General features: G+C 43.6%; 93 protein-coding genes, 1 tRNA gene, 4 pseudogenes and 1 riboswitch (2 of these 99 cut by a window edge). Of the genes and pseudogenes, 61 read left to right on the top strand and 37 right to left on the bottom strand.

What is annotated here, in order from left to right; translation table 11 throughout:
• Positions 1–396, top strand: the 3' end of a protein-coding gene (locus tag N773_RS0108100; RefSeq protein WP_024857323.1) for an ABC transporter ATP-binding protein. It extends 1,332 nt beyond the left edge of the window; only the last 396 of its 1,728 coding nucleotides appear in the window; its start codon lies beyond the left edge, outside the window; its stop codon occupies positions 394–396.
• On the top strand, positions 396–2,231 hold the full coding sequence (locus tag N773_RS0108095) for an ABC transporter ATP-binding protein (RefSeq protein WP_024857322.1): 1,836 nt from the start codon (positions 396–398) through the stop codon (positions 2,229–2,231). Before N773_RS0108100 ends, N773_RS0108095 begins: the two co-directional genes overlap by 1 nt.
• 63 nt (positions 2,232–2,294) lie before the next feature.
• On the opposite strand, the gene N773_RS0108090 is transcribed toward N773_RS0108095, so the two are convergent.
• Complete coding sequence (locus N773_RS0108090; RefSeq protein ID WP_024857321.1) at positions 2,295–2,648, bottom strand: hypothetical protein; 354 nt, start codon at positions 2,646–2,648, stop codon at positions 2,295–2,297.
• A gap of 110 nt (positions 2,649–2,758) precedes the next feature.
• A complete protein-coding gene (locus N773_RS0108085) occupies positions 2,759–3,649 on the bottom strand; it encodes a DUF445 domain-containing protein (RefSeq protein WP_024857320.1) in 891 nt (296 codons plus the stop codon).
• Between the two features lie 586 nt (positions 3,650–4,235).
• Between N773_RS0108085 and N773_RS0108080 the strand changes: the two genes are divergently transcribed.
• Genes N773_RS0108080 through N773_RS0108070 form a run of 3 tightly spaced genes read left to right on the top strand, consistent with a single transcriptional unit; the run spans position 4,236 to position 7,439 of the window.
• On the top strand, positions 4,236–5,606 hold the full coding sequence (locus N773_RS0108080) for a carboxyl transferase domain-containing protein (RefSeq protein ID WP_024857319.1): 1,371 nt from the start codon (positions 4,236–4,238) through the stop codon (positions 5,604–5,606).
• 31 nt (positions 5,607–5,637) lie between these two features.
• Positions 5,638–6,009 carry a biotin/lipoyl-containing protein gene (locus N773_RS0108075; protein ID WP_024857318.1) on the top strand — a complete coding sequence of 124 codons (372 nt, stop codon included), beginning with the start codon at positions 5,638–5,640 and terminating at the stop codon, positions 6,007–6,009.
• Positions 6,010–6,041: 32 nt separating this feature from the next.
• Positions 6,042–7,439 (top strand): oxaloacetate decarboxylase subunit alpha, encoded by a 1,398-nt coding sequence (locus tag N773_RS0108070; RefSeq protein ID WP_024857317.1) that lies wholly within the window; start codon positions 6,042–6,044, stop codon positions 7,437–7,439.
• A gap of 282 nt (positions 7,440–7,721) precedes the next feature.
• Here N773_RS0108070 and N773_RS0108065 read toward each other — a convergent pair whose 3' ends face one another.
• Complete coding sequence (locus tag N773_RS0108065) at positions 7,722–8,597, bottom strand: IS1595 family transposase (protein WP_024857316.1); 876 nt, start codon at positions 8,595–8,597, stop codon at positions 7,722–7,724.
• Between the two features lie 391 nt (positions 8,598–8,988).
• Between N773_RS0108065 and gap the strand changes: the two genes are divergently transcribed.
• From gap to N773_RS0107975, 18 genes are all read left to right on the top strand, one after another.
• On the top strand, positions 8,989–10,029 hold the full coding sequence (gap, locus tag N773_RS0108060; protein ID WP_024857315.1) for a type I glyceraldehyde-3-phosphate dehydrogenase: 1,041 nt from the start codon (positions 8,989–8,991) through the stop codon (positions 10,027–10,029).
• Positions 10,030–10,211: 182 nt separating this feature from the next.
• Complete coding sequence (locus N773_RS0108055; RefSeq protein ID WP_024857314.1) at positions 10,212–11,063, top strand: hypothetical protein; 852 nt, start codon at positions 10,212–10,214, stop codon at positions 11,061–11,063.
• A gap of 109 nt (positions 11,064–11,172) precedes the next feature.
• Positions 11,173–12,045 carry a dipicolinate synthase subunit DpsA gene (dpsA, locus tag N773_RS0108050; RefSeq protein ID WP_024857313.1) on the top strand — a complete coding sequence of 291 codons (873 nt, stop codon included), beginning with the start codon at positions 11,173–11,175 and terminating at the stop codon, positions 12,043–12,045.
• Positions 12,024–12,641 carry a dipicolinate synthase subunit B gene (locus N773_RS0108045; RefSeq protein ID WP_024857312.1) on the top strand — a complete coding sequence of 206 codons (618 nt, stop codon included), beginning with the start codon at positions 12,024–12,026 and terminating at the stop codon, positions 12,639–12,641. Before dpsA ends, N773_RS0108045 begins: the two co-directional genes overlap by 22 nt.
• A 463-nt stretch (positions 12,642–13,104) precedes the next feature.
• Entirely contained in the window at positions 13,105–14,193 is a 1,089-nt protein-coding gene (locus N773_RS0108035) for an AAA family ATPase (RefSeq protein WP_024857311.1), read from the top strand.
• 147 nt (positions 14,194–14,340) lie between these two features.
• Entirely contained in the window at positions 14,341–16,623 is a 2,283-nt protein-coding gene (locus tag N773_RS0108030; RefSeq protein ID WP_024857310.1) for a Tex family protein, read from the top strand.
• 195 nt (positions 16,624–16,818) lie between these two features.
• A complete protein-coding gene (locus N773_RS0108025) occupies positions 16,819–17,811 on the top strand; it encodes a hypothetical protein (RefSeq protein ID WP_024857309.1) in 993 nt (330 codons plus the stop codon).
• Positions 17,812–17,998: 187 nt separating this feature from the next.
• Positions 17,999–18,619, top strand: coding sequence for a hypothetical protein (locus tag N773_RS0108020; protein WP_024857308.1), 621 nt, complete (start codon positions 17,999–18,001; stop codon positions 18,617–18,619).
• 12 nt (positions 18,620–18,631) lie between these two features.
• The gene (locus N773_RS0108015; protein WP_024857307.1) at positions 18,632–19,939 is read left to right on the top strand and encodes a glutamine synthetase family protein; all 1,308 of its coding nucleotides are present in this window, start codon (positions 18,632–18,634) and stop codon (positions 19,937–19,939) included.
• On the top strand, positions 19,939–20,154 hold the full coding sequence (locus tag N773_RS0108010; RefSeq protein WP_024857306.1) for a hypothetical protein: 216 nt from the start codon (positions 19,939–19,941) through the stop codon (positions 20,152–20,154). Before N773_RS0108015 ends, N773_RS0108010 begins: the two co-directional genes overlap by 1 nt.
• A gap of 21 nt (positions 20,155–20,175) precedes the next feature.
• Positions 20,176–20,748, top strand: coding sequence for an ANTAR domain-containing response regulator (locus tag N773_RS0108005; protein WP_024857305.1), 573 nt, complete (start codon positions 20,176–20,178; stop codon positions 20,746–20,748).
• Between the two features lie 68 nt (positions 20,749–20,816).
• On the top strand, positions 20,817–21,371 hold the full coding sequence (locus tag N773_RS0108000) for a hypothetical protein (RefSeq protein WP_024857304.1): 555 nt from the start codon (positions 20,817–20,819) through the stop codon (positions 21,369–21,371).
• A gap of 7 nt (positions 21,372–21,378) precedes the next feature.
• Positions 21,379–22,086, top strand: a complete 708-nt coding sequence (locus N773_RS0107995; protein ID WP_024857303.1) for a hypothetical protein — start codon at positions 21,379–21,381, stop codon at positions 22,084–22,086.
• Positions 22,087–22,240: 154 nt separating this feature from the next.
• Positions 22,241–23,104 (top strand): class II fructose-1,6-bisphosphate aldolase, encoded by an 864-nt coding sequence (gene fba / locus N773_RS0107990; RefSeq protein WP_024857302.1) that lies wholly within the window; start codon positions 22,241–22,243, stop codon positions 23,102–23,104.
• Positions 23,105–23,198: 94 nt separating this feature from the next.
• Positions 23,199–23,702 (top strand): QueT transporter family protein, encoded by a 504-nt coding sequence (locus N773_RS0107985; protein ID WP_024857301.1) that lies wholly within the window; start codon positions 23,199–23,201, stop codon positions 23,700–23,702.
• A gap of 6 nt (positions 23,703–23,708) precedes the next feature.
• Positions 23,709–23,891, top strand: coding sequence for a hypothetical protein (locus N773_RS22560; RefSeq protein WP_196231612.1), 183 nt, complete (start codon positions 23,709–23,711; stop codon positions 23,889–23,891).
• Positions 23,888–24,424, top strand: a complete 537-nt coding sequence (gene dcd, locus N773_RS0107980; RefSeq protein ID WP_024857300.1) for a dCTP deaminase — start codon at positions 23,888–23,890, stop codon at positions 24,422–24,424. The genes N773_RS22560 and dcd overlap by 4 nt, the downstream gene beginning before the upstream one ends.
• 238 nt (positions 24,425–24,662) lie before the next feature.
• Positions 24,663–24,749 (top strand) — tRNA-Leu (locus tag N773_RS0107975).
• Between the two features lie 226 nt (positions 24,750–24,975).
• On the opposite strand, the gene N773_RS0107970 is transcribed toward N773_RS0107975, so the two are convergent.
• Complete coding sequence (locus tag N773_RS0107970; protein ID WP_242840364.1) at positions 24,976–26,484, bottom strand: leucine-rich repeat domain-containing protein; 1,509 nt, start codon at positions 26,482–26,484, stop codon at positions 24,976–24,978.
• A gap of 573 nt (positions 26,485–27,057) precedes the next feature.
• On the opposite strand from N773_RS0107970, the gene greA reads away from it, so the two are divergent.
• Genes greA through lysS form a run of 4 tightly spaced genes read left to right on the top strand, consistent with a single transcriptional unit; the run spans position 27,058 to position 30,045 of the window.
• Positions 27,058–27,534: a transcription elongation factor GreA gene (gene greA, locus N773_RS0107965; RefSeq protein WP_024857298.1), complete on the top strand. Its 477-nt coding sequence runs from the start codon at positions 27,058–27,060 to the stop codon at positions 27,532–27,534.
• Positions 27,534–27,881 carry a hypothetical protein gene (locus N773_RS0107960; RefSeq protein ID WP_024857297.1) on the top strand — a complete coding sequence of 116 codons (348 nt, stop codon included), beginning with the start codon at positions 27,534–27,536 and terminating at the stop codon, positions 27,879–27,881. Before greA ends, N773_RS0107960 begins: the two co-directional genes overlap by 1 nt.
• Before the next feature lie 42 nt (positions 27,882–27,923).
• Positions 27,924–28,370: a hypothetical protein gene (locus N773_RS0107955; protein ID WP_024857296.1), complete on the top strand. Its 447-nt coding sequence runs from the start codon at positions 27,924–27,926 to the stop codon at positions 28,368–28,370.
• A gap of 46 nt (positions 28,371–28,416) precedes the next feature.
• The gene (gene lysS / locus N773_RS0107950; protein ID WP_024857295.1) at positions 28,417–30,045 is read left to right on the top strand and encodes a lysine--tRNA ligase; all 1,629 of its coding nucleotides are present in this window, start codon (positions 28,417–28,419) and stop codon (positions 30,043–30,045) included.
• 274 nt (positions 30,046–30,319) lie between these two features.
• Here the strand turns inward: lysS and N773_RS23260 are convergent.
• The 4 genes and pseudogenes from N773_RS23260 to N773_RS22215 all read right to left on the bottom strand — a co-directional run.
• Positions 30,320–30,406 (bottom strand): annotated as a pseudogene (locus N773_RS23260) (tyrosine-type recombinase/integrase); the annotation flags it as partial.
• A 29-nt stretch (positions 30,407–30,435) separates the two neighbouring features.
• Positions 30,436–30,981 (bottom strand): site-specific integrase, encoded by a 546-nt coding sequence (locus tag N773_RS22885; RefSeq protein ID WP_278245372.1) that lies wholly within the window; start codon positions 30,979–30,981, stop codon positions 30,436–30,438.
• Positions 30,982–31,037: 56 nt separating this feature from the next.
• A complete protein-coding gene (locus tag N773_RS0107940) occupies positions 31,038–31,295 on the bottom strand; it encodes a hypothetical protein (protein ID WP_024857294.1) in 258 nt (85 codons plus the stop codon).
• Positions 31,292–31,513 (bottom strand): tyrosine-type recombinase/integrase, encoded by a 222-nt coding sequence (locus N773_RS22215; protein WP_024857293.1) that lies wholly within the window; start codon positions 31,511–31,513, stop codon positions 31,292–31,294. Before N773_RS22215 ends, N773_RS0107940 begins: the two co-directional genes overlap by 4 nt.
• Here N773_RS22215 and N773_RS19995 point away from each other — a divergent pair.
• A pseudogene (locus N773_RS19995) lies at positions 31,463–31,948 on the top strand (IS256 family transposase); the annotation flags it as partial. The gene N773_RS22215 and the pseudogene N773_RS19995 sit on opposite strands and share 51 nt — an antisense overlap.
• A 390-nt stretch (positions 31,949–32,338) precedes the next feature.
• Here N773_RS19995 and N773_RS0107925 read toward each other — a convergent pair.
• The 3 genes from N773_RS0107925 to N773_RS21815 all read right to left on the bottom strand — a co-directional run bounded on the left by N773_RS0107925 (position 32,339) and on the right by N773_RS21815 (position 35,848).
• Positions 32,339–32,791 carry a hypothetical protein gene (locus N773_RS0107925; RefSeq protein WP_024857291.1) on the bottom strand — a complete coding sequence of 151 codons (453 nt, stop codon included), beginning with the start codon at positions 32,789–32,791 and terminating at the stop codon, positions 32,339–32,341.
• A 17-nt stretch (positions 32,792–32,808) separates the two neighbouring features.
• A complete protein-coding gene (locus N773_RS0107920; RefSeq protein ID WP_024857290.1) occupies positions 32,809–34,371 on the bottom strand; it encodes a hypothetical protein in 1,563 nt (520 codons plus the stop codon).
• Between the two features lie 358 nt (positions 34,372–34,729).
• The gene (locus N773_RS21815; protein ID WP_024856640.1) at positions 34,730–35,848 is read right to left on the bottom strand and encodes an ISAs1 family transposase; all 1,119 of its coding nucleotides are present in this window, start codon (positions 35,846–35,848) and stop codon (positions 34,730–34,732) included.
• Between the two features lie 230 nt (positions 35,849–36,078).
• On the opposite strand from N773_RS21815, the gene N773_RS0107910 reads away from it, so the two are divergent.
• Positions 36,079–36,633, top strand: a complete 555-nt coding sequence (locus N773_RS0107910) for a 3'-5' exonuclease (protein WP_024857289.1) — start codon at positions 36,079–36,081, stop codon at positions 36,631–36,633.
• 322 nt (positions 36,634–36,955) lie between these two features.
• Here N773_RS0107910 and N773_RS0107905 read toward each other — a convergent pair whose 3' ends face one another.
• Positions 36,956–37,372, bottom strand: coding sequence for a hypothetical protein (locus tag N773_RS0107905; protein WP_024857288.1), 417 nt, complete (start codon positions 37,370–37,372; stop codon positions 36,956–36,958).
• A gap of 360 nt (positions 37,373–37,732) precedes the next feature.
• Between N773_RS0107905 and N773_RS0107895 the strand changes: the two genes are divergently transcribed.
• Positions 37,733–37,957: a hypothetical protein gene (locus N773_RS0107895; RefSeq protein WP_024857287.1), complete on the top strand. Its 225-nt coding sequence runs from the start codon at positions 37,733–37,735 to the stop codon at positions 37,955–37,957.
• 42 nt (positions 37,958–37,999) lie between these two features.
• Here N773_RS0107895 and N773_RS21185 read toward each other — a convergent pair whose 3' ends face one another.
• Positions 38,000–38,896 (bottom strand): alpha/beta fold hydrolase, encoded by an 897-nt coding sequence (locus N773_RS21185; RefSeq protein WP_024857286.1) that lies wholly within the window; start codon positions 38,894–38,896, stop codon positions 38,000–38,002.
• Between the two features lie 365 nt (positions 38,897–39,261).
• Between N773_RS21185 and N773_RS0107885 the strand changes: the two genes are divergently transcribed.
• The 10 genes from N773_RS0107885 to N773_RS22555 all read left to right on the top strand — a co-directional run bounded on the left by N773_RS0107885 (position 39,262) and on the right by N773_RS22555 (position 45,391).
• Positions 39,262–40,305, top strand: a complete 1,044-nt coding sequence (locus N773_RS0107885; protein WP_024857285.1) for a helix-turn-helix transcriptional regulator — start codon at positions 39,262–39,264, stop codon at positions 40,303–40,305.
• Between the two features lie 121 nt (positions 40,306–40,426).
• Positions 40,427–41,269, top strand: coding sequence for a zinc ribbon domain-containing protein (locus N773_RS21180; RefSeq protein ID WP_024857284.1), 843 nt, complete (start codon positions 40,427–40,429; stop codon positions 41,267–41,269).
• Between the two features lie 290 nt (positions 41,270–41,559).
• Entirely contained in the window at positions 41,560–41,742 is a 183-nt protein-coding gene (locus N773_RS22210; RefSeq protein ID WP_155250868.1) for a hypothetical protein, read from the top strand.
• Between the two features lie 14 nt (positions 41,743–41,756).
• Complete coding sequence (locus N773_RS0107875) at positions 41,757–42,725, top strand: leucine-rich repeat domain-containing protein (RefSeq protein WP_024857283.1); 969 nt, start codon at positions 41,757–41,759, stop codon at positions 42,723–42,725.
• 129 nt (positions 42,726–42,854) lie between these two features.
• A complete protein-coding gene (locus N773_RS0107870; protein ID WP_024857282.1) occupies positions 42,855–43,172 on the top strand; it encodes a hypothetical protein in 318 nt (105 codons plus the stop codon).
• A 192-nt stretch (positions 43,173–43,364) separates the two neighbouring features.
• The gene (locus N773_RS0107865; protein ID WP_024857281.1) at positions 43,365–43,655 is read left to right on the top strand and encodes a hypothetical protein; all 291 of its coding nucleotides are present in this window, start codon (positions 43,365–43,367) and stop codon (positions 43,653–43,655) included.
• Positions 43,656–43,821: 166 nt separating this feature from the next.
• The gene (locus tag N773_RS0107860) at positions 43,822–44,319 is read left to right on the top strand and encodes a YqiA/YcfP family alpha/beta fold hydrolase (protein ID WP_024857280.1); all 498 of its coding nucleotides are present in this window, start codon (positions 43,822–43,824) and stop codon (positions 44,317–44,319) included.
• A gap of 14 nt (positions 44,320–44,333) precedes the next feature.
• Positions 44,334–44,651: a hypothetical protein gene (locus N773_RS0107855; RefSeq protein ID WP_242840363.1), complete on the top strand. Its 318-nt coding sequence runs from the start codon at positions 44,334–44,336 to the stop codon at positions 44,649–44,651.
• A 17-nt stretch (positions 44,652–44,668) separates the two neighbouring features.
• Entirely contained in the window at positions 44,669–45,133 is a 465-nt protein-coding gene (locus N773_RS0107850) for a hypothetical protein (protein WP_024857278.1), read from the top strand.
• A gap of 90 nt (positions 45,134–45,223) precedes the next feature.
• Positions 45,224–45,391, top strand: coding sequence for a hypothetical protein (locus N773_RS22555; protein ID WP_196231611.1), 168 nt, complete (start codon positions 45,224–45,226; stop codon positions 45,389–45,391).
• 130 nt (positions 45,392–45,521) lie between these two features.
• On the opposite strand, the gene N773_RS0107845 is transcribed toward N773_RS22555, so the two are convergent.
• The 4 genes from N773_RS0107845 to N773_RS21810 form a co-directional block, all read right to left on the bottom strand.
• Positions 45,522–45,755, bottom strand: a complete 234-nt coding sequence (locus N773_RS0107845) for a site-specific integrase (protein WP_024857277.1) — start codon at positions 45,753–45,755, stop codon at positions 45,522–45,524.
• Positions 45,756–46,523: 768 nt separating this feature from the next.
• Complete coding sequence (locus tag N773_RS0107835) at positions 46,524–47,849, bottom strand: IS200/IS605 family element transposase accessory protein TnpB (protein WP_024857275.1); 1,326 nt, start codon at positions 47,847–47,849, stop codon at positions 46,524–46,526.
• Positions 47,850–47,867: 18 nt separating this feature from the next.
• Positions 47,868–47,957, bottom strand: a complete 90-nt coding sequence (locus tag N773_RS23495; protein ID WP_242840430.1) for a transposase — start codon at positions 47,955–47,957, stop codon at positions 47,868–47,870.
• Between the two features lie 379 nt (positions 47,958–48,336).
• Complete coding sequence (locus tag N773_RS21810; protein ID WP_024857274.1) at positions 48,337–50,193, bottom strand: carbohydrate binding domain-containing protein; 1,857 nt, start codon at positions 50,191–50,193, stop codon at positions 48,337–48,339.
• A gap of 475 nt (positions 50,194–50,668) precedes the next feature.
• Between N773_RS21810 and N773_RS0107825 the strand changes: the two genes are divergently transcribed.
• Entirely contained in the window at positions 50,669–52,207 is a 1,539-nt protein-coding gene (locus tag N773_RS0107825; RefSeq protein ID WP_043537851.1) for an IS1182 family transposase, read from the top strand.
• 451 nt (positions 52,208–52,658) lie between these two features.
• Here the strand turns inward: N773_RS0107825 and N773_RS0107820 are convergent, their stop codons facing one another.
• Together N773_RS0107820 and N773_RS0107815 are read right to left on the bottom strand one after the other, a co-directional pair.
• A complete protein-coding gene (locus N773_RS0107820) occupies positions 52,659–55,493 on the bottom strand; it encodes a fibronectin type III domain-containing protein (RefSeq protein ID WP_024857272.1) in 2,835 nt (944 codons plus the stop codon).
• Positions 55,494–55,943: 450 nt separating this feature from the next.
• Positions 55,944–57,446: a leucine-rich repeat domain-containing protein gene (locus N773_RS0107815; protein WP_024857271.1), complete on the bottom strand. Its 1,503-nt coding sequence runs from the start codon at positions 57,444–57,446 to the stop codon at positions 55,944–55,946.
• Between the two features lie 561 nt (positions 57,447–58,007).
• Between N773_RS0107815 and N773_RS0107810 the strand changes: the two genes are divergently transcribed.
• Positions 58,008–59,906 carry a DUF4832 domain-containing protein gene (locus N773_RS0107810; protein WP_024857270.1) on the top strand — a complete coding sequence of 633 codons (1,899 nt, stop codon included), beginning with the start codon at positions 58,008–58,010 and terminating at the stop codon, positions 59,904–59,906.
• A gap of 182 nt (positions 59,907–60,088) precedes the next feature.
• Here the strand turns inward: N773_RS0107810 and N773_RS21175 are convergent, their stop codons facing one another.
• Positions 60,089–61,480, bottom strand: coding sequence for a BspA family leucine-rich repeat surface protein (locus tag N773_RS21175; protein WP_024857269.1), 1,392 nt, complete (start codon positions 61,478–61,480; stop codon positions 60,089–60,091).
• Positions 61,481–61,837: 357 nt separating this feature from the next.
• On the opposite strand from N773_RS21175, the gene N773_RS0107800 reads away from it, so the two are divergent.
• A complete protein-coding gene (locus N773_RS0107800; RefSeq protein ID WP_043537850.1) occupies positions 61,838–63,376 on the top strand; it encodes an IS1182 family transposase in 1,539 nt (512 codons plus the stop codon).
• Positions 63,377–63,565: 189 nt separating this feature from the next.
• On the opposite strand, the gene N773_RS0107790 is transcribed toward N773_RS0107800, so the two are convergent.
• Positions 63,566–65,893: a family 43 glycosylhydrolase gene (locus tag N773_RS0107790; protein ID WP_024857267.1), complete on the bottom strand. Its 2,328-nt coding sequence runs from the start codon at positions 65,891–65,893 to the stop codon at positions 63,566–63,568.
• 564 nt (positions 65,894–66,457) lie between these two features.
• On the opposite strand from N773_RS0107790, the gene N773_RS21170 reads away from it, so the two are divergent.
• Complete coding sequence (locus N773_RS21170; RefSeq protein ID WP_024857266.1) at positions 66,458–68,878, top strand: family 43 glycosylhydrolase; 2,421 nt, start codon at positions 66,458–66,460, stop codon at positions 68,876–68,878.
• 159 nt (positions 68,879–69,037) lie between these two features.
• Positions 69,038–70,675, top strand: coding sequence for an alpha/beta hydrolase-fold protein (locus N773_RS0107780; RefSeq protein WP_024857265.1), 1,638 nt, complete (start codon positions 69,038–69,040; stop codon positions 70,673–70,675).
• A gap of 169 nt (positions 70,676–70,844) precedes the next feature.
• Here the strand turns inward: N773_RS0107780 and N773_RS0107775 are convergent, their stop codons facing one another.
• Positions 70,845–73,334: a dockerin type I domain-containing protein gene (locus N773_RS0107775; protein ID WP_024857264.1), complete on the bottom strand. Its 2,490-nt coding sequence runs from the start codon at positions 73,332–73,334 to the stop codon at positions 70,845–70,847.
• A 672-nt stretch (positions 73,335–74,006) separates the two neighbouring features.
• Between N773_RS0107775 and N773_RS21165 the strand changes: the two genes are divergently transcribed.
• Both N773_RS21165 and N773_RS0107765 read left to right on the top strand, forming a co-directional pair.
• Positions 74,007–74,645, top strand: a complete 639-nt coding sequence (locus N773_RS21165; RefSeq protein WP_024857263.1) for a type II secretion system protein — start codon at positions 74,007–74,009, stop codon at positions 74,643–74,645.
• 310 nt (positions 74,646–74,955) lie between these two features.
• Positions 74,956–76,347 (top strand): sensor domain-containing diguanylate cyclase, encoded by a 1,392-nt coding sequence (locus N773_RS0107765; RefSeq protein WP_024857262.1) that lies wholly within the window; start codon positions 74,956–74,958, stop codon positions 76,345–76,347.
• An 84-nt stretch (positions 76,348–76,431) separates the two neighbouring features.
• Here N773_RS0107765 and N773_RS0107760 read toward each other — a convergent pair whose 3' ends face one another.
• The 6 genes from N773_RS0107760 to N773_RS0107735 form a co-directional block, all read right to left on the bottom strand.
• Entirely contained in the window at positions 76,432–78,282 is a 1,851-nt protein-coding gene (locus tag N773_RS0107760; RefSeq protein ID WP_024857261.1) for a diguanylate cyclase, read from the bottom strand.
• 202 nt (positions 78,283–78,484) lie between these two features.
• Positions 78,485–79,597: a GGDEF domain-containing protein gene (locus N773_RS0107755; protein WP_024857260.1), complete on the bottom strand. Its 1,113-nt coding sequence runs from the start codon at positions 79,595–79,597 to the stop codon at positions 78,485–78,487.
• A gap of 230 nt (positions 79,598–79,827) precedes the next feature.
• Positions 79,828–81,417 (bottom strand): metal ABC transporter solute-binding protein, Zn/Mn family, encoded by a 1,590-nt coding sequence (locus N773_RS0107750; protein WP_024857259.1) that lies wholly within the window; start codon positions 81,415–81,417, stop codon positions 79,828–79,830.
• A 94-nt stretch (positions 81,418–81,511) separates the two neighbouring features.
• Positions 81,512–81,814 (bottom strand): hypothetical protein, encoded by a 303-nt coding sequence (locus tag N773_RS0107745; protein WP_024857258.1) that lies wholly within the window; start codon positions 81,812–81,814, stop codon positions 81,512–81,514.
• Between the two features lie 210 nt (positions 81,815–82,024).
• The gene (locus tag N773_RS0107740; protein ID WP_024857257.1) at positions 82,025–82,840 is read right to left on the bottom strand and encodes a YibE/F family protein; all 816 of its coding nucleotides are present in this window, start codon (positions 82,838–82,840) and stop codon (positions 82,025–82,027) included.
• Entirely contained in the window at positions 82,840–83,994 is a 1,155-nt protein-coding gene (locus N773_RS0107735; protein WP_196231610.1) for a YibE/F family protein, read from the bottom strand. The genes N773_RS0107740 and N773_RS0107735 overlap by 1 nt, the downstream gene beginning before the upstream one ends.
• A 451-nt stretch (positions 83,995–84,445) precedes the next feature.
• Here N773_RS0107735 and N773_RS0107730 point away from each other — a divergent pair, with 451 nt between their 5' ends.
• The 6 genes from N773_RS0107730 to N773_RS0107705 all read left to right on the top strand — a co-directional run bounded on the left by N773_RS0107730 (position 84,446) and on the right by N773_RS0107705 (position 89,863).
• The gene (locus tag N773_RS0107730) at positions 84,446–85,378 is read left to right on the top strand and encodes an ABC transporter substrate-binding protein (RefSeq protein WP_024857255.1); all 933 of its coding nucleotides are present in this window, start codon (positions 84,446–84,448) and stop codon (positions 85,376–85,378) included.
• Positions 85,379–85,393: 15 nt separating this feature from the next.
• Positions 85,394–86,155 (top strand): ABC transporter permease, encoded by a 762-nt coding sequence (locus tag N773_RS0107725; protein ID WP_024857254.1) that lies wholly within the window; start codon positions 85,394–85,396, stop codon positions 86,153–86,155.
• Positions 86,155–86,925, top strand: coding sequence for an ABC transporter ATP-binding protein (locus tag N773_RS0107720; protein WP_024857253.1), 771 nt, complete (start codon positions 86,155–86,157; stop codon positions 86,923–86,925). The genes N773_RS0107725 and N773_RS0107720 overlap by 1 nt, the downstream gene beginning before the upstream one ends.
• An 89-nt stretch (positions 86,926–87,014) precedes the next feature.
• The gene (gene cooS / locus N773_RS0107715; protein ID WP_024857252.1) at positions 87,015–89,138 is read left to right on the top strand and encodes an anaerobic carbon-monoxide dehydrogenase catalytic subunit; all 2,124 of its coding nucleotides are present in this window, start codon (positions 87,015–87,017) and stop codon (positions 89,136–89,138) included.
• A 15-nt stretch (positions 89,139–89,153) separates the two neighbouring features.
• Entirely contained in the window at positions 89,154–89,546 is a 393-nt protein-coding gene (locus N773_RS0107710; RefSeq protein WP_024857251.1) for a hypothetical protein, read from the top strand.
• The gene (locus tag N773_RS0107705; RefSeq protein ID WP_024857250.1) at positions 89,543–89,863 is read left to right on the top strand and encodes a hypothetical protein; all 321 of its coding nucleotides are present in this window, start codon (positions 89,543–89,545) and stop codon (positions 89,861–89,863) included. The genes N773_RS0107710 and N773_RS0107705 overlap by 4 nt, the downstream gene beginning before the upstream one ends.
• A gap of 131 nt (positions 89,864–89,994) precedes the next feature.
• On the opposite strand, the gene N773_RS0107700 is transcribed toward N773_RS0107705, so the two are convergent.
• Positions 89,995–91,776, bottom strand: coding sequence for a glycoside hydrolase family 5 protein (locus N773_RS0107700; RefSeq protein ID WP_024857249.1), 1,782 nt, complete (start codon positions 91,774–91,776; stop codon positions 89,995–89,997).
• A gap of 577 nt (positions 91,777–92,353) precedes the next feature.
• On the opposite strand from N773_RS0107700, the gene N773_RS0107695 reads away from it, so the two are divergent.
• The gene (locus tag N773_RS0107695) at positions 92,354–94,558 is read left to right on the top strand and encodes a family 43 glycosylhydrolase (RefSeq protein ID WP_024857248.1); all 2,205 of its coding nucleotides are present in this window, start codon (positions 92,354–92,356) and stop codon (positions 94,556–94,558) included.
• Positions 94,559–94,720: 162 nt separating this feature from the next.
• Here the strand turns inward: N773_RS0107695 and N773_RS0107690 are convergent, their stop codons facing one another.
• Positions 94,721–96,007 carry a bifunctional folylpolyglutamate synthase/dihydrofolate synthase gene (locus tag N773_RS0107690; protein WP_024857247.1) on the bottom strand — a complete coding sequence of 429 codons (1,287 nt, stop codon included), beginning with the start codon at positions 96,005–96,007 and terminating at the stop codon, positions 94,721–94,723.
• Positions 96,004–96,591, bottom strand: a complete 588-nt coding sequence (locus N773_RS0107685) for a folate family ECF transporter S component (RefSeq protein ID WP_024857246.1) — start codon at positions 96,589–96,591, stop codon at positions 96,004–96,006. Before N773_RS0107685 ends, N773_RS0107690 begins: the two co-directional genes overlap by 4 nt.
• Positions 96,592–96,679: 88 nt before the next feature.
• Positions 96,680–96,792, bottom strand: a riboswitch (THF riboswitch).
• A 330-nt stretch (positions 96,793–97,122) separates the two neighbouring features.
• On the opposite strand from N773_RS0107685, the gene N773_RS0107680 reads away from it, so the two are divergent.
• Together N773_RS0107680 and N773_RS0107675 are read left to right on the top strand one after the other, a co-directional pair.
• Positions 97,123–99,072 carry a GGDEF domain-containing protein gene (locus N773_RS0107680; protein WP_024857245.1) on the top strand — a complete coding sequence of 650 codons (1,950 nt, stop codon included), beginning with the start codon at positions 97,123–97,125 and terminating at the stop codon, positions 99,070–99,072.
• 194 nt (positions 99,073–99,266) lie between these two features.
• On the top strand, positions 99,267–101,819 hold the full coding sequence (locus tag N773_RS0107675; RefSeq protein WP_024857244.1) for a family 43 glycosylhydrolase: 2,553 nt from the start codon (positions 99,267–99,269) through the stop codon (positions 101,817–101,819).
• 98 nt (positions 101,820–101,917) lie between these two features.
• On the opposite strand, the gene N773_RS0107670 is transcribed toward N773_RS0107675, so the two are convergent.
• A complete protein-coding gene (locus N773_RS0107670; protein ID WP_024857243.1) occupies positions 101,918–104,173 on the bottom strand; it encodes a cellulase family glycosylhydrolase in 2,256 nt (751 codons plus the stop codon).
• A 342-nt stretch (positions 104,174–104,515) separates the two neighbouring features.
• Here N773_RS0107670 and N773_RS0107665 point away from each other — a divergent pair, with 342 nt between their 5' ends.
• From N773_RS0107665 to N773_RS23490, 3 genes and pseudogenes are all read left to right on the top strand, one after another.
• Positions 104,516–105,298 (top strand): helix-turn-helix domain-containing protein, encoded by a 783-nt coding sequence (locus N773_RS0107665; RefSeq protein ID WP_024857242.1) that lies wholly within the window; start codon positions 104,516–104,518, stop codon positions 105,296–105,298.
• A 313-nt stretch (positions 105,299–105,611) separates the two neighbouring features.
• Positions 105,612–106,499: pseudogene (locus N773_RS0107660) on the top strand (leucine-rich repeat protein); the annotation flags it as partial.
• Positions 106,500–106,634: 135 nt separating this feature from the next.
• Positions 106,635–106,907, top strand: a pseudogene (locus N773_RS23490) (fibronectin type III domain-containing protein); the annotation flags it as partial.
• Positions 106,908–107,003: 96 nt separating this feature from the next.
• On the opposite strand, the gene N773_RS0107655 reads toward N773_RS23490, so the two are convergent.
• From N773_RS0107655 to N773_RS0107635, 5 genes are all read right to left on the bottom strand, one after another.
• The gene (locus tag N773_RS0107655; protein ID WP_024857240.1) at positions 107,004–107,447 is read right to left on the bottom strand and encodes a nucleoside deaminase; all 444 of its coding nucleotides are present in this window, start codon (positions 107,445–107,447) and stop codon (positions 107,004–107,006) included.
• A 205-nt stretch (positions 107,448–107,652) separates the two neighbouring features.
• The gene (locus N773_RS0107650) at positions 107,653–108,831 is read right to left on the bottom strand and encodes an iron-containing alcohol dehydrogenase (RefSeq protein ID WP_024857239.1); all 1,179 of its coding nucleotides are present in this window, start codon (positions 108,829–108,831) and stop codon (positions 107,653–107,655) included.
• Between the two features lie 26 nt (positions 108,832–108,857).
• Positions 108,858–109,619, bottom strand: a complete 762-nt coding sequence (locus N773_RS0107645) for an SDR family NAD(P)-dependent oxidoreductase (protein WP_024857238.1) — start codon at positions 109,617–109,619, stop codon at positions 108,858–108,860.
• Positions 109,612–110,631 carry an NAD-dependent epimerase/dehydratase family protein gene (locus N773_RS0107640; RefSeq protein ID WP_024857237.1) on the bottom strand — a complete coding sequence of 340 codons (1,020 nt, stop codon included), beginning with the start codon at positions 110,629–110,631 and terminating at the stop codon, positions 109,612–109,614. The genes N773_RS0107645 and N773_RS0107640 overlap by 8 nt, the downstream gene beginning before the upstream one ends.
• Before the next feature lie 158 nt (positions 110,632–110,789).
• Positions 110,790–111,668 (bottom strand): AraC family transcriptional regulator, encoded by an 879-nt coding sequence (locus N773_RS0107635; RefSeq protein WP_024857236.1) that lies wholly within the window; start codon positions 111,666–111,668, stop codon positions 110,790–110,792.
• A gap of 104 nt (positions 111,669–111,772) precedes the next feature.
• Between N773_RS0107635 and N773_RS0107630 the strand changes: the two genes are divergently transcribed.
• Both N773_RS0107630 and N773_RS21160 read left to right on the top strand, forming a co-directional pair.
• Complete coding sequence (locus tag N773_RS0107630; protein WP_024857235.1) at positions 111,773–113,164, top strand: MATE family efflux transporter; 1,392 nt, start codon at positions 111,773–111,775, stop codon at positions 113,162–113,164.
• 274 nt (positions 113,165–113,438) lie between these two features.
• Positions 113,439–115,343 carry the 5' portion of an EAL domain-containing protein gene (locus N773_RS21160; protein ID WP_024857234.1) on the top strand. It continues 1,545 nt past the right edge of the window, so 1,905 of the gene's 3,450 nt are visible here — the first part of the coding sequence; its start codon is at positions 113,439–113,441; the stop codon falls past the right edge of the window.

Genomic DNA, 115,343 nt, shown 5'->3' with positions numbered 1-115,343 from the left:
GCACAAGCTGACGAATTCATAAGCCGTATGCCCGATGGCTATGACAGCATGATTGCCGAGAAAGGCGCGTCACTTTCGGGCGGACAGAAACAGCGTATGTCAATAGCAAGAGCCGTGCTTAAAAAGCCCGAGATACTTATATTCGATGATTCCACCTCGGCACTGGACCTTGGTACCGAGGCAAAACTCAGGGCTAAGCTCAGAGAAGAACTCAAAGGTACAACGGTAATAACCATCGCACAGCGTATCGCCAGCGTAAAAAGCTGTGACAGGATAGTTGTCCTCGACCGCGGCAGGATAGTCGGCTGTGATAATCACGACGCCCTGTTGAAAAACTGTGAGGTCTATAAGGATATCTATGATTCCCAGATCAAGACTCAGGGAGGTGAATCATAATGCCCCCTATGCCACCTAATCCGAATAACAAGCAGCAGCCGGGAGGAAGACAGGCTGCTCTGATAAATGCAGAAAAGCCCAAAAACGCACGTGAAACTCTGGGCAAACTGCTGAGGTACATCGGCAGGAGCCAATACCTTTTCTTCGGGCTTATGGCTATTATGCTGATGATCACTCTGCTTGGTCTGGCTGCGCCATATATCCAGCAGATAGCCATTGACTGCATAACCCTCGATGATAAAAAGCTTAGCGTTGACACCGAGAGGCTCATTAAGATACTTATTGTACTTGGCGTTGTCTATCTGATGAACTCGGTATTCTCTTATTTGCAGGGCATATTCTCCGCAAGGCTGTCACAGAAGACGGTATCCACCATGAGGCGAGACCTCTTCGGCGACCTTGTCAAACTTCCGATAAAGTACTTTGACAGCCACCGACACGGCGATATAATGAGCCGTATGACCAACGATGTTGAAAATATTTCCAACACTGTGTCTCAGTCCATAGGCTCGCTGATATCGGGCGTGCTGACTGTAGTTGGTTCCATCGTAATAATGTGGACCTACTCGCCTTTGCTGACGCTGATATCACTTTCCACCGTAGTGCTGACGGTTTTTGTATCAGCTAAGATGACCAAATATATGCGCAGATATTTCCTGAAACAGCAGATAATACTGGGCAAGCTTAACGGTCATGTTGAAGAGATGGTAACGGGACACCGCACTGTTGTATCCTACTCAAAGGAACAGGCAGCTGTGGAAGATTTCAATGCGATGAGCGATGAACTGCGCAGGACAGGTATACGTGCGCAGATATGTGCGGGCATAATGGGTCCGCTGATGAACTGCATAGGAAACTTCGGCTTTGTTATGATAGCTGCATTCGGCGGCTGGTTCAGCTATAAAGGCTGGATAACCGTGGGTACGATACAGGCATTCATACTCTACTCAAAGCAGTTTTCAAGACCTATAAACGAGATAGCCAACCAGTACGCCAATATACAGACAGCCATTGCAGGTGCTGAACGTATTTTTGAGGTAATGGAAACACCTCCCGAAACTGACGAAGGCACAAGCAAGATCACTGCGGAAGATATCCGAGGAGATATTAAGTTCGAGGACATACATTTCAGCTATGACCCCGAAAAGCCTGTGCTCAAAGGGCTTGATCTGGATATAAAGCAGGGTCAGAAGATAGCTATTGTTGGTGCGACAGGTTCGGGCAAGACTACTGTTGTAAATCTGCTGACGAGATTCTACGATGCGGACAGCGGCAGTATAACCGTGGACGGCGTAGACATCAGGGATATGCGAATGGACGAACTGAGAAAGTCCGTTGGCATAGTTTTGCAGGATACGGTACTGTTCAAAGGCAGTATCGAGGATAATATCCGCTACGGCAGAGAAGATGCACCCGATGAAGATGTCCGTCGTGCGGCGGCGCATGCAAATGCAGATGTTTTCATACGGCATCTGCCCGAAGGCTACAAAACTCAGCTTGCCGAGGGCGGCTCGAATCTCTCACAGGGACAAAGACAGCTTCTCGCCATTGCAAGGGCTATCCTTGCGGACCCAAAGATACTTATTCTCGATGAAGCGACTTCCAGTGTTGATACTCGAACCGAAATGCACATACAATCTGCTATGGTGGCACTGATGAAGAACCGAACATCGCTGATAATAGCCCATCGTCTTTCAACTATCCGTGACGCTGATATGATAGTTGTAATAGACGGCGGAAAGGTCGCCGAAAAGGGAAGACACGAAGAACTTATCGCGCAGAAAGGCTGTTACTACGAGCTTTACCGCACACAGTTCGCGGGCAACAAGACCTGATATAGCACAGCAAAAAGCGGAGGACAGCTGTCCTCCGCTTATACTTTTATATGTGTAGGATATTCAGAGTTTTATCTGCCAGTAGTAACGGCGGTTTGAAGCGGGAAAATCCGACATAACGCCGTGCTCGGGGTCATAGAAAGTACCTTCACAGTACAGCGACCAGTGCCAGCATCGGGGTGTTTCAAGGCTCAGCATACACAAGGGAGGAAGCTGTGATTTTTTCGTGACAGGTACACGTTGATCTGATACCCATGTACCGTGAGAGCGAAGATATTCTTTCATTTCTTTAAGTGTGGTCTCACGTTCGTTGTTAAGGTCGCTGACGACTTGTTCTGTGGATATCCCCAGCACCATCGCAAGTACTGCCTGACCGCACTGTAAGTCGGTGGGTTCGTGGATATATGTGATATTCATTGGTATGCCTCGTTTCGTAGTATAAAATTACCACTATATTCTAACATGAGTTATCCGGTATGTCAATAGGTGAAAAACAACGGGATGACCGTGCGGCCATCCCGTTTATATCATTTCAGTATAAGGTTGAAAAGTCCGAGGACGAAGCCTATCAGCGCACCGAGGTTTACTATGGTGCTGAGTTCCTTTTTCATGACGGTCTGAACCAGATCTTCCATTTTTTCAATGGACATATCGTTGATCTTGTCTTCTACCATCACAGCAAAATCCAGCTTTTCAAAAAGCTTGTCGATGTAGTTGTTAACGGCGCTGCGGTAGACTTTTCCTGCCATTTCAGTAAGGCGGGCTTCATCTACTTTTATAAGTTCAAGCAGTTCAAGACCGCTTTTTTCGCTGAGATCGGAGATCTTGTTCTCAATGACAGGCTTTACACACTCCATTCCGTCGCGGTCGATCATTGAACGTATCTTTACGACCAGCGGGGCGGTGAAAGACTGTATCTTCTCTTCGGGGATAAGCTTTGCGAACATGGTATTGCTCAGCTTTTCCTCGATGGAGTCGTTGCATTTTTTCACAACTATCTCGGGCAGCTGTGAAGCCGAAAGTTCATCAACTATCTGTCGGCTGAGCATCTCGCTGAGCTTTGAACTACCCTCAGCATAGGTCTCCTCAGAGCATTTTGTCAGCTTGCATATCTCAGCACGGATATTGTTTGAAAGCTCCTGCGTTATCGCCCCTGTTATGCGCGTTTCGATCTCACCGCCGAGAAGCTTTGCCTTGATATCCTCCTTGGTGACAAGTTCAGTACCAACGACCCTGCCTACGGCTTTTGCGAGACGTGGCTTGCCCTTGGGTATCGCACCCGGGGTGAAAGGTACACGGTGCCCCAGCAGATATACCTCATGATGGGGGAAGAAAAGCATCTTCACCGCGATAAAGTTCGTAAAATAACCAATGACCGCACCTATCAGCGGTGCAGCCAGCATTTTCAGTATTTCCATTTGTTTGCACTCCTCGTATGTTGTCTGTTTTACTGTTCTTTTGTCTGGATATATTTCTTTATTGAGGAATAGTATAGCACTAATTTCTGCGGTTGTCAATAAAAAATAATGACGCAAATTTTAAAGTATCTGTCAAGGAAAATAGCTTTATCATTACACATGATTTTTTGTCAGCCTGCCCAAATCCGCACCTGTGATATTATGCACCAAACTGATTTAAAATTTAACTCAGACATATTTCTGTAAGAGTTGTACAAAAACGTACAACTTTTCGCCTGAATTCACTGATAGTAGGAAGCCATTTTCAAAATGTTCTCTGTGTGCAGGATGGCAGGCAGCCGCAAACCGGAACTACGGTACGGGGAACGGCGTGTACATCTGCACAGTGAATAACGATAGAAAACCTACCTTTGAATTTGTATCAATATTTATCAAAATGTTAACAAAAAGTAAAAAGAGGTTTTTTGGCGGATTTCGACTTGAAAAGTTGGAAGATAAATGTTATAATGGTATCCGTGTAATTATGATAAAAACTATATTATGTAAGTTTTTTATCCCGCAAATTAAATCGATTGGAGGAAACTGTATGTCTGAAACAAAAAAGTCTCTGGCAGAACTTCAGGCACTTATTGCTGACAGCGCTGCAAGAACAAGGCTGACATATCTGTTTGATGAAGGAAAATTTACCGAGCTTGACGCTTTCGTTGGCGAGGCTGCGGGCGTTATAACTGCCTATGGCTATGCTGACGGCGAACCTGTCTATGCGTTCTCTCAGGATGTTTCCGTTAAGAGCGGCGCTATGACCGAGGCTGGCGCAAGAAAGATAGCTAAGATCTATGATCTGGCTGCCAAGACAGGTACTCCTGTTGTAGGTATTTATGATTCATACGGCGCTGATGTAAATGACAGCGCTGCTGCACTGAGAGCTTACGGCGAGCTGATGCTGTGGACAGCAAATCTTTCGGGCGTTGTTCCCCAGATAGCTGTTGTTGCCGGCGTATGCTCAGGCACTGCCGCACTTCTGGCTGAGGCTGCTGACTTTGTTGTAATGGCTAAAGACGCAAGCCTGTATGCCGCTCCCAATGCAAAGAGCAACGGTTCCGCTGAAAATGCTGCTGCAAACGGCACTGTATGCGCTGTTTGTGAGGACGACAAGGCTGCTGTCGAGAAGGCAAGAGCTATCCTGCTGAAGCTTCCTGCTAACAACCTTTCTCCTGTTCCTGTATATGAGTATGAAGAGCCCGCAGCTGCTGCGGGCAGCGATATCGAGAGCCTGACTAAGGCTGTATTCGATGCTGACAGCGTTATCGAACTCAGCGAGGGCTTCGGCGGTGCTGCTTATACTGCTCTGGCAACTGTCAACGGTGAGACCGTGGGCGTTGCTGCGACCAACAAGACCAAGGACAAGCTGACAGAGAACGACTGCGCTAAGCTGGCAAGATTCGTTCGTACCTGTGATGCTTTTGCTGTTCCTGTAGTTACCTTCGTTGATACCGAGGGCTTTGCAGGAAATGATGAGACCGAGGCTGCAGGTGCTGTAAAGAGCATGAGCAAGCTGGCTCACGCATATGCTGAGGCTACTACCGCTAAGATCAGCGTAGTTACAGGCAAGGCTTACGGCGCAGCTTACATAGCACTGGCAGGAAAGGGCGCAAATGCCGATGCTGCATACGCTCTGCCCACCGCTGTTATCTCTGCACTCGACCCGATTACTGCTGCTGAGTTCCTGGAGCATGACAAGCTCACAGGCGCAACCGATCTTGCTGCTGCAAGACAGGCACTGGCTGATGAATTCGCAAAGACTCAGGCAAGCGCTGCAAATGCTGCTGTAAACGGTCTGGTAGACGGTATCGTTGATGCTTCACAGCTGAGAAGTGCTGTTGTTGACGCTCTGGCTATGATGAGCGGCAAGAGAATTTCCAGACTGCCCAAGAAGCACAGCAATATCCAGCTTTAATAAGTAAATAATTGTAAAGGACGGTATAGTTATGAAAAGATATAATATCACTGTTAACGGTAAGGCTTACGATGTAGCTGTTGAGGAGGTAGGCGCTGACGCTGCTGCTCCTGTTGCTGCTGCTCCCGCACCTGCTGCAAAGCCCGCTGCTGCATCTGCACCCGCTGCTGCTCCCGCAGCTAATGTTGAGGGTACAAAGGTAACTGCTCCTATGCCCGGCAACGTACTTGATATAAAGGTAGCTGTAGGCGATACTGTTACCGCAGGTCAGGCTATCGTAGTGCTTGAAGCTATGAAGATGGAGAACGACATCAACGCTCCCGTTGCAGGCAAGGTTCTGAGCATCAATGCTACAAAGGGCTCACAGGTTGATACAGGCGCAGTTCTGGCTGTTATCGGCTGATGACATCTTATCACTGAAAGGAACGATATATAATGGCTAAGCTTAAAATTACCGAGACAGTTCTTCGTGACGCTCATCAGTCTCTGCTGGCAACGAGAATGTCTATGGACGATATGAAGCCTATCCTCTCCACAATGGACAAGATCGGTTTCTATTCCGCTGAATGCTGGGGCGGTGCTACATTTGATTCCTGCATACGTTTTCTGAATGAGGATCCTTGGGAGAGACTGAGGACACTCAGAAAGGAAATGCCCAATACCAAGCTCCAGATGCTGTTCAGAGGACAGAATATGCTGGGTTACCGTCACTATGCCGATGACCTGGTAGAGTACTTTGTTCAGAAGTCTATCGCTAACGGTATCGATATCATAAGAATATTCGACGCACTGAACGATATCAGAAATCTCCAGACAGCTATCAAGGCTGCCAATAAGGAGAAGGGTCACGCTCAGGTCGCTATCTCTTATACTCTGGGTGAAGTTTTCACTCACCAGTATTATATGGATTACGCTAAGCGTATCCAGGAAGCCGGTGCTGACTCCATCTGTATCAAGGATATGGCTGCACTGCTCACTCCTTACGAGGCTGAAACACTGGTAAGAGATATCAAGTCTGTTGTTGATATCCCTGTACAGCTCCACACTCACTACACCTCAGGTCTGGCTTCCATGTGTATCTTGAAGGCAGTTGAGGCTGGTGTTGACGCAGTTGATACCGCTATGTCTCCTCTCGCACTGGGTACTTCCCACGCTCCTACCGAGTCTATCGTGGCTACATTCCAGGGCACAGAGTACGACACAGGTCTTGACCTTGTCAAGCTGAACGAAGTAAGAGATTATTTCATGGGTCTTAGAAAGAAGTACATCGACAATGGTCTGCTGGATCCTTCCATGCTGGCTACAAATACAAATGCACTTCTGTATCAGGTTCCCGGCGGAATGCTCTCCAACCTGCTCAGCCAGCTGAAGCAGGCAGGCAAGGCAGATCAGCTTGAAGACGTTCTGAAGGAAGTTCCTAAGGTACGTAAGGATTCAGGCTTCCCGCCCCTCGTTACACCTACTTCCCAGATCGTTGGTACACAGGCTGTGTTCAATGTTATCATGGGCGAGAGATACAAGACCGTTACCAAGGAGTTCAAGGGCCTTGTAAAGGGCGAATACGGCAAGACTCCTGTGGCTATTGATCCTGAATTCCGCAAGAAGATACTGGGCAGCGAAGAACCTATCGACTGCCGTCCCGCAGATCTCCTGCAGCCCGAGTTCGAGACAATGAAGAAGGAATGCGCTGAGTGGACAGAGCAGGAGGAGGATATCCTGACCTACGCTATGTTCCCGAAGGTAGCTCCCAAGTTCTTCAAGGACAGACGCGACAAGAAGTACGGCGTTGACGGCGCACATTCCGACGCTGCCAATAAGGTACACCCTGTATAATTCATAATTCATAACACTAAAAGCGAAGCGTTAGTGTGTGCATTAATTCATAATTGTTTACATGAGCGGATAGTACGTTGTGCTGTCCGCTTTTTGTGTAACGAATACCAAAGAGAAGAGCTTTTGGTCAAGCTTTTCGCGAAAAGCTTGCGGGGAGCCACAATCAGCAAAGCAGACTGTTGAGGGCAGAGCCCTCAACTCAAGGTGCGACCTGATACCGCAGTACATCGTAAATAAGCATTGCAAAAATATGGTTATCCCCTTAACACACCACAAGTAAGATCACTGCACCAAAGCAGCCAAAAGCCTTAAATACGCACTGTTTTCCAGCTTGCGACGGTTGAATTTGTAACAGTATTCGGCAGCATATAACGCTGTGTGGATCTTTTCGTTTCCGTGGTAAGTTCCCATGATCATTGCTTTGAAGTTTGATATAACTTTATGCATCCAATTCAGCTGACCGCTTGTCGGATCATATGTCTCAAAAATATGGAAGTATTTCTGTGCCAGCGGCTTCTTGTAACTTCGGGCATTATCACTCTCGATCTTAGAACCTGCGCGGATATTATCCCTGGCAAATCTACCCACAGTTATACCCTTTAAATTCGGCACATCGCTCATTTTAACGTACTCGGGATTTCCTGCTGCGTTCTTTGATAAAGCTACGATCATCTTGACTTTTTCAGTTCCTCTACCACACTTTTTACCGTGAGTCGGAGCACCGAGATACGTGTCATCAAGTTCAACGATCCCGTCGAGCAAATAGCGTTCTTCACGGCATTTCATGGCTTTTCTGATGCGATGAAGGATGTACCAGGCAGTCTTGTAAGTCACGCCAAGAGTTCTCATGAGAGTAACAGCGGACACGCTGCATTTGTTGCTCATAACGAGGAATGCGGTGATTATCCACAGTCTGAGCGGAATATGTGTTCTGTGCATAAAAGTTCCGTTTGTGGCGGAAATATCTGCTTTACATAACTTGCAGCGCAGCAGATGACGTGACCTTATCCTGCGGTACTCAGAGCCACCGCAAAACGGGCAGGCAAAGCCCTTTTCAAAGCGGATATCAAGCAGAAAATCCTTGCAAAAGCTTTCAGCTGCGAACTTTGAGTATATCCCATCAAGTGTGATCTCAGGTTTCGGAAATCTTTTTGACATAGCGACAGCTCCTTTCGGTTTCTGTCACTATTATACTATATTTCCCGGCTTTTGAGGTCCGTTTATTTGGAAAGCATTGTAAATTATCTGTGGTGTGTTAAAGGGATAACCATGTTGCAAAAAAGTCAGATCAGCGTAATAATAAAAGTGCAGTTACATACTATCTACACATCAAATACATAAAACAACTATATAAAAAATTAAATTACCACGATGTGAAAAGTAATATGTACCATGCGAATTTTGTATGCTGTACCGAAAAAAGCCAAGGAATGGGAAAAAATCGGGAAAAGATGTAAAAAATAATAAGTTTTTTCTGAAAAAGACTTGAAAAAAAATCTGATATGGTGTATAATAGATTCAGAAATTTTTTTCTAGGAGGTACAATACAATGGCAAATGTAAAAGTTGCAATTAATGGTTTTGGTCGTATCGGCCGTCTGGCTTTCAGACAGATGTTCGGTGCAGAGGGTTATGAAGTCGTTGCAATCAACGACCTGACTAAGCCCTCCATGCTGGCTAACCTGCTGAAGTTCGATACTGCACAGGGTGGTTACTGCGGTAGAATTGGTGAGAACACTCACACTGTTTCCGCTGATGATGAGGCAAACACCATAACAGTTGATGGCAAGACTCTTCAGATCTATGCAAAGGCTAACGCTGCTGAGCTGCCTTGGGGCGAGCTGGGCGTTGACGTTGTTCTGGAGTGCACAGGTTTCTACTGCTCAAAGGCTAAGAGCCAGGCTCACATCGATGCTGGCGCTAAGAAGGTAGTTATCTCTGCTCCTGCTGGCAACGATCTGCCTACAATCGTTTTCTCTGTTAACGAGAAGACTCTGACTAAGGATGACAAGATCATTTCTGCTGCATCCTGCACAACTAACTGCCTCGCACCTATGGCTAAGGCTCTGAACGACTATGCTCCTATCCAGAGCGGTATCATGAGCACAATCCACGCTTACACAGGCGATCAGATGATCCTCGATGGTCCTCACAGAAAGGGCGATATGAGAAGAGCTAGAGCTGGCGCTGCTAACATCGTTCCTAACAGCACTGGTGCTGCTAAGGCTATCGGTCTGGTTATCCCTGAACTGAACGGCAAGCTGATCGGTTCTGCACAGAGAGTTCCTGTTCCTACAGGTTCTACAACTATCCTGACTGCAGTTGTTAAGAAGGCTGACGTTACTGTTGACGGTATCAACGCTGCTATGAAGGCTGCTGCTTCCGAGAGCTTCGGTTACAACACCGATCCTATCGTTTCTTCTGACGTTATCGGCATGAGATTCGGTTCTCTGTTCGATGCTACTCAGACAATGGTTTCCAAGATCGCTGATGACCTCTTCGAGGTACAGGTTGTTTCTTGGTACGACAACGAGAATTCTTACACATCTCAGATGGTAAGAACTATCAAGTACTTTGCAGAACTGGGCTAATCCCAATTAATTGCAACGATATATCCCCCGAGGTCTTAGGATCTCGGGGGATTTTTTGTAAGTGAAAAAATTATTATTTTGTTTACTTAAAATTATCACATTCATATGTCATAATATTCTCTGTTGAAACCGATGCTTAAATCTCGGTTAATTAAGTATGTGTAAAAGAAAGGAAAACCACTATGTTCAATTCTAAGAAAAATTTAAAAATGATATCGGCAGGTCTGGCGGCTGTTATGATGGTGCTGACTATGGCAGGCTGTTCTTCACCCGAAACAGGAGACGCTTCAAAAGCTGATGTAAAGGAAAAGACTTCTTCCACAGCAGCAGAAGAATCCTCAGAGGAGACCGCAGGCGGGGAAAGCGCGGCAGAGGAATCCGTTGAATCAGAAGTCAAAGAGGATACCGAAAGCAGTGAAGCTTCTGCTGTCACCACCTCTCCCGATGATTTTGATCTTGATGCCATGATAGCCAGCATCGAAGCTGAGATCCCTGACATAACAGCTTATTCCGGTATCGATATAGACATAGATCCAACTCTGGAAGATACATCTTCGACCGCCGAAGCAGGCACAACTACCAAGCCCGAGGCAAATGCGCCCGCGGCGGCTGATCTTACAAGCTATCAGCAGTTTTCCTTTGACGGCATGACTTATGATAACGCAAATATCCTTGATTCTGCTGTTACTGTACCTTCCGGCTGGGAGGACAAGGGACGTTCAAGTAAAGATTATAAGAATACCCTCTATCCTGATTATGACATAGTAGTTTCGGATAAGGTAGTTCAGTTTATAAAAACCAGGGATGAGGGCGGCGATAAGCCTTCACTAAAACTCTATAAGGGGCTTACCTGGGGTGCATCTGTTGCTGATATCAAGGCGGCTTACGGTGAACCTGTTCACGAGGGTTCAAGCGATCAGTACGGCACAGCTTTCACTAATATGTTCTATAAGGACAGCGATGGTCTGCTTATCATCTATCAGGTATCCTCTGATTGGGGGCTGGCAGGTATCATTTGCGAAGGTAAAAACTAAGTACATATCAAAGCACTCCTGTTTACACGGGGGTGCTTTTTTGTACTCATTCACACTGATGTTACTAACAGCATACTATAAAATACAGTAAAGAACGGGAGGTCGCGGCATGGATAAAGCAGTGTTTTTATGCGCGGGCGGAGACCTGCGGCAGGTATATATGTGTGAGAGTTTGTGCGCATTGGGTGATGTCTATGCGCTGGGTATAGATGGTGCTGATGAAGTTAAAAACATATCATCTGCGGAGGATATGCCCGAAAAGGCTGATATTCTTGTACTGCCGGTCTTATCGGGCGGTGACAGCCTTGATATCGGCGGGGAAAAGATAAGTCTCGAAAGGCTGGCTTCACAGGTGAAAGCGGGCGGACTTGTACTTGGCGGCAAGATTTCAGCCGAACAGGAAAAGCTGTTCGCAGAAATGGGTCTGAAAACAGAGGACTACTTCAAGCGGGAAAGTCTGGCTGTAAAAAACAGTATCCCCACGGCAGAGGGTGCACTGATGATAGCTATGGGAAACAGCGCAGAAACGGTTTTTGGAAGTAAAGTGCTTATCCTGGGCTTCGGCAGAACAGGAAAGTGCTGCGGGCGGCTGTTCAAGGCGGTGGGTGCAGAGTGTACTGTTGCCGTAAGGCGACCAGATGTGCTTGCACAGGCGTGGACAGAGGGATTTGAAACTTTCTCCATGTCGGAACTGGCGGATAACATCGGAAGGTTCGATACTATTATAAATACAGTTCCTGCGATGATATTGACAGAAGAGGTATTGAAAGCGGCAAAGACGGGGTGTCTTGTGATAGATCTGGCTTCAAAGCCCGGCGGGACGGACTTCGCGGCGGCAAAAAGAATGGAGATAAACGCGATACACGCTCTTGCACTTCCGGGAAAAGTAGCACCTGCGGCGGCAGGCAGACTCATTGCAGAAACAATAAGGGAGATAACAGATGAGAGGGGGATAACAAATTGCCGACAGAAAACAAACTGAAAGGTGTCAGGATAGGCTATGCTTTGGCAGGGTCTTTCTGTACATTTGAGAAAAGCTTTAAAGCGGCTGAAAAGCTCAGGGATATGGGCGCAGAGCTTCTGCCGATAATGTCATACAATGCCGCGGGGGTGGATACCCGATTCGGTAAAGCAAAAGATAATATCGGGCGATTTGAAGAAATAACAGGCAGAAATGTCATAAAGACCATCGAGGACGCCGAACCGATAGGTCCGAAAAGAATGTGCGATGTGATGGTAGTTGCGCCTTGTACAGCTAATTCGGCGGCGAAACTGGCGGTGGGTATAACCGATACTCCGCTGACCATGGCTGTGAAAAGCCATCTGCGGAGCGGTCTGCCTGTTGTGGTAGCAATATCGACAAATGATGCTCTTGGAGCTTGTGCAAAAAACATCGGCATATTGCAGAATTACCGCAACTACTATTTTGTGCCCTACGCGCAGGACGATATTGTGAAGAAACCTGCATCAATGGTGGCTGACCTTTCGCTTCTGCCCGATACTGTTGAAATGGCACTGAAAGGCGTTCAGATACAGCCGGTGGTGTTTAATTCACAATTCATAATTCATAATTCATAATTATTGGCAGGGCGGTGAGGTAGCAGGGCTTAGGATAGAATGCCAAGGAAGCAAGCTTTTGGTCAAGCTTTTCACGAAAAGCTTGCAGAGAGCTCGAGAGGCAGAGCCTCTCGGTCAAGGCGCAAAGGCGACGAAGCAACAAAGCAATAAATAGCAAAACAAACTTCCGGTCATTAGGGCGTGGCAATAACAAAATCCCGAGCGTGGACAAAAATCAATGTCCACGCTCAAACTTTGTGCGTAAAAATATTGCCGCGTCCGAAATCAACGGCGGAACGCTCGTTGATTTCTCGACCCGAACGGAGAGAGGGGCGACCTGATACCGTAGTACGTCCATATAAAACAACCGCATATATCGCACGAAAGCAGTACCGTAACTATTGACTTTTGTACGGCGGTGTTTTATAATATAAGTGCATGAGCGGCACTTCCGCTGTGCGAGATATCGTCGGGAGGACTGGGTATGGAGATAGTAAAAATCGTGATCACGGGCGGACCATGCGGTGGAAAATCAACGGCTATGAGCCGTATAATGAAAGAGTTCGACAAGCTGGGCTATACGGTGCTATTTGTACCCGAAACTGCCAGCGAGCTGATAGGCGGCGGTGTTGCGCCATGGACTTGCGGCAGCAATGTGGATTTTCAGAAGTGTCTGTTTGCTTTGCAGCTTGAAAAGGAAAGAGTATTTCAGCGGGCGGCTTCGACTATGGGCAAGGATAAATATCTTATCGTTTGCGACAGGGGCGCTCTTGACAATAAGGCTTATATGTCTAAAGAAGAATTCACCGAGGTGCTTGACAGCATCGGCATGAAAGAGGTTGAGCTCCGTGACAACTACGATGCGGTATTCCATCTGGTAACTGCGGCTAAGGGTGCGGAGAAGTTCTATACTCTGTCGAATAATTCGGCGAGAACTGAAACGCCCGAGCAGGCGCGTGAGATAGACGAGAAACTCATAGCTTCATGGACCGGGCATCCACACCTCAGGGTAATAGATAATTCCACCGATTTTGAGGGAAAGATGCAGCGTCTTATGTCGGAGATAGCTTCGTTCCTTGGCGAGCCTGAACCTCTGGAGATAGAGAGGAAATTCCTGATAGAATATCCCGATACAGTTAAGCTGGAAGCGTTGCCCAACTGTTCGCGGGTCGAGATAATACAGACCTATCTGAAGTCGGATAACGGTGACGAAGTAAGGGTGCGCCAGCGCGGCACAGAGGGAAGTTTCGTTTACTATCTCACAAGGAAGAAAAAGATTTCGGATATGAAGCGTGTTGAGATAGAGCGCAGGCTGACACAGGAGGAATATCTCGCATTACTTATGGATGCAGACACTTCACGCAGGCAGATAAGAAAGACCAGGTACTGTCTTTCGGAAAATAACCTGTACTACGAGATAGATGTATATCCCTTCTGGGACGATAAGGCTATTGCGGAGATAGAACTTAGTGACGAGAACACCGAGATAGTTTTCCCTGATTTTATCAAGGTGATAAAGGAAGTCACCGAAGATGAGAACTACAAAAATGCCGCTCTGGCACTGATAAAGTGAGAACTGCCCGAAAGAGGAAACGTCCCTTTTTCGGGCTTTTTTGCGGAGACTTCGAGAATTTGTCTGACTACAGCTTTACAATTTGCTCATTTTATGATATAATATTAAAATACCGCACGTTTCAAACGCGGGGAAAGGAAAGTAAATATGGATATTAATAAAGTCCTTGCACAGGAATTTAATTTAAGACAGGAGCAGGTGGATAACACTGTTGCTCTCCTTGATGATGACAAGACTATACCCTTTATAGCACGTTACCGTAAAGAAGTAACGGGCTCACTTGACGATCAGGTGATACGTGAACTTTATGACAGACTGACCTATCTGCGCAATCTGGAAAAGCGCAAAGAGGAAGTCATAAATGCTATAACCGAACAGGAAAAAATGACCGACGAGATAGCTTCGGCTATCGAAAAGGCTGTCACTCTCGTTGAGGTTGAGGATATCTATCGTCCCTACAAGCCCAAGAGAAAGACAAGAGCTTCTATCGCAAGAGAGAAAGGTCTTGAACCGCTGGCTGAACTTATCATGGCACAGGCTGACTCGACCGATCCCACAGCCGAAGCTGCGGCTTATATCAGCGAAGAAAAGGGCGTTGCCGATGCAGCTGCGGCTGTACAGGGCGCTATGGATATAATCGCCGAGGACGTTTCCGACAATGCCGAGCTTAGAAAGGCTCTGCGTGAGGCTTACAATAAGTCGGGTAAGATAACTTCTGCGGCGGCTTCCGAGGAAGCTGATGTGGTATACAAGAACTACTTTGAGTACAGCGAGAATGTATCGAAAACAGCGGGACACCGTGTTCTCGCCCTTGACCGCGGTGAGAAAGAGGGCGCACTGAAAGTCAGCATTGATATACCCGAGGGTATGGGCGAAGAGATATGCCGCGGACAGTATGTTAAGAATGATTCCGCCTGCGGCAAACTGGTGGCTGCTGCCTGTGAGGACAGCTTCAGCAGACTTATCGCGCCTTCCGTTGAGCGTGAGATAAGGGCTGAACTTTCTGCAAATGCACAGGAAGGCGCTATCAAGGTGTTCTCGTCAAATCTGCGTCAGCTGCTGATGGCACCGCCTGTGAAGAATACCGTAACACTGGGTCTTGATCCCGGATATGCTCACGGCTGTAAAGTTGCAACTGTTGACGAAACAGGCAAGGTGCTTGATACGACTATCGTATATCTGACACAGAGCGAACGCCGCAAGGAAGAAGCGAGAAAAGTTCTTACCGATATGATAAAGAAGTACGGCGTTACTACCATCGCTATCGGCAATGGTACAGCTTCACGTGAAACAGAGGATTTCACCGCCGAGCTTATACGCGGTATCGACAGCAAAGTCAGCTACATGGTTGTATCCGAGGCAGGTGCTTCGGTTTACTCCGCTTCAAAGCTGGCGGCTGAGGAATTCCCCGATTATGATGTATCGCTGAGATCCGCTGTATCCATTGCAAGACGTTTGCAGGATCCTCTTGCGGAGCTTGTTAAGATAGACCCCAAGGCAGTCGGTGTTGGTCAGTATCAGCACGATATGCCCAAGGCACGTATGGACGATGCCCTGAAAGGTGTTGTTGAGGACTGCGTTAACTCCGTTGGTGTAGACGTTAATACAGCATCCTACTCTCTGCTTTCGTACATCGCGGGTATCAACTCTGCTGTGGCTAAGAATATTGTGCTTTACCGTGAAGAGAACGGCGCATTTACTGACAGAAAGCAGCTGCTGAAAGTCAAGAAGCTGGGCGCTAAGGCTTATGAGCAGTGTGCAGGCTTCCTGCGTGTGCCCGAGGCTAAGAATCCCTTTGATAATACAGGTATCCATCCCGAGAGCTATGCAGCTGCTAAGGCTCTGCTGGAGAAGTGCGGCATAGATGAGAGCGATGTCGGCAATACCGAAAAGCTGACCGAAGCTATGAAAGACCGCGACCTTGCTGCACTTGCAAAGGAACTTGATACAGGTCTGCCCACACTGACAGATATCGTAAAGGAACTTGAAAAGCCCGGCCGTGACCCTCGTGACGAGCTGCCTCCTCCGCTGATGAGAAGCGGCGACGTTATGGAGCTTAAAGACCTGACTCCCGGTATGGAACTCATGGGTACTGTAAGAAACGTTATCGACTTTGGTGCGTTCATTGATATCGGTGTGCATGAGGATGGTCTGGTACATATCTCACAGCTTTGTGACAAGTTCATAAAGCATCCGCTTGAAGTTGTAAAAGTCGGCGATGTTGTAAAGGTATGGGTACTTGATGTTGATATGCAGCGCGGAAGAGTATCCCTGACCATGAAAGACCCCTCCAAGCCCTCAGCACCCAAGCCCGAGCGCAGACAGGGCGGCGGAAAGAAGAAAAAGCAGAATGATAAGAGGGATAACAGAACTATCGAGTCGATAGGTTCAAACCTTGGCGGCATACAGGTGAGAAGAAGAAAGAGCTGACGGAACTTTCTGGACACTTTTGCGAAAATTCCCCGAAAATGCCACGCATTTTGTACAATATGATATATGATGAAATTTTTCTGATTTTTTTGTTAAAAACGGTTGATTTTTACGGATATTTATGCTATCATATTAGTATGCCCCGATTTGGGGTACTATATTTGGAACTACATTACTGAGGGGAATGGTATATAAATGAAAACTAAAACTTGTCCGTACTGCGGTAAGGAGCTTTCAGGTGAGGCTGTACTTTGCAAGTTCTGCCACAATCTGCTTATCGATGAGGACGGCAAAATGACATCTGAGGGCGGCGTTGGTGATGAGACAAAGGTCTTCAAAAAGCCCGATCCTGATGATGATATGACGAAGCGTTTCGTTCTGCCCGAAAATGCCAAGAACAGCAATAGCGACGTAAGCCGCGGCCACAATGGCAACGGCGGCAGAAAGAAGAGTGCTCCTGTTATCGATGATGAAAGAGAAACTGAAGATTTCTTTGCAAATGACGACTTCGATGATTTTGACGATGGTTATGATGATGATTATGAGGAAGATTCAGCAAGAAAGCGTCTGTTCATCATAACAGCTGTTATTACCGTTGGTGTGCTGATAATCGTTATCGCAGCGATACTTATCGGTATGAGACTCTTCGGTAAAAAGGGAAATGATAATGGTGCTGACAATGCAGGTGCAGCAAGACCTGCTGCAACAAGTGCGGTCGAACAGCAGCCTCAGGATCAGACACCTGTCGATGACGGAATAGAAGATGAACCCGCTGCAACAACTCCCGATAATGGTGATGCACAGCCCACAGAGAGTGCAGCAGCTGTTGAATCAGCAGCACAGTCTACCGAAAGCGGTGCTGATACTTCATCGCAGAGCGACACAGACAGCAGTGCAGTAAACTTTGCTGAACCCGGTGACAGTTCATCGGCTGCTCAGAGCGGTGACGGTACTTCGTCGCAGGCTTCCGACAGCAGCAGTCAGGCAGAGGTAGATATCTCAGATCTTGAAAACACAGTACGTACAGCAGTTGCAGGTGAGATCAATGGCGATATCACAGGCAGTCAGTTCAGATCGGAAGAAAATGGTTATGCATACTACTACTTCTTTACTGACAACGGCGCACACGGTTACAGTGTTGCATACAATATCGCAACAGGCAATTTTGTTTGCGATCAGAACTATTAATTAAAAGATTTGCACAGGCAATGCGGCCTTTTTATGGGTGGCTTGCCTGTGCTTTTTTGTAAAACGCACTTGAATTACAGTGGATAATGTGGTATAATTTTTTGTAGAGTTTGTTCGGATAAGTAAAAAAGTAGTGTCCGCATCGGTGACATAAAGCTGTTTGCGGCATTATCACGGAGAAAACAGTATGGTCGAAAACGGTACACTTATTGAAAAGATCGAAAAACATCCGCGGGTCTGGTTCGCTGTATCGGCTGTTATTGCGCTGATATGTCTGTTAAGCGGGCTGACGGGACTTCTGGTAAAGTCTGATATTGATGTTAAGGATATAGAAAAAGCACCTTTCTATGGTCATGCAGAAGCAGAAGTCACCGAACGTGACAACGATGAAGATTTTGAGATAAGAAACAGCTTTTGCAGATTTATACCTACGGGTAACGAATATTTTTTTAGGGTATGTACTAAGGACGGCACGTGGCTGTTTGTAAGGGCTGATAAGAACGCCGATATTGAAAAGAAAACAGTGATAGGCGGAAGAGTACGGAAATTCAGCGGGGATGAGAAAAAATATCTGCTTGATAAATATGCGATAGATACTCATAACTATATTGATATGACATGGATTCGTATCAGTTTATTGCAGATAGCTTCAGGACTGCTGATGGCATTTGAAATATTGCTGGGTGCGGCGATGATAAAGGATAAGATATCTGCGGAGAGCAAAATGCGTAATGCGGCAGAGATAGTTTTCTGTGCTTTGCCTTTCCCGTTTGCGGCGATATGGATATATCTGCTGTGTCATTTATAAGGAGGTAGTGAAATGAAATATACCGAAAGGGAAGTACTCCAGTTTGTGGAGGAAAATGATGTAAAATTTATAAAGCTTATGTTTTGCGACATTTTCGGAGCGCTTAAAAGTATATCGGTCCCCGCTTCGGAACTGCCGAAGATATTCCGTAAAGGACTGCTATTTGATGCTTCAAAGCTCAGCGGTTTTATGAATTTTTCAAGCACCGATCTGCTGCTTTTCCCCGACCCCGACACGCTGTCGCTGCTGCCGTGGAGACCTCAGCAGGGCAGAGTTGTAAGATTTTTCTGTACAATAAAATACACAGATGGCACTGTATTTGACGGTGACGGAAGAGCTTTCCTGAAAAATGCAGTTGAGTATGCAAGAGGAAAGGGATATAATTTCCAGATAGGTACTTCCTGCGAGTTTTATGTTTTTGAGAAGAACGATAACGGTCAGATAACAAAGATACCTCATGATTATGCAGGCTACTGCGATATCGCGCCTGCCGACAAGGGTGAGAATCTCAGAAGAGATATATGCCTGACACTTGAACAGATGGATATTTATCCCGAGAGCTCCCGCCACGAGAGCGGGCCGGGTCAGAACGAGATAGATTTCCGTTATTCCAACGCCCTTAATGCGGCAGATAATCTTGTCACTTTCAAGAACGTTGTAAAATCCGTAGCTGACAGAAACGGGCTTTATGCAACATTCATGCCCAAGCCCCTTTGTGACAGACCCGGTTCGGGACTGCATATCATGCTGCTGTGCATGAAAGGCACCGAGAATATCTTCATGCCGCGCAGAGGTGATCTTGGCAATGAGGCTAAGTCCATGATAGCAGGCATACTCAAAAGGGTCAGGGAGATAACACTTTTCCTGAATTCTACCGCAAGCTCTTACAGCAGACTGGGAACTTCCCGCGCACCTAAGTATATAACATGGTCACATGAGAATTTTGCACAGCTGGTAAGAGTACCTATGATAAATACCGATGAGAATGCGATGATACTCCGTTCTCCCGATAATACCTGCAACCCTTATTTTGCATTGGGTCTGGTGATATATGCCGCACTTGAGGGCGCACTCAACGGTGAAGAACTTTGTTCTGCTACCGACCTTTCGCCCGATAATATCGAGGAGCTTACTGAAAAGCTTCCCGCTTCTCTCGATGAAGCTATAGAAGCGGCAAGGGGCAGTGAATTTCTGGCAGACAGGCTTTCTGAAAATCTTATCGCCCATGTTCTGGATGAAAAGGAGAAGGAAGCCAAAGAGTTTGCTGTTTGCGAGAATAAGGAAATGTTCGAGACTGTGAGATACTTCTACACACTGTAATGGTATCAAAAAAAGGAAAACGCAAGATAGTCTACGATGACAGGGTGTACTACTGGTATGTCAGGGTCACTGAGGGGAGTCATCGTATCCATATAATTTCCGAAGATAAGAAGATCAGGATATGTTCGCCGTTCTGCGACACCGAGGAAAGTGTCACACCGGCGACTGTGCGAGGACTTCTGGAGAAGCATTTTGTTGAGAAAGAGCACGGATAGTTTTAGAAAGGGGGAGAAATTTTGGACAGGATACTTATAGCCGCAGGGTCTGACAAGCACGTATCTGCACTTGTAAGTCAGCTGAAAGAGATTTTCCCCGGAGTGAGATTTTCAACTGTTTCAACGGGGCGTGATGCAAGGCGTGTTGTATCGGAACAGGATTTCGATATGATAGTTGTAAGTTGTCCTCTGCCCGATGAGAACGGTACAGATCTGGCAGAGTTTGTTTATTCGGCATCGGATGCGATGTGTGTATTGCTTGTAAAGAGCGATATTTACGAAGATGTTGCAGACAAGGTGGAAGACGTTGGTGCGATGGTAATATCAAAGCCCTTGAACCGCGAGCTTTTCTACCGTGCGATGAGATTCACGGCGGCGGCAAGAAAGCGTATGCTTGGTATACGTTCGGAGAATATCAAATTGCAGAAGAAGCTGGAGGAGATACGCTCGGTCAACCGTGCAAAATTGGCGCTTATGCAGTATCTTGGCTTTACCGAACAGCAGGCACACAGGTATATCGAGAAAGAGGCTATGGATATGCGATGTACAAAGCTTGAAGTCGCACGCAAGGTTATTCAGATGTACGAGGTGTGATCTTAATTCATAATTTATAATTCACAATTCATAATTATGAGCAGGGCTTGAACGGAGATGAGTATGATATGAGCAATACATTCGGATTGACAGGTAAATCGGACGATAAAGATTATTTTCGTTTAAGCAATGCTGCATCTGATGAAATGATACACGCATTGGTGGCAGCAGGTTCTGCTTTGGCTGAGACTGAGCGAGAAAAGCTGATGATAGTCTGGCTTGGAGATCAGCATACATATATATGCGGTATGGGCAATGTGGGTTTTGATATCGTTGAAATGCCCTGGACTAAGGATGGCTTTGAAAGCGAGAAAGCATTTATACTTCGCTGTGTTGAGGCTGCGAAAAATAAGCTTTGGTGGGACAGACTGGGTCCCGAACTTGAAGGTATTCTTAAAGAAGAACTTGTGATAACGTGGCTGGAAAGTTTCGGAAAACTTGTAGAAAAGATGACTGTCGAACTTGTTGACGAGGAAGAACGCACCGAATGGCTGTCGTGGTTCGGCAAGCTGGGCAAAGAGAATATCATCAGGGAATACCCCACCTGCGAAAAACATAAGGGGATACTGCTCTCGATGTACGGGTGCAGATTTTGTGTAGAATTAAACGAAAATGGAGGATAAACAGATATTGGAAAAAACAGTGATAAAACCTGACAAAGCAAGAAAAAAGCAGCTTATCGCAGATTTCATCATTATTTCAGTGGTGAGTTTTGCGGTGCTGCTTTTTGCTAATAAGATAAATGCATATTCCTATGACCAAAGCATACCGCTGATGAAAAGGCTGCTGGTGACAGCGCTTTGCGGTCAGTTTGCGATAGCGGGGCTTGGCATAACGATAGTCTGTATCATAAGGCGTGAGAAGTTCACGAAATTCGGACTGAACAGAAAAAATCTCCTGCCTGCCCTGCTGTTGAGTCTGGCTTGCTGTGTGCCCGACTTCATCTATCAGCTGGCAAGAGGGCACGTTCATCCATGGTTCCCGTTTTACGATATGTCCATGACACCGCAGCTTTTGGAAGAAAGCCTGCCTGTCAAAGTGAGTGGATTGTTGATAACCGCGCTGTTCTGGGGATTTTTTGAGGGCTTCAACTATGTGGTCATACGCGACAAGTTCAGCGAACTGTTTCCCTCAAAATACAGGTTCTGGGACACGGGTGCATTCTTCTGCGCTGTGATGTGCATAGTTATACATGGCGTGGTAGGTGTTACTCCCGATGCTTTTCTTGAAATGCTTTGTGCGATGGTACTTATCTACGGTATGCTGATAGTCAGGAAAGAAACAGGCAATGCATGGGGCTGTGTGCTGATATTCTTTGTATACTGGAACGCGCTGTAATATCAGAACGGTATGATAGTCAGTTATGACTAACCGTGTTAAGAAAATGTAGACAGAATGTTAAATCAGGGAAATACACTTGAAATCCATGTTGATATGATGTATAATAGATATGGCAAAAAATCCATAAATAATTTTTTGGAGGTATTTTATAATGTTAGTTAATGCTAAAGAAATGCTTGATAAGGCTCGTGCTGGTAAGTACGCTGTAGGTCAGTTCAACATCAACAACCTTGAGTGGACAAAGGCTATCCTGCTGACTGCTCAGGAGCTGAATTCGCCTGTTATCCTCGGTGTATCCGAAGGCGCAGGTAAGTATATGTGCGGTTTTGAGACTGTTGCTGCTATGGTAGCTGCTATGGATAAGTCTCTGGGCATCACTGTTCCTGTTGCTCTGCACCTTGACCACGGTTCTTATGAGGGCTGCTACAAGTGCATCAAGGCAGGCTTCACTTCTATAATGTTCGATGGTTCTCATTTCCCCATCGACGAGAACGTTGCTAAGACTACTGAGCTTGTTAACGTAGCTCACGGCCTGGGTCTCTCCATTGAGGCTGAGGTAGGCGCTATCGGCGGCGAAGAGGACGGCGTTATCGGCAAGGGCGAGTGCGCAGATCCCGCAGAGTGCAAGCAGATCGCTGATCTGGGCGTTGACTTCCTGGCAGCAGGTATCGGCAACATCCACGGTGTATATCCCGATAACTGGGAGGGTCTGAGCTTTGAGACTCTCGAGGCTATCAACAAGACTGTTGGCGATATGCCTCTGGTACTCCACGGCGGTACAGGTATCCCTGATGATATGATCACTAAGGCTATCTCTCTGGGCGTTGCTAAGATCAACGTTAACACTGAGTGCCAGCTGGTATTTGCTGACGCTACAAGAGGCTACGTTGAGGCTGGCAAGGACAAGCAGGGCAAGGGCTTCGATCCCAGAAAGCTGCTGGCTCCCGGCTTTGAGGCAATCAAGGCTAAGGTCAAGGAGAAGATGGAACTGTTCGGTTCTGTTGGCAAGGCTTAATTTAAAGTATATATTCGGTCAGCCTGCTGCTTTATGCGGCAGGCGGCTTTTTTAAGAACTGATTTTTTATGAATGCTGAAACGGAGGGCTGGCGATGGAACTTATCAATTCACGAAGAATGATGAACATTGGTGTGATGACAGCGCTGTATGTGCTGATGACTGTATTGTGCGCCCCGTTGGCCTTTGGCCAGGTACAGCTGAGGTTTTCAGAATTGCTGATGCTGCTGTGCTTTTTCAACAAGGATTATATATTCTCGCTGACTGTGGGCTGTTTTATTTCAAACACGATGAGCCCGCTTGGTTTTGCCGATGTTGGATTCGGTCCAACGGCTACGCTGGTTTCTGCCGTGCTTATATATGCATTCAGAGAAAAGACCAACTTGCTTGTTGCGTCAATATTTCCTGTGGTGATAAATGGTTTTGTTGTTGCCACAGAACTTCATTATATACAAGGTCTGCCTTTCTGGGAGAGTGTTGTTTATGTGTCCCTCGGTGAGTTTATCTGCGTAAGCGTTATCGGCGTTTTCGTTATAGGGATGCTGAGCAGGAAGAAAGGTTTTATGAAGGTCATAATGACAGGGACTGATATCCAATAAGCTTGAATGACTGAATATCAACAGACACTTCACAGCTATAAAGCCGGTACGAATATAGAAGTTTTCGCCATAGTATTTCTGATGCTTGTTCAGAATTACTATGGCGGTTTTGTTGACACATCAGTAACACTATGCTATAATGAAATGCGAATACAAATCAGATATGCATCGAGAGGAGCTATAAAATGATACTATCAGATAAAACGATTATTAAAATGCTTGATGAAAATTCTTTAGTAATCAAGCCGATCACAAAAGAACAAATACAACCCGCAAGTGTGGATATACGGTTAGGGAACACATTCAGCATTGTAGATGACACTCCGTCGGGAATAATTACTTTGGAGAGTAAAACAAACTACAAAACCATTAAAACTGATACTTACTTGATTTTACCCGGACAATTTGTTTTGGCAACAACGATGGAGTATTTTGAACTGCCTGATAATCTGACTGCGTTTGTTGAAGGCAGAAGCTCCCTTGGCAGAATGGGATTGTTTATTCAGAATGCCGGGTGGGTAGATCCCGGATTCAAAGGTGAGATAACATTAGAATTGTATAATGCTAACAGATGCGCTATAGAACTTAAATGCGGACGTAGAGTAGGACAGTTAGTATTTGCAGAAATGGACGATCATGCACTAAATCCATACAATGGAAAGTATCAGGGACAAACGGGTGCAACCGGCTCAAGAGTCTTTATGGATCCCGATAAATACTGATTAATTGGAGCAGGATGATTACACAAAGTCCCGAAGTATTTAAAACGCTTCGGGGCGAAACTTATATACTAAAACCCGTCATACGGCGGGGTGTCTTTTTATCTGAAAACATTCAATAACTATAAATCAATTCATAAAAGGTTTTAAATAAAAATTTTCAAAAGGGGTTGACTTTATGAGAGCGTTGTGATATAATAGATACTGTTGTGAGGGATACAACAAAAACAAAATAAAAAATGCAGGTATGGCGGAATAGGCAGACGCGCTAGCTTCAGGTGCTAGTGGGGGCAACCTCGTGGAAGTTCAAGTCTTCTTACCTGCACCATTCAAACCTCGTAAACGATTTGTTTGCGAGGTTTTTTGTTGTCCTGTGATCATATTGCTGAATACGGTGATGTTGATATCTCTGTTGAATAAATGATACCGTGTGATATTGGTGCCAAAGCAATATTATATTACCACCCTGAAAACAACATGAAAAATCGGCAGCCCTGGATCGGCTGCCGACTTCTCATCGACCGTGGTCGATTTATAATGGAAGTTGTTTGTAATTACTTGATAGTAACAGTAACAGCTCTCTTGCTGAGGTTGGAAGTATCCCACTTGCCGTTTACCTTAGCAGCTACAACTACCTTGTAGGACTTGCCGGGAGTCAGCTTGGGAGATACGAATGTGGTATTAGAAGCAGCTATGCTCTGGGTCTGTACCTTCCATCTGCCTGCCAGGTATACAGCGATACCGTAGTTCTGAGCACCGTCAACAGGTGTCCATGTGAGCTGGAACTGATGATACTGAGAGTTGTACAGAACGTTTGTTACAACAGGATATGTGCTTGTAGAAGAATTGTTGTAAGTGATAGCAGCGCCAGTCAGAGCAGTGTTGTCAGAACCTACAGCTATAGCAGCCAGCTGAGCCTTTGTGCCGTTGTATTCAACGTTTTTCAGAGAAGTACAAGCGCCGAATGCCTTATCACCAATTGTTGTTACGCTCTTGGGCAGAGTTACCTTAGTGAGGGACTTGCAGGTATAGAATGCTGCGTCATCGATATCAGTTACGCCTTCGGGTATCTTTATTTCAGTGATGCCTGTTGTAGCGAATGCAGCCTGAGGGATAGTGGTGAGCTTCTTGGAATTTAATTCAACTTCCTTCAGTGCATGGCAGTTTGCAAATGTTCTCTTGCCCAAAGTTGTAAGGTTCTCAGGGAAAACAGCGGTTTCCAGAAGCTTGCAGTTAGCAAAAGCATCATTGCCGATAGAGGTCAGATTACTATAATTATGTAGATCAAGCTTAGTCAGAGCGGTGCAAGAACCAAAAGCGGAATTACCGATAGTCTTCAGTTCTGATTTGCCGGGAAGTTCGCTTAGACTTGAACAACCGAAGAATGCGTAATCTCCGATATCAACAAAATTAGCATCATTATCTATACTCTCAATAGTTGAAAGGTTTTCGCATTCGTAAAAAGCCTTTTTGCCGATAGAGGTGGCACCGTGGAAAGATAATTTTTTAATATTTGTACACCCCTGAAAAGCACTTGTACCGATATACTTTACCGCCGGTTTAACATAAAAACAAGGAAGGCTGGTGCATCTCTGGAATGTACCCTCTTCAATAGCATCATAGTTAACGGTAAGATCAATATCATCAAGGCTGGTGCAGCTTGCAAAAGCACCGCGTCCGATAGTGGTTTTTGAGGCATTTGAGTAAAAATTCACAGTTTTGAGTGAAGTACAGCTGCAGAATGCAAATTCACCAATCGAAGTCAGAGAATCGTTTGAGCAAGATACCTCTGTTATATTTTTGTTTCCCATAAAAGCCTGGTCACCAATCTTAGTAACGGTCTTACCATCGATCTTAACGGGGATTTCAACTTTGCTTTCAGTACCGGTGTACTTTGTGATGCAGATAGTGCCGTTGGAAAGCTCCTCATAAGTATAATCGCCGCTTACTGCCTCAGCACTTGCAGTTATAGCTACAGGTGCGATGGTGGTGCCGATAACGGAACTAGGTACGAATGTTGCAGCGCTGATGATAGCCAGCGCACTTGCAAATGTTTTTTTCATAATTCTGTTGGACATAATTGTCTGCTCCTTTTTTTATAATTTTATGTTCTTTTATATTGCGGTGGATAGTGTCGCCGTACTTTTACGGATCGGCGCATTGTCATAGTAAAAATGGGGCCGTAAACGTTTACTCTTTTACTTTATACATTATATCACGGTAATTTGGGCATTTCAATAAAAGATATATGATATATTTGCAAATAAACTATGCAAAACTACACAGAAAAATATGAATAATATAAGAAGATATGAATATAATAAATATTTTACTGTTGAAACTATCTATTTATGACCATGGGTCATTACTAAATATACATATGTACAATTCGGATATTGGCTAAAACCGTTAAAGAAAACGTTTTCAGAACAGAATATCATACTATTCGCAATATATGACTGACCTGCCCACAGCATGGCTTGTCTGTTCATAAAAAACAGGCAGTATCACCAAATTTTATGCAAATCGGACATCGGTGTTTTCGGGGTGTGATGCTTGACAAAATGGCGGTAATATAGTATAATATTAATTTGAAGTATACCCAAAAAACAAATACTATATAGGAGTGTTTTATAATGGAAATCAACAAGACAGTATCAAAAGCCGGCTACGACAAACTGGTTGAAGAAAAGGAATATCTGGTAACAGTCAAGCGTAAAGAAGTCGCACAGAAACTGAAAGAAGCACGTTCTTTCGGCGACCTTTCCGAGAACGCTGAGTATGATGAAGCAAAGAACGAACAGGCTATTCTGGAATCCCGTATTAACGAACTGGAAATACTCATCTCCAACGCTACTGTCGTTGATGATGATGAGATATCCGTTCATGAGATCGGTGTAGGTTCTTACGTAAAGCTGAGAGATGTTGAACTCGATGAAATCGAAACTCTTCAGATCGTTGGTTCTACCGAGTCCGATCCCGACAACGGCAAGATATCCGATGAAAGCCCCATAGGCAAGGCTGCACTTCACATGAAGGTCGGCGATATATTCGAGGTTGAAGCACCTGCAGGCATGATCAAGTTCGAGGTACTGGAGATCACAAGAGAATAATGGACGCCGGTCTTCCTTTTTCCTTTGAGGATATAGACTTCGGCAGCGGCAGGCTCATGTTTTATATGAACTGCTGTGACGAGGATTCTTCATTGCTGGCGCACATAGAATATCCCGATAATTTCGATATCATGGCAGAACACTATGATGCAAGGATATTTACTGTCACGCTGTACTGGGGGATAATGGATCATTGTCCTCCCGTGGCGGTCTTTCGTGCGGGCGATATTTCCATGCTTGAGAAAGCATTGTCAGAGTGCGTCAGGCGTGCCGAAAGGGAAGTGGAAGAAAAGCGGTTCTCATATTACGGTAAACTCTGGGATACCGAATATATAGATGTCAGATAAACCGTGAATGGATCAGAATATATTTGTCAGAGGTGATAAAAGATGCGCAGGACTGCTCTTGCAGCAGTTATATTATCGATGACGATGCTTTGCGGCTGTATGGAGAAAAATATCAGTGCGGTGAACTTCGATAAGTTCAGCAAGACTATGCTGGAGGAAGGTTACTGTGCAGAGGACAGCATTTCTACCTCCGATACCGAGGACGGTACTTGTTACGGTGTTCTTACCGATAACGGCTGGGTGGCAGTCTTTTACGAGTGTGCCGATGAGGAGATCGCGGAGATCGAGTTTTACAATGAATGTGATGCGGCAGGCATAGAATATGTCAAGACACTCGGAAAAAACGGTCTTTCAGCCGAGGAAAATACCGATGAAGGATATGTGCTGTACATCAAGGTCGGTAAGACCTGTCTGATGATGATGGGACCCGAGGAAAATTCATCGGAGATGAAGAAGTTCGCAAAAAAGCTCGGTTATTTTGAGAATTAGCGGCGATGCTGCTGTACGTCATAAAATCTTAGAAAGGAAGTAAAATATGAGCGAAGAGATAAAGAACAATGCTCCCGAAGAGGAAGAACTTACTCAGGAGCAGGTCAATGAATATAAGAAGATAAGAATGGAAAAGCTCAAGGCTTTGCAGGACGAGGGTGCAGACCCTTTCCAGATCACAAAGTATGATGTGACTGCAAGCTGTGAGGAGGCTAAGGCTCTTTATGAGAAAGCCGAAGCTGAGTGTATCGAAAATATATTGAGAAATGAAAATATTATTATTACTAATGTTGAAGAGTATAAAAAAATGGATATATTCACCGATCAGCTTAATTCTGAGCTGGAGGAGAACCGCGTTCGCGTTTCGATCGCAGGACGTATTATGTCCAAGAGAATGATGGGTAAGGCTAGCTTTATGGATCTCAGGGACAAGAGCGGCAAGATACAGCTCTATGTCCGCCTGAATGAAGTAGGCAAGGAATCTTTCGACAGATACGTTAAGAAGGGTGATATCGGCGATATCGTCGGTGTTGAGGGCTTTGTTTTCAGAACAAGAATGGGCGAGATATCCGTTCATGCAGAAAGCTTTACTCTGCTTTCCAAGAACCTCCAGCCCCTGCCCGAGAAGTGGCACGGTCTGAAAGATCAGGATACAAGATACAGACAGCGTTATACTGACCTCATCTGCAATCCCGAGGTCAAGGATACATTCATCAAGAGATCCAAGATCATTTCCACTATCAGAAGATATCTGGACGAAAGGGGATTCATGGAAGTTGAGACTCCCATGCTGGTAAGCAACGCAGGCGGTGCTGCTGCCAGACCTTTCGAGACACACTACAACGCTCTTGATGAGGACGTTAAGCTGAGGATATCCCTCGAGCTCTACCTCAAGAGACTGATCGTCGGCGGACTTGAAAGAGTTTACGAGATCGGCAGAGTTTTCCGTAACGAGGGTGTTGACGCAAGACATAACCCTGAGTTCACACTGATGGAACTTTACCAGGCTTATACCGACTATCACGGCATGATGGATCTGACAGAGGATATGTTCAGACATCTGGCTGAAACTGTTTGCGGCGGAACAACCATCCCCTACGGTGAACACGAGATCGACCTAGGCAAGCCTTTTGAGAGACTCACTATGATCGATGCTGTCAAGAAGTATGCAGGCGTTGATTTCAATGAGATCAAGACCACTGAGGAAGCTAAGGCACTGGCTAAGGAGCGTCACATCGAGTTCGAGGACAGACACAAGAGAGGCGATATACTCAATCTCTTCTTTGAGGAGTATGTTGAGGAGCACCTGATCCAGCCTACATTCATCATGGATCACCCCATCGAGATCAGCCCCCTGACCAAGAAGAAGCCCGATGCGCCTGATTATGTTGAGCGTTTTGAGCTGTTTATCAATGGCTGGGAGATGTGCAACGCATACAGCGAGCTGAATGACCCCATCGATCAGCGCGAGCGTTTCAAGGCACAGGAAGAAGCTCTCAGCAGCGGCGATGAAGAAGCAAACCGCACCGACGAAGACTTCCTGCGTGCTTTGGAGATAGGTATGCCTCCCACGGGTGGTATCGGCTACGGCATCGACAGACTTGTTATGCTGCTGACAAATTCACCAGCTATCAGAGATGTTCTGCTGTTCCCGACGATGAAGTCCATCGACTGATAAAAGTGCGTATTTAGGCGGGTTTTGAGGTGCCAAAATTACATTTTTTTGCATCAAAACATCAAATTCGCATCAAATTGAAGATTATAAATAACAGTGTATAAAAAAATCACCGATGTGTTGCAGTGAACACATCGGTGATTTCTTATTCATCCTCATCACCGTCGTCATTAAGAAAACAATCAAATTCCTTAAACTCTCTCTGCTTCAGATCCTTGGTGGCATCTGTATAGATGTTCATCGTGGTATTGAAATCTGCATGACCTAATACGTCCTGAATGACCTTGATGTTAACTCCTGACTCACACAGACGTGTGGCGAAAGTGTGCCTGAGTGAATGACAGCTGAATCTTGGTAGCAGTGTGACATTCGCTTTTCCCCTTGACTTGGCTAAATCTCTTCGTTGCAGTCACGTGAGATACGGCGGATAGCCTTATTCAGTGTACCCTGATTATGTACATTTCCGAAACGATTGACGAACACAAAATCTGTGTAACCATCTATCTCTGCAGTACATTTGATCCCGGCTTCATGCCGGAAGTGTTCTTCCTGCATAAAAGCCTCTTTTACGCCATTTAGAATAGGTATCGTTCTTTCCCCTGCCCTAGTCTTTGGTGTATGTATGTTGAAATAGCATCCGTTCTCCTTATGGTTGTAATACACCAGCATGTGGTTTACGCTGATGAATCCTTCGTCGAGATCAACGTCTTCCCAGCGTAACCCTGTTATTTCGCCTACCCTCATACCCGTGTTGAGCATTATGTAGAAAATAGGATACCATTGATGATACTTCCCGTTTCGGGAAAGGTAGTTCAGAAAAATATCCTGTTCCTCACGGGTCAGGGCACGTTTCTTTTCATTTTCAGTATTTCTCGCCTGCTTGATATGTCTTAGCGCATTGGTTGAGGGGTTAGTCCTGAGATAACCGTCCTGCACTGCCAAATCTAACACCTGATGAAGAACAGTATGGATGTTGTCTATGGTGTTCTGTTTCAGACCTCGTTCATCAAGAAGAAGATTGTAGTATGATAGTACATCGGAGTGTTTCGCCCCTTTGTTTTATCACTTTTGGAACTGGAAGCGATCCAGTCAAGAACAATATTACAGGTAAGACTTCCCATATATCCAACAGCAAGTGTATAAGCTGCAAAATTCCTGAGAACGCATTCTTCGTGTTCAAGTTTAAATCCGAGACTGTGTTTATAATCCAGATATTCATTAAGCTGACGGTTGAGTTTATTTGAATTCATTCTGCCGCCTCCTTTTCAGGCCATTCACAGCATAGCGATCTTAGTGATTCAAAATCCACCTTTACATAGTGTGTAGATGAATCTATTGAATCGTGACCAAGAATGTCAGCAGTCAGCTTTATTCCTGCGCCTGTATTGTATATATTAGAAGCTGCCGTTCTGCGAATAGCATAGAGGCTGTATTTCCGAAAACTGATATCCAGAACTGTATCATTCATCAGCTCAGGAATTCAAGCAAATATGTCTCCTACAAGGATATCAAGGCGCTTATGACCGACCTGAAAAAGGTCTATACTGCCGCCACTGAAGAAGCTGCTCTGGACGCTCTGGACGAATTTGCCGCTGTCTGGGACAGCAAATATCCCAAGATTTCAAAGTCATGGTACGAAAACTGGCCTAATCTCAGCACATATTTCAAGTTCCCGCAGGAGCTTCGGAAGCTGATCTATACTACCAATACCATTGAAGGCTTCAACCGTCAGCTAAAGAAAGTTACCAAAGCGAAGTCCGTATTTCCGACCGATGACAGCCTTTTCAAGATGCTGTATCTGGCTATGAAGGACATCACGAAAAAGTGGACGGGGCGTCGTCAGGACTGGAGCAGTATCTATGCTCAGCTTGTGATCTATTACGGAGACAGGATACCCGAATAATACTTTTATCTTGACAATCATATAATCATGTGCTAATATGCTGATAAGACCGACTGCTTTCACAATCGGTCTCATCATATACTCTTTTATTACACTATTTGCCGTTTACACAGAATTGGGGATTGACTCGATACTCCCCTGTTTCACGGGCTATAACATAAAATAGAAAGCGCTGCTGCCAGATAAAGACAGCAACGCTTTTTTCTTTCAGAATAGTTTTTGGTTATACGCTTCGGTTTGATCCATGCTTTTTCTGCCTATCAAAGCCATATGCAGTTATTTCTAAAAAACAATGTGCTAATTACATAGGCATATAATGAAAAGAAATGAAGCCTTATCAAGATCTGATGTGAAGAAAGCAAGTCTTGCATATCAATTCAGCATAACTCATCATGTAAAATACGCCATCGTACAATACCCTGCATCATCTCCATAGAAGCTTATTTCTGGGAATATGGTCACAGCATAACCAAAGGCTTCTTCATCTTCCCCGCCGATATAAACGATAAGTGCGCAGTATCCATTTGGTCTGAAGCATATAGATACAGGTTCATACTCTAAACACCCAAATTCATCCTCCGGAAATTGTGCGAGAAGGACTTTCTCTATCTCTGCTGTAATTTTTTCATTGTCGAGTATTTTTTTATATGATTCCTTTTGTGCAGCGGTAACAGGCGTATCATTTTCAGAGATCATATCAATATCTATTTCATATGTTTCCCCGAACAGCTTAAATCCCATCCTGCCGTGCCACGTAGGAGCCTCATAATATAAATCACCTAATACTTCGTCTTTAACAAGTTCAGGCTGCTGTTTTTTCTTTGAGCCAAACAATCCGAACATAAAAATCACTCCTTACATCAATCATCTCTTGCTGCATCAGCTGCTAAGTTAAATCCTCCGAACAATGATCCGCGGCCAATTGCTTTATCGAAATATTTGACCATTTTTATTTCGTTAGTTATATGTTCTCTTCCACCGGTATGTTTTAACATATTATGCAGCTTAGTGGGAACTAGATTTTCGTGAATCAAATCAAAATTCTCATGGAACGTTATTCCGTCAAGATTTATTGTTGTTCCGGATTTTTGTAAATAATTGTTTAAAGCTACTCTTCCTTTTGAATTATTGTTATTGAATATTTCGTCCATCAAGCCTTTTTTAAACTTCTTTTCATCGCCGTTAGAGATGAAACGATCTAATTTATTTTTAAAATCATCGTCTGTTCCGCTAAATCCAAGATCTTTCATATTAAATTTTTCGTCTTTTCCAAGTGTAATAATACTCACTTCATCCCACTTCGCATCGATATAACCATTTTCATTTGTTAACGGAATATATGTGTGGTTGGTTCCCAAAATATCGTTAGCCTCATTAAGAGCTTTTCTTGCTTCATCGGTCTTAGGAGTCATACGCATATTGACTGTATCCATATCCCAGTGCTTTTTATTCGAATTGGTAACGATACCTTTACCTAATAAAAGATTACCATCTTCGATCTTAGTGAGATTTTTCAGCTCTGCGATATCATCAATTCCTGTTAAACTCTTAATTCCACCCCATGCTGTTTTACCAAAAGTTTTCATAAAGCCATCAGACTTACAAGCAGTTTTAAAGGCGGCAAAACCTTCTTTAGCTGCATTCGGGATACCTTTGATGCTATTGATTAAACCTCTCCCTGATTCTCTAATCATAGATTTAGTAGCCTGAGCAAATGTTTTTTTGCCGACTGTCATAGCAGACTTTATACCTGCTCCCACAGGCAAAATTATACTTGCGATATCAAGGCCCCAGCTAACTCCCTTAACTATCTGACTCAATGTACTGAAACCTTGTTCATCCAGCCAACCCGCAAGATCCTGACCCGTCAAAGCCATAAATGCCATATCGACGATGCCCATTGCAGCAGATAAAGCACCAACTATTATTCCAATGATAGCAATCACCGCTGCAGGACAAACTATCACTATCACTATAGCCGCTAACACTATCGCCGCCGCCACCACGAACGCTATGACATTCTCCGATATAAACTCTCCTACTTTCTCAAAGAAGCTCTTTTCGCATTCGGGTTTAAGATACGAATATTTCTTGTAGAAATCTTCCTTTTTTTCTTTTATCTTATCAGCAGCAGCTTTTTCATGCTGAACCGCATTATTGACAAAAGTTTCGATCTTCTGTTTCAGAGCATTTATCTTTTCTTTCTTTTCTTCCTTGCTTTCCTCAGAATTCACTATATCATCGATAGCATTTCCAAGATCACTCGATACTTGATTATCATTTTCACATCCAACACTTGCGACAGTGTTTTTGAGGTCTTTTACCGTTGCATCATAGCTGCCCAGTTTTGAAAGAAGACCATCAAGCATATCACCAAAGCTGTCAAACTTTGATTTTTTCAATGTAATGACCATTCCAGCCATTATATCGCCTCCATATTTTTTCTCATTACCGTATGCCGCGTACTAAGCAGCAACTTTGTTATCATTCAAATATACCAGAGATAACCCTGCAGCTGCCTCTCTCATCCATTCTTCTGCTATTTCCTACGCAGCAAGTCTAGGTTCGAGAGAAAGTTATATCTCCATCTCATTGGATTTTCATTCTTCACGCCGTCCCGGCAGCTTAGCTGACCATCAAGTCTTCTGATCTCTGTTTCAGCTTCGTCTGTCTCTGTATTTGTCTTCGTTATGGCAGATGTCGGTTCAAATGAATAATCCCCATTTAATATAGCACATCAGTTGCAAAAAGTCAATATGTATGCGGACTGATCCACGGAAATCAATTTTCAAAAATCACCCTCGAAATCATCAGCGGCTCCATAAGACATTCAAACATAAGTTTGGATATGGCGGCTTTAGAATTGTTCCGATTTTTAAAGTTCTTGATTAAATTTATCGCAGCTTTTCTGAACATATTCAGGCATTGCTGAACGTCTTTGTTTTCGACTCTGCACCAATCTTCTTCAAAATGAACATCAAGCAGCCAGTGCATTGACTCAACTGACCATTCCATTCTTGCATGATGAAGGAGCTGTTCCGCTGTCATTTCGCGGCTTGAAAGGTAATAGTGCCATTCGCTCGAAGTGCCTTTTTTCGTTGCAAATTCAGTATGAATGGCTCCTATGCACTTCAGATTTTTCCACTCTTTTTTCTGTTCCAGCCAGTTGATATCTGTTGTTACATACGCTGTCCTTGTTTCAACTCTGCCACGGTTTTTCTCCGTTCTTGAAACTGTTTGCATAGTGTCTCTGAGAGAACTGTCCTGCACATAATCCTCGATATCTTTCTTCAAATTTGGGTGATTATCCTTAACGCAAAGCAGATAATCTGCCTTTTGTTTTACGATAATCTCAGCAGTTTCTTTCTGACAGTTCAGTGCATCCGCAACAACTATATTACCCTTTATTTTCAGTTCTTTCAGAAGCTCCTGCACCGCAGGTATCTCGTTGCTTTTATCGTCCGTGCTGCGTTGTGCCAGGGTCAATCCAAGTTCGCATACCTGTGCGCTGATGATGTGCAGAGGACTTTCGATCTTACTCATTTTAAGTGTCGAACAAACAGTTTTCCCGTCAAGAGAGATCGTCATACTTTTGGACTTTTCGGGCATAAATGAATAGACCCAATCCGCAAAACAGCGGTTGAGCGATTCGGGCTTGACATATTTCAGCAGGCTCAATATCCAATAATAGCAAGGGACATGATCGATTCCGAATTTCTCCTTTAAGAATTCGCTTACTCTGTCATTTGTCGCCCATTGATGAATCTGATGAATGTTTCTAAGTCCACAGATACTTCCAAGAATTGCTATTGTAATGATATCGGGGATACTGCAAAAATAGCCGTCATATTCCTCATATAATTCAATATCTTCAAAATACTCGGTTATTCCATTATTCATGCCTATATTATATCATTTTCCAGGTGCTCTGTCCAGTAATTTGTACAATCTGAAATATAAATGTAACTTTTGAAACCTGATTTTTTGAAAATTGATTTCCGTGGGACTGATCACCTGTATTTTGTGTTGGATCAGACACGGAGTAGGCATAAAGTATACAAGGTCGATTGTACAGTTATAACCAGTGCCTAAAAACCGTCCTTGGAGCATAGCACTCCGAGGACGGTTAGATGTATGGTGACAGTTCGACTTCGACACCTTACATTAATGCTCTTGTTTCTTTCTTGGGAGATGCCATTAACGAAAAAACCATAATATGTGCTCATAATGCAACTTTTGATTTGTCTTTTCTATGTGAATCACTGATGCGAATGGGATATAATGGCAGAATTCAGTTTGTTGATACGATATCTCTTTCAAGACAACTCATAAGCGGTTTACCAAATTATAAGCAGGACACCGTAGCTTCGCATTATAATATTATCAATTCTCAATCACACAGAGCTGTTTCTGATGCTGAAGTTTGCGGCAGAATACTTAACGAGTTAATTAAACTGAAAAAAACAGAAATACAGCAGCGCATTAGCGCATTTGAAGCCAGCAAACCGAATGAAGAAGAAAAAGAAATATGTGCAGCTATTCAAAAGATAATAATCGATAAAGGCGGAAACATTGATTATCTCGGCTATTATAAAAATAGTTCTAATCACGTAGATGTGATATATTTATATAAAATTCTGAGATTTAGAATAACCAAAAAAGGAAGACAAAGGGATTCAAGATAGGTAAAAGAGTATGGAAAATACAGCGCAGTGAGGTATATAATTATATAAACCAAAAGGTATTGACATAATGATAAAATTATAATGGAGGGGCTGATATTATGATTGATATAAGACCAGTGACCGACCGGATAAACCATGTAATATTATAGCGCGAAACGCAGTTCAGTGTCTATTGATATTGCGCTCAAACTTTCTGTTACGCTTGCATTATCCAGTTCGACACATTGTTACGGGGAAAAGAAAAAGCTGCGGAGCGGAAAACGCTCACACAGCTTTGTAAAGTATACTCATATTTTGATGTGTCGTAAATCGTTGTAAAGCACTATGCTTCACCTACAACTCGATACTCCAAAAGGTATCCACCGAGATAGAATAATCGTCCCTCTATAATCGCATGAAACCCAGCTTCTGATGTACAATACTCTGGTTGTCTATCCTTGCCATTGTAATAAGTATGCCCAAGGTCATGAAAGCCTATCTTGTCCATAGCTTCAACAGCCGAATACTGATAGCTTACAAATACATATCCCTCGTTTGGAATGTCAGGATTTCCACCTGCATAAGTGCCCTCTTGTATTTCATAAAAATCATTTCCGTCCACAGCCACAGATTTCCATATTGTGAATGAACTTATAGGATTAATTGTTTTAAATACAATTGCAGAGTAGCTGATAAACAGAATGATAAATATTGCAAGTGTAGAAACTATAACTTTTTTCTTTGACTTTTTAATACTCAAACAATTCACTCTCCTTTAAATAACCAATATTCTCCGTATAACAAGACACATTCACATTTCCAATTATATCACACCCTCCCCGAAAAAGCAACACCCACTTCATCAAACTGCCGCCCAGACTGCGCAATAACTGCGCCGTATCAGTTTACAATTTTGGAGATGATGATATTGAGGGCATCACGCAGGAGCGTGAGTGAGTATGACCTCCGACCAAAGCAGCGGAGAGATAAAGTCGCACAGTTCCAAATTCGCTGACGGAGCATCGAAAGCCTGCGAGATACAGCAGGCAGAAAACTGCGCGACAGCGCAACAAAAATAACAAGCATTGTATTTTGCGCCGCACACGGACGAAAATACCAAATGCTTGTTGGGGACACCCCAAGCCCCGAAAAAAGACCGCACAGCGGTCAGAATAAAATCGGCTTACGCCGAAATAAAAAAAGGAGACACCACTATGGAAACCGAGAAAAAGAAACGGACAGGCTTGCCCAGCAGATACAGAAAAAGCGGCAGAGCCAAAAGACACTCGACCGCTATTTACAGAACGAACAGGCTGCCAAGAGAAAGAAAAATCAGCTTGAATAAAAATACGGCAGGGAGAATGGTTCTCCTTGCCGTGGGGATGTATTATTCATTATTGGAAAACATTTTTACAATTATATCCGTATATTTTTCCGGTTGTTCAAACCAAGTCAGATGTGCGCAGTCAAAAAGGATCTCGGTGCTGCCGTCCGGTGCATTGTCTGCGAACAATTTTTGTTCATATCTCCCGCAGGTCATGTCATACTCGCCAACTATCAATAGCTGCGGTTTTACAATATCTGCAAGATACGGAAGGTAGTCAACATAGAAGTCCTCCGAGTCAAAAAGCTTCTTCCTGAAATCGACAAATTTACCCCAGCAATCCTCTGTTACCATCGGGTCGGGGATATGAGTGTTGACATAGTCGTTATATCTGCTATTCTCTATTACATGACAATACTGCTGTACGGCTTCATTCATATCTATTGACATTGCCTTTTTAAAGGCTTCTCTTGAAGAAAGCGCACTATCAAGTATTTCTTTGCAAAGTGCTGTCTGGTCGGAAACGCCGTCTCGCTCAAAGCATGGCAAGGTCGCTTCTGCTATGGCTCTTGCTGTATGCAAAGCACTCCACATCGGGCAATCGTATATAACAGCATCAATACTGTCGGGGTAAGTGTGAGCATAGATGAGTGCAAGCATTCCGCCAAAGGAATGTCCGAGCGGTATCCAACTGTCTATTCCAAGAGCCACCCTCATTTGCTCGGTCATCTGAACAAGGTCGTTCACGCTAAGCGGCTCATCGCCAACTGCATCGGAACGGAATACGCCATACTGATCAAAGCTGATGACATGAAAAGTCTCACCGAGCTTTTTAGCCTGATAGGTATATGTAAGGCAACTCTCTCCCGGACCGCCGTGTAAATAAATGAGCGTAGGTGCCTGACCAATGCCGTATTCTTCGTAATAGATCTTCTTGCCGGAAATTGTTAAGTAAGGCATATTGTCACTCCCAATCTGATGCTGAAAGAAGATCAGCGTTTTATGGAATATACACACTCTTAGCGTTTACTCTAATATAATTATACATCATCACCGCCAATAAGTCAACCATAGTAACGACAGTTGCAATCGATTTTATAAGCGGGTCAGAGAAAGTTGTAATAATTATCTGCGTATAAAACAAACAGACCTTGATAATTATGTGTATCATTCACATAGAATATCGGTCATGGGGTATCTTCCCGCTTGTTTTTATTCGAGTAAGATCATTCAACTGACATGAGTAAAATTCTCCCCATGTTTCTATTGAATAAGAAGTTGAGATGTGCTATAATATACCCATAAATTCGGGAGGAGGAATAACGATGGCAGTTAATGAGCCCAAGAAACTTGCGATAATATACATACTGAAAGTCCTTGAAAGCTGCAGCAGTCCTGAAAAAAGGTATTCACAGCAGCAGATAATTGATCTGGTATACGATGAATACGGTATGAAGCTTGACCGCAAGACCATACGACATAATCTATCCATGCTTATCGAAGCAGGTTTTCCGCTGAAATACGAGGAATATCACCGTACAAATAAGGACGGCCAGCAAGAAAATATACTGACCAACTGGTACTACGATCACGAACGTAAGTGGGACGAAAGTGAGCTGAAGGTCATGATCGACAGTTTGCTTTTTTCAAACTATCTTCCTCCGAAACAGTGTCATGAGCTGGTGAAAAAGATTGCTGAGCTTGGAGATGAGGGATCTCAAAAACATCTGGCTAATTCTTTTGGTACTGTGCAGCAGCGTCCTGTGAATAAGTCGCTGTTCTACAATATCTCCGTTCTCAGTGAAGCGGTAGCTGCCAGGAAAAAGGTGACATTCCACTACTGCGACTACGACACAGATCTGAAGCTGCATCCCCGTTCTGACAGTGAAGGCAGTCCTAAGCTTTACACCATAAGCCCGTACAAGCTGCTTTCAATGAATGGGAGATACTATATGCTTGGTAAGAACGATACCCATGATGACATCAGTACATTCCGTATCGACAGGATAAAAGATATAGAGATGACCAGGATTAATGCTGTATCTGTGCGTGTGATCAAGGGACTTGAAAACGGTATCGATCTCGCAGAGTTCACCGCCGAACACCCGAATATGTGGGGCGGTGATGTATGCACCTGTACGTTCATCTGCCCGAGATATATTATGGATGATATAGTTGACTGGTTCGGCAGCAGGGCAAATATCCGTCAGCTCGAAAATGATATGCTGGAGATACGTGTGCGTATCAGCGAGGGTGCTATGAAGCACTGGGCGATACAGTATGCTGACTGTGTCGAGGTGAAATCTCCGAAGCGCGTGAGGGAAGATATTGCCGTAACTCTGAGAGAAGCGGCAGACAGGTACAAGTGAATCAAGGCATAAATTTGTTTTATATTTTAATTTGTTTGTAAACGTTGACATTTTGTTATTCTTGTGATATAATGTATAAAAAGCTATGTTTAAAATTGTAATATAGAAATGGAGTGATTTTATGGCTCTAATTAAATGTCCAAATTGCTTTAATGATGTTAGTAACAAGGCAACAAAATGTCCTAGATGTGGTTTTGCTATGCAATCAATAAGTGAATCTGATACTATACTTTGCGAAGAATGTAATTTGGCAATTCCAAATGGATCTGAAATATGTCCTCACTGTGGCTGTCCAGCTCCAAATACCAATAAACCCCAAAAAGTTGAAGTAGTTTCTGTAAATGTTTCAAAATCTCACAAAAAAACAATCATCATAGCTGTAATTACTGCAATAATTATCTGCGGAGGTGTACTTACAGCGAATATTATTCATGACAAACAAGAACAGATAAAAGTGGAGCAACAAGAGAAAGAGGAAAAAGAAAAGATTGCTCAAGCAGAAGAAACTTATCAGTCTGATTTAGAGTCTGCTGTATTTTTAATGCTCTCTGGTGCAGCTGATGCTGAATCTGCTGGAGGACTAATTCACGATGTTTGGTCAGATACCATCTATGAAGAAAGAAATACCGACACATTAAAATATACGATGAAAAATGGTAAATTTAATGACGACTTTAATGATTCTCTTTCATCTCTATTTAGTGATACTTCATTTAAGAACAAAATCTCAAATATTGAATCTAATCAAGATAGTGTAAAAGAATTGATGAAAAAACTAACTAATCCACCCGACAAATATGCAGACGCATATGATGCACTAAAAAATTACTATGATTCCTATCTTGAGTTAACAGAACTAGTTACTAACCCTAAAGGTAGTTTAACAAGCTATACTAGTTCATTTAATGAAGCAGACAGTAGTGTATTAAAGTATTATCAAGCTATGGATATGTATTTAGGTTAATATACTATACTTGTTGAATGTATTTGGAAGATTATCTTTAAGTACAAAAATGAGTCTATCCCGATACTATTTGGTGTCGGGATATTTCATGCTTTTTAACAGGCATTACATATGGATGGTTCAAATATTTTGAATTTATTACGTGAGTTATTTAAGAATAACAAATGTTGCTGGAACAAATGCTATAACCAAAAATTTATCATAATATTTTATCCCCGACACCCCCATCGGGGATATTTTACACCCTCTAACACATATCCGTTTTTCTCCCCATACCATATGCTATAATAATGATAACAACGAACAACAGACCCCAAGACTTCAACAAAACAGGAGTAAATCTCATAAATGATATCGTTGACCGGTTTAACACGGTGGCGAATATCGCACATCTGTCGATGGATCTGTTCTCGAAATCCCTGCGCAGTAAGATAGGCAAGACACTTAGAGAAGCGGCTGACAGATACAAGTGAAAAGGTGCGCACATATGGGTTTTATTATCAACGGAGATTTCCTCGAAAAGTACACCAAAGAAGAGGGCGTGACAAGGGCGGTCATTCCCGAGGGCGTTAAGGACATCAGGTATCATGCTTTCGATGATCGTGACGAACTTACTTCCATTCATATCCCCAACAGCCTCTACCCCTGGGAAGAAGGCGAGATAAATTTTGCTCTGTGGAACTGCGATGAGCTTGTTGAGATAACTGCAAACGAAGATAATCCCAACTATGTGAGCGTGGACGGCGTTCTGTACAGCAGGGACATGACCGCGCTGATACGCTGTCCGAACGCTATCGATACGAAACGATTCGTGATACCCGATACGGTGATCGATATACTGGATGACGCTTTCGCAGGGTGCTATAACATCGAGGAAATCGTCATTCCGTCTTCGGTAAAGCTGATCTGTCCCGGTGCCTTTACTGAGTGTTCTTCGTTAAAAAAGGTAGTGTTCCCGAACTATATGCCCTTTTCTATCAACGACGATATGTTCATGTTCTGTACAGCTCTGGAAGAGATAACCATTCCCGCAGGAGTGACTTCATTATATACGCAGGTTTTTAACGGCTGTACATCGCTGAAAAAGATCACCATTGGAAAAGATGTGGATGATTTCGACGATCTTTCATTAAGTGCGCCTGCTCTTGAAGAGTTTGAAGTTGACCTGTTCAACCAGCACTATACCAGCAGTAAAGGAATTCTTTATAATAATGAAAAGACTATCCTGCTGAGATGCCCCGTGGAAAAAAGCGGTGATATCATCATTCCCGAAAGCGTCACGCAGATAGGTGATGAGCATTCATTCGGTGGATTTATTGGCTGCCGCAAGGTGAAGACTATCTACGTGCCCGCAAGCATGAAGCGTATAAGAAAAGATGCTTTTCAGTATTGTTCAGCAAAAGTGACCTACGAAGACAAGGATTCCATTGAGTTTTTTAAGGCGGAGAGGTTTTGATATTTAAAATTTGTTATATATTTGAATTAGTTTATTTACATTGACTTTTGCTTGCGGGTGTGGTATAATAGGGTTATAGCTTAGGCCTTGGACGTAGAGTTTGAAAATATGAATGGAGGAGGGATTATAATGGATACCCATGAGAAAAATCGTATTATCTTTAATGAAGCAAAAAAATACTTGGAGCAAAATGCAAATTCGTTGAAATATCAGCAATACTTTATTATGCCTAAAATTGATACATTAGAAGAAGCATTCGAAGTAGCTGTTAGTTCCGTCAGAGACATTACCGTTATTAGTGGTGTTATACATTATAACGAAAACTATTCAATAATCAAGGAATGCCTATTTGATTTTGATTATAAGAAAGTTCTTAATCAATACGGCTCTGGAAAAGACGAACGCTATCAAAAGCTTTATAGACTTTTTCGTGACAAAATAATTTAAGACGGAGAAGATACCCCAAATAATTCTTGGTGTAAATTTGCAAGAAACATATGTGGAGTAGCAGACTATCTTTCTAACTTTAATTCCATTGAAGAATTGCTTTGCTATTTAAATCAACCCAATAATACTGATGAAAGAATACAGCTTGCGAAAGAAATCGTTTCTCGAAATATTTTTCTTTGGAAATTTAAAATGGTATGTAATTGGTTAAAAGACATTGGAGCAAATGGTTTTGCAAAACCTGATAATGTTTTAACTTATATTTTGACAGGACTTAAATTAGCAGATGATAATGACGAATCTGTATTTAAGGCAGTGAATTTAATGGCTGAAGATACAAATACATCTGTTTTTATTATAGATAGAGTTCTTTGGCTTATAGGAACAAGTGATGCATCTGTAATAAAGGAGATTGAAAGAAAAAGAGGAAGTAATAAAGAAGATTTTGTTAAAATTGTGTTGAGCAAGATAAACGATAATTAATTATAAGGTATAAAGAATTTATAAGTTAAAGGGAACAGACAAGTTGCTGTTCCCTGATTTTTTTAGAGCAGACACACCGCCGCTTTTCTCCCCATCCCATATGATATACTATATACCGAAGTCGAAAATGCTTCGGTATATTTTTCACCCGAAAGGAGCAAAAATCATGCGTATACTTAATATCCACGGCTACAACGGAAGCCCCGAGAACAGCGCTTATAAGGCGCTTGCAAAACTTGGTCACGAGATCATCTCACCCGCTTTTGACTATGAAAACGAGTCGCCCGACGATATCATGGGCAGGCTTCGCAGTATTGCTGAGGAAAAGTCTCCCGATATCATTGTCGGCACAAGTCTGGGAGGTTTTTATGCGGCGGCGCTGTCCGTGAAAAGTGATATCCCCGTGATACTGGTGAACCCGTTCCTCATGGCTTTTCTGGCTTTTCCCGAGTATACAAAATACATGATAGGACTGTTCGGTGAGTTTTCAAAGCTCAAAAGCGAAAAAGTCAGCTGTATCATAGGTTCGCAGGATGAAGTGCTGGGAGATCACGAATTTACAAAAGATCTTCTGGATAATCCCCGTTTTCGCATCATCGAGGGCGGCAAACATTCGGGAGCGACTCTTCCACTTGAGGAATATTTCGGAGAGGTGATCAAATAACCTTGAAAAAAGGCGTGTTCTGGTTGATAAACGGCGAACTGCTGACTTTCCCATTTGACAGAAAATATCCCGAGTGCACGGCGAAGTCGGGAGATACCTACAATCATCAAAAGCTGTGGGAATCAGTCCGCCCCAAGGGCTGTAAAAAGCCTTTCGACTATTACCCGCGCGGCAGAGTTGACATTTCAAACAAAGGCAAAGCTGTGATCTATATAAGCGTGCATATCGGCGAAGAGTTTGTTACGGAGATAAAGTCAACCTTTGAAATCTCTGGCGGTGCCATTATCAGGTACGACCACAGCAGACATTATATGTGTTATCTTGACAGATGATATGAAAGGAGAAGCGTATGAACGTTACTATTCTTTCCCGTAAGCAGGCAGAAGAACTTATAGCTGAGGGCAGATTTCCTGAAAATACCGCAGTTATCAGCTTTTATGACCCTTCCATCAAGCATATAGATAAGAACTATGCCCATATCGATTACAGTGATGTCAGCGATACTGTTTTTTACAGCGAGCTTGACGACCTCGACCTTGATGTTCTTTGCGATAAGGGCTATACCTTTGATACATATTTCTCGGAAGCCGATGATATGGCGAAGTTCATATGCAATGCATATAACAGCGGAAAAGATATCATTTGTCAGTGCGAATACGGTCAAAGCAGAAGTGCGGGCTGTGCTGCAGCCATTATGGAGCACTTCTATCATAACGGTATAAAAGTTTTTGCAGACTATGCGAGGTTTCCTAATCAGCTGGTATTCAACAAGCTGTTCGATGCGCTGGAAAAGACAGAAAAGGGAGTTATATAATGAAGCGGTTTCTGAAATACATAGAAAATCAAAGACTGCTGTTCTCCTTGTGTCCTTTATATAACAGATGACGGCATCACAGCAAGTGCCTTGAAACACCTTTTCGCGGGATATGACAGCTTTTCTGCATTGTACAGGGCTGAGATATTTCACGGAGATCTTTCCAAAAACGAAACAATGCTTGATAAGGTAAGCGAGTATATCAAGCCCCACGATAGTTTAATTGGTCTGCAGCAAAGTCCGTCAGGAAGGATTTGAGAACGAATATTTGCACGCATATATTCAACATCAGCTTCCCGATCAAAATAATGTTCGGAGTCATGGGTGTTTATAAAGTCTTCCATTTTGTGTATTTTTACTCTATCTATATATTCTACATATGCTAATGTCATTTCGGGACTAGCATGATGAAGTTGTTCTTTTTTAGTTCATCACTGTATGTAGCATAAATCTGTGTAGAGGATAAATTCTTATGCCGCAAATATGCCTGGATATCAACCATCTGCCATCCAGCTTCAAGTTTTTCAGTTGCAAAACCGTGTCGTAACATATGAGGATGTACTTTATAGCCTACTTTCTTAGAAAGTCTGGCAAAGAGCTTCTCAACATTGTCTGCCTTCATTGGCTTACCCTCATTTGTTCCCGTAAGGTCAGAAATAGGTAATCAGAATCATACTTAGATATGTCGTATGTTAAATAATCAATAATCAAATCTATGACATATCGAGGAAGTTTTATTAATCCGCCTGCATAATTCTTTACTCTAGCGTTATTTTCTGGATTTATTCGAGGGATAATTTTGACTATACCATCTTCGAGATTATCAAGATCGCAGAGATGAGTACCTATTGCCTCACTTAGTCGTTCACCTCCTTCAATCATAAATGCAAGAAGTATTTGGTCTCTACGGCAACTACATACACTTTTAAGCAGCAAAAAATCATAAGCTCTTAATATACAAAAAAATAAAGAGACATGGAAAGTCGGGTGGATTACTCCCGACGATGAAGTCCATCGACTGATAAAAGTGCGTATTTAGGCGGGTTTGAGGGTATCACAACAGTTTTGACCCCAAAATAATGAAGTGCAGAAAAGAACCCTAAAACACTACTTGTAATAGAAAAGACCGATCCGTTTGGGTCGGTCTTTTAGCTTATATACATTATCATAGACAAAAGAAAAGCACCGATATCTTCACGACATCGGTGCTTTTGGATTGTTAGTGTTTTGATCCATCAACGGCAATAACCATCTGATAGAGACGGCTTGTCCGTTTTGTGTTTGTGAAGCCTCACACGACTAAAGTCGCGTGCTTCCAATAGTGTCCAATCGGACACCCCACTTTAGGCAGGCGGACTACGTTTCTACCATACAGCCTGAACTCAGAAAATTATGCTGTTTGAGCAATAAATTCCGCATTCAGGTTAACTAAGGTAGAGAACGTGCAGGTGCTTCTCTTACAGCATTGAGGGACTTTAGCCTCAATGAGCAACCTTGAATTCTCATCCAAGGATTTTAATATTTCACGTATGAAATATCTTGCCCCTATATTATACGAAGCAGATAGATCACAGTTGTAGGTCTTGCCATTTTGAAATTTGCATAGCTCATAGGTATTGAAACCACCGAATTTACCACGAAGTACAAAACCACTGCCATCGTAGGCAAGGCGTGACGTATTCCATGCACAGATATGGCTTACTCTCATACCTAGTCTGTGAGCTTTATTCGTTACAATAGACTGAACTTCCTGACTGCGCCACAGCTTGAGTTTCTGCTTTTTAGAACCGCGGACCTTACCGTTCTTGTCTAAATGCTCGAATACAATAACATCTGCATTATAAAGAACGGCTATATCTACGATGCAGGCAGCAGTTTTAGTGGCAATGTCGTGATTGATTCCTTTGGCTTTTGCCCAAAGCCTTGGTGTTTTATAGTTACCATGCTGCTGAGCTTTTTTTATACGGTTAACACAATGCATCAGATGGTCTGTTTCTTTGGTAAGCTTACAAAAATGCCTTCCAAGAATAGTGCCATCTGAACGCATTACGGAAATCGTAGCAGCGGTGTTTATTCCAAGGTCTACAGCAACAATGGTCTGTTCATACACAGATATATCTGCAAGTTTGACCTTTTCCTCAAACGGAAAGTCCAAAAACCACTCCTTGCCTCGTTTTTGAAGTGTTGGAGCGCATTGCTTGCGAAAACTGCAATGTCTGTATATATAATCCATATCAGACTTTTTAAGGTTTATCGTTATCCAGTCCCATGTATTACGGATGTAGACTTTGATCTGGGCAGTATAATCACCGGTCTGATTGTACATTCCTGTACGATACATTGACGGGAATGAATAACCTGCTTTTGGATACGACGGTTCTCTTCCGACCGGATCTTTGATCCAGTTATCGAGATTGCTTTTGTAAGATGATACCTTGCCTATAGCCTCGTTAATAGCACCACGGCGCAGATAGCTTGGCATCTTATAGAATTTGTTATCAAAGTCATAAATTGGATCGGGATTATCTTTTGTAGCATGGATCAGTGTTTCAATATATGTGAGTCTACTCACCCCTTTGAATGTAACAATGTTATCCCATTTATCAAGACATACTTTGATAAGGTAATCTACAGCATGTCTGTATACGATAACGGTCTCTTTAAAGATGTTGTTGTAATGCTTGATCTTAACGCTATAAGTCGTATATATCTGCATACTGCAGACTCCCTCCTTCTACTTGTTTTTTTGAGAATTAATGTAATCTGTTACCTGTTTAAGACTTCTGTCGCTTACAGTTGCTACAAAATACGATGGATTCCATATATATTATAGCAGATTTATTTAAGAATAAAAAATTATATATACTTAAAAGTTGTTCTGTGTTTGTGTCACGCGTGACACAAACAGAATTCAATTTTTCTTTTTATGAGGATTAAGATGCAGAAAGACAGCTGATCTTACTCACTTAGCTGTCTTTCACTTAAGAATTATAGTATCGGACATTCTTAATTGAGGCTTACAGTTTACAAGACGAAGTATATGATCAGGACTTCCTGTATTTTGTTGCTCTTACGATATGGTATTACAATGAATATACATACCCTCGACCATGCACAACAGAATGTCTAGAAATGCCGCCTAACTCATGACTAAAGTCACGAGTTAGGCGGCAAAATCGTCAAATCAGATCAATGCCGTATTATTACCTTACAGTAACGGTGACAGCATTTTTGATTGCGTTATTTACGTCCCATTTTCCGTTTACCTTTGCAGCGATAGCTACTTTGTAGCTCATGCCAGGTGTCAGGTTCTTAGGAGTTACATAAGATGTAATCGAACCTGAGATTGACTGGGTCTGGATCCTCCATTTGCCTGCCAGATAAACTGCGATACCGTAGTTCTGTGCATTGGGAACTGCGCTCCATGTGAACTGCACCTGATGATACTGAGTGCTGTAGTTCACTTTGATATTTGTAGGATAAGTATATTCGGGCTGATAAGGGTTGGTGGAACCGCCGTTATTACCGTTTGCATTTATGGTTGTACCTGCTGGTGCACCGATCACTTCATCAACGTAGAATGAAGTGGTAGAGCTGTCAGTCTCAACATAGATCTGAACATTTGATGCGCCAGCGGGGATCGTAAAGTTCTTATTTGCAAGCTGTACCCACTTGCCCTTTGAAACTGTTTCAGTAGCGATCTTTGTGTAATTTGTCGTTCCGCTTGCATCGGTATACTGCATAGTGAAGTGGAACTTATCAGTTGCATCACCGCTGAGGTAGGATACCATAGCACTGAAGCTGTACGCATTGCCTGCCTTGAATGTAGTGGAATCAAGTGTATAGATTGCACCGTTCCATGCGCTCTGTCTTCCTGATACATACAGTGAGCTGCTGCCTGCGGATGCAGTATCGCTGCTGGAAGCTACGCTTGCGGAACCTCTTCCTGTGAAGCCATCGGAAGTACCTTCAAATCCACAATGGAAGTACCAACCATTCTGATCGGGCTCGATAGGCTTGATCTCTTCACTGCCGCTGCCACTGCTGCTGCTGTCGGAACCCTTGAAAGCATATCTCATGAAAGTATAAAGATGAGGCTTTACAGAGTTAGCATCATGTCCGCCGCCGGGGATAGACTGATAAACGTGGTTAACACCGTTTCTGGTGAGTATCTGGCTGTACTGCTGCGGGAAAGTACCAACAACGCCGTCGTTTGTACCGCCTGTGATCATGAATACATCAGGCTCGGGACCTACGTTTCTGAACTTCATTTCGCTTTCCTGCATACAGCCGGGGTGAACCATGAAGCTGTCCTGACCTGGTGTGATACCGGGAGCAGGGCAAGCACCGCCTACATAACCGAATACATCGGGGCGCATAAGTCCGCAGTAGATAGCCTCACGGCCGCCCATGGAGAAACCTGTGATAGCAGTATTTTCTCTGCCATCTTTTACAGAATAATTCTCCTTTATGAAAGGCAGAAGGCTTTCTGTAACGTCATAGAGGAAGTTATCGTACTCTGCACAGGTCTGCTGATTGATACCGCTGGGACCGTTCATAGTCTTACTTGTGAACATATTAGGAGTTACAACGATGAACTCCTCAGCCTTACCTGATGACATAAGACCTGTCATCAGTTCCTGAACGCCCATGCCGCTTACCATATCGTTTTCGCTTCCCATGATACCATGGAGAACGAACATTACAGGGTATTTCTTGCTTGAGATATAGTTCGGGGGCAGGATAACGTTGCACTTTTTGTTCTTGCCTGTGAACTTGCAGTAGTAGGTCTTGTTCTCGACTTTGCAGCGGCTTGTCTGTTCAACACCGCCGGGCACTGTGGTAGGCATATCGTTCTTGATCTTAGCATTGAGACCTGACTGAGCGTTGCCTCCGTTGCCTGCATCTGAGCCGATGTTCTCGTTGCCTGTGGTACCGAATCCGCCTGCGAATCCGCTCCAGTCGAAGCCCGCAGCATTAACGGTGAGAGGTATAGAAGCACCTATCATCATCAATGCAACAGTTGCACTGAGAACCTTCTTCATTTTTGAATGTTTCATTCAAATCACTCCTTTTTGATTTGTAGTCCTGTTATAACTTTAACAGGACGATACCTCCGGATGAATATCCGGGAACAGAGACACGTATATTTGTTCTTCCAAAACTTGTCATACTCCATAAAATATGACATTTTCAATTAGTCTCTTATAGTCAATATACAATATATCACAATAAAAGTAAACAACAAGTTTTTAACATCGCAATCTTTGAGTGCTAATTCGCAATAATTGATTAAATATTTTTCTATATAACAATTTTTTAATATGAATTATAAAAAATTTCAGCTGGGTCAAATCAAATTTCATACCTTAACTACAGCAGATATGTTATTTTTCATATATAAAGGGGCTGTTGCAGCCCCAACAAAGAAAAAGACGCCTGACACACCAAAAAGGTAGTGCCAGGCGTCTCATTTTGTGGTATAATGTAATTGCAAATATAACATCAAACCAACGAAAGGATTGTACCACAAAAATGAGAAATTGTCAAGTGCGTCTTAACATGAATTATGAGATCTACATCGAAGAAAGCTCACCTGTCAGAGTATTGAGCAATGTTATAGATGAGATCTATCAAAAAGAAGAATACACGATAGTAAGCAAGTGGAATGGCGCCATACCCGAGGATATCATGATGAAGATACTCATCTACGGCTACATGAACGACTCTTTTTCAAGCCGTAAGATTGAACAGCTCTGCAAAAGGGATATCCATTTCATGTGGCTTCTCGATGGCTTTGGAGCTCCGGATCACAGCACTATCTCAAGATTTCGACAGAAAATGGGAGAACAGATCGATCGTGTGTTTTACGCTGTTGTAAAGTATCTTTTGAATATGAAAGAGATAAGCGGTAAGAACCTGTTCATTGATGGCACCAAGATCGAAGCTAATGCAAACAGATATACATTCGTCTGGAAGAAGTCTGTATCCAAAAACGAACAGAAACTGCGAGCAAAACTGCCTGAGATACTTGATGAGATAAATTATGCTTATGGTGTGAGATTCCCCGAAAATACGCCAGTTTCGGATATGATCGGTACACTTTCTTCACTTATGATAAAATTTGGTATTGAACGAGTTTACGGAAAAGGACATCATAAATCAGTATATCAGAAAGCACTTGAAAAGCTTGAGGGATATCAGCAGAAAATACAGCAGTACGAACAATATAACAGCCTTTTTGACGGAAGAAACAGCTTTTCAAAGACAGATACCGATGCAACATTCATGCACATGAAGGAAGACCATATGAGAAACGGTCAGCTGAAACCCGGATACAACATACAGGCAGCAGTGGAAGGCGAGTATATTGTAGGTATAGACGTTTCAAGCGAACGGAGCGATGTAAATACGCTGATCCCGTTTCTGTCAAAGCTCAACGATCTGGAGCTGTTTGTATTGAAAAACATCATCTGTGATGCGGGTTATGAGAGCGAGGAGAACTATCTTTATCTCAGATCACATAACATGACCTCATACATAAAACCCGTAAATTATGAGCAGAGCAAAAAGCGGAATTATCGTACAAAATACGGCAGACCCGAGAATATGGAATACCACGAAATGGGCGATATTTTCGTATGCAAAGCCGGCAGGATACTTTGGAGAGTCGGGACTAAACACGAAAAAAGCAAGACGGGATTCGTTTCCGAAAAAGCTATGTACAGATGTGAAAGCTGCGAAGGTTGTCCATACAAACAGAACTGTACAAAAGCAAAAGGAAACAAGACGCTGTCTATATCGCATAAGTTCAAAGAACTGAGAACAGAAAGCCTGGAAAATATAACGACAGAATTCGGAAAACAGCTCAGAATGAACCGAAGCATACAGGCTGAAGGCGTATTCGGAGTACTGAAACAGGATCATGGCTTCAGAAGATTCCTGTGCAGGGGCAAAAATAACATCAGAACTGAGTTCCTTTTGCTGGGACTTGCATACAACATAAAGAAGCTTTTTGCTAAGATCTCAGAAAACCGACTTGGAATTTCTCTTTTTGAACTGAAATCAGCATAAAACCAGCAGAACATTACACCCCCGAGTCCTCTTTTTTGAAGAGGGCTTGGGGGTGTGCGCTCTGAAACAGCTTATTTCACCCGTTAATATGTTTTTTTACTCTGATGTTCGGATATGGTTAGAGGGTGCTGCGATTGCAACACCCCCCCAGATTGTACCATCTGCCGGTACGGAATCAGATCGCGGAGTCTCCAACATTTCTGGATCATAATAAAAAGCAATTGTTATATGAAACCATTTGAGTGAATTGTCGAATAAATAAAAATCGGATACTGAGCAGAAGATTCTGATGGTGTATACCGTGGACAAAAAATCAGCAATTGAGATAAAGACGGTGAAAATGATAATACGGTTATTGGTCAGGAGACAGGGATAATAAACAAGACCGACAGCCTGCAATAAAGCTGTCGGTCATTGTTATTTTTATTCGATCAAGCCGAGAGGCGTATCATTATTTAATGGTAACGTTGATAGCTCTGCTGTTGATGTTGCTCAGATCCCACTTGCCATTAACCTTTGCGCAAACAACGATCTTATATGTACCGTTGTTGAGCTTAGGTGAAGTATAAGAGGTAACATCGCCGTTAAGCTGTGCCTTTACGACCCATTTACCGGACTGGTAAACAGCGATTGCATACTTCTCTGCAGCATCAGCAGCCTTCCAGTTCAGACGGAACTGCTTGCCCGATACTTCGGAAGTTACAACAGGATACTTGTTAACAGACTTAGGAGTTACAACGACAGCCTTTGAAACGTCAGTATACCATTTGCCGCCGATCTTAGCAACTACTGCGACCTTGTAGTTCACACCGGGCTTAAGACCCTTGAGTACATAGGAAGTCTTGTAGCCATAATTGAGTACTGTCCATTTGCCGTTAACGTATCCGGCAATAGCGTACTTTTCAGCACCGGGAACAGCATCCCAAGTAAGCTTTACAGCACCGTTGCCCTTTTCCCACTTCTTGATCACGACAGCGGGATAATATGCAGGATAATCAGTAATAAGCTCATTCCAGCATTCCTTCTGGTTGAACTCATAGCAAGACATAAACTTGTTGATGACCAGAACATTGATCTTTGTTCTATTAGGAAGAGTGATCTTCTGCTTGGACATTCCGTTGAGCTTTAGTACTGTATAGTTGTCGGTGTTAATTACGAAACCACTGTCAGCATTGATGTTGCCGCTTACGGAAACAGTGCCAGCTTTCTGCAGAAGTCCGTAATTATTATAGATCTTGTGAATCTCAAGATCACCATTAATGTTTACCTCATCACGATCTTCTGAAAGATTCAAAATAGGAGAACAAAGATAATCAGTTCTTCCGAGGTAATAGGTACCGTTAATGTTCAGTGTACCATTATTGCAGTTGACCGTACCAGCGGAATGATTGAAATCGCCATTGATGGTGAGCTGACCGCCATTAATATCAACTTTATTAGCAATGCTGCAGTCTCCGTTAACGACAATATTGAAACCTGAAAGATCAATGTTTCCAAGCGTCAGATTTTCACTTCTAACATTAATGTCATTTTCGAAATGCTTGACATTCATGCTTCCGCTCCAGATGAGCTCGCGCTTTTCAGGATCATTTACTTTAAGTACATTGAGTATCGGACAGTTTCCGAAATAAACATTCTGGTCGGACTTTCCGTTGAGAACTAATGCATTGTAATTGTCGGTGTACATTATGAAACCACAGTCAGCATTGATGTTGCCGCTTACAGTAACAGTACCGGCTTTCTGCAGAAGTCCGTAATTATTATAGATCTTGTGAATCTCAAGATCACCATTAATGTTTACCTCATCACGATCTTCTGAAAGATTCAAAATAGGAGAACAAAGATAATCAGTTCTTCCGAGGTAATAGGTACCGTTAATGTTCAGTGTACCATTATTGCAGTTGACCGTACCAGCGGAATGATTGAAATCGCCATTGATGGTGAGCTGACCGCCATTAATATCAACTTTATTAGCAATGCTGCAGTCTCCGTTAACGACAATATTGAAACCTGAAAGATCAATGTTTCCAAGCGTCAGATTTTCACTTCTAACATTAATGTCATTTTCGAAATGCTTGACATTCATGCTTCCGCTCCAGATGAGCTCGCGCTTTTCAGGATCATTTACTTTAAGTACATTGAGTATCGGACAGTTTCCGAAATAAACATTCTGGTCGGACTTTCCGTTGAGAACTAATGCATTGTAATTGTCGGTGTACATTATGAAACCACAGTCAGCATTGATATTGCCGCTTACAGTAACAGTACCGGCTTTCTGCAGAAGTCCGTAATTATTATAGAGCTTGTGAATCTCAAGATCACCATTAATGTTTACCTCATCACGATCTTCTGAAAGATTCAAAATAGGAGAACAGAGATAATCAGTTCCTCCGAGGTAATAGGTACCGTTAATGTTCAGTGTACCATTATTGCAGTTGATCGTACCGGCGGAATGATTGAAATCGCCGTTGATGGTGAGAGAACCGCCGTCTATATCAACAGTACTAACGCTAGCAATGCTGCAGTCTCCGTTAACTACAATGTTAGAGCTTTCGAGATCAATGTTTCCAAGATTCAGACTTTCACTTCTAACATTAATGTCATTTTCTAAATGCTTGACATTAATGTTCCCGCTCCAGATGATCTCACGCTTTTCGGGATCATTTACTTTAAGTACATTGAGTATCGGACAGTTTCCGAAATAAACATTCTGGTCGGACTTTCCGTTGAGAACTAATGCATTGTAATTGTCGGTGTACATTATGAAACCACAGTCAGCATTGATATTGCCGCTTACAGAAACAGTGCCAGCTTTCTGCAGAAGTCCGTAATTGTTATAGAGCTTGTGAATCTCAAGATCACCATTAATGTTTACCTCATCACAATCTTCTGAAAGATTCAAAATAGGAGAACAAAGATAATCAGTTCCTCCGAGGTAATAGGTGCCATTAATATTCAGTATACCATTATTACAAGTAATTGTACCAGCGGAATGATTGATATCGCCATTAACGGTCAGAGTATATCCGTTCAGGTCAACATTTGCTGTAATATTAAGATTTCCGTCAACGACGGTATCTTCGGTAAGTGTTACAGCCTTGTTCCAGGTCGTGGTCTCGCTAGCTGTTGCCAGACGAGTTACGGCAACTGCTTCGCCGACGTTCTCGGAGATAACTGCCTGAGCATCATCAACTGAAGCTGCGTAGGCTGTTGCCGCAGGTGCTGCTGCGACTGTCAGTGCTACAGCACTTGCTGTAGTGATTATTTCTCTAATTCTGCATTTCATTGTATTTCCTCCTTATGCAGGTCACATAGATAAAGTTACGTCCTTACTACAAAAAGACGTGTAATATTAAAAAATATTACAAATATATTATAGCATAGCAGTTACTGTTAGTCAATCGTTACAGAACCATATTCAGAGTGTTGACAAAAAATTAACGAAAGTTGTCATAGTCAATTGTGCAGACTGCATTTATTGTCTGAAAAGTGCTGAAAAGAATGAACCGTGTATCATAGTCAGAGCGTTATTACGGAGTTTATTTATCAGGATAATTGTAATAATCTTTAAGCGGGGCGCAGTAATATTATAGTAAACGACATAATTCTCATGACATTCAGCGCTCAAAGTCACAAAATGTGCAGGACATGAGATCGCTGATTTCAGAAAGATAAGAATCGGCAGTCTCCAAAGAAACTGCCGACAATATTAGCTCGTTATTATCTTTGATACAAATTACTTTACAGTAATAGTGAATGCTCTCTTGCTGAGGTTGGAAGTATCCCACTTGCCGTTTACCTTAGCAGCGATAACTACCTTATGGGTGCTGCCAGCAGTGAGCTTGGGCGAAGTGAATGTGGTAGTGCTGCTGGGAATGGTCTGGGTAGCAACTCTCCACTTGCCTGCTGCATAGTAAGCTATGCCGTAAGCCTGTGCGTCTTCTACGGGAGTCCATGTAACTCTGAACTGGTGGTACTGCTCATTGTATTCAATGTTCTTTACTTTAGGATATACAACTTCCGAATTGAAATACATATTAGCGCTTGCCAGAACATCGTTGCCCTCGCCGATCTCAATATTATTCCACTGACTCTTCACGCCATTATATGTAACATTCTTAACACCTGAATTGTCGAATGCCTTAGCAGCAATTGTCTTGAGTGTGGAAGGCAGCTTGATGTCTACCAGTGACTTACAGCTGTTGAATGCTGCTCCGTCAATAGAAGTTACACCCTCGGGGACAGCGATAAAAGTAATGCCTGTTGTTGCAAAAGCACCCATAGGAATGGTTGTGAGTTTCTTAGAGAATATGTCTACGACTTTCAGTGCGTGGCAGTTGGTAAATGCTCTCTTGCCCAGAGTTGTAAGGTTCTCGGGAAGAGAAACGTCTTCGAGATTCTTGCAGTTAGCAAAAGCATCATTGCCGATAGAAGTCAACTTTTCACAAGAAACCAGATTCAGTACAGTCAGAGCGGAACATGAACCGAAAGCAGAATTACCGATAGTTTCCAAGTAATCGAGATCAATCTCGCTCAGGCTTGTACAGCCGAAGAATGCATAATCTTGAACATCAACAAGATGAGGCGTATACATACTTGAAAGGTTCTCGCATTTGTAGAAAGCCTTCTTACCGATAGTGGTACCGTAGAAAGAGACTTCCTTAAGGTTTGTGCACTCCTGAAAAGCGCCTGTACCGATATATTTTACATTCTGGGGGAAATTGAAAGCGGCAATGCTTGTGCATCTCTGGAATGTACCCTCTTCGATACCGTCATAGTTACAAGGAAGAGCAATTTCTTCAAGGCTTGTGCAGTTGGCGAAAGCACCGCGACCGATAGTACTGGATTTTACACGATTGCTAAGATCTATAGTTTTAAGAGCGGTACAATTGCAGAATGCAAATTCACCGATCTCATTGATCTCATTATCATAGCTGGAACAATGAACCTCTGTTATATACTCATTGCCCATGAAAGCTTTGTCACCGATCTTGGTAACAGCCTTGCCATTGATCTTAGCGGGGATCTCTACTACGCTTGCTGTACCTTCAAACTTTACGAGACATAAAGTGCCGTCGGAAAGTTCCTCATAGTCGAAATTGCCGCTTACAACATTAGCGCTTGCTGTGATAGCGGTATCAGCAATAACATTGCCGATAGCTGTGCCTGGTACGCTTGCAGCGACACTCATGATCGCCAGCACACTTGCGAGAGTGGACTTCATAATTTTGTTTGCCATAATGTTTTGTCTCCTTTTTATAAGTGTTTAAAATAATTGCTCGGAAACAGCAAATATTTACTGTTATCCTTGCGAGGTAATTGTATCACATCGCATTCGGGTTTTCAATAATTTTATTTTTGAGGATTTTTAAATAAATATCACAAATTCATACAGTATATTATGAATAACAAAAGTCATATAAAAGATTGTTTCGCCTTTGGACATCGTTAACAAATTAACGAACTGCCCTAGCCTTACTTGCCGAGTAAAATATTACCTGTATATCCCTTTATCATACCGCCACAAAATGATAAATAATAGCTGTTATTGTTTATCGGAACATAATAAATATCATCGGAATGTAATTTAAAGCAACATTACTTTAAGGCTATAATTGTGTTTATATAGCCGATCGTATACTCATATCAGATGCGGTCTTTTTTGCTTGATTGACATTATTATTTTAAATGATATTAACATATTATCTTTCTGAATATGTTATATTTAAAATGGTATTCAGTAAATGGTTTAACAGAGGTAAATCCTCGTAACAATGTATGGATATGAAAGGGAAATATTATGAAAAACACAAACACCAGAAGTGGTCTTGCAAAAAGACTTGCTGCAAGCGGGCTCTCGCTTTGTCTTGCAGTTTCGGCACTGCCTACAGCAGTATATGCGGGGGGCATGAAAGCGGTAAATGAGATAAGCTACAAGGAGACCCTTGAAGATACTCATAACCCCTACAGAGGTTTTTATCAGGCTTTTGAGATCAGTTACAAGCGTGATAAAACCAACTGTAAAGCTCAGAAATCGACTCTTGAAGATATTGATGAGCTTGCGTCGAAATATCAGCTCGTACATTTGCTGATTGATCTTTCCGATTTCTCCAAGCAGAACAGAAAAGGTGAAAATCCTGTAAGCCATTCCGACGATGCAAATATCGATCCTGCAAATGACGATGTTGAAAAAGCACTGGGAGAGCTTTTGGAAAGACTGAGAAATAACGGTCAGAGCGCTGTTATTCGCTTTGCCTACGACTACAAATACAACGGCATCACATCTGACGGAGTTGACAAAAAGGGCAAACCTTATTACAGAACTGTATGGGAACCCACCGATGACAGTATCATCGAACAGCATCAGGAAAAAGTCGGCGCGGTCATCAGTAAGTACACCGATGTTATCGCTGCGGTGGAATGCGGCATCATTGGTCCATGGGGAGAAATGCATACCTCAGACCGCACGGATGCGAAAAGCGAAAAAAAGATAATCGGCAAATGGCTGGATGTACTTCCGAAGGATATGACAGTCAATGTTCGTAAACCCAGCGATTTCTGCGCATGGAGCGGAGTGGATCTGGAAAATATCGATAAATATACTGCCAAGGTTGGCACCGACGCTTACAGGATAGGTATGTACAATGACGGCTATCTCGGTTCGGTCACTGACCTGGGCACTTATGAGGACAGAGACAAAGAGATAAAATGGCTCACCACCCAGACCGACCACACACTTTTCGGCGGTGAACTTGTTCTGTGGGACGATGAGGAAGGCGGTACTCCGCTGAATAATATTGCCTTTTTTGAAAAAGAAGGTTTCAAGACCCACACCTCATATCTCAACAAGGACTGGCATGATGGAGTCATGGACGGTTTCAGAAGCACTACATATAACGGCGGTGATTCACTCTATAAGGGCAAGACTTCCGAGTTTGATTACCTCCGCAACCGTATGGGATACAGGTTTGTTGTACGTGATGTTCGCATGACCACCGAACTTTCTGCCGATGAGAATTTTGAACTTGAAACTAACATCGAAAATGTTGGCTTCGGCAACCTTTTCAAAAACGAACAGACCTCTGTTATCATCAAGGGCAATGGTTTCGAGAAAGAGTTCAGTCTGTGGGATCTCGATGCTGACAAGGGTGAAAAGGCTTCAAACTACGCTGCACAAAATTGGAAGAGCGGTACTTCACTTACCGACAGAAAGTCAAATATCATGTCAGCCGAACTTGATCTGCCTGACGAAATGCCCGAGGGCAATTATAAAGTGTATATCAAGATAGCCAACAGAAAAGATGGAGAAGGCGAATACCCGATACGCTTCTCGAATGCGGGCAGCAATGTATATGATACTGCGCTTAAAGCAAACTTCGTGGGCAGCTTCAAGGTTAATGCACCCATTGAAGATGATACGCTCACATACCCCACAAATATCAAAACCACATACAGCGAACAGTACCATCAGGTAAGATTTACATGGGATAAAGTTGAGGGTGCTGACAGATACGGCATCGCAGTTTATCTGGCAGGGAAGTGGAGAGTTCAGGCACAGAACATAACCGCTAATTCCTACACTACCCCTAAGAATCTTACTCCCGGAAATTCCTACAGAGTAGCCATCGCGGCAAGAGTGAACGGCAAATGGGATACCGCAAACGCAATAAAACATTCAGGTACTGTTACCATAAAATGATAGGCAGATATTAATTTATTTTTTAAGATGCAAAACGGATAGCCGATATTATCAAATGGCTATCCGTTTTTTATGAGAAATTTGAAACGCCCTAACGGATACGAAATGTATCCGTAGGGCGTTATGTCTTATGTTGCTATTTACGGTAAAAAGTATAACTTACTTTTACGAATATCAGTCCATCACTTTATGGTAACGGTCACAGCATTTTTGATAGCGTTTATAGTGTCCCATCTGCCGCCTACTCTTGCAGCGACTGCGACTTTGTAGCTCTTTCCCGGAGTGAGATTCTTGGGAGAAGTGTAAACTGTAGCGGTTATATTCTGTGTCTGTATCCTCCACTTGCCTGCAAGGTATACAGCTATTCCGTATCTGTCCGCACCCTCGACCTTGTCCCATGTAAATCTAACCTGGTGATATTGCTCGCTGTATGCGGCTTTGATGTTCGTGGGATATGTGTTGGTGTTTTCAGGCTCTTCGCTATCTGTGCCAAGGCGTTTATAGGTGTTCTTGCCATTGTTTTCGATGACCGCATAATTCCCGTTGCCGCTGACAACGGTTTTGGGAGCATTAACATTTACCCAGCCGTCACCATTGGGAAGATAAGTATTCTCAGGTAATTTTTTGAAGTTTTTGCCGAGAGTGAGAGTGCTGAGTTTTCCGCAAAGGGTGAACATATCATTCATATATATTACATTGCTTGTATCAAAGCTGCTCAGGTCAATGGAAGTCAGGCTGGAACATCCTGCGAACAAAGCGTACATTTCCTCTACTTTACGTGTATCAAATCCGCTCAGATCGATCTTTTTCAGATTGCTGCAGCCATTGAACATACTGTACATATATATAACACCGGAGGTGTTGAATCTGCTAAGATCAAGTCTTGTCAGACCTGTGCATCCATAGAACATACTGCCCATATTTGTAACAGAACTTGTATCAAAACCGCTTACATCAATGCTGGTAAGCTTACTGCAGTTCAGGAACATACCGCTCATCTTTGTGACTTTGCCTGTATCAAAATTTTTCAGATCTATAGAGGTCAGGCCTTTACATCCATAGAACATAGCGGACATATTTGTTACATTGCTTGTATCAAAACTACTCAGATCAATGGAAGAAAGACTGCTGCAACGATAGAACATATCCTCCATATTCGTGACCTTGCTTGTATCAAAACTGCTTATATCAAGTTTTGTCAGAGCAGAACATTCGGAAAACATGGAGCTCATATTGGTCACATTGCCGGTATCAGCTTTTGAGAGATCTATCGAAGTGCAGTTATTGTAATAGAAAAAAAGCGTACTGCTGTTCTGGGGAAGAATCGTTCCTTTTTCCGCTACAACAGTTTTTACTTTTCCATCATATTCATAACCGAAATCCTTTAATGCATCACGATCAATTTCTCCTTTGAGGGTAAGCACACCTGTTGTCTCATTAAAAGAGTAGCAATCTGCCTCGATCTCAGCGGCTTGTGCGGTTATATTCTGTGTTATGATCGGCGCACCATAGCTTACTGCACCTGCTGTTAAACATAATGACATTACAACTGCTAAAATTTTTTTTGCCTGCATAATTAAGCCTCCCGATAAATTAAGTTGGATATATAATATATCAGTAAATTATAGAATATTATATCACGCGGCAAAGTTTTTGTCAATATTTTTGACATATTTCCGCCTGCTTTCGTGGCTTATACATAATTGAATACGATATTAATGTACACTTTTGATAATTATCCAACAATTGCGATCTGTATGAAATACAATACTTCACCTGAGACTGTTCTGCCAAAACAAAAGGGGCTGTTGCAGCCCCAACAAAGAAAAAGACGCCTGACACACCAAAAAGGTAGTGCCAGGCGTCTCATTTTGTGGTATAATGTAATTGCAAATATAACATCAAACCAACGAAAGGATTGTACCACAAAAATGAGAAATTGTCAAGTGCGTCTTAACATGAATTATGAGATCTACATCGAAGAAAGCTCACCTGTCAGAGTATTGAGCAATGTTATAGATGAGATCTATCAAAAAGAAGAATACACTATTGTAAGCAAGTGGAATGGTGCCATACCCGAGGATATCATGATGAAGATATTCATCTATGGCTACATGAACGACTCTTTTTCAAGCCGTAAGATCGAACAGTTCTGCAAAAGGGATATCCATTTCATGTGGCTTCTCGATGGCTTTGGAGCTCCGGATCACAGCACTATCTCACGATTTCGTCAGAAAATGGGAGAACAGATCGAGCGTGTGTTTTACGCTGTTGTAAAGTATCTTTTGAATATGAAAGAGATAAGCGGCGAGAACCTGTTCATTGATGGCACCAAGATCGAAGCTAATGCAAACAGATATACATTCGTCTGGAAAAAGGCGGTCTCAAAAAACGAACAGAAACTGCGAGTAAAACTGCCTGAGATACTTGATGAGATAAATTATGCTTATGGTGTGAGATTCCCCGAAAATACAGGAGTATCGGATATGATCTCGACCCTGTCATCTCTTATGATAAAATTCGGTATTGAACGAGTTTACGGAAAAGGACATCATAAATCAGTATATCAGAAAGCACTTGAAAAGCTGGAAGGATATCGCGATAAAATGGCACAGTATGACTATTACAACAGCCTTTTTGACGGAAGAAACAGCTTTTCAAAGACAGATACCGATGCAACATTCATGCACATGAAGGAAGACCATATGAGAAACGGTCAGCTGAAACCCGGATACAACATACAGGCAGCGGTGGAAGGCGAGTATATTGTAGGTATAGACGTTTCAAGCGAACGGAGCGATGTAAATACGCTGATCCCGTTTCTGTCAAAGCTCAACGATCTGGAGTTGTTTGTATTGAAAAACATCATCTGCGATGCAGGATATGAGAGCGAGGAGAACTATCTTTATCTCAGATCACATAACATGACCTCATACATAAAACCCGTAAATTATGAGCAGAGCAAAAAGCGGAATTATCGTACAAAATACGGCAGACCCGAGAATATGGAATACCACGAAATGGGCGATATTTTCGTATGCAAAGCCGGCAGGATACTTTGGAGAGTCGGGACTAAACACGAAAAAAGCAAGACGGGATTCGTTTCCGAAAAAGCTATGTACAGATGTGAAAGCTGCGAAGGTTGTCCCTACAAACAGAACTGTACAAAAGCAAAAGGAAACAAGACGCTGTCTATATCGCATAAGTTCAAAGAACTGAGAACAGAAAGCCTGGAAAATATAACGACCGAATTCGGAAAACAGCTCAGAATGAACCGAAGCATACAGGCTGAAGGCGTATTCGGAGTACTGAAACAGGATCATGGCTTCAGAAGATTCCTGTGCAGGGGAAAAAACAACATCAGAACTGAGTTCCTTTTGCTGGGACTTGCATACAACATAAAGAAGCTTTTTGCTAAGATCTCAGAAAACCGACTTGGAATTTCTCTTTTTGAACTGAAATCAGCATAAAACCAGCAGAACATTACACCCCAGAGTCCTCTTTTTTGAAGAGGGCTTGGGGGTGTGCGCACTGAAACAGCTTATTTCACCAGTAAATATGTTTTTTTACTCTGATGTTCGGATATGGTTAGAGGGTGCTGCGATTGCAACACCCCCCTTTAAAAGTGCTGTTATGATCAGCTATGAGTTTTTGGTGTATTAACCAATGCTCCAGCTGTCGAGTGTTGCGTTGCCGCTTGCTACGAAGTACAGATCCTTCTGACCGCTTACGGAATTAATAGCTGCAACAGTGTTTTCGCTCATAGAGCCGTTGAGTTCAACATAGCCAATAACATCGCCTGAGGGGCTGCCTGTGCAGACCTTGATAACGGTGCCGCTGCCTGAACCCTTGATGGTGATGGTGTTGACGCCCTTGCTGAAGTTAACGCCGCTAACCTTGAGCCAGCTGCCTGACTTCATGGAAACAGTAGTATTTCTGAGTCCGTTTACCTGAACGTCATCGGACTGGTTGGACATTGTTTCAGCCTGAACGGTTGTGTAGGGGTTGAGCCATTCGATCTGAGAAACGCCCTTCATATCACCGCTGCAAGAGAGCTTGCCATTGCTGAAGGTGCATTCATTGATCTGAGTTGAACGATAGTTACCGTCTGCTGACAGCTGTCCGTTACTGCTGTAGACCTTTATGTTTTCAGCCTTGATCTTGCGGATAGCATACTGACGGCTGTGGTAAGCAACATAGTACTTGCCCTTGAAGTAGATGATAGAGTGGTGGTTGTTACCGCCGTTGTCTATTCTCTGTGAACCTGTGTTCTTGAATACATTACCTGAAAGCTTCCATGAATTTGCATCCAGAGGAGTCTTGGAAGTCATGTAAAGAATGTCTGCGTTTCCGAAGTTTACTCCGTTTATTGTCTGGTTTCCTACGTTCCAGTTAGAGCAGTAAGAATAATACCAAGTATCACCGATCTTGATAACGCTCGAGTCTTCAAAGAGGTAAGGGATATTCATGGAAACGGGGGTGCCTGCAAGAGAGATCATATCATTTCCGAGCTTAACAACACGGCCTGTGCCGGGAGTAGCTGCAGGAACACCGTTCTTGCGTCCGCCGCCGAAGAAGAGATAAGCTTCATTTGTATTCTCATCGTAGTATACACCGGGGTCGAACATCCACTCAACGTTTGAGCAGTTGGGTGAGTTGTGTGAAAGCAGTGCATGACCAAGAGGATCGCTCCAGGGACCTGTGGGGCTGTCAGCAGTTACAACGCCGATACCGCCGCCGCTGTTTGCGAAGTACAGGAAGAACTTAGGCTTGCCGTTGATCATCTTCCAGCAGGCATCGGGAGCCCATGCAGCACTTGCCCATGAACAGCAGCCGTTCTGAGTTCTGCCGTTTCTTGCAGCTATAGGTATAGCACCATGGTCTGTCCAGTTTACCATATCTGCGGTAGACAGGCAGTTGATGGTACCTGAGTTATAGGTGTTTTCCTGATACTGACCGTCAGATCTGGTCTCAAATGCGTCGTTAGTTGTGTAGATATAAAGTCTGCCGTCGTAAACCATCCAGCCGGGGTCAGCGCCGAAACGTGTAGTAGAAATAGGATTGTTCTCTCCGTCATACTTATAGCTCTTGCGTATATTGATGTTTTTGAATTTAGCTTCCATAGCCGATACATCTACAGCCTTTGCTGCGACGGGGAATTCGGTTATACGATTAGTGATGAACTGCTTGAGGAGATCAACATCCTCGTTTTCAAAAACGCCGCTCTGATCAACATCGGCAGCTTTTTCGGCATTCTTATCATCGAATCCTCTCAGCATACCACGCTCTGAAAGAACAATATCCATTGCATCGATATCGCCGTCAAAGTTGATGTCGCCCAGGAGCATTCCGCCTTTACCGGTCTTACCGGAACTGCCTGAACTGCTGGAACCGCCTTCTGGTCCGAGTATGCCTGTGCCTGCTACCGCACCGATAACTTCGTCAATGTAGAATGAAGTAGTAGAGCTGTCAGTCTCAACATAGATCTGCATATTTGATGCGCCGGAGGGAAGCTTGTAGTTTGTGTTTGCAAGCTGTGTCCACTGACCCTTGGTGACTGTTTCTGTAGCGATCTTATCGTAATAAGTTGTGCCATCGGAACCGTCATACTGAAGTGTTAAATGGAACGTATCAGTGTCATATCCATCCAGATAGGAAACTATAGCACTGAAGCTGTACTCTGTACCTGCCTTGAAGTTACTGCCAAGCTTGTAGGAAGCTCCTTGCCAGGCACTCGTTCTGTTAGATACATAAAGTGAGCTGCTGCCAACGAATGCAGTATCGCTGCTTGAAGCTATGCTTGCGGAACCTCTTGCCGAGAATCCGTCAGTCGTGCCTTCAAATCCGAAATTGAAGTACCAGCCGTAGGTATTGGGCTGGTCATAGACAGCGGCCTGCGTGGTGACAGGGACAGTATATTGCGGTACAGCTGCTGAAAAACAGCTCAGTGCCATCAATACTGCCAGGATCTTCTTATGTTTTTTCATAATAATCTGACCATCTCCTTAAAAAGACCATAATTGTTGATTAACGTATGATATAGAATAGGCTAAAAAAGAATAGGCTAATTAAAAAAGAATAGGCTAAAATAACATATAGTTATATATTCTAACCATATTGTACAACAATCCCTATGTTAATTTCAACCTACGATTTGCAGATTTGGTTGAAAAAATGAAGATTTGTGTTGAACATTTTTGGAAATATGTAGTATTTTTAAAAACGATAAACGCTATGATGTATGTACATCTTCATTGTTAAAACAGATATAACAGGGGACTTGCGTTCATGATCGCGATAGCGGTGTGGCAATAGAAGCCAATGAACCATTTACCCTACCAAGAAAAATTTTTGTTTTCATATTTGATATCTTAGTTAATATTTTTGATAAATTCTACATTTTTCCCACATATTTCTAAAGAAATTGGATTGACATTGTTCAAGTTTCGTGATAGTATAATGGTGTGAAAATTATGGTAACTGATTAAAAGATATGATCTGTAGTCTGATCAGAAAAAGGGATATATAATAAAAATAAAAGGAGAATCGATATGAAAAAGTTTTTTTCAGCAGTTACGAAAGCTGCATTGACAGCTGCTCTATGCACATCGGCAACTATCATTGCGCAGGCAGACAATCCGATCGTGCAGACATCTTTCACACCTGATCCCGCGCCTGTCGTTATCGGCGATGAGCTGTATGTATTTACAGGCTGTGACCGCGAAGGCAACAATGATTTCTACTACATGACAGGCTGGCAGTGCTTCTCCACAAAGGATATGAAGAACTGGACAGACCACGGCAGGATACTTGAGGATACTTCGTTCTCGTGGTGCAACAAGAACGACGCATGGGCTTCACAGTGTATCGAGCGCAACGGCAAGTACTATTTCTATTTCACCACTACCAACAAGAGCGGCGGAGGACGAGCTATCGGTGTTGCAGTTGCAGATTCACCCGAAGGCCCATACAGAGATCCTTTGGGGAAACCGCTGTGCGGTCCTAACTGGGATTATATCGACCCGACTGTTATCATAGATGATGACGGTCAGGCGTGGCTGATGTTCGGCAACCCGAAATGCTACTATGTAAAGCTGAAAGAAGATATGGTAACGCTGGATGGTCAGATCAAGCAGTTCGATATGAACACACAGCAGTTTGGTTACAGCAGTGAAAGAAGCACTTCCTACGGTGAAGGCCCCTGGATATACAAGCGTAATAACCTTTACTATCTTGTGTGGGCATCTTTTGTTGACGGTTACGGCGGAGAGAGCCAGTGCTATGCAACAGGTCCTTCCGTTACCGGTCCCTGGACATACCGCGGCGTGATACAGCAGGGATCAAACTGCTTCACCACTCATGGAGGTATAATCGACTATAAGGATCATTCTTACTTTTTCTATCACAAGAACGGTCTCCCGGGGGGAGGTACGTTCAACAGAAGTGCTGCCTGTGAGGAATTCACATACAACGCTGACGGTACTATCCCTGTTGTGAAGCCAACAAACAGCGGTCCTCAGCAGCTCGAAGCTTTGGATCCTTTTGAGAGAGTAGAGGCTGAAACTATCTGCTGGAGCGAAGGAGTCAAGACCGAAAAGGACGATAACGGTTCCGTAAATGTGGGATATATCAAAAAAGGTTCTTACATAAAGGTCGCAGGCGTTGACTTCGGTGAAGGAGCTGATAAGTTCACGGCTTCCGTTGCTTCTGCAGAAAACGGCGGATACATCGAACTTCACCTTGACAGCAAGACAGGACCTGTTGTGGGTACACTTAACGTCGGCGATACAGGCGGCTGGCATAACTGGAAAGAAGTATCCTGCGATGTATCGGGTGCTGAAGGCGAGCACGACCTCTACCTTGTATTCAACGGCGGCGACGGATATCTTATGAATATCGACTGGTGGAAGTTTGGCGGTGCAGGTGCAAATTCATCGGGTACAGACACTTATATTTTTAAGAATACATTCGAGGGCAAGCTTGACGGATGCTCGGACAGAGGCGGCTCAAAAGTTGCTTTAAGTACAGATGAAGCTTATGAGGGCACAGGTTCTGTATACTGTACAAACCGTTCATCTTCATGGCAGGGTGTCGGCAAGAGCCTGAATTATAAATTCAAAGCAGGGGAGAGCTACAGCTTCTCGGCTATCGTAAAGTATAACGAAGGCGCAGCTTCCACAAAATTCCATCTAACACTCCAGTATACGGGTTCGGACGGTGAGACTTACTATGATAAGATCGATACCGCGAACGTTTCAAATGGCGAGTGGACACAGCTTGCGAATACAAGCTACAAGATACCGAGCGGAGCCAAAAATCTTCTGGTATATGTGGAGACAGAGGGAGACGTAAGTGATGATAAGACTGCCACAAATTTCTATGTAGATAATTTCTTTGCGGCGGCAGACGGTACAGTTATAAACGGACCACAGGCTGTGGTCGTATCTCAGCCAACGGTTTCATATGTACCGGGCGACAGCTCGGCAGATCTTACATGGTCTGCTGTTCCCGGTGCTGAAAAATACGCTGTATGCGTTTATTCAAACGGCAAATGGCAGAAGATCGCGGAGACTGGCGGCAATTCTTACACACTTAAAGGACTTCTGTCAGGATTCAAATACAAAGTTGCTGTCATTGCGATGACAAATGGCAAATGGAGCAATGATTTTTCAAATATGATCGCTGTAACTCCCACTGGCGACAGCTATCCATCTATAAACTATATCGCATACAACGATGTTTATCACCAGTTCCAGCTGAGATGGAACCCTGTCAGCGGCGCGACACAGTACGGCGTTGCGGTCAAGCTGGGCGGCAAGTGGAAAGTTCAGGCTTACACTGATAATGTTATCTTTACGTCACCCAAGCTCAGACCAGGAAGTACCTATGAAATGGTCGTTTGCGCCAAGGTAAACGGCAAGTGGGATATAAGCAACATAAATGCCAGAGCTTTCAGGGTAACGGTTAAGTGATAAGTGCCCTGTAAGCATTCAGCCGAGATAAAGATCCTGCTCCGTAGATCACTCGGCAATAATTAATATGGTCTATAAAGTTCCGTATATCGGCACTTTTTAGAATAGAAGAACAAATCTATGATCTATAGCACACCAGATCAGAACGGAGGAAATTTTATGTCAAGTTCAAAAAAGATAGGGAAAAAATTTTTGTCGGTACTGTCATCTGCAGCACTGGCAGCATCCTGTCTGGCTCTTGTGCCGACAGCTCCCGCGCTTGCCGTTGAAGCAGCAGGTGAGAGCAGTTACATCTTCCATGATACTTTTGAAAGCGGAACAGATAACTGGTCCGCAAGAGGAAGCTGTAATGCAGCTGTGAGCAGCAATGCAACGTATAAGGGTTCAAAAGCACTGTATCTTTCAGGAAGAACAGCTGCCTGGAACGGCGGACAGAAATCCCTTAGTACCACTACATTCGTACCCGGAAGAAGCTACGCATTCAGTGCCTGCTTTGCAAACCTTACGGGTTCCGATCCTACTGAATTCAAGCTCACACTCCAGTACAGCCTTAATGGCACTGCAAGCTATGACAAGATAGCTCAGACTTTTGCAAACCGCGGCGAGTTCGTTCAGCTCTATAATGCGGAATACACTATCCCCGCAGGGGCTTCCGATCTCGTACTGGTAGTTGAGACTACTGAGGAGACCTGCGACTTCTATGTTGATGAGATCATTGCTGCTCCTGCAGGAACAAAGATCGACGGACCTACATCAAAAGTAGTAATCAGCAAGGGTCCAAGAAGAGGTGACATCGACCTAGACGGTGATATTACGGTACTTGACCTTATCGAACTGAAGAGAGGTATGATAAGAGGATTTATTAACAAGACCGCAGAGACTAATGCAGATATAGATCAGAGCGGCGTTATCGATGAAGATGATGTATCTGCGCTCCAGTCATATCTTGTAGGTGCGATCACGGAATTCCCTGTGGTAAATAATCATCTTTCAATGAAGGATTTCACCGATAAGGTAAAGAATACCATAGTTGAAAAAGAACCTGATTCTGCAAATCGTTCAAAGAGCGGCGTAACATACGGTCAGATACAGAAGAAGAGCTACTATTCCACCACCTGCAACAGACAGAAGGATGTAAATATCCTTCTTCCTCCAAACTATGATCCCAACAAGCAGTATCCCGTAATGTACATCATGCACGGCTACTATGAGGGCATCGACAGAATGCTCACAAAGGGAAATGCTGAAATGCATACACGCGAGATGATAGGCAATGCTATCGCTGAGGGTGCAGCTAAGGAAATGATCTGCGTATTCCCCGATGTGTTCTCAAGTCCTACTCTAAGAGCCTGCACAGGTATGGACGAAACGAACAATCAAGCATACGATAACTTCATAAACGATCTCACCAAGGATCTTATGCCCTATATGGAGAAGAATTACAGTATTCTGACAGGCAAGGACAACACTGCTATAACAGGCTTCTCAATGGGCGGACGTGAGTCTCTCCTCATTGGCATGAAGAGACCCGATCTCTTTGGCTATATCGGTGCAATATGCCCTGCACCCGGAGTTACAGGTTCCTTCAACTGGAGCGCTGATAATCAGCCTTACTTCCTGATGATAACAGGCGGAAGCGACGATACTGTAGTTTACGACAATCCCAAGAACTATCACAACAACTTCGATAAAAACGGTGTTCCTCATATCTGGCACTATGTAAACGGCGGCTACCACGGTGATAACTGTATAAGAGCTCATCTTTACAACTTCTTCCGTATAGCTTTCCAGAACTAAGGATCAACACAAGCAGATCAACGATAATTTACCGGCAAACAAAGTCCTGCACATTTCGGGCAGGACTTTGTTCATTGTTTTCCGATCAGTTTGTGAGACTATTCCGTGACAAAAAGAGGCAGCAGTGTTTTTTTACTGCTGCCTTGCTTTTTACTGAAAATATAGCGTTTTATCCTTTTATAAGTTTTTTGCCTTTGACGTGTGCGGCTACCTTTGTAATATCTGTAACTGTTATCTTTCCGTCCTTATTTATGTCAGCACGGATGATCTCATCATTCTTAAGCAGTTTTTTGCCTTTGACATGAGCGGCAATCTTTGTGATATCGGTAACATTTATAATGCCGTCGTTGTTGACATCGCCCAGTGAAGATCTGCTTTCTCCGATCACAGCTTCAATGCATTCTGCCTCAGTATCAAAATGGTTTTTATCGCCCTTAACTTTGAACCAGATAAAGTAAGTTCCGATTTCTTTTCCCTTGGGGATATCTTCGGAATATTCCTTATCATCAGGAGCCTGTTCCTTGCTGTCACTTACAGCATAAACGAGATCTCCGTCTTTGGTGGAGCCGGGGGTGACAAGCACCTGTTCTTCACCGCTGAATTTAAGATCAGCTATAGCAGTAGGCTTGGCGGAAGTTGTAGCTTCTGACTTTGCGATGCTCACCGTATTGCTTCCGCTTGCGGGAATGGGATCGTAGTTATCAGATACAGCATAGAAATACACGGTGTATTCGCCTGCGTCTGTGAATGTCAGATCTTCGGTGGTGCCTGCGGTCATATAATTATCCTTGGTAAGTTCTTCCTCGGCGTAATATATTTCTGCATCCGAATCGCCTGTGTCAACAGTGATACCATGTGCAGCACCGTCATATGTTCCGCTGTATCCTTCGGAGGTGACAGTAAGTTTGGCTTTAGCAACAGTAAAATCAACACTTGCTACCGCATTCCCGACTTTGATCTTAGCTGTGTAGTCACCTGCACCAACAGGAACGGAGGACAGCTTTTTATCTCCGTTGAAGTATTCTATGGTGTAATTGTCAGGAAAAGCTGCTTTGTTATAGTTATCATCGATATAGGCTGATTTTTCTGTTCCGTCGTAGGTAAGTGATTCGGGGGCGCAAAGTGTAAGTGTAAGATCTTTTTTGACATTGCATATAGAGTCAGCGGTGCATTCGGCGGTTATTGTATTATTATAAGCTGTGTATGACCATTCATGATCGTGATCTCTCCACTTTGCGTAAAGTGTGGTATCCTTATCGAAAACCGTCTGTGCAGTTACGGGTACACCGCTGTATTCTTTGTTGTCATACCAACCGTCAAAAACATAACCTGCCTGAACAGGGTCGCCCGGGAAAGCTTCGCCCAGAGAGTTACCCTGCCAGTTTCCATCGTCATCAAGCTGTTTGTATATTGTCAGAGAAGCGTACCTGTCATCTTCACCGCGCATACCATCAAATGAGACTGTAACAACTTTGGTATTGTTCAGGCTTGAGGATGAACCTGAAGATGTTCTTCCCAGACCGCTGTATCCATAATCAGGTGTAAAGTTGCTCTCACCGCATCCCTCGATAGTCAGCTGTCCTGATGTAACGTCGGGAAGATTCAGATTTACGGTGCCGTCGCTCATTGCGATAGCTCCGCCTAAGTCGGCATGGCAGTTCTCTATTTTGCCGCCAAGGACAAAGTTCTCGGTATTTCCGTCGAAATTTATCGCACCTCCGCGGTAGTTTGCATAACAGTCGTGGATATATCCGCCGTACATATTTACAGTAGCAGCGTCATCTCTCGAAGTTCCTGCTCTGTATGTGCAGCCGATAGCTCCGCCGTGGCCTGAAGCACAATTATATATAGTTCCGCCGTAAACGTTAAGATGAGCAAAGTTGTATGCGCCCAGTGCGCCGCCCCAGCCGCCGTTTGCATAGCAATCGTGTATAACTGATCCTGCTTTTACATTGACTGTTCCGCCGCCATGAGGTCTGGTATAATCAACTCTTACAGCACCGCCGTAGTTTGCAGATGTGCCGCCGTCAGAACAGGTGGTATCAGTGGAATTGGTGGTAGAGGAGTTGCGAAGCTCAAGTCCGTCACCGAGGTTCAGCACACCGCCCTGAAATACATCTATCATAGCTCGTCCGCTGACACCTGAATTGTGTGGAGATGTATTTGTTATACCATCTTCGCTCCATACTGCGCCGCCGTCAATGATGATATTTCGCAATTCCACTTCAACGGTATTGGTGGAAACGTTGTTATATCCATCGCCTGTACCGTTTCCTTTTATGCCAAATACAGAGGTAAGGCTGCCGCTGTTAGCGCCTTCTGCGGCAGTACGTTTTATCGTAAACTTTTTGCCTTCTGCACTTTCGATAGTAAGACTGCGGTCGATGACCAGCTGTAATGTGGTCACCGTTGATCTGGTTACTGTGTCACAGGGCACATCAATATCTGCGGTGACTACTATTGTTGAAATATCCTCATTTGCAATAGCTGCTTTCAGCTCATCGTAATTTGATACCTTAGCTGTGTTGACCTCAGCGGCGTAAGCTGTCAGCGATGTCCCCTCAAAAATCTGAAAGCTGCCGCATATGGACGGTGCAGAGCCTGCGGACATGGTCAAAGCTATAACTGCAGCGGTTATACGTTTGAACGCTATATTCATTTCAGTTCCTCCTAAAAAATCAATAATTCCGGTCTTACAATGATTGATTAATATATTTAATATTTTACCACATTTATCCAAGAAAGTCAATTGCTTTTGGCTGATAAAGCGTTAGTAACCTTTTATATTGTATCAATTTATCATAATGTCTCTCGCGTAGTTTGTGGCCGCAGATCATTCTTTAATCATGTTTATAATAAAACAGATTATTATAGGTTTATTAATGCATTTATCAATTACGAAAATTTAGTTTTCGTAAACTTAAACAGCAAGCAAAGCAAAAAGAGAAAATCTAAAACTTATGTTAATAGATTATAAGTTCAATACAATACATCGTTTAACAAAACAAAAACATTTATATAATCACAAATCAAACGTTTTCGCGGAAATATATGGTATTTCTGGCGATGGATTGATTAAATCACAATTCGCATTCATTGATTTATAACAAAACTTCTATTGACAAAAGGTACAACTAGTGATATAGTTATAATCAGAAAACTAAATATTCGCTGATCGAAACTAAGAAAATATTGAGAGTTTTCAGAAAATATTTTTACTGCCGAAATTGTTTCGCAAATGCATTCATCAGGCGTGGCTGATGAAACGTGATCAGATAATGGTTTGATCGTAACAGGAAAATTCAGAAAATGATTACAAGGGTGGTTTAATATGAAAAAATATAATAATCCGAACCGAAAGGGTTTTACGTTGGTTGAACTTATCACAGTAATGGCTATTGTAGCAACTTTAGCTGCTATAATCGTTCCGAACTTATTAAGGCTGATCGAAAAGGCAAACAATACCCGTGATGCTAATGAAGCAAAAGATCTCGGAAAACTAATCATGTCAACAGCCGCTTTGGATGGTGATCTTAGTTTATATAATCCCTGGTCAACAAACCTTGATGCAGACGGTACTTCATCCTGGGGTTATATCTATGTTGGTAAGGACGATGTAAGAACTTCTTCAAAACAAATGATGCAGATGCTGATCGACAATGGATATGTTAAACCGAATGCTGCAATAAGAATACGCGGCGGAGATGTCGCTGGTGATCGCGAACAGCAGGTATTTAAGAAAGATACAAACCTTATGTGTCATTCAAACCATAACTGGGTAGCTTATGAAATACATTTCAGAATAATGCCTGATGGAAATCTGGATATTTCATATTGTGCAACAAAAGCCGGTACCAGCCAGCTTGCAGAAGCTGATGCAGATGAAAAGGCAACCAAGTTATTCTGCAAATTTGCAGCAGGTCATTCCGATGAATTTGCTATAGAACACGCTAATCATAATAATCACTGACCTGTTTTCTCAATGATTTAATTCCAAATGACTTGTGTGTATTGTAAAACCTGCATAATATAGTTTTCCCCAACTTCCCCAAAATCAAGACCCTGTCGGGACAAGCGTTCCGGCAGGGTCATTTTCATCTGCTGCGTTTTTATCTGAATATGGTTATACCGCTGATACACTGCAAAACAGCGATTTACAGAATATAATGTGGTGTGTCAGAGGGATAACCCTTAAAAATAATGTTGAATTTATGTTCAGCTCTTGAATTACTTCAGAATTTGTGATATAATAAAATAAAAGTAATATAGGAGGTTGCTCTATGGATTTTGATAGCATTCTTTCTGTATATAAAAGTAAGACCTGTATTATTTCGGTTGAGAGAACAGCGGACGGTAAATATGGAAATATACGCATCGCGGCGGGAAACAAAGCTCATTATGAAGATATGATGAATGCCATGCACCGACCCTTTATCCCAGATTCTCCCTATTCGGAATATTTCCCGGAAAATAAGAATTTTGAAGATTTCTGCTGTCGCTGTGCATTTATGGGACAGCCTCTTCATTCCTATGTCAGCCTTCCGCAGATGGGACTTTGGCTGAATATGTTCCTGCTTCCTCTTGAATCCGATAAGGAAAATATCGGATACTGTATATATTCTTACGAGGTCACGCAGGAGGTAAATGCTGAACAGAGGGCGACCCTTTCTGCTGATACATCTGCCGCAGTACTTCAGACCTGTATAAAACTCCATGGGCAGAATGATACACGTCAGACCTTTCAGGAAGTTATAGAGGATATCCGCGGTATATGTGATTCAGACTATTGCTGTATACTTCTTGTTGATGAGGATGAACGCAGATGCACCCCTTTGTGCGAAGCTTTCAGGGGCGGAGATGCGCCGATAAATTCCATAGATAATTACAACAACGATGAATTTTATGATATAGTCGAAACATGGAAGGATACCATCGGTGACAGCACTTGCATAATAATCAAGGATAAAGATGATATGGAGTGGCTGAGATCGAAAAATCCTGTATGGCATAGTTCACTGAATGAAGCGGGTGTAAAAAGTATCGTTATGTTCCCGCTGAATCACAACGGAAAGCTTCTGGGATATATGTTTGCCAGTAATTTCAATGTTGATAATGCTGTAAAGATCAAAGAGACACTTGAACTGAGCACGTTCTTTATCGCTTCCGAGATCGACAATTATCAGCTTTTGCAAAGGCTTGAGATACTCAGCACCATCGATATGCTGACAGGTGTAAAGAACCGAAATGCAATGAACAATATAGTAGATGAAATAAAAGCAGGAAAGAAAACGATCAACGCACCATATGCCGTTTTGTTCACTGATCTGAACGGTCTTAAAAAGGTGAACGATGTTGAGGGACACGGTGCGGGGGATCTGCTTCTCCAAAAGGTGGCTGATATACTGCAAAGCGTATTTTTCGACAGCGAGATATACCGTGCAGGCGGAGATGAGTTCATGATATTAGTCGAGCAGGCTGATAAAGCTGAAATAGACTCAAGACTTGCAAGACTCAGGGAGCAGTCGGAAAAAGAAGACGGTCATTTTGCGGTTGGCGTATGCTTTGTCGATGGAGATATAGATATACTCAACGCTATGCGTATTGCAGATGAGCGTATGTATGACGATAAAAAAGAGTATTACCGCCGCAATCCCGAACTTAAATACAGGTGAATGAGTTCGGCGGACAGATATAGTTATTCGGTGCAGATTTCAGGATTTAAAAGGCGTATGCATTAATCATGCATACGCCTTGAATTATCTGTGCTGTTTGTGGGATTTTTTGATCTCATACATATGTTTGTCTGCACGCTTGATGACATCGTTGAGCTCCATATCCTGTGTTATAGGCTGAGAGAATGCTCCGCAGCTGGCTTTTATCTCAAATTCCTCATTCTTGCTGCTGACTTCGAGTATGGAGTTTATCCGTGATATTATCGTGTCACTGTCACATTCGCCTATGATCAGTGCGATCATCTCATCTCCGCCGAAACGCACACAATATGCGTCGGGCGGGCAGGCTTCTTTCAGCGCGGAAGCGCCTTTTGCTATGGCTCTGTCGCCTGCATCGTGTCCGAAGTTGTCATTTATGGCTTTAAGCCCGTCTATATCAAACATTATCGCAGTCAGCTGTTTGCCATAGTTCGCAGGTTTTTCGAGTTCGTTATCGATAGCGGCTTGGAATCCCTGCCGGTTATACAGACCTGTAAGATTGTCGTTAAGGTACATCTGTGCTATCTTGTTTGATAAAAAGCGCTGATACCGCAGTGTAATAAGTCCGCCGAGACCCAGATTGAAAGCGTTGGTAACACCTGCTGATTTGGAATATTCGGTTATGTCGTACCGGTGGTATGAGAATACGGTATATCCGAAAGGTTTGTTCATATAATCAAGAACATTGAATATCAGCGGATATCCGCTTTCCAGCAGAATATCCAAACCGGGAACGATATCTTCCTTATCGAAATCCCTTATCTTATTCGGATAAGTGTAGGATTCATATATAAGGCACATATCTCCCATATCCACATCTTCAAGGAAGAAGTTGCGGTCTGTTGCCAGACAGTTCTTGCTGATGATACAGCACATTTCTTCTGTTTTGTCATCGCGCATACAACATATTGCAGCTTCTATTGAATCTGACATTTGCATTTTTACGGACATCTCATACAGCACGCGCATATCATCTTCGTAACGATAAAAACCGATATTGAAGCTGTTTGTGACATTGTCGGCGGGTAAATATCCGCTGCAGCCGCAGGACTTCTTTGGCATAAATCCGGGAACAACGGCTATGTTATCACAGTCTTCTCCGTTAAGCCTTTTTAAAATGGCTTTTGTTACTGCATCGGCAAGCTGTTTGCTGCTGCATGAAGCGGTAGTCAGAGGCGGTGAACAAAGATCACCCTCATGCAGTCCGTCAAAGCCCGTAACGATCATATCTTCGGGTATGCGTATATCAGCTTCGGTAAGTACGTCCATTACGTTTATCGCCATTATATCATTAGCGCATATTATAGCCTGCGGAAGTTCATCGCGAGCAAGGAGTTTTTTCATAGCCTCGCGTGTAGGCACAGCCCAGAAATCTCCGTAGCTGACCATGCTTTCATCAAAAGGCAGTCCGTTCTCTTTCATCACACGTTTGAAACAATCAAGCCGTTCCTCCGAAAAACGGTTATTTTTGAATCCTGCCATAAAATGGGGTCTGGTCACACCGTGATCTTCTATAACATGGCGAACGACTTTTTCAAAGCCTGCCGCGTAGTCGTAGTATATATTTGTAGTGCCTTCATATTCCGCATCGACCACGATAATGGGAACGGAATGGGACCGCGCTTGTGCTATTATACTTTTGCTTACGGTCTTGCTTTTTATCTTCTCGTCCATGATAACAACGGCATCGACGCGGTCATAGGGGATGAGTTCAAAAATACCTGCTTCGGAATGGGGCAAGTTCTCATTCCAGTAAAGATCCATATTAAGCGCGTATATGAACAGGCACATATCAAGCTTTTTCAGTCGCTCATTCAGATTTTTTATATAGCTATGCTGCTGAGGATCATATATCCTTGAGGTGCATAAGGCTATTATTTTTTTGCCGTTTATCATGGTCTCACCACCTTTGTATTATTATACCATAAAATGCCACAAATTTCAATAGATTTTGAATGATTTTTTTAGAATTAAGTTATTCATTGTTTTAACTTATTCAATTTTTGATACCCTGATATTCCTGAACTAAAAAGTCCCGCTGCAAATCTTTTCTGCGGCGGGAAAACTTTTGATATTTCCGATAACCGACAGTGTGAAATTATTTATCAGTGCTGACCACCCGATCTTTGCCGTTGTGTTTGCCCTTGTACAGTCTGCTGTCGGCAAGGCTTATAACTTTTTCTATGTTGTTTTCAGGGTGTCCGTCGCATATACCTATCGTCATGGTGACAGAGAATTCTGTAACACTTTTCTTAAAGCGCAGTTTTCTGACGCTTTTTACTATATTGTTGGCGCAGACCAAACCCTCTTCTGTATCAGAATCCGGCAGCACAAACAGGAACTCTTCACCGCCCCATCTTGCAGCATATCCACCCTCAGGCAGATTATCAGTAATGATCTTCGCTATATTGGAAAGAACATCGTCACCCTTGTCATGTCCGTAACTGTCGTTGACCTTCTTAAAATCATCGATATCGCCTATGCCTATAATGTAACCTTTACCGCTTTTACGGCTGTTATTTACGACATCGTTAAGGATCCTGCCCATTTCGCGCCGGTTGTTCAGCTTAGTAAGGGGATCGGTGGAAGCCATTGATCTCAGCTGTTCGTTCTGGATTCTCGTTTTGCAGTCATAATAGCAGTGCATACAAGTGAATATCATTGCAACGTAAATAAGCACGGATGAGCCAATCAGAATATTTATCACATAAAATAACGTCGCGTAAGAAGAATCGCTCATATCATAACGCTCCCGTCCCGGAATAATGTAGATGTATCTTAGTATCCCGTAAGCAGGCACGGATATGAACATTACTATAAATGGTATGAACCTTTTTTTATTGGGGACAAGAAATGCCAGAGGTATTATCATAAGCAGAAACATACAAAAATCGGGTTTCAGTCCCACGCACACTGTTGCTGCTATCGCATGAACGATTATCTCTGCCATTGAAGCATAGATAAGATTGAGTTTTTCTTTGAAATAGCGGGCGAGTATTATCAGCAGCGCATAAAAGCCCACGCTGCCAATGTTGAATTTTACCATTGGATTTATACCTGCAAAGGTAAACAGCGTCAGATAAAGCGCGTGTGCAGCCAGACAAGCGATAAGCGGGAAAAAATACAGAAAGAACACGACCTTAGAAGATACGTTCTTATCGATTTTTTCAATGAATTCAAGATCTTTTTTATATTGCTGGTCGTTATACATATCATCACTTCGCTTTCTGTAAAAATGTATACAGTCTATTTATAAGTTATTATACCATAAAGTTTTATAGATTTCAATAGTTTTTGAATGGATTTTTTTAGACAAAGTTGTTCATCTTTTTAACTTATTCAACTCTTTTATCGGAAATATGCCTATGAATAAAAATCGACCGCATCCGATCGTTATGCGGTCAGATGCGGTCGAATAATATCATATTGTTGAGGGATATCTTATTTAAGAACAGATGCAAGAACGTCATAGTTCTTCTGCATAAGGGAGAGATAGCTTGCGCCGTTCTCAATATCCTCATTAGATACAGACTGGAGTGAGTTGAGTTCGGCTATATCAACTTCTTTGCCCGATGTGCTGATAATAGTTTCCGCTATATCCTTGCTTGAATTTTCAAGGGTGAATATAGTTTTACTATCAAGCTCCTTGACTTTATCTGCAAGGAATACGATAGTATCGAAGCTTGCTTCTGTTTCAGCGGAGCAGCCGATAAATGCTGCAAAGTAGTCAAGACCGTAATCATCAACAAAATAGCGGAAGGGGAATCTGTCCCCGAATATGAGCGTCTTAACGGAAGAATTATCAACAAGTGTACTGAAGCTGTTATCAAGTTCGGAGAGTTTCGCTATATAGCTGTCAAGGTTAGCCTTGTAGTCTGCGGCATTTGCTGAGTCGATAGCTTCAAGGTTGTTCTCGATCTCAGCACAGAGTACCTCTGCGTTTTTTATAGAGAGCCATACGTGTTCATCGTATTCTTCTTCGCCCTCTTCGTGTTCATGCTCGTGTTTTTCCTCATCCTTGTCATGACCTGCAAGATGATCGCAGATATCCTCTCCGCTCATTTCAGCAGGGAAGAATGTAGGCCAGTACTTTTCGGGATCGACGATAGCATCATAGCTTTCATTGCTCATTCTAAGGTGGAAATGTTCGGCTTTTGCAGGTTCGATCATATGGTCATTGAACTCGATATAAACAGGTGCGCCCGACTCTTTGTCCTCAGCTTCAAATCTGTACATTGCAGCTCTTGTTCCGCCCGACCAATCCTGAATGAAGTATCCTGTATACTTGTAATCCGAACTTACGGTCTTTCCGTTATCGTAGGTATATGTGATATTATCACCGTCGATCTTTACAGACTTGATATCTGTCTCATAGCCTGTCTTGTAGTATTCTTTATACTCCTCGGCAGTCATTTTACCTTTTGTTTCAGCCATGGCTTTCCACGCCTCATCGAGTGTTCCATCCAACACGAAAGGATATGGAGACTGCCATTCGCCTGCCCAGTCTGAAAGGCTCCTGTCCTGTACCTCATCGTCCTCAAAGGTGGAAACTTCCTTGCTGTGGTCATGCTCGTGGTCATGTTCGTCCTCCTGCATACCTTCCTTGAGTTCCTCTACTTTAGCGGAATCTCCGAGAACTTCCATAAGGTTTATGACTTTCATATCCTTGTTCTGAGAAGTTTCAAGCACATCTTCCACCCATTCATCGGACTCTCCGCCCACATATACGAACAGGTCACAGGTATTGATCTTCAGTATATCGTCAGCAGTAGGCTGATAGCTGTGAAGATCAACGCCGTTATCAAGAAGATAGGTGAGCTCAACATTGTCAGCGTGATCGCCGAGTATCTCTTTTACCCAGTCGTACTCGGGGAATATTGTGCAAACTACACTGAAAGTCTCAGAACCGTCAGCAGACTTCTTTTTACCTTTCACGTCCGACTTGTCCGCAGAAGCTGCCGAACAGCTTGTCATACCGACCGCTGCCATTACGAGTGTCAAAGCATAAATGCCGATTTTTTTCTTTAACATAAATAGAACCTCCGAATTGAATAACCTTATAAGTTTACAGATAAATGTGCGCACCTATCTGTAATGTTTGTATATACTATTATGGGGGCGTTATTCAATCCAGAAGCTCCACTTTAAGCGAAATAAGTGTCGTGTGTGATGAATGGGAACTCGCGATCTTCTTGCATGGTATGGCAATGAAGCAGGTCATCAGAGTAAGTATGATCGCACCCGCAACTGCTGTACCGAGTTCATGAAGTGTCTTGTGAAGCTTTGCAAGTTCAATACAGATAGAACAATCCTCACCGCTGCATTCATGTTCGGCGTGAGTGATGATAAATGCAGCGGAGCAGAATATGACAAGGCTGAATACTGCCGCTATTATCCATGATATGGCTTTGTTTCTGCGCTTCGACATATCTGTTCACCTCTCTGTATCTGTTTCAGTTTTATATTATATCTGTTCAGATTCTTTTTGTCAATGAATTAAAGATATATTCTAATCATTTGCTAAAATGAGAGCTACTCTCAAATTAATTTTGTAAAAAAAGACAAAGAAAATGTAAGCCTTCTGAAACTCTTTTCCCGAATAGCTTACATTTCTTTAGTCTATGTTTTACCGTACGGATCAGATTGCCGAACTATCTGTCATGCTCGGTCCTTCGGAGCTTTGTTCTGTTTCACCATCGGTTTCGCGTGGCTTTCTGTGTGTCAGACTGTACGCCATGAACAGTGCCGCAACAGGAATTATTGTCATGCAACCTGCACCGCTGGATACTATCTGGAGAAAATCCTGGCAGAATACCTTTGAATTGATTATCTCAGAGAATGAGTACTCGTATTCGCGGAACCAGATGACCAGAGTCATAAATTCACCGATGTAGGCGAAGAGAAGTGTGTTGGTCGTAGTGCCGATTATGTCCCTGCCGATATTCATTCCCGAGATGAAAAGTTCACTCATGCTGAGTTCGGGATTATTCTCACGGACTTCATACAGCGCAGAAGTTATGGCGATTGCTGTGTCAGTTATCGCACCGATAAGTCCGGTAAGCATCATGGCAAGAGTTACCTGCCGCATATCAAGCCCGATATCAGGACTGTACCAGCATATCTCCTCGGTGTTTTCATCAGCAAAACCCTGTATGTGGGAGCTTGAACCGATGTACAGCATCACCGCCGCGAACAGAAGAAGTACTGTTGCGATAGACGCGAATGCCGTAACGGTCTTGATGTTCACACCATTTATCCAGAACAGTATCACTACGCCTATGACAGAACAGCCTATCAGCGTCACAGCAACGGCGTTCACACCGCAGGCTATCAGGAAGACTGTGATTATCAGTACGATGATGTTTGCGTACATAGCGGCGAAGGTCTTGGCACCTCTTACCCCGCCTACTGCTATCATCAGTATCAGAAGAATCGTTCCGAGTATGAATTCCATCAGGCATCGCCTTCTTTCGGCTGAGGTGATATCTTTTTAGTACCTTTCAGCATATGTGTCGAGATGAATATCGCTATGGGTATGGTAAGGACTATGCCAATTCCGCCGACAAATGCACGGACGATCTCGAGATCGAGGTAATTGTTGAGAACGTCCGTAAGCGTGACATTGTTCCTGAGTGCAAGTATTATCAGCGGTATGCAGCCGCATACGTAGGTGAAAAGCAGGACGTTTGTCATGGTACCCATGATATCCTTGCCTATCTCGCGTCCCGAATGCCTTAGTGCGGAGAAAGTGATACTGCTGTCCCTGTCGATTAGTTCCGACATTGACGATGACATGGTTATGGAGATATCCATTATCGCACCCAGACCGCCTACAAGAAGTTCAGATATAAATATTTCCTCATAGGGTTTTATAAGGTACTGCATCTGGTCGAAACGCACACCTCTGCCCTTTGTGAGTTTAAGTACTGTATACGCAATGGCGATGGTGACAGCGGTGCCGCAAAGTGCGGAAATTACTGCCGCCGCAGTTTTTTTATTTACACCGCTGACGATAGTTAGTGAGGCAGCAGTGAACAGAAATGCCGCCGCAAGGCAAAGTCCGAAAAGGTCAAGACCGCGGTGATAAAATTCGATGGCGGCGGCAAAAATCAGAGTGTTTAAGGTAACAGAAAGGAGAGAAAGTGCGCCTTTTTTACCCCCGACTATAACAATGGTCAGTGCAAAAAGCATCGTAACACCGACAGCATAAACGTCACGTTTTACACCCGTGCAGGTCGCTTTGAGTGTATCACCCGAACCATTTACATCCACAAACAGCTTGTCGCCTTTTGAGTATTTTTCGTCTGTCACCAGTGAGGAGGAATACTTATTTGTCACTGTGGCGAACTTGCCTTTGTGTACGCCGTTTTTGATCTCAACTGTCAGACGCTGGGTGTATTGATACTCCTTTGAGTTTATCAGGGCGGGGGAGGAACGAGTCAGTTCTTCCGATGCCGAAACGACTTCTGCTATGGTTCTGTCATAAAGGAAATAGTCATTTTCGGTGAATATCACCCCACCGATACAGATCAAAAACAGTATAAATATCGTCACTGCTTTTTTTCTGCCGACCTTTTTCAGCAGATCTTTCAGGTTCATATCTATCATCTTCCTTGTTGATATTGGCATCATAATGCTCAATAATATTATATCTGATCAGCAGCGTTAAGTCAACCGATATATATTATAAATTGTAAATGCTTTCATGATATCACCGGAGAACTTGTACAGAAGTGCGTGTTGGGTGAATACTCACAATTAATTTCCTGAATTCCTACTGAAATTGTAGTAATTTGTACGACTTTTTTTTATGTGCTGATTTTCCTATTGACACACTAGGGATTATGATGTATAATAAATAAAGCCTATTAAACAGATATGAAATATATGAGTGATTAAGTTTATATGTTTAGCTATATAATAGGTACGATATCAGGATTGAGCTGGTATACGACAACATACGACCGTATAAGTTGGTATACGTTCGTATACGACGGTATGATCTGGTATCGGAAAGTTTACGATATAACATTTTTATATTGAAAGGAAGAATATTACTATGAAGAAAAGATTACCTGCATTTATAATTTCTGCCGCACTGGCGTTCTCTGCTGTTTCCTGCGGAAAGGCAGACAGCAAGAATAAAGACGATGCAAACACTGTTAAGATAGCTTATCTCCCCATAACCCATTCACTGGCTGTTCTTGAAGAAGCTGAAGAACTTGAAAAAGAATCGGGACTGAAAGTTGAACTTGTAAAGTACGGTTCATGGGCAGAATTGCTGGACGCCCTCAATTCAAACAGGGTTGACGGTGCTTCGGTACTTATAGAACTTGCTATGAAATCAAAAGAGGAAGGCATAGGACTTAAAGCGGTCGCACTGGGACACCGCGACGGAAATGTTATCGTTGTTTCAAATGATATCGGTTCTGCCGCCGACCTTAAAGGCAAGACCTTTGCGATACCTCACAGACAGTCATCTCACAACATTCTGCTGAATGATGCACTGGCAACAGCGGGTCTTAATATCGGCGATGTAAATGTTACCGAGCTTGCACCTACCGAAATGCCTTCTGCACTTGCAAGCGGTCAGATAGACGGCTACTGCGTGGCTGAACCTTTTGGTGCAATGGGTGTTAACCTCGGAGTAGGAAAGGTGCTGTTCAGTTCGGAGGAACTCTGGGAAGAATCCCTCTGCTGCGGACTTGTACTCACTGACAAATTCATTGATGAGCGTCATGATGATGCTAAGTCATTCGTTGAAAGCTATAAGGCGGCAGGAAATGCCCTCGATAAGGAAAAGGCTAAAGAGGTAGCGAAAAAGTACCTGAATCAGACCGATGAAGTACTGGACACCTCACTTCAGTGGATATCCTATAACGATCTCGACATAACAGAGGAAGCTTACAATGCACTTGCCGAGAAAGTCAAGGCATACGGGCTTTCCGATAACCCTCCCGCATATGCGGACTTTGTAAAAAATGATTTTTGATAAGGCGTGATAATGATGAAAAAACTGCTCTCACTGAAAAACGTTATCATATCGGTCTCGATACTGATATTGATATGGCAGCTGCTGTTCTCTGTCAGCAGTTATGATAAGGCTTTGTTCCCATCACCTAAAATGGCATTTGATGCCTTGGTAGAGTTGATAGAGAACGGAAAACTGTTTGAGAATATAAGAACGAGTATGTACCGCTTTGTTACGGGATATTTCAGCTCGGTGATCGTTGCTGTGGTACTGGGACTGATACTTGGAAGAGTACCGAAGTTGTTTCAGTACATAAATCCTGCGGTACAGCTTTTAAGACCTATCTCACCTACAGCGTGGATGCCTTTTATCGTTCTGCTGTTCGGTATAGGTGATGTTCCTGCTATCGTTATAATATTTATTGCGGCATTTTTCCCTGTGCTGCTTTCAACGGTGTCGGCGGTGGGAAATATCGACCCTGTGTACCTGAAAGTTTCAAAGAACTTCGGTATCAGACAGCCTGCGCTTACGTGGAAAGTTATTTTCCCTGCGGCGTTCCCGCAGATAGCAAACGGTATCCACCTTGCGCTGGGAACTGCATGGATATTCCTTGTTGCAGGTGAGATGGTGGGCGCACAGTCGGGACTCGGCTATCAGATAATTGATGCGAGAAACAATATCCGCGCGGATATACTTCTTGCGACGATACTTGTGATCGGTATTATCGGAATACTGCTTGACGGTCTGCTGAAACTCATCGAAAAAGTGATACTTAAATCGTGGGGAGGTGCTGCGTGATGTATATTGAGGTAAAAGATGCCTGCAAGAATTATGTTCAGGACGGCAAAAAGTTTGTTGCACTGGATAACGTTTCTCTCAGCATTGACAAGGGAGAATTTATATGCCTTCTGGGACCTTCCGGCTGTGGAAAAAGTACACTTCTGAACGCGCTGGCAGGGTTTGAAAAGGTCAACAGCGGTACTGTTACGATTGACGGAAAGGAAGTAACTTCACCCTCGATCAACAACATAACCATCTTCCAGAATTACGGACTTCTCCCCTGGAGAAATGTTCAGAAAAATGTGGAACTGGGACTTGAATCAAAAAAAGTTCCCAAGTCCGAGCGTGCGGAAATTGCGAAGAAGTACCTTGAACTGGTGGGGCTGAGCGGGTATGAAAAGCGCTATCCCAGACAGCTTTCGGGTGGACAGCAGCAGAGAGTTGCCATAGCAAGAGGTCTTGCGGTTGACCCCGATATCATATTCATGGACGAACCATTCGGTGCCCTTGATGCTATCACAAGAATGAAGCTTCAGGAGGATATCCTAAGGATATCCCACGAGGAGAAAAAGACTATCATATTTGTTACCCACGATATCGAAGAAGCAGTATTTCTTGCTGACAGGATAGTTGTGATGATGGCAGACCCCGGCAGGATAAAGAGTATCGTAAAAGTCCCTCTTGGCGAACACCGAAACAGGACAGGTGAGAACTTTTTATACGTCCGTGACCGTATATTTGAACTTTTCAATATGAAGACCGACGAATATATAGAGTATTATATCTGATTTATCAGGTGATTTTTTCAGACAGGGTATTGAACAATTCATAGTGTTGTGGTATAATATGAATTGTATTTTTAAGAGAGGCTGGTATTATGAGCGAGAATAAACATAAACACTGTCACGAGCATGAGCATCATCATGAACATCATCACGAACATGACCATCATTCGCCTGCACATATCCATTCACACAGAAACATCATCGGCTTTGATGAACACGGTATCCCTACTGTGATATTAAAAGCAAGCCATAGTGAGGGTGAGGCTGATGATCCGCAGGCATTCATCAGGGATTATATGAACGCTGTTACCGAGTATAAAAAGACTTTTCCCAGCAAGCAGGACGTCATCGATCAGACCCCAGACCCTGCTGTAAGGGAAATGTTGCTGCGCATGGAACAGCTTGGTATAGATACTGCGTTCGACCGCTTTGATAAGCAGAAACCTCAGTGTAATTTCGGTCTGGCAGGCATATGCTGTAAGATATGCAATATGGGACCATGTCGTATAACTGCGAAATCCCCAAAGGGTATCTGCGGTGCTGATGCAGACCTCATCGTTGCAAGAAATCTTCTCCGTTCCGCTGCGGCAGGTGCTGCACAGCATGGTATGCACGCGAGAGAAGTAATGCTTGCACTGAAATGGGCGGCAGAGGGCAAGCTTGATGTTCCCATAATGGGCGAACAGAAGATACGTTCAACGGCGGAAGCTTTCGGCATAAAGCAGAAGAACCGTCAGCTGAAAAATGTTGCCAAAGATCTTGCGGACGCACTGCTGGAAGATATGTCAAGATCGGTGCCCGGTGAGTACAAGACCATATCAGCCTGTGCTGTTCCTGAAAGACAGGAAGTATGGAAAGATCTGGATATCCTGCCCATAAGCGCATATCATGAAGTTTTTGAAGCTTATCACAAATCCGGATGTGCGACCGACGGCGACTGGAAGTCGGTAATGCAGCAGTTTTTGAGATGTGGTCTGGCGTTCACATTCTCGGGAGTTGTAGGTGCATCTATCGCAACGGACAGCCTTTTCGGCGTAGGCGACAGAGTGACTTCAAAGGTCAATATCGGTGCGCTTGAAAAGGGATATGTTAATATCGCGGTACATGGTCATCTGCCTCTGCTTGTAAGCCAGATAGTTGAAGCAGGAAAGCGTGAAGACCTGATAGAACTCGCCAAAAAAGCAGGTGCAAAGGGCATACGTTTTTACGGCATATGCTGTTCGGGGCTTTCGGCTATGTACAGATATGCAGGAGTTATCCCGCTTTCAAATGCTGTATCAGCTGAACTGGTACTGGGAACAGGCGCACTTGATCTCTGGGTGGCTGATGTTCAGGACGTATTCCCGTCCATCATGGAAGTTGCACACTGCTTCAAGACCACTGTTGTTACTACCAGTGAGTCAGCGAGACTTCCCGGTGCTGAACGATATGAATACGATCATCATCATTCAAATATCGGCGAAACAAAGGCGCTTGCCGAAAAGATCGTTCGCCGTGCTATCGAAAGCTTTGAAGCAAGAAAGGGTATACCAGTTTACATACCGCCATATGAGGTGGAAGCAGAAGTCGGTTTCTCGGTGGAATATATCCACAAGCGTTTCGGCAGCATGAAGCCCCTTGCGGAAGCTATAAAGGACGGCAGGATACTGGGTATCGTGAACATGGTGGGATGTAACAATCCCAAGGTGCTGTACGAAAAGTGCATCGTAGATGTGGCTGATGTTCTGCTGAAAAACAATGTTCTGATAATCTCCAACGGCTGTGCTTCTTTCCCGCTTATGAAGCTGGGATACTGTGCTGTATCGGGCAAAGAGAAAGCAGGAGAGAGCCTGAGAGAGTTCCTTGAACCCGACCTGCCCCCTGTATGGCACGTGGGAGAATGTATCGATAATACACGTTCATCGGGAATATTTGCAGGAGTTGCAGGTGCGCTGGGCCATAAGATGTATGAGATGCCTTTTGCATTTTCATCGCCTGAATGGGGCAACGAAAAGGGCATAGATGCGGCACTGGGATTCAGGCTGAACGGTATAAGCTCATATCACTGTGTTGAAGCACAGATATACGGTTCAAAGAATGTTATCGAGTTCCTGAAATACGGTACTTTGGAGACACTGGGTTCGTCCATGAATGTTGATACAGACCCTGTAAAGCTGGGCGAGAAGATAGTTGCTGATATGAAAGCCAAGAGAAAAGCGCTTGGCTGGGATAAATAATTTGGAGGAATAAAAATGGCTTGTTTTGTAGTGCCTGCAACAGAGGCGATAGTTACGACTGTTATACAGAAGGTAGTCGCAAAAAAGGAGAAAAGTGAGGACAAGGATGGCAGCCGGATGAAGATCGGTTTTGCAGATAAGCTGAAATGGCTCAACGGTATGCTGTGGGGCGGTTCGGGACTGCTGGCGTTTGAACACGTATGGCATGGTGAGGTAACACCTTTCTTCCCATTTCTGACAGCGGCAAATGATCCTGCTGATACCGCGGAAATGCTCCATGAGATGGCGACTTCGGGGTCTGCTATGGCGATACTTGTTACCGCCGTCTGGGCAGGTCTGGTGATAGTTTCAAATAAGATAACAGCTTCTGATAATAAATCTGAAAAGAAAGCTGGTGCCACAGCATGACACTACTGATAACAGTTATCGCGGCGGTTATATCTACTGTGGTATGGTATTCAAGTGAGAAAGCAAGAAAGCTGAAGACAGGCGTTCTGCTGTATATGTTCTGGGGCGCATCTCTAATGTGGCTCGTTGATGCAGTGGTCGAATATCTTGAAAGCGGTGCTGAATACTTTCAGCCCGCAGGTGCAGATATGCTGAATGATGCCTTCCTTGGTCTGTCGGTCATCGCCCTGGCACTGGTCATCTGGGTCATCGTTTTACTGGTGAAAGACCCCACGGGCGCACTTAAAAGTGCTATTCTCAGCAAAAAAAGCAGGTAGTAAAATATCGTCGTATCTTCCGATGCAATAAGATCACCGTCTGTACTTTTTATGGTATGGACGGTGTTTTTATTTTTGTAAAAGCAAACGGCAGTTCCCGAAGAAACTGCCGTTATATGGTATGTGAAAGATTACTTAATAGTAACAGTTATTGCGTTCTTGATGGGGTCTGTGGTGTTCCACTTGCCGTTCACTCTTGCAGCAACTGCAACCTTGTAGGTCATGCCGGGTGTCAGGTTCTTGGGAGTTACATAGTTGTTAGTTGTGATATTGGAAGTCTGTACTCTCCATTTTCCTGCCAGGTATACAGCGATGCCGTACTTGTCAGCGCCCTGAACTTTATCCCAGATAAACTGTACCTGGTGATACTGTGTGCTGTAATTGACCTTAACGTTCTTAGGATAATCATTATTCTGAGGCTGAGGATCCGGATCGGGATCAGGATCGGAATGTGAAGTGGAATAATAATCGCTGAGGGATATACCATTTCCGGACTTACCAAGCTTTATCTTATGGTCAAGACTGATGAATTTTCCCTTTTCGTCCTGCCAGAGCGAGGGCTTAACGAATTCATACTTCTCTTCGTCCCAGTGATCCCAGTTGCCGTCGCTGGCGATAAGTCCGCCTGTATCGCTGGAATTTTCGTTGAAGCACCAGAAGGTGTGGTGGATACGCTTTTCTATCATATAGTCACGGAGAACTTCCATCCAGTGCTTGTTTGCACCCGAGGGATCGTTGACAGAGTCGATACGTCCGCCCCATTCGCCCATCAGCAGGGGAGAGATCTTCTCTTCAACAAGGAAAGCCCATGAATCATACCAGTACTCTTTAAGCAGAGATTTTCTGTCGAATTTATAGCTTGTATAGTTAGGACCCTTACCCTGCAGGTGGAACCATGATTGCTCGTAAACCAGAGGACCGTAGTCATGGGGTGAGTATACCAGCTGGCTCTGATACTTGCCGAGGTTTACAGGATAATCCCTTGCGCCGCGGAAGTTGCCGCCCCACCATGCGCCGTGGTAAGGCTGATAATCGGGATCGCCGTAATGAGCATAATCGGTGGAACCCGAATTCCAGTCGAAGCCCTTTTCAAACTTAGGATAAACCTCTATGCCCTCTACCATTATGAGGAGGTTAGGGTTCTTATCGAGGCAGGCTTTAGCGCCCTTTTCAGCGGCATAACGCCAGTTGTTGGCATCGCTGGAGCCGTCCCATTTAGCAAAGATACCATCGTCCTTTTTGCCATGGGGCTCGTTCTTGAGGTCGATGGCGATGATCGTATCATCGTCCTTGTAGTAGTCAGCGAACCATGCCAGTGCATCGAGCCAGTCCTTCTCGCTGTAGTTGCTGTCGTACCACAGTGCGTAGTTATGACCTGCGGCATTGGTAGTAGCGCAGTGAACGTCCATCATTATCTTGATACCGTTCTCTCTGCACCATTCCACAGCCTTGTTCCAGATATCAAAGCTGTACATGGGAGTACCGCCTTCGACACCTTCAAGTGTGAGCTCGGGATTCTTCCATTCGTTCAGCTTGATGATAGGATCGGGCTTGCGGTTTTTCCACTGCAGAAGTATCTCGGTGGACATGGGTACACGAAGCAGATTGAAGCCGTGGTCTGCTATCTCGTTGAGCGCCTGATGCATATTCAGGCTCCATACGCCGTCGAATACCTGACTTCCAACGTTATATCCGAACCAGTTGCAGCCTGTCATCCATACAGGATTACCGTTCATATCAACTACTTCGGCATTTTCGTTTACGTGCAGCCAGTCATCGTGATAGGAATCAGCAGTTGCTGCGGATGCAGGAATTACAGCAGCGCTTTTTTCGGCTATCCCTGAAGCCGGAGCGAGGACTATCGTGCAGGCAGATGCTGCAGCGGTCAGCCCTGAGATCAGTTTTTTTAACATAAATACATTCCCCTCTTCGGCTGCCTGATATTGAGATATCTCAGGCAGTTTAATATGCTGATATTATACAATATTATAAGAAGATTGTCAATAAGTAAAAACATTTTTCCGCGAATTGACCGATTACTGCTTTATATTTTCGTGATATTGTTGAAATCGATTTCAAAATATGCGGACGGTAAATGCTGTGATAGGTTAAATTCAGATGAGTATTGGTGTAGATATCATACTTTGATTTTCTACTTTCAGGCGAAATGCATTTTTGGACACTGCGCATTTCAGATAATATCAGGATATTAGCATTTGCAGAAATAATGTCCAAAGAGTGTTCTGTATGGTTTGAATACGCAGTGGACGGCATTTTCGGATGTTTTGACCTGTCTGATAACATTGAATTTTTGATAAAAATAATAAATAATTGAACATAATAATATCCACTTTTTACGTCAAATGTTCATGATTTGAGTTGACCGCTTTGAATGAATTTGGTATAATAAAATAACAAAATATGATATGTGCCAATATAACGACACGGTTTTTAGTTGTTTTTTATACACATCCAGAGGGAGGAATTGACATGAAAATCAGCTCGAATGTTAAAAAGCTGACTACCGCGGCTTTAGCGGGTGCTATGCTTTTTTCACAATCAGCATTCCCGTCAGATGTTGCTACAAGCGCAAATGCCGAGGAAAGCTATTACTACTATGATACGTTTGAGGACAGCAGTGATAACTGGGAAGTCAGAGGCGCAGGCGAGTTAACGCTCAGCGGCAGACATCCTTTTGCCGGAACCAACGCTCTTCTCATAAAAGACCGTACAAGTGCATGGCAAGGCCTTCAGAAAACTCTTGATACCTCGTATTTCATACCCGGTCAGAGCTACAGCTTCAGCGTACACGTAGACTATGAAGATGGCGAGAGCCAGCAGACCTTCCTGCTCTCACTGCAGTACACCGATTCTACCGGTACTGTAAACTACGCTCACATAGCTGAGGGCACAGCTTCCCGCGGACAGTGGATGGAGCTTTCAAACCCCAGTTTCCAGCTTCCCGATGATGCAAGCGATATGATACTCTATGTTGAGACCGTTGATGTCACAGGCAATTTCTATATCGATGAAGCAAAGGTCGTAAGTGTAGGCGGTTCAGGCAGCAGTTCAAAGCCTAAGCGCGACGGCAGAGGCGATGTCAATTTTGACGGCGATATAGATGTTATGGATCTTCTTCTTGCCAAGCGCGGACTGATAAGAGGATTCGAGGATACGAATTCCGAAAAGGCTGCCGATGTTGACAAGAGCGGTGAAGTAAACAGCGATGATATCAGCGCACTTCAGGATTATATCCTGGGCAAGATAGACAAGTTCCCGACAGTATATAAGATAGATCTCACAGAAATGGCAAGTAAGTTCGGTTATGTAAATCTTGAAAAATGCTATAAGAAGGATAGCGAGAACAATCCTCTGATATCCCAGTATTTCGGCGCAGATCCCGGAGTAATGGAATACAACGGCAGAGTATACATCTTTATGACAGATGACCATCTGCTGTACAGCAACGGCAAGGTCAAGGACATCGAGTACAGTTCCATAAACTGCCTGAGATGTATTTCTTCCGATGACCTTGTAAACTGGACAGATCACGGCCTCATCAATGCTGCAGGTTCTAACGGTCTCTGCAAATGGGGCGGAAATTCCTGGGCACCTACTGCCTGCCATAAGAAGATCAACGGCAAGGAGAAGTTCTTCCTTTACTTTGCAAACGGCGGCAACGGAATAGCTGTACTGGAAGCTGACAGCCCCACAGGTCCCTGGAAAGATCCTATCGGCAAGGCACTGATCTCCCGTCAGACTCCTAACTGCGGCAACGTTGAATGGCTGTTTGACCCCGCTGTACTGGTCGATGACGACGGCACAGGCTACCTGTACTTCGGCGGCGGTGTTCCCAACTCACAGTACGCTCATCCTAAGACTGCAAGATGCGTAAAGCTCAGCGATAATATGACTTCTATCGTTGGTACACCTCAGGCAATCGATGCGCCTTATCTCTTTGAGGACAGCGGTATACACAAGTTCAACGGCAAGTACTATTACAGCTACTGCTCTAATTTCAACACCGGCGGAAATCAGTATGGCCTGACAGGCGGCGCTATCAACTATATGGTCAGCAGCAGTCCTCTCGGCCCCTTCACCTACAAGGGCGAAGCATTCAAGGGCATAGGTACATTCTTCGGCACAGGCGGAAACAACCACCACACATTCTTCAAGTTCAACAATCAGTGGTACCTGACATACCATGCACAGTACTTACAGGACAGCATGGGACTCAAGGGCGGATACCGCAGCACTCATATCGACAAGGTGAACATCAATTCCGATGGTACTATACAGGCTGTTACAGGCACTAAGAAGGGTTTGAGCCAGATCAAGTCCTTTGATCCATACAAGACTCAGCGTGCAGCTACATTTTCGCATCAGGGTGGCATCACCATCAGCGGCAGCGGAAACTCTATCGTACAGGCCAAGAAGGGCAGCTGGTACCGTGTTCAGGGCGTTGACTGCGGAAGCAACGCTCAGAACCTGACACTCAAGGCTTCTTCAAGCACAGGCTGTATCGTAAAGGTATGCACGGGCAGTGCAAGCGGAAAAGCAGTTACATATGTTGAGATACCCGCAGGTTCTTCCATGCAGGAAATCACCGTTCCTGTTGTAGATCTCAGCGGCAAGAACGATCTCTATTTCGTATTCAATAACAATGCATCTGTAGATAGTTGGAGTCTCAGCTAACATATAACATTTCCCCGATAAAGGATCCTCTGTTTGTAAGGGCAGGGGATCCTTTTCTTGGATAGTTCTGATTATAGCACAAATGTTCCACGTGGAACATTTGTGCTGATCGACAGAAGAAAAAAAGATCATCGGAATCTCGGCTCCGATGATCTTTATTATTTATGTGCTGATCGTTTTATCAAGTATAAGCTTCATAGCTTCCCTGAATTCACGGTACATATAAAGCGAGCCGAGTGCGATCAGGGGCAAGCCTTTTTCTTTTGCGTGTTCGTAAGCGGCTGAAACTCCGTCGGGGAGATATTCAAAGCTTTCGGCAGCTATGTTCTTATCGGCGAAAACTTCCGCAAGGGCGGCACTGTTCAGTGCCCTTGGATTGTCAGGAGTAACGGTGTACACTTTTTCTATAAACCTGCCCAGCATATCCGCATAAAGCCTGTAATCCTTATCAGCCATAACGCCGATAAGCAGAACTGCCTTGTCTGGAAAGTACATCTCAATACTTTCTGCCGCCTTTGCAATGCCGTCGGGATTATGGGCACCGTCGTATACAACATAAGGATCGCGGTACATTACCTCGAATCTGCCCTGCCATACGGTCTCTGCAAGACCTTTGCGAAGGCTGTCGGTATCTATGGTCATACCATGTTTTCTTAGTATATCCACACAGCACATAAGGTTGACGATGTTATCGCGCTGATATGTGCCGCACAGAGGTACCATGTAGTTTTCTCCCTTCCATCGGAAGGATATACCGTCAAGGCTGTATGAGATATCTGAAAGCGGACTGTCATCATACAGAGCCAGAGGTGCGCCAAGCTGTTCCGCACGTTTTGATATCACGGCGAGAGCATCGCTGTCTTTTCCGCCGAAATAAGCGGGACAGTCCTGCTTGATTATGCCCGCCTTGTGACCTGCTATCTCGGCTGTTGTACTGCCAAGAAATCCGCAGTGGTCAAGTGCAACATTGGTTATGACCGACAGCAGGGGAGCTTTCATAACGTTGGTCGCGTCGCCGTCGCCTCCCATGCCGCATTCCACCACAGCGATATCGCAGTTTTCTTCTGCAAAAAGCAGATATGCGGCTGCGGCGATAACTTCAAATTCTGTTGGCTTTTCAGCCATGGATTCCGCAATTGGCACAATAGTGCCGATAAGATCTGCAAAGCGATCTTTTGATATTTCAGCGCCGTTTATACGGTAACTGTCTGTCACGCCTGTCATAGCAGGCGAACAGAAACTGCCTGTCCTGTATCCCGAACAGCGCAGTACCGAAGACAGCATAGCCGCAAATGAACCTTTGCCGTTTGTGCCCGAGATATGTATTATTTTTAACTTTTCCTGAGGGTCGCCCAACAGATGAAGCAGTTCTTTTACACGGTCAAGACCCAGAACACTGCCTCTCGTTGCGGCTTTTCTCAGATATCCTAGAGTTTGTTCATATGTCATCTTTTTATTATCCTGCCGATCTCTTTCATAAAGCTCTTATTCTGCATGAGCGCCCATACTATTGTCGCATCGATAATTGCACTGACAGATGCGGTGATAACACGGAACACAATGGTCTGGAAAGGTGTGCCGTATGCAATATACAGACCCAGCGACTTGATGACCATTAAACCGATAGCATAGGCGGCGACAACGCTTATGAATATCTTCACCCAATGCATACTTCTGTCTGTGCTTATGTGCTCTGTGTCGTTTTTAGCTATCTGTCTGTAAACATAACCCGAGATAAGACCTATGCAAAGTGCACCCACAGTTATTATGGGATTGATAGGATATCCATGGAGTATACAGCCTACGATATCCGCCGCGACCGCTGTTGCAGCACCGATCACAGGTCCGAATAAGATGGATGCAATTACTATGGGCAGATTTTCAAAACCTATGCGTATACTGTTGCCGACAGGGATAGAGAGAAATTTGCCCAGTATGATACTGAGGGCTGCAAGTATAGCCGAAGCTGTCATAACAGCCACTGTTCCGAATACCCTGATGTTGTTTTTTGCTGCTGAATTGTTTGTCTGCATAAAAATAACCTCCTTTTCCACATCATACGACAGAAAAGAAGGCGTATAAGCAGATATACTGCCAACGAGTCTTTTATCTGTTGTCCTATGAAGCGGGATGCAAAATACGAACCGCAAGCCCGCAGTTTTTCTGCACGGCTTTTCGTTTGACTGACAACTCCCCGTTCAGTCAACACTTAACGAACGTAATTTTACTCTTCAAAATCAATTGCAGTTTCAACTGCGTGTATATTATAACGAATTTTTACGGCTTTGTCAATAGATTATACAAGCAGCATAGTTTTACATTTGTAAACAATTATCGAACAACTTGAATATCCTTTGTTAAGGTATAAAACAGCTGAGGTAATTTGTGCAGCATATCCGTTAATTAAAAAATAATTTTTTCTGATAATGTTAGTTTTTCACAATTTTGATATTGACATTAATTGTTCTATGTTGTATAATTATTTAATAGAAACAGATGTAATGAATAGTTCTGAAGGCATCGGGGCACTCCTGCGGCTGACAGGATAAGAAAGGGGTGATGATATGTCCGAACGTAAAAATATATGCTTTCTGACTGCTGTTCCCGAATCGATACACGCCAACAGACTGGCATCAGGTATATTTGAACAGTGTGAAAAATACGGTTATAATGTGGCTGTATTTTCTGCGATGATATCGCCTGATTTCTTTTTCAGAGAATATGCCGAGGGCGAGATGGCTATATACGAGCTCCCGGATTTTTCAAGGTTCGATGGTATAGTTATTGATGTAATAAGCCTTGTGCTGCAGAACAGGACCAAATATGTCGAGAAGATCTGCCATAGGATAAAAGAACAGACAGACGCTCCGCTGGTGGGAGTTGGTATCCCCATCGACGATATTACAATGGTCAGAAGCGACAATGACCTTATGTTCCGTGAACTCTGCCGCCATGCTGTAAATGTACACGGATGCAAAGAGATATGTCTGCTGACGGGACAAAAGGGTAATACCGAAGCGGAATCACGCCTTGCTGTTATGCTGGACGAACTTGCAAACTTAGGATTACAGGTGAAGGACGAACATATCATCTACGGCGATTTCTGGTATTTCAGCGGTCAAAAACTGGCTGATGATATATTATCGGGAAAAATTTCCATGCCGGATGCGGTTATAGCCGCAAGCGATCATATGGCTCTGGGACTTATCGAGGAACTGAGTGCCAATGATGTGAGAGTTCCGGAGGATATCCGTGTACTGGGATTTGAAGCTACACATGAAGCGCTCCTGAATAAAATATCACTTACAACCATAGAATCAAACTTTGCAAAATGTGCTGCCGATGCGGTCGACATTATAAGGTCAAAGATCGAACCCGATAAGGAGGTCATTCCTTTCAAGCCCGATCTGACACATATGCTTCATCTCGGCAAAAGCTGCGGCTGTAAGCCCGATTTTGAAAAAACTCTGGATATGGTAAAATCTTCCATGTACTTTGTCTCGAAAAACTATTCAACGGCTTTGTTTAGTGATAATATCGATATCGGTATGCTGATGGAGAGCTATATCCCCGAAAAGCTGACTGCATCACAGACCCCTGATGAATGTATAAGCAATCTCTACGATGCCGCGTACATCCTTGCACCTTATGAGAATATTTACCTGTGTATGTGCGAAGACTGGCTGGATATGGATATGAATTGCAAGAAAGGCTATACCGAAAGAATCAAGCTTGTCATGCGGAGATCGAAAGAGTGCCGCGGTGACTATTGCTCCAACACCGATGCCGAAACATTCAGCAGGAAAGAAATGCTCCCGGGAATGTTTGAAAACAGCGACGTCCCTTATGTGTATTATTTTTCACCTATGCACTTCGGCGATAATACTCTCGGGTATACTGTTCTGCAAAGAAAGCTTACGGATAAGGAAAAGATCAATCTTGTTTACCGCAACTGGCTGAGATTTGCAAACAACGCTCTTGAAATGGTGCGTTCAAAGCATCACTTCATTGATATGTCATTCCATGATAAAATGACGGGATTGCTCAACCGCCGCGGAATGTACAGCGAATTTGAAAAAATGCGGAGAAATGCCGATCCTGATGATAAGCTGTTTGTATGCGTTATCGATATGGATCGCCTGAAATACATAAACGACACTTTCGGGCATCAGGAGGGTGACGTTGCCATCAAAGTTATTAGTGATGTGGCAGCTTCGATAACGGACGAACATGAGCTTTGTGTACGTGCGGGCGGTGATGAATTCTACATTATAGGCGTAGGGCAGTATGATGATATCGTTCTTGATATGAAGAAGGAGCGGTTCTATCAGGTGTTAAAAAAGAAGATGGCAAACATACAGAAGCCATATTCTGTAACTGCCAGCATCGGTGCAGCTTTGAGCCGATTGACTGACGATGTTCGTCTTGACAGCCTGATACTTGAAGCTGATGAAGCTATGTACTATCATAAGATACTCAGAAAGATGAATGATCATAAAGTAGATATTCCCTGAGTATGCACTATTACAAATATGAGACCGACAGTTCATTGATTGTCGGTCTTTTTTTGCATTGCAGATATCTCGCTTTTGACCGAAAATGTTAATTAAATGACCGTATATGTTATTGTCAAAGTTATTGTGATATGTTATAATATTTAAAAATATATTGTCGTTACCTGACATTTTATACCTAAGGGGGAATCATAATGAAAAAACGCAGGATCGGTGCAGCGCTTCTGGCACTCAGTCTGAGTATATCGGGCATGAGCAGCATCGGCGCAAATGCGGCAGGTCAGAGAGTATCAGTACATGACCCGTCTATCATCAAGACTAACGGTATGTACTATGTTTTCGGTTCGCATATCGATGCGGCACAGTCGAGTGATCTCATGAACTGGAATACCTTCTCGAACGGCTATGCACGTTATAACAATGTTGAGTTCGGCAATCTTTCCGATAATCTCAAAAAAGCCTTTGCATGGTCGGGCGAAGACCTTGAAGACTGCAAGGGCGGATTTGCGGTATGGGCTCCCGATGTAATATGGAACCCTGATTTTAAGTGCCCCGACGGAAGCCGCGGTGCTTATGTGATGTACTTCTGCACAAGCTCGACTTACAAGCGCTCGGTTATATGCTATGCTTGGTCGAAGAATATCAAGGGTACGTATACCTTTGGTGATACGCTGATCTATTCGGGTTTTTACGACAATGACAGCTATGTTTACAGCTCCACAAAGAGCGTCAACCGCAAATACACATCTACAAATATAGACGAGCTTATTGCTAAGGGCGAGGTCACTTACAATAACAGCTGGTTCAGCAATCATGATTTCAATAATCAGCTGTTCCCGAATGCCATAGACCCCACTATATACTACGGTACAGACGGCAAGATGTATATGACCTACGGTTCCTGGTCGGGAGGTATCTTCACACTGGAAATAGACCCCGAAACAGGTAAGTGTAAACATCCTAAAACAGGCAAGACCTCTGACGGCAGAATGGTGGACAGCTACTTCGGCACGAAAATAGCAGGCGGCTACGGCAAATCCGGTGAGGGTCCTTTTATTGAATATAATGCTGATACAGGATACTACTATCTCTGGACGACCTACGGCGGTCTGACTTCCACAGGCGGATATAATATGCGTGTATCACGTTCAAGATCTCCTCTCGGTCCCTTTGTTGATGCCGCAGGAAATCCCGCAGTGCTGAACTCTAATACCGATCTGGATTCCGTCGGACTGAAAGTAATGGGCAACTACAAGTTCTCGACCCTTGATAAGGCATATATGGCTTGCGGTCACAATTCTGTTCTGCATGATGATGACGGTCAGTGGTATCTGGTATATCATACAAGGTTCGATGACGGTTACGAGATACATCAGGTCAGGGTACATCAGATGTATTTCAACGCTGAGGGCTGGCCTGTTGTTACTCCCTTTGAATACGCGGGAGATCAGCTTTCAAAGGGCGGTTACAATGAAAGCGATATTGTCGGCAAGTACGAATATATCAACCACGGAAATGCAACCAACGGCAATATCATCAACTATAAGACTATTTATCTTAACTCAAACGGAACTATCTCGGGCGATGCAAGCGGTACATGGAAGCAGGGCGGTACCACAGCAGATGCTACTCTCGTTATTGACGGCAGGACTTACAAGGGTTACTTCTACGCGGGCAAGAACGAGAAGGGCAAAAAGGTTATGAGCTTTACTGCCGTTGGCAGCAATAACCAGACAGTCTGGGGTGCTAAGAACGATCAGTTCAGTGGTTCGGAGCGGGCTTGGACGGGGGATTATACCAATTCGGAATATGACCTTGTGTTCAACCCAGATTCCGTAACAAATGAGTATCCCGGTGCTTCACTGAAGATAAGCGGTACAGATCTGCTTTCCGGTGTCAGCTACTATATAGTAAACAAGAACAGCAATCTCTCCCTTGATCTGCCGAACGGAAGTACTGCTAACGGTACAAATATCCAGCAGTGGGAACAGAACGGCTGCTTTGCACAGCAGTTCCGTATCGTTGCGGAGGGAAACGGCTGGTGCCGTATCGCGTCGGTAGGTGACGAATCAAAGGTCATTTCCGTTGCATATAATACCGGGGCTGACGGTACAAATGTTGAACTTTCGACCTATACTGGTGCAGATAATCAGCTGTTCAAGGTAGTTGAAAACAACGGATATTACGCATTCCTTTCCAAGTGCTCGGGTGCGAAAAGCTCCCTTGATGTATTTGAGTGGTCAAAGGAAAACGGCGGAAATATCGCACAGTATCCATACAATGCTTTCGATTGTCAGCTATTCTCTGTGACACCTGTTTGTCCTGCTGTGAATGACGGCGTGTACAGTTTCCGCAGAATTTCTGACGGCAAGGTGACGGGTGATCGCACAGTCAAGCGTCTTAGCGACGGCAGATATACCATCACCGAGGAAAACGGCAAGAGCGGAACTTACACCATAAAGTGCAACGCTGACGGAAGCTACAAGCTGGTAAATACAGGCGGTCAGGGATCAGACTATGTATTCGAGCCTGTTGCAAAGAATGCTTTTGTGACAGAGCCTGTTGTAACTGTAAACGGTGACGTTGATGCAAACGGTGTATTCGATGAAAATGATGTGGATATGCTGCGCAGATATCTCGTAAAACTCGGAGGTCTGACTGATGCTTCAAAGGGCGATATCAATTTTGACGGCGAGATCGATGTTATTGATCTTGTTGAAATGAAGCGCAAACTTCTTGGACGCTGATACATTCTCCAAAAACTCAAAGATAAGAAAAAACTCTCTGCCGATCACTCGGACAGAGAGTTTTTCATATTATCTTGTACCTGCCGGGTAAGTACGTATCAAGATATCTTTTTGATAACAAGATCTGTGATAGTAACAGTTACGGGAGTATTCACGCCGCCGCAGGTGAATACACAGGCAACATTATCATCGGTAGGTTCGGTCATTGCGAAAGTCTTGGAATAATGCTGTTTCTGTGTTGTGAAACTAAGTGGTGCGTTGAAATACTGATCGTAAGGATCGTAATTCTGCTGGAACTTGTATCCCATATCAACAGACTTGTTTGCCTGATAATCGAATGATATCTCGTAAGTAGCGCCTTTTTCAAGGGTGATGTCAGGATACATACCCTGAACGTGCCATACATCAGAACCTGAATTATTTACAGCGATCTGGAGACCGTTGCTGAGATTTTTGAATGATGCAGAAGCTCCGCCTTCGGTATTTGCCCAACCTGAGAATTTTGAAGCATCAGCAGCCATATTTGTACCTGCTGCAACAGTAGTCTCTGTTGTTGTGGATCCTGTTGAAGACGATGAACCGCCGCTGATCTTTACAAGAGAAAGATTTGTGATAGTAGCTTTGTAGGGTACGTTTACTCCGCCACCGCCGAGATTGAATGTTACACGGCAGGCATTGTCGGTCTTGGAAGTATAATCAAAAGTAGCGGTGTAATGCTGGGATGTAGTTGTCCAGTTCAGAGTATCGCTGTAATATGGCAGATATTCGCCGTGACCCTGATTTACAATAAAGGATGTGGACTGAGGCTTGTCACTGATATAATCGAATGAAAGCTTGTAAGTTGCACCCTGTTCAAGAGTAAGCGCATCATAGAAGAACTGCGCGTTCCAATCGTTTTTGCCGCCCTTGTCTACCTGCATTGCAACACCGTTGTCAACATAGAACAGCTCGCCCTGTGCGCCTTCGGAGGTATCGGTCCAGCTTGCCCAGTTGTCTTCGTTTGCACAGAGATTGTTCTCATCGGGAGTAGTCTCGGGGTTCAGTATAGCTCTTTTCATCTCAACAAGGTCGATGACATCTATCTCGCCGTCCAGGTTGATATCGGCATTCATGCTGATATTATCAGAGAGCTTTATGAGATAATTCTGGAGAAGTTCCTTGTCGGTATCGTTTAGTTTGCCGTCGCCGTTGATATCGCCCCTGACCTTTTTCTGAGGATCAATGTAAACCTCTGAACCTGCGGCTGCAAGCATAGTGTTCAGCAGTTCGGGCTGAGATACTTTACAAGTGCGGCGGTTGTAGATCTTATACTGAGAACCATTATCCCACCATATACAGCACATACCGTACTTCGTGCATTTTTCAACAAGATACTTTGCCCAGGAAGTTATCTGATCCATATTGTTCTTGTTTGCACAGCCGAACTCGCCTATGATAACGGGGATACCCTTCTGGGAGAATGTTCTGTTGAGGTTATCAAGTACGTTATCCAGCGGAGATTTTGTCCACGATGTTATATCGGGATAACTTTCGTGCGTGAATTCAAAAGGCTGATAAACGTGTGCTTCAACAATCAGTCTGTTGCTTATCGTATCCTTAGGCAGAACGTACTGGCTTGTTATCTCATAGTTCGCGCCGCCGCAATAGGTGTTGCATATGAGATTTCTCTTGGCATTGTTTCCACCTGAACTTCTTACGGTATCAACAAAGATCTGGTTGAGATCATTTGCGATAGGGCAAGCTTCTGAACTTGGTATCCACCACTGATTAGAACTCTCGTCCAGTATCTCGTTGAAGCCTTCAAACAGAAGCTTGTCGCCGTAATCGGCAAAATTGTCGCTGACCTGTTCCCATATAGATGTGAACATTGCTTTCTTTGTCTGAAGGTTTGTGCTGTTCGCTTTCAGCCAGCCCTTTTCACCTGTATCGTGATGAACGTTGATAATGCAGTACATATCGTCTTCGAGAACATAATCTACGATCTCTTCCACCCTGTTCATCCATGTTTCGTCGATCTTGTAGGTCACAGGATCCATATGTTCGTACCAGGTAACAGGTACACGAACGGTTTTTACACCCGATTTCTTTACCATGTCGATCATGGCTTTGGTCGTAGCGGGATTTCCCCATGCTGTTTCGGAAGATGTACTTCCTCTGTTAGAACCTATCGTAGTGCCTGAATAGCTGTCCAGCGAGTTGCCGAGGTTCCACCCCAGACCCATATCGGCAACAGTCTGTTTAGCGTTTTTCTCGAAAGCGGCTTCTGCGCGGACGGGTTCGATGAGTGAAAGGCAGGATACTGCCATAGCACAGACCACTGAAAGCGCAAAAGTCTTTCTGCTTCTAGTCTTCATAAAATAATTCCCCTTTTGATCATAAATATTAGACCTGTTCAGGTATGCCGTTTACGCCTCTCATTTTATCGGCAGACCCGTATCTTTGGTTGTTTCACAGCCTTATCTGACCATTGGCTGTGGGGACAGCAGGAGTATTCAGCCGTGTATTGACCGCTTGCTGAGAGTGAACTGAAGTGACTCCATGTAGATTACGCACATTTCTCCGCGTACACCCTTGTGGATAATGCGCATAATTGTATGCCCCAAACTAAATTTATTATACACTGTTGACAATGAGAATTCAATGATATATAATATAACTTGGATGATGTTTTTTAAAAAAACGGAGAGTGATGTTTGATGATGATCAATAATGTCGGATATAACCACAGACACGATACGGATTTTCTGATCGAGCGTCCGAACGGCAGCGGAGACTGTCTTCTCCTGATACTCAAAACCGATACTGTGTTCACACTTTACGGTAAAGATATCGTAGTCCCGAAGGATTCATTCTTTCTTTATCCGCAGGGAATGCCGCAGTATTACAGGTGTTTGCCCAAGCATGAATTCGCAAACGACTGGATACATTTTCGGTTCGGTGAGGGTGAAGAAGAGGAATTTCTCAAAAGAAAAATTCCCTACGCACAGGGTATACCGACAGAAGCCGCCGAATTTCTCAGCTGGTGTATCAAGGCTATCGCCGATGAATATACCTCCGAGTCGCCCTATGCGCAGGAGAATATGGAGCATTATATGTGGCTTATATTCAACCGTGTAAGTGATACGCTGTATATTCCCGATAAACATATTAATGATGCCGAACATGAGATACTGCTTACTATCCGCCATAAGATATATGCCGAGCCCTACATACCTCGTTCGATAACATGGGCGGCACATGAAGTCCGCATGAGTACGGCTTCTTTTCAGTATTATTATAAAAAAATTTTCGGGGTGACATTCATACAGGATTTCATCAACGCCAAGACAGAATATGCGAAAATGCTTCTGACCTCCACAAATCTGACAGCTCATGATATCGCGGGAAAATGCGGCTATCGTAATTACGAGCATTTTACTCGGCAGTTCAAGGAACGATGCGGGGTCACTCCGCTTGAATACCGAAAGCGCAAGGATTAGTTTTTATCTCCCTTAGGGTATGTAAAACAGCGTATTTACGGGCTTAAACGGGTGAAAAATCTGTCACCGCCTGTCACCTTTTGACACCATAATAATGACTTCGATAAATGTTCTTTGCAGCTTGATCGGGACCTTCACAAAACAAAGTCGGCATTGACAAAAGCGTAAAAAGTTTACATTCATATTTGAAAATTTTTGTAGACAAAAACTTTGTTATATGATAAAATAAAATCATTATATTGGTTAAAACATTTATATCGCCTTTTAGCGATGGTGTTTTACTGTATCCGTTAATTTTCAAATCAGTTTTAAGATGGAGTGTGTGTATATGAAAAGATCAGGAAGAAAAATGATCAGGACGTCTGCGCTGGCATTTGCAGTTATGGCAGCAAGTGTATCAGCTATGGCAGCTCAGAGCGGTGTATTCCCCGCTGCCCAGATAACAGCTAACGCTTTGTATGAGCCGATCGATTATAACTTTACAGAGGGTGTTTCGGGAAATATCAAGTATCAGAAGTATTCCGACCATATCGAGATATATGACTGCACCAGCGGTACTACATCCGTAAATATCCCCTCAACTATCGACGGTCTGCCTGTTACAGCTATCGCAAGATATGCTTTCCAGTGCAGCTCTATCACAAGCATATCTATCCCTGAGTCTGTAAAGACTATCGGTTACTATGCATTCTCATTTTCTTCAAATCTCCAGTCGGTAACTCTGCCTTCAAGTCTTGAAGTAATGGAGATGCACGCTTTTGAGTACTGCTCAAGCCTTGATACCGTAAAATTCCCGAACAAGTTTATCGAGATACATGACAAGTGTTTTGATTCAACTCCCTGGCTGGAAGCACAGCGTCAGCAAGATTCTCTCGTTGTTGTAAACGGTGCTCTTATCGATGCTACTACTGCAAAGGGCGCTGTTACTGTACCTTCAAGCGTTAAGTACGTATCGCCCAGCGCATTTGCAGGAAACAACGATGTTACTTCCGTTGTATTCCCCACAGGTGTTAAGGAAGTATGCGACAACACATTCTTCTATTGCGAGAATCTTAATTCTGTTGATGCAAAGGGTGCTTCTTACATTGGTTCTATGGCGTTTGCTTACTGCAACAGGCTCAGCGAATTGAAGCTTTCAAGCAGCCTTACAAAGATCGAGGACTATGCATTCTCTGATGTGACCAGCCGTGCGACTATCACATTCTACGGCAGCAGAGATAAGTGGGAAAGTGTTGAAAAGCCATCTGATATGACTTTCCTGAACAATGCTAACATGGTATATGATACATCTACCGTCATTGATATAGATCCGGATCCTCAGCCCCAGAATAATGATTATCCTACAAACGTCAGGGCTATAACCAACTCTCAGTATCATCAGATACAGTTCATTTGGGATAAGGTTCAGGGTGCTGACAAGTACGGCATCGCTGTATATCTGGCAGGCAAGTGGAGAGTTCAGACTTCAAATATCACAAATAACAGCTATGTAACTCCCAAGAACCTGACTCCCGGCATGACCTACAGAGTAGCTGTTGCTGCAAGAGTCAACGGTAAGTGGAATACGACCGATCCTATCAAGAATGCTATAACTGTTACTGTTAGATAATATCGGTTTTGGAGAATATAAAAACGGCAGTCCTATGCTGGCTGCCGTTTTTGCGTTATATTCGTAAGTTCAGAAAATCATGCACAAACAAACGATTCAGTAACCGATCTTGTTTTCTATGTCATGATATTCGCGGAAGAGTTCAAGACATTCTTTGCGGTCGATTTCTTCAAGAATATCAGCGGGTTCTGTATAGAACTGCTGATCGCGGAAACCTATACTGTCGGTATCGGATATATTACATCCATAATAGACCTTTCGGATATTCGCCCACCTGATAGCGCCGAGGCACATTGGGCAGGGTTCAGCCGTGGTGTAAAGCTCACAGTCTGACAGATCGAAAGAGCCAAGATTTTTGCAGGCATTGTGTATCGCCATTATCTCTCCGTGACAGGTCGGATCTTTTTGCAGTATAACTTCATTATGTCCTCTGCCGATCATTTCACCGTCTTTCACGATAACGCACCCAAAAGGACCTCCGTGTCCTGCGCGGATACCCTTTCTTGCCTCCTCGATCGCTATTTCCATAAATCTGTCCATAACTGCACCTCACGAAATTTATATACGAATTATTTTATATTATATCACAAAAAGCTGATAAAATCAAGGCTTTTCCCTTTCCGGACATAACGTAAACAGTAACAGACAGCCACTCTCATGAACAGCTGCCCGTTATTTTTTTAATATATCCTTCTGAAAGACAAAAAACTATTTTTACCTTACTTAACGTATGATCGTGTTATAATTAAAGAGTAGCCTTTGCAGCTATCTTGTAGATCTGCGATACATCTTCAGATGACAGATGAACAAAACCGCCTGTTTTGCCGTCGCCAAGACCAAGCTTTTCAGTGAGCACGGGGATATCTTCTTCCTTAGCGCCAAGTTCTGCAAAGTTTATCGGCATACCGATGTCATGCAGGAATCTGCGGAAAGCTTTTATGCCTGCGATCGCTGTGTTCTCGGGATTCTCGAAATCCATATTGCAGCCGAAAACTCTTACAGCCATCTGGCAGAAACGCATGATATTATGCTTGTAAACGAACTCCATCCATGCGGGCATGATAACGGCAAGTCCTGCACCGTGAGCACAGTCATACAGTGCGGAAAGTTCATGCTCGATACCGTGGCTGTTCCAGTCCTGCTCTCTGCCAACTCCGACTATATTATTGTGAGCTACCATACCTGCCCACATGATATTTGCTCTTGCTTCGTAGTTATTGGGGTCTGCTATAACTCTGGGGGTTTCTTTCACCATAGTCATGAGCACAGCCTCACAAAGACGGTCGGTTATCTCGACCTCGGTGGTGTTGGTGAAATATCTTTCAAAAACGTGCGCCATGATATCGGTAGCACCGCAGGCTGTCTGATAAGCGGGAAGTGTCTGGGTCAGCTCTGGATTCATTACCGAGAACTTAGGGCGCAGTGCGTCAGAACCTGCACCTCTCTTGAACATACCGTCCTCTTTGGTTATAACGGAATCGCCCGAACCCTCACTTCCTGCCGCAGCTATGGTCAGAACTGTGCCCACAGGGAGTGCCTTTTCGATACGCTTTCCGCTGTAAAAGTCCCAGAAATCGCCGTCATAGGGTACACCAGCTGCTATCGCTTTGGAAGAATCTATAACAGAACCGCCGCCTACTGCAAGGATAAAGTCGATATTTTCCTTGCGGCAAAGCTCGATGCCCTTGTATACAAGACCATCGCGGGGATTTGGCTGTACGCCGCCCAGCTCACAATAAGCGATGCCGCTGTTTTCAAGAGACTTCTTTACTCTGTCCAGCAAGCCCGACTTTTTAGCTGAATTTCCGCCGTAGTGGATAAGTACCTTGCTTCCGCCAAACTTTTTTACATAAGTTCCGCACTCATTTTCTCTGTCTTTTCCGAATACAAATTCTGTAGGGCTGTAAAAATTGAAGTTATTCATAGATATCCTCCTTATGTTCGGTTATATTATAGTCCGATTGAACCTGTGTATACGGGTATATCGCTTTCAGCTTTTCGGACTGCTTCTTCAATGGTCATATCGTAGAAATTGCCAGCCGCAAAGTTTCTTCCCGACTTTTTGTCATCGATGAAAGCACCTACCACAACTCCGGGGAGAGCGCTGTCTGGGTCATTGGGGGCGTGAGGTCCGCCGAGATCTGTTCTGCACCAACCCGGATCGGTGATGTTTATGCATATATCTGTGCCATTGTATTTTGATGCGAGATCCATTGTAACCTTGTCAAGGGCAGCCTTGCTGGCGCTGTATCCTGCCTGCTCGGGTTCTAGACGGATGCCGCTTGTGGTGTTGACAATGCGTCCGAATCCTGTTTTGCCCATTTTAGCAAGGAAATGATAGGTTATCATCATGGGGGCTATGGTATTAATCTTGAAGCTGTCCTCATAATCCTTAGCGGGAGTATCAAGATATTCTGTTCTGTAAGCCACCTGAATGCCTGCATTGTTTAGGACGATATCTACCGTCACGCCGAGTGCATCGATATCGGCAAGCATTTTTTCGACCTGTGCTATGTCGGAAAATTCAGCACCGACAGCATAAGCCTGTACGCCCTGCGCTTTTGCTTCTGCGACTATCTTTTCACAGTGTTCGGGAGTTCTGCCGTGAACTATAAGATTGCAGCCGCGTTCAGCCATGAACAGAGCCGCTCTGTATCCTATACCTCTTGCTGCGCCTGTTACAAATGCCCAGCGTCCTTTAACATCAACCATTCATATTCTCCTTTGCTTTTTCGATAGTATCTATAACCTTGTCGCACCACATATCGAATTCCTTGTCCTCATGCTGATATTCGGGGTGGGCGAGGATATTTTTAACTGTCATTTCGATACCCTTTGCCGCACTTATCTCTGCCTTGAAATCGGGTACCACCGACTTCAGCTTAGAGTTATCGAATATCACCGAGTTTGCCTTATCGCCGATAAGACTGCCTGTAAAATCGTAATCTCTGCCCATATTTGCCAACATCTGAGAAGATACATAATATGGGTCAAGTTCAACACCCAGCGCATCAGCGATAGCCTTGTATATGCTGTTCCAGCTGACGCTTTCATCGGATGTTATATGATATGCCTGACCGATAGTTTCTTTTTTGCCGATAAGACCCACAAAGCCCTTTGCGAAATCGCTGTTGTGGGTTATTGTCCACAGCGATGAACCGTCGCCGTGTATTATAACAGGCTTGCCCTCCATTATACGTCTGATGACCTGCCAGCTTCCGCCGTTGCCGTGTACTCCCAGAGGAACACTGCGTTCATCATAGGTGTGGCTTGGGCGGACGATAGTAACAGGGAAGCCGTCCTTATGGAATCTTTCAAAAAGATATTCCTCGCTGGCTTTCTTGTTTCTTGAATATTCCCAGTAAGGATTTTCAAGTGGAGTTTCTTCGGTTATGAGATAGCCCTGAGGCGGTTTCTGATATGCCGATGCAGAACTGATATAGATATACTGCTTTGTCTTTCCGTTGAAAAGCCTGAAATCTCTTTCGACCTGTGAGGGAACGAATCCGATGAATTCAGCCACGCAGTCAAATTCCATATCCTTGATCTTTGCAGCAGTCTCTTCTTCGTTATTTATATCCGCCGTAATGAACTTGATATTTCCCTCAAGACCTGTGTTTCTGCTGCCTCTGTTTAGCAGATAGACCTCGTTATCACCTGATAAAAGCAATCTGGTTATTGCCATACTGATAGTTCCTGTTCCGCCGATAAGCAATACTCTCATGATAAACCTCCTTGTTGGATCTGTTTATTTTCCGTGTTCATATAATATCAAATCTCGCAGTGCTTTTCAACGGTATGAGGTAATATTTATAGATTTATTCAATTTTTGAGTTCAATAGTGATATTTTTATCTGTTGAGTGGTGTTATAATGTAATATGTCATCCACCCGATCTCTTTTTTGACATACGGAACTGTTTCGGTGTCAGCCCGCGCTGACGTTTGAAGCTTCGTATAAAGTGGCTGCAGTCGGAAAAACCTGTCTGCTGGCTGATGAAAGTTAGATCATGATCGGTGAACAGAAGATACTCTTCGGCTTTGAATATGCGCATACGCTCAATATATTCCTTGCAGCTCATGCCGTACTGTTCGCGGAACTTTACCGCAAAGCCCGAGTAGCTCATGTGACATTTGTCGGCGATATCCGTGACGCGAATGTTCTCGTCAAGGCAGCTGTCGATATACTCTGCGATATTTTCGATCCCGAAAACATCTGCTGAGCTTGCAGGGCAGCCGTTGATATCGAGACCGGATGCTATCCATTTTCTGACAATGCCGAAAATGAGACGATAGATCTGGGCACGCAGGATGATATCTCTGCCATAAAGGTAAAGTTCGGTCTCTTTGACGCAGTCAAAAAAGATCTCGCGGCAGTTGAGCTCTTCTGATTCGGAAGAGCTGAAATGTATCTGCATATCTTTCGACCGTGCGTACCTGAAAACAGCGGTAACGGATGGCGCATATGAAGAAGAATTCTGAAATTTGGCGGGATCGAATTTAAGTCCTGCGAAAAGAATAGGTTTTCCGTCGGTTGACATTATAGAGTGTACGGCGGAGGGGTATAAAATGATAAATTCTCCCTCGGATACATCATACTGTATCCCGTCACAGGTCACGGCGGCTTTACCATTGATAACGTATATGAATTCAGCAAAATAATGCCAGTGGGGTTTTACGGGAAAGCTCATTTTTTCGGTATCGAAAATAAAAGTCTCGATAGGCGAATTAAGGCTGTCCTGCTTTTCAAAAAGGGAACTCATAGGCTGATTCCTTCCTAATGCAGTTTTTTTCAATTATATATAATTATTGTAACACAAATATTAAAAAAAATCAATAGGGTAATCATTAAGGGGGATCTTTTTTAATGAACAGTACTTCCGATCTTACACAAGGTAGGCCGTTCAAACTTATAATGCGTTTTTTCTTTCCTCTGCTTCTGACGAATTCTCTTCAGCAGCTGTATTCTTTCGCTGATACCGCCATAGTCGGAAAAGGTCTCGGTGATGATTCACTTGCGGCGGTAGGTAATATGTCGTCGCTGTGCTTTCTGATAATAGGCTTTTCCATGGGGCTTTCCAACGGATTTTCTATCCTTATAGCCCAGAGCTTCGGCGAAAAGAACATGGATAAGCTTCGCAGGACACTTGCACATTCCATTGAACTTGCTGCGGTGATAACTGTGCTGCTGACGCTTTTCAGTGCTGTGTTCCTCAGATCTATACTCGTTCTGCTGAGAACAGATCCTTTGATAATCGGTGAGAGCCTGCAATACGGCTACATTCTTTTCGGCGGATTGGCAGCTACAATAATGTATAATATGTGCGCGGGCATACTCCGTGCCCTGGGTGACAGCAAAACACCGCTGAAAGCCATAATAGTATCATCTATCATGAATATCACCCTCAATTCGGTGTTCATTTTTATATTCCACTGGGGCGTAAGCGGGGCGGCACTTGCAACTATCGTTTCGCAGGTATTCTCGGGTGCTGTATGTTTGGATAAACTGCGCAAAACAGATTTTCTTGCGCTGACAAAGGCTGATTTTTCACATGATGCAAGAATGTACTCCAAACTTCTCGGAAACGGTATCCCAATGGCGCTCATGAATTCCATAACGGCAGTGGGCTGTATGGCGGTACAGTATTTCGTAAACGGTCTGGGAGTAGCTTTCACTTCGGCATATTCGGCTTGCAGCAGATATCTGAATATGTTCATGCAGCCTGCTGCAACAGCCGGTGCAGCCATGTCTTCCTACACAAGCCAGAACTACGGTGCAAAGCGTTTCGACAGGATATGGGACGGCTTGAAGGTCTGTCTTGGTATAGCAGGTGCGGCATATCTGGTATTCGGTTCGGTGATGGTATTCTTCCCCAGATGGCTTGCTTCGCTGATACTTTCAGGCGAAAAGCAGATAAGCTACGCTGCGGAGTTTCTGCCTTTATGCGGAATTATGATCCTATCCGTGGATATGCTGTTTGTTATCAGAAACGGTGTGCAGGGCATGGGTTTCCCATTTGTGCCTATGCTTTCGGGCATAGCTGAAATGGTGCTTCGCATCGGTGCAATAGTTCTTCTTATCGACAGTCTGGGATTTAAAGCCACTGCAGCAGCTGAGATATTTGCCTGGGTAGGCGCACTTCTTATAAATTCAGCTGCGTTCATCGTGATATTCACCCGTGAAAAGGCAAAATATTCCATTAGCAGAAATACAGCGCAGACTTTGTGCATTCCGCACGGTAAGCCCAAACATATTTAAATTAGCTTTACAGATTTGTTCTTCCATATTAAATGCCCCTCAATGGGAATATCCCTTGAGGGGTGTTTATTATACTGTGAATATGTATGCAGACGAATGAAAAAATGTTTTGCTTAAATATTTTAATATCTTGTGATTTCGCCCAATGGAACGAAGCAATATTTGTTTAGTTATTTGAATTTTCATATAATATTAATTATTGTATTGATTTCTTTTACAAAATGGTGTATACTTTAGTAAATACACTTTGCCTGGTTTGCAGGAGGTATTAATTATGTTATACAACGATCCCGTTTTCATAAAGATCGCAGAAGCACTGCTGGTCGAATTTACAGGTATATATTACATCAATTCAGCTACAAACGAGTATTGGTGGTATTCTGCTGATGCCGGATCAAGGTCGCTTAAACTTGTAAAGGTCGGCAAGGACTTTTTTGCTGATATGGAAAAAGATATCGGACGTGTTATATATGAAGATGACAGACACATATTCCTTCAGGACATCAGGAAAGAAAATCTGCTTTCCCATCTTGAGAAAGGTGATGAGTGGAGGATAGAGTACCGTGTGATCCTCAGCGGTGAACCTGTTTACCATGCCCTAAGTTTGATAAGAGGCATTGGTGAAGATGATAATAATTTCGTCCTTGGTATCAGAAATGTTGATAAAGAAGTAAGAGAACGCCATAAGGCAGAACAGAATGAGCATGAGCTTGAGATCTATAATCAGATCGCAGGCAGCCTTGCTGCGCATTATGATACGCTTTACTATGTTGATATGGAAAATGACGGTTACTTTGAGTATTCCTCTACGGATGCGTTCAGGAGACTCAATGTTCCTGCGAGAGGTGATGATTTCTTCAGCGAGAGCAATAAGAATTTGAAGAAATATGTTCATCCCGAAGATCAGGAGAGGGTGATACCTCAGTTTGAAAAACAGAGGATCCTTGAAAATCTGAACAAAGTAAAGTCATTCAGTCTGACATACAGGCTCATGATGGGCGGCTCTGTGATGCACTGCCGCTGTTTGCAGATATGGTCGAGCGATAAAAAGCATATCCTCGTTGGTCTTGAGAACATAAATGAGGAAGTAAAGGCAAAAAAGCTCCTGGAAGAGACGATGAAGGAGAAGACTGCTTACGGTCGTATTGCTGACTCACTGGCGTTACGTTATGATATCATATACTATATCGATTGCAGCACCGGCGAATATTCCAGATATTCCTCCTATCAGTCTGCTGTCGATAAGTCTCTGAAACTGGATGGCAAGGATTTTTTTGCTGCCGCGGCAATGGTCATAAACAAACAGGTACACCCAAAAGACAGAGACAGGATACTTGCTTTGTGTGATAAGGACTATGTTATAACTTCACTTGATAACACCAGGCAGTACAGTGCGGATTTCAGGTTCAAGACGAATGGCGGGATATCAAATAACAGACTGACTATAATGCGTTCGGGCGACAAGACGCATTTTATAGTCGGTTTTGAAAATATAGATGAAGAGGTCAAGAAAGAACAGGAGCATATCGAAGCTCTCAACAGAGCCAACGAACTTGCAAGACGCGACGGCCTTACCGAAACCAGGAATGTGATCGCTTTCCGTGAATTTGAGGCATCTATCCAGAAAAGCATGGACAGCGGCACAGGACATTCTCCTTTTGCTGTCGTTATCTGTGATATCAACGACCTTAAAACAATAAATGACCATAACGGTCACAAGGCGGGAGATGAATATATAAAGTCTTCATGCAGGATCATATGCGGACTTTTTGCGCACAGCCCTGTTTTCAGGATAGGCGGCGATGAATTTGCTGCCGTGCTTGCAGGTTCGGATTATGAGAAGCGTGAATCTCTTGTTGAAACACTGCGTAAACTTTCGCTTAAAAACTTAAGGAATAATGACGGACCTATCCTTGCTGTAGGTATAGGTGTATATGACAAGCTGAACGATAAGAGGTTCTCTGATGTTTTCAAACGAGCTGACGAGGATATGTATCAGGACAAACTCGGGCTGAAAGAAGGAAGACCTGTCGTTGAGATCCAGAAGAACGAAGAAACGAAAAAGCTTATCCCTGCGGAACGAAAGAGACTTCTGGACAGTATATTCGAGATGAACTGTATCCCTGCGGACGGTATGTATATCTACATATGTGATATGAAGTATGACTATTCCAGATGG

This window comes from Ruminococcus albus AD2013, from assembly GCF_000526775.1.
GTDB lineage: Bacteria > Bacillota > Clostridia > Oscillospirales > Ruminococcaceae > Hominimerdicola > Hominimerdicola alba_A.
Note: the sequence above shows the minus strand (reverse complement) of the source record. Positions and strands in the feature narration are given on the sequence as shown.

Coding starts and splice junctions, on each gene's coding strand:
- N773_RS0107645 (WP_024857238.1), bottom strand. CDS start 109,619: ATGGTTGATGTTAAAGGACGCTGGGCATTTGTAACAGGCGCAGCAAGA.
- fba (WP_024857302.1), top strand. CDS start 22,241: ATGTTAGTTAATGCTAAAGAAATGCTTGATAAGGCTCGTGCTGGTAAG.
- dcd (WP_024857300.1), top strand. CDS start 23,888: ATGATACTATCAGATAAAACGATTATTAAAATGCTTGATGAAAATTCT.
- N773_RS0108080 (WP_024857319.1), top strand. CDS start 4,236: ATGTCTGAAACAAAAAAGTCTCTGGCAGAACTTCAGGCACTTATTGCT.
- lysS (WP_024857295.1), top strand. CDS start 28,417: ATGAGCGAAGAGATAAAGAACAATGCTCCCGAAGAGGAAGAACTTACT.
- N773_RS0107955 (WP_024857296.1), top strand. CDS start 27,924: ATGCGCAGGACTGCTCTTGCAGCAGTTATATTATCGATGACGATGCTT.
- cooS (WP_024857252.1), top strand. CDS start 87,015: ATGAGCGAGAATAAACATAAACACTGTCACGAGCATGAGCATCATCAT.
- N773_RS0107865 (WP_024857281.1), top strand. CDS start 43,365: ATGGTATGTAATTGGTTAAAAGACATTGGAGCAAATGGTTTTGCAAAA.
- N773_RS21815 (WP_024856640.1), bottom strand. CDS start 35,848: ATGAATAATGGAATAACCGAGTATTTTGAAGATATTGAATTATATGAG.
- N773_RS0107765 (WP_024857262.1), top strand. CDS start 74,956: ATGGATTTTGATAGCATTCTTTCTGTATATAAAAGTAAGACCTGTATT.
- N773_RS0107720 (WP_024857253.1), top strand. CDS start 86,155: ATGTATATTGAGGTAAAAGATGCCTGCAAGAATTATGTTCAGGACGGC.
- N773_RS0107895 (WP_024857287.1), top strand. CDS start 37,733: ATGCTTGTTGGGGACACCCCAAGCCCCGAAAAAAGACCGCACAGCGGT.
- N773_RS22210 (WP_155250868.1), top strand. CDS start 41,560: ATGATAACAACGAACAACAGACCCCAAGACTTCAACAAAACAGGAGTA.
- N773_RS0107725 (WP_024857254.1), top strand. CDS start 85,394: ATGAAAAAACTGCTCTCACTGAAAAACGTTATCATATCGGTCTCGATA.
- N773_RS0107920 (WP_024857290.1), bottom strand. CDS start 34,371: ATGGCTGGAATGGTCATTACATTGAAAAAATCAAAGTTTGACAGCTTT.
- N773_RS0107885 (WP_024857285.1), top strand. CDS start 39,262: ATGGCAGTTAATGAGCCCAAGAAACTTGCGATAATATACATACTGAAA.
- N773_RS0107985 (WP_024857301.1), top strand. CDS start 23,199: ATGGAACTTATCAATTCACGAAGAATGATGAACATTGGTGTGATGACA.
- N773_RS0108020 (WP_024857308.1), top strand. CDS start 17,999: ATGGTCGAAAACGGTACACTTATTGAAAAGATCGAAAAACATCCGCGG.
- N773_RS0107815 (WP_024857271.1), bottom strand. CDS start 57,446: ATGGCAAACAAAATTATGAAGTCCACTCTCGCAAGTGTGCTGGCGATC.
- N773_RS0107630 (WP_024857235.1), top strand. CDS start 111,773: ATGAACAGTACTTCCGATCTTACACAAGGTAGGCCGTTCAAACTTATA.
- N773_RS0107870 (WP_024857282.1), top strand. CDS start 42,855: ATGGATACCCATGAGAAAAATCGTATTATCTTTAATGAAGCAAAAAAA.
- N773_RS0107845 (WP_024857277.1), bottom strand. CDS start 45,755: ATGAAGGCAGACAATGTTGAGAAGCTCTTTGCCAGACTTTCTAAGAAA.
- N773_RS0108025 (WP_024857309.1), top strand. CDS start 16,819: ATGAAAACTAAAACTTGTCCGTACTGCGGTAAGGAGCTTTCAGGTGAG.
- N773_RS21180 (WP_024857284.1), top strand. CDS start 40,427: ATGGCTCTAATTAAATGTCCAAATTGCTTTAATGATGTTAGTAACAAG.
- N773_RS0107800 (WP_043537850.1), top strand. CDS start 61,838: ATGAGAAATTGTCAAGTGCGTCTTAACATGAATTATGAGATCTACATC.
- N773_RS0107755 (WP_024857260.1), bottom strand. CDS start 79,597: ATGTATAACGACCAGCAATATAAAAAAGATCTTGAATTCATTGAAAAA.
- N773_RS21165 (WP_024857263.1), top strand. CDS start 74,007: ATGAAAAAATATAATAATCCGAACCGAAAGGGTTTTACGTTGGTTGAA.
- N773_RS0108065 (WP_024857316.1), bottom strand. CDS start 8,597: ATGTCAAAAAGATTTCCGAAACCTGAGATCACACTTGATGGGATATAC.
- N773_RS21185 (WP_024857286.1), bottom strand. CDS start 38,896: ATGCCTTACTTAACAATTTCCGGCAAGAAGATCTATTACGAAGAATAC.
- N773_RS0107705 (WP_024857250.1), top strand. CDS start 89,543: ATGACACTACTGATAACAGTTATCGCGGCGGTTATATCTACTGTGGTA.
- N773_RS0107860 (WP_024857280.1), top strand. CDS start 43,822: ATGCGTATACTTAATATCCACGGCTACAACGGAAGCCCCGAGAACAGC.
- N773_RS0107690 (WP_024857247.1), bottom strand. CDS start 96,007: ATGACATATGAACAAACTCTAGGATATCTGAGAAAAGCCGCAACGAGA.
- N773_RS0107760 (WP_024857261.1), bottom strand. CDS start 78,282: ATGATAAACGGCAAAAAAATAATAGCCTTATGCACCTCAAGGATATAT.
- N773_RS0107835 (WP_024857275.1), bottom strand. CDS start 47,849: ATGCAGATATATACGACTTATAGCGTTAAGATCAAGCATTACAACAAC.
- N773_RS0108030 (WP_024857310.1), top strand. CDS start 14,341: ATGGATATTAATAAAGTCCTTGCACAGGAATTTAATTTAAGACAGGAG.
- N773_RS0107710 (WP_024857251.1), top strand. CDS start 89,154: ATGGCTTGTTTTGTAGTGCCTGCAACAGAGGCGATAGTTACGACTGTT.
- N773_RS0107940 (WP_024857294.1), bottom strand. CDS start 31,295: ATGAATTCAAATAAACTCAACCGTCAGCTTAATGAATATCTGGATTAT.
- N773_RS0107745 (WP_024857258.1), bottom strand. CDS start 81,814: ATGTCGAAGCGCAGAAACAAAGCCATATCATGGATAATAGCGGCAGTA.
- N773_RS0107970 (WP_242840364.1), bottom strand. CDS start 26,484: ATGAAAAAAACATTTGCAAGTGCGCTGGCTATCATCAGCGCTGCAACA.
- greA (WP_024857298.1), top strand. CDS start 27,058: ATGGAAATCAACAAGACAGTATCAAAAGCCGGCTACGACAAACTGGTT.
- N773_RS0107685 (WP_024857246.1), bottom strand. CDS start 96,591: ATGCAGACAAACAATTCAGCAGCAAAAAACAACATCAGGGTATTCGGA.
- N773_RS0107775 (WP_024857264.1), bottom strand. CDS start 73,334: ATGAATATAGCGTTCAAACGTATAACCGCTGCAGTTATAGCTTTGACC.
- N773_RS0108075 (WP_024857318.1), top strand. CDS start 5,638: ATGAAAAGATATAATATCACTGTTAACGGTAAGGCTTACGATGTAGCT.
- N773_RS21170 (WP_024857266.1), top strand. CDS start 66,458: ATGAAAAAGTTTTTTTCAGCAGTTACGAAAGCTGCATTGACAGCTGCT.
- N773_RS0107740 (WP_024857257.1), bottom strand. CDS start 82,840: ATGGAATTCATACTCGGAACGATTCTTCTGATACTGATGATAGCAGTA.
- N773_RS0108010 (WP_024857306.1), top strand. CDS start 19,939: ATGGTATCAAAAAAAGGAAAACGCAAGATAGTCTACGATGACAGGGTG.
- N773_RS0107960 (WP_024857297.1), top strand. CDS start 27,534: ATGGACGCCGGTCTTCCTTTTTCCTTTGAGGATATAGACTTCGGCAGC.
- N773_RS0107780 (WP_024857265.1), top strand. CDS start 69,038: ATGTCAAGTTCAAAAAAGATAGGGAAAAAATTTTTGTCGGTACTGTCA.
- N773_RS0107650 (WP_024857239.1), bottom strand. CDS start 108,831: ATGAATAACTTCAATTTTTACAGCCCTACAGAATTTGTATTCGGAAAA.
- N773_RS0107655 (WP_024857240.1), bottom strand. CDS start 107,447: ATGGACAGATTTATGGAAATAGCGATCGAGGAGGCAAGAAAGGGTATC.
- N773_RS0107810 (WP_024857270.1), top strand. CDS start 58,008: ATGAAAAACACAAACACCAGAAGTGGTCTTGCAAAAAGACTTGCTGCA.
- N773_RS0107790 (WP_024857267.1), bottom strand. CDS start 65,893: ATGAAAAAACATAAGAAGATCCTGGCAGTATTGATGGCACTGAGCTGT.
- N773_RS0108000 (WP_024857304.1), top strand. CDS start 20,817: ATGAGCAATACATTCGGATTGACAGGTAAATCGGACGATAAAGATTAT.
- N773_RS0107700 (WP_024857249.1), bottom strand. CDS start 91,776: ATGTTAAAAAAACTGATCTCAGGGCTGACCGCTGCAGCATCTGCCTGC.
- N773_RS0108090 (WP_024857321.1), bottom strand. CDS start 2,648: ATGAATATCACATATATCCACGAACCCACCGACTTACAGTGCGGTCAG.
- N773_RS0107695 (WP_024857248.1), top strand. CDS start 92,354: ATGAAAATCAGCTCGAATGTTAAAAAGCTGACTACCGCGGCTTTAGCG.
- N773_RS0108070 (WP_024857317.1), top strand. CDS start 6,042: ATGGCTAAGCTTAAAATTACCGAGACAGTTCTTCGTGACGCTCATCAG.
- N773_RS0108015 (WP_024857307.1), top strand. CDS start 18,632: ATGAAATATACCGAAAGGGAAGTACTCCAGTTTGTGGAGGAAAATGAT.
- N773_RS0107680 (WP_024857245.1), top strand. CDS start 97,123: ATGTCCGAACGTAAAAATATATGCTTTCTGACTGCTGTTCCCGAATCG.
- N773_RS22560 (WP_196231612.1), top strand. CDS start 23,709: ATGACTGAATATCAACAGACACTTCACAGCTATAAAGCCGGTACGAAT.
- N773_RS21175 (WP_024857269.1), bottom strand. CDS start 61,480: ATGCAGGCAAAAAAAATTTTAGCAGTTGTAATGTCATTATGTTTAACA.
- N773_RS0108095 (WP_024857322.1), top strand. CDS start 396: ATGCCCCCTATGCCACCTAATCCGAATAACAAGCAGCAGCCGGGAGGA.
- N773_RS0107925 (WP_024857291.1), bottom strand. CDS start 32,791: ATGTTCGGATTGTTTGGCTCAAAGAAAAAACAGCAGCCTGAACTTGTT.
- N773_RS0107735 (WP_196231610.1), bottom strand. CDS start 83,994: ATGATAGATATGAACCTGAAAGATCTGCTGAAAAAGGTCGGCAGAAAA.
- N773_RS0107665 (WP_024857242.1), top strand. CDS start 104,516: ATGATGATCAATAATGTCGGATATAACCACAGACACGATACGGATTTT.
- N773_RS0107675 (WP_024857244.1), top strand. CDS start 99,267: ATGAAAAAACGCAGGATCGGTGCAGCGCTTCTGGCACTCAGTCTGAGT.
- N773_RS0107875 (WP_024857283.1), top strand. CDS start 41,757: ATGGGTTTTATTATCAACGGAGATTTCCTCGAAAAGTACACCAAAGAA.
- dpsA (WP_024857313.1), top strand. CDS start 11,173: ATGGATAAAGCAGTGTTTTTATGCGCGGGCGGAGACCTGCGGCAGGTA.
- N773_RS0107640 (WP_024857237.1), bottom strand. CDS start 110,631: ATGAGAGTATTGCTTATCGGCGGAACAGGAACTATCAGTATGGCAATA.
- N773_RS0107910 (WP_024857289.1), top strand. CDS start 36,079: ATGTATGGTGACAGTTCGACTTCGACACCTTACATTAATGCTCTTGTT.
- N773_RS0107670 (WP_024857243.1), bottom strand. CDS start 104,173: ATGAAGACTAGAAGCAGAAAGACTTTTGCGCTTTCAGTGGTCTGTGCT.
- N773_RS0107635 (WP_024857236.1), bottom strand. CDS start 111,668: ATGAGTTCCCTTTTTGAAAAGCAGGACAGCCTTAATTCGCCTATCGAG.
- N773_RS0107850 (WP_024857278.1), top strand. CDS start 44,669: ATGAACGTTACTATTCTTTCCCGTAAGCAGGCAGAAGAACTTATAGCT.
- gap (WP_024857315.1), top strand. CDS start 8,989: ATGGCAAATGTAAAAGTTGCAATTAATGGTTTTGGTCGTATCGGCCGT.
- N773_RS0107730 (WP_024857255.1), top strand. CDS start 84,446: ATGAAGAAAAGATTACCTGCATTTATAATTTCTGCCGCACTGGCGTTC.
- N773_RS21810 (WP_024857274.1), bottom strand. CDS start 50,193: ATGAAACATTCAAAAATGAAGAAGGTTCTCAGTGCAACTGTTGCATTG.
- N773_RS0108055 (WP_024857314.1), top strand. CDS start 10,212: ATGTTCAATTCTAAGAAAAATTTAAAAATGATATCGGCAGGTCTGGCG.
- N773_RS0107750 (WP_024857259.1), bottom strand. CDS start 81,417: ATGTTAAAGAAAAAAATCGGCATTTATGCTTTGACACTCGTAATGGCA.
- N773_RS0108085 (WP_024857320.1), bottom strand. CDS start 3,649: ATGGAAATACTGAAAATGCTGGCTGCACCGCTGATAGGTGCGGTCATT.
- N773_RS22215 (WP_024857293.1), bottom strand. CDS start 31,513: ATGAATGATACAGTTCTGGATATCAGTTTTCGGAAATACAGCCTCTAT.
- N773_RS0108035 (WP_024857311.1), top strand. CDS start 13,105: ATGGAGATAGTAAAAATCGTGATCACGGGCGGACCATGCGGTGGAAAA.
- N773_RS0107820 (WP_024857272.1), bottom strand. CDS start 55,493: ATGAAATGCAGAATTAGAGAAATAATCACTACAGCAAGTGCTGTAGCA.
- N773_RS0107825 (WP_043537851.1), top strand. CDS start 50,669: ATGAGAAATTGTCAAGTGCGTCTTAACATGAATTATGAGATCTACATC.